96 protein-coding genes and 1 tRNA gene (2 of these 97 only partly in view) are annotated in these 115343 nt (G+C 55.7%); 63 read left to right on the top strand and 34 right to left on the bottom strand.

All coding sequences use genetic code 11. From position 1 onward, the window contains the following. Nucleotides 1-1392 carry the 5' portion of a sensor histidine kinase gene (locus ACFOOP_RS01055; protein WP_379878843.1) on the bottom strand. The gene continues 609 nt to the left of window position 1, outside the view, so the window shows 1392 of its 2001 coding nt (coding positions 1-1392); it begins with the start codon at nt 1390-1392; its stop codon lies beyond the left edge, outside the window. A 49-nt stretch (nt 1393-1441) separates the two neighbouring features. Between ACFOOP_RS01055 and ACFOOP_RS01050 the strand changes: the two genes are divergently transcribed. Further along, nucleotides 1442-2053, top strand: a complete 612-nt coding sequence (locus ACFOOP_RS01050; RefSeq protein WP_379878841.1) for a response regulator — start codon at nt 1442-1444, stop codon at nt 2051-2053. 160 nt (nt 2054-2213) lie between these two features. After that, nucleotides 2214-12575 carry a hypothetical protein gene (locus ACFOOP_RS01045; protein WP_379878839.1) on the top strand — a complete coding sequence of 3454 codons (10362 nt, stop codon included), beginning with the start codon at nt 2214-2216 and terminating at the stop codon, nt 12573-12575. A gap of 75 nt (nt 12576-12650) precedes the next feature. Here ACFOOP_RS01045 and ACFOOP_RS01040 read toward each other — a convergent pair whose 3' ends face one another. Beyond that, on the bottom strand, nt 12651-13178 hold the full coding sequence (locus ACFOOP_RS01040; RefSeq protein ID WP_379878837.1) for a MarR family winged helix-turn-helix transcriptional regulator: 528 nt from the start codon (nt 13176-13178) through the stop codon (nt 12651-12653). A gap of 283 nt (nt 13179-13461) precedes the next feature. On the opposite strand from ACFOOP_RS01040, the gene ACFOOP_RS01035 reads away from it, so the two are divergent. The 8 genes from ACFOOP_RS01035 to ACFOOP_RS01000 all read left to right on the top strand — a co-directional run bounded on the left by ACFOOP_RS01035 (nt 13462) and on the right by ACFOOP_RS01000 (nt 25146). Next, nucleotides 13462-15120 (top strand): UGSC family (seleno)protein, encoded by a 1659-nt coding sequence (locus ACFOOP_RS01035; RefSeq protein WP_379878835.1) that lies wholly within the window; start codon nt 13462-13464, stop codon nt 15118-15120. Nucleotides 15121-15466: 346 nt separating this feature from the next. Next, nucleotides 15467-16405, top strand: a complete 939-nt coding sequence (locus ACFOOP_RS01030) for an NAD(P)/FAD-dependent oxidoreductase (protein ID WP_379878833.1) — start codon at nt 15467-15469, stop codon at nt 16403-16405. After that, complete coding sequence (gene selA / locus ACFOOP_RS01025) at nt 16387-17853, top strand: L-seryl-tRNA(Sec) selenium transferase (RefSeq protein ID WP_379878831.1); 1467 nt, start codon at nt 16387-16389, stop codon at nt 17851-17853. Before ACFOOP_RS01030 ends, selA begins: the two co-directional genes overlap by 19 nt. Next, nucleotides 17850-19793 carry a selenocysteine-specific translation elongation factor gene (gene selB, locus ACFOOP_RS01020; protein WP_379878829.1) on the top strand — a complete coding sequence of 648 codons (1944 nt, stop codon included), beginning with the start codon at nt 17850-17852 and terminating at the stop codon, nt 19791-19793. The genes selA and selB overlap by 4 nt, the downstream gene beginning before the upstream one ends. Then, a tRNA-Sec gene (locus tag ACFOOP_RS01015) sits at nt 19794-19889 on the top strand. A 186-nt stretch (nt 19890-20075) separates the two neighbouring features. Continuing rightward, nucleotides 20076-22013 carry an outer membrane protein assembly factor BamB family protein gene (locus ACFOOP_RS01010; protein WP_379878827.1) on the top strand — a complete coding sequence of 646 codons (1938 nt, stop codon included), beginning with the start codon at nt 20076-20078 and terminating at the stop codon, nt 22011-22013. A 253-nt stretch (nt 22014-22266) separates the two neighbouring features. After that, entirely contained in the window at nt 22267-23826 is a 1560-nt protein-coding gene (locus ACFOOP_RS01005; protein WP_379878826.1) for a CHASE domain-containing protein, read from the top strand. A gap of 255 nt (nt 23827-24081) precedes the next feature. Then, on the top strand, nt 24082-25146 hold the full coding sequence (locus ACFOOP_RS01000; protein ID WP_379881479.1) for an AI-2E family transporter: 1065 nt from the start codon (nt 24082-24084) through the stop codon (nt 25144-25146). Nucleotides 25147-25177: 31 nt separating this feature from the next. Here ACFOOP_RS01000 and ACFOOP_RS00995 read toward each other — a convergent pair whose 3' ends face one another. Both ACFOOP_RS00995 and ACFOOP_RS00990 read right to left on the bottom strand, forming a co-directional pair. Beyond that, complete coding sequence (locus ACFOOP_RS00995; protein ID WP_379878824.1) at nt 25178-26074, bottom strand: diacylglycerol/lipid kinase family protein; 897 nt, start codon at nt 26072-26074, stop codon at nt 25178-25180. A gap of 119 nt (nt 26075-26193) precedes the next feature. Beyond that, nucleotides 26194-26406 carry an anti-sigma factor family protein gene (locus ACFOOP_RS00990; protein ID WP_379878822.1) on the bottom strand — a complete coding sequence of 71 codons (213 nt, stop codon included), beginning with the start codon at nt 26404-26406 and terminating at the stop codon, nt 26194-26196. 325 nt (nt 26407-26731) lie between these two features. On the opposite strand from ACFOOP_RS00990, the gene ACFOOP_RS00985 reads away from it, so the two are divergent. The 3 genes from ACFOOP_RS00985 to ACFOOP_RS00975 all read left to right on the top strand — a co-directional run bounded on the left by ACFOOP_RS00985 (nt 26732) and on the right by ACFOOP_RS00975 (nt 28742). After that, on the top strand, nt 26732-27466 hold the full coding sequence (locus ACFOOP_RS00985; RefSeq protein ID WP_379878820.1) for a Crp/Fnr family transcriptional regulator: 735 nt from the start codon (nt 26732-26734) through the stop codon (nt 27464-27466). 468 nt (nt 27467-27934) lie between these two features. Further along, complete coding sequence (locus ACFOOP_RS00980; RefSeq protein ID WP_379878818.1) at nt 27935-28462, top strand: RNA polymerase sigma factor; 528 nt, start codon at nt 27935-27937, stop codon at nt 28460-28462. 7 nt (nt 28463-28469) lie between these two features. After that, nucleotides 28470-28742, top strand: coding sequence for a hypothetical protein (locus tag ACFOOP_RS00975; protein ID WP_379878816.1), 273 nt, complete (start codon nt 28470-28472; stop codon nt 28740-28742). Between the two features lie 33 nt (nt 28743-28775). Here ACFOOP_RS00975 and ACFOOP_RS00970 read toward each other — a convergent pair whose 3' ends face one another. Continuing rightward, on the bottom strand, nt 28776-29642 hold the full coding sequence (locus tag ACFOOP_RS00970; protein WP_379878814.1) for a metallophosphoesterase family protein: 867 nt from the start codon (nt 29640-29642) through the stop codon (nt 28776-28778). Between the two features lie 63 nt (nt 29643-29705). On the opposite strand from ACFOOP_RS00970, the gene ACFOOP_RS00965 reads away from it, so the two are divergent. Genes ACFOOP_RS00965 through ACFOOP_RS00955 form a run of 3 tightly spaced genes read left to right on the top strand, consistent with a single transcriptional unit; the run spans nt 29706 to nt 32418 of the window. Further along, entirely contained in the window at nt 29706-30503 is a 798-nt protein-coding gene (locus tag ACFOOP_RS00965; protein ID WP_379878813.1) for a response regulator, read from the top strand. Beyond that, complete coding sequence (locus tag ACFOOP_RS00960) at nt 30500-30718, top strand: hypothetical protein (RefSeq protein WP_379878811.1); 219 nt, start codon at nt 30500-30502, stop codon at nt 30716-30718. Before ACFOOP_RS00965 ends, ACFOOP_RS00960 begins: the two co-directional genes overlap by 4 nt. Nucleotides 30719-30774: 56 nt before the next feature. Continuing rightward, nucleotides 30775-32418 carry a sensor histidine kinase gene (locus ACFOOP_RS00955; RefSeq protein ID WP_379878810.1) on the top strand — a complete coding sequence of 548 codons (1644 nt, stop codon included), beginning with the start codon at nt 30775-30777 and terminating at the stop codon, nt 32416-32418. A 49-nt stretch (nt 32419-32467) separates the two neighbouring features. Here ACFOOP_RS00955 and ACFOOP_RS00950 read toward each other — a convergent pair whose 3' ends face one another. Continuing rightward, nucleotides 32468-32641, bottom strand: coding sequence for a DUF1328 domain-containing protein (locus ACFOOP_RS00950; RefSeq protein WP_379878808.1), 174 nt, complete (start codon nt 32639-32641; stop codon nt 32468-32470). Nucleotides 32642-32909: 268 nt separating this feature from the next. Here ACFOOP_RS00950 and ACFOOP_RS00945 point away from each other — a divergent pair, with 268 nt between their 5' ends. From ACFOOP_RS00945 to ACFOOP_RS00930, 4 genes are all read left to right on the top strand, one after another. Further along, nucleotides 32910-33371: a hypothetical protein gene (locus tag ACFOOP_RS00945; RefSeq protein ID WP_379878806.1), complete on the top strand. Its 462-nt coding sequence runs from the start codon at nt 32910-32912 to the stop codon at nt 33369-33371. 269 nt (nt 33372-33640) lie between these two features. Then, nucleotides 33641-33964: an ElaB/YgaM/YqjD family protein gene (locus ACFOOP_RS00940; protein WP_379878804.1), complete on the top strand. Its 324-nt coding sequence runs from the start codon at nt 33641-33643 to the stop codon at nt 33962-33964. A gap of 27 nt (nt 33965-33991) precedes the next feature. Continuing rightward, nucleotides 33992-34414 carry a phage holin family protein gene (locus ACFOOP_RS00935; protein WP_379878802.1) on the top strand — a complete coding sequence of 141 codons (423 nt, stop codon included), beginning with the start codon at nt 33992-33994 and terminating at the stop codon, nt 34412-34414. Nucleotides 34415-34445: 31 nt separating this feature from the next. Then, the gene (locus ACFOOP_RS00930; protein ID WP_379878800.1) at nt 34446-34697 is read left to right on the top strand and encodes a hypothetical protein; all 252 of its coding nucleotides are present in this window, start codon (nt 34446-34448) and stop codon (nt 34695-34697) included. A 38-nt stretch (nt 34698-34735) separates the two neighbouring features. Here the strand turns inward: ACFOOP_RS00930 and ACFOOP_RS00925 are convergent, their stop codons facing one another. The 3 genes from ACFOOP_RS00925 to ACFOOP_RS00915 form a co-directional block, all read right to left on the bottom strand. Then, entirely contained in the window at nt 34736-35512 is a 777-nt protein-coding gene (locus ACFOOP_RS00925; RefSeq protein ID WP_379878798.1) for a gamma-glutamyl-gamma-aminobutyrate hydrolase family protein, read from the bottom strand. A 10-nt stretch (nt 35513-35522) separates the two neighbouring features. Continuing rightward, the gene (locus ACFOOP_RS00920; protein ID WP_379878796.1) at nt 35523-36854 is read right to left on the bottom strand and encodes an ATP-grasp domain-containing protein; all 1332 of its coding nucleotides are present in this window, start codon (nt 36852-36854) and stop codon (nt 35523-35525) included. 275 nt (nt 36855-37129) lie between these two features. Next, nucleotides 37130-37303, bottom strand: a complete 174-nt coding sequence (locus ACFOOP_RS00915) for a DUF1328 domain-containing protein (protein ID WP_379881478.1) — start codon at nt 37301-37303, stop codon at nt 37130-37132. Between the two features lie 178 nt (nt 37304-37481). On the opposite strand from ACFOOP_RS00915, the gene ACFOOP_RS00910 reads away from it, so the two are divergent. The 4 genes from ACFOOP_RS00910 to ACFOOP_RS00895 all read left to right on the top strand — a co-directional run bounded on the left by ACFOOP_RS00910 (nt 37482) and on the right by ACFOOP_RS00895 (nt 39733). Then, nucleotides 37482-38147: a hypothetical protein gene (locus ACFOOP_RS00910; protein ID WP_379878794.1), complete on the top strand. Its 666-nt coding sequence runs from the start codon at nt 37482-37484 to the stop codon at nt 38145-38147. A 58-nt stretch (nt 38148-38205) separates the two neighbouring features. After that, the gene (locus ACFOOP_RS00905; protein ID WP_379878792.1) at nt 38206-38391 is read left to right on the top strand and encodes a hypothetical protein; all 186 of its coding nucleotides are present in this window, start codon (nt 38206-38208) and stop codon (nt 38389-38391) included. A gap of 219 nt (nt 38392-38610) precedes the next feature. Beyond that, on the top strand, nt 38611-38790 hold the full coding sequence (locus ACFOOP_RS00900; protein ID WP_379878790.1) for a YqaE/Pmp3 family membrane protein: 180 nt from the start codon (nt 38611-38613) through the stop codon (nt 38788-38790). A 166-nt stretch (nt 38791-38956) separates the two neighbouring features. Further along, entirely contained in the window at nt 38957-39733 is a 777-nt protein-coding gene (locus ACFOOP_RS00895; RefSeq protein ID WP_379878788.1) for a PRC-barrel domain-containing protein, read from the top strand. Between the two features lie 132 nt (nt 39734-39865). Here ACFOOP_RS00895 and ACFOOP_RS00890 read toward each other — a convergent pair whose 3' ends face one another. The 4 genes from ACFOOP_RS00890 to ACFOOP_RS00875 form a co-directional block, all read right to left on the bottom strand. Next, nucleotides 39866-41008: a cobalamin-independent methionine synthase II family protein gene (locus ACFOOP_RS00890; protein WP_379878786.1), complete on the bottom strand. Its 1143-nt coding sequence runs from the start codon at nt 41006-41008 to the stop codon at nt 39866-39868. 24 nt (nt 41009-41032) lie between these two features. Then, complete coding sequence (locus tag ACFOOP_RS00885) at nt 41033-42433, bottom strand: hypothetical protein (RefSeq protein ID WP_379878784.1); 1401 nt, start codon at nt 42431-42433, stop codon at nt 41033-41035. 85 nt (nt 42434-42518) lie between these two features. Beyond that, entirely contained in the window at nt 42519-43541 is a 1023-nt protein-coding gene (locus ACFOOP_RS00880) for a uroporphyrinogen decarboxylase family protein (protein ID WP_379878782.1), read from the bottom strand. A gap of 17 nt (nt 43542-43558) precedes the next feature. Then, complete coding sequence (locus ACFOOP_RS00875) at nt 43559-44338, bottom strand: citryl-CoA lyase (RefSeq protein ID WP_379878780.1); 780 nt, start codon at nt 44336-44338, stop codon at nt 43559-43561. A 262-nt stretch (nt 44339-44600) separates the two neighbouring features. Between ACFOOP_RS00875 and ACFOOP_RS00870 the strand changes: the two genes are divergently transcribed. The 7 genes from ACFOOP_RS00870 to ACFOOP_RS00840 all read left to right on the top strand — a co-directional run bounded on the left by ACFOOP_RS00870 (nt 44601) and on the right by ACFOOP_RS00840 (nt 51732). Beyond that, on the top strand, nt 44601-45749 hold the full coding sequence (locus tag ACFOOP_RS00870; RefSeq protein ID WP_379878778.1) for a CaiB/BaiF CoA transferase family protein: 1149 nt from the start codon (nt 44601-44603) through the stop codon (nt 45747-45749). Between the two features lie 77 nt (nt 45750-45826). Further along, nucleotides 45827-46639 (top strand): IclR family transcriptional regulator domain-containing protein, encoded by an 813-nt coding sequence (locus ACFOOP_RS00865; protein WP_379878776.1) that lies wholly within the window; start codon nt 45827-45829, stop codon nt 46637-46639. Nucleotides 46640-46822: 183 nt separating this feature from the next. After that, a complete protein-coding gene (locus ACFOOP_RS00860; protein ID WP_379878774.1) occupies nt 46823-49081 on the top strand; it encodes a TonB-dependent receptor in 2259 nt (752 codons plus the stop codon). 129 nt (nt 49082-49210) lie between these two features. Beyond that, entirely contained in the window at nt 49211-49813 is a 603-nt protein-coding gene (gene wrbA, locus ACFOOP_RS00855) for an NAD(P)H:quinone oxidoreductase (protein ID WP_379878772.1), read from the top strand. A gap of 45 nt (nt 49814-49858) precedes the next feature. Next, nucleotides 49859-50392, top strand: a complete 534-nt coding sequence (locus ACFOOP_RS00850) for a VOC family protein (protein ID WP_379878770.1) — start codon at nt 49859-49861, stop codon at nt 50390-50392. A gap of 45 nt (nt 50393-50437) precedes the next feature. Further along, nucleotides 50438-51259, top strand: a complete 822-nt coding sequence (locus tag ACFOOP_RS00845) for an alpha/beta fold hydrolase (protein WP_379878768.1) — start codon at nt 50438-50440, stop codon at nt 51257-51259. Nucleotides 51260-51477: 218 nt separating this feature from the next. Next, a complete protein-coding gene (locus ACFOOP_RS00840; protein ID WP_379878766.1) occupies nt 51478-51732 on the top strand; it encodes a hypothetical protein in 255 nt (84 codons plus the stop codon). Between the two features lie 44 nt (nt 51733-51776). On the opposite strand, the gene ACFOOP_RS00835 is transcribed toward ACFOOP_RS00840, so the two are convergent. After that, entirely contained in the window at nt 51777-52739 is a 963-nt protein-coding gene (locus tag ACFOOP_RS00835; RefSeq protein ID WP_379878764.1) for a helix-turn-helix domain-containing protein, read from the bottom strand. 81 nt (nt 52740-52820) lie between these two features. Here ACFOOP_RS00835 and pobA point away from each other — a divergent pair, with 81 nt between their 5' ends. Continuing rightward, on the top strand, nt 52821-53990 hold the full coding sequence (pobA, locus tag ACFOOP_RS00830; RefSeq protein ID WP_379878762.1) for a 4-hydroxybenzoate 3-monooxygenase: 1170 nt from the start codon (nt 52821-52823) through the stop codon (nt 53988-53990). 79 nt (nt 53991-54069) lie between these two features. Here pobA and ACFOOP_RS00825 read toward each other — a convergent pair whose 3' ends face one another. The 5 genes from ACFOOP_RS00825 to ACFOOP_RS00805 form a co-directional block, all read right to left on the bottom strand. Then, complete coding sequence (locus tag ACFOOP_RS00825; RefSeq protein WP_379878760.1) at nt 54070-54936, bottom strand: methylenetetrahydrofolate reductase; 867 nt, start codon at nt 54934-54936, stop codon at nt 54070-54072. 179 nt (nt 54937-55115) lie between these two features. Beyond that, the gene (locus ACFOOP_RS00820) at nt 55116-55910 is read right to left on the bottom strand and encodes a copper resistance protein B (RefSeq protein WP_379878758.1); all 795 of its coding nucleotides are present in this window, start codon (nt 55908-55910) and stop codon (nt 55116-55118) included. Between the two features lie 2 nt (nt 55911-55912). Beyond that, nucleotides 55913-57709 (bottom strand): copper resistance system multicopper oxidase, encoded by a 1797-nt coding sequence (locus ACFOOP_RS00815; protein WP_379881477.1) that lies wholly within the window; start codon nt 57707-57709, stop codon nt 55913-55915. A 10-nt stretch (nt 57710-57719) separates the two neighbouring features. Next, complete coding sequence (locus ACFOOP_RS00810; RefSeq protein ID WP_379878756.1) at nt 57720-58199, bottom strand: copper-binding protein; 480 nt, start codon at nt 58197-58199, stop codon at nt 57720-57722. Nucleotides 58200-58266: 67 nt separating this feature from the next. Next, the gene (locus ACFOOP_RS00805) at nt 58267-58710 is read right to left on the bottom strand and encodes a hypothetical protein (RefSeq protein ID WP_379878754.1); all 444 of its coding nucleotides are present in this window, start codon (nt 58708-58710) and stop codon (nt 58267-58269) included. 213 nt (nt 58711-58923) lie between these two features. Here ACFOOP_RS00805 and ACFOOP_RS00800 point away from each other — a divergent pair, with 213 nt between their 5' ends. Further along, on the top strand, nt 58924-59832 hold the full coding sequence (locus ACFOOP_RS00800) for a VOC family protein (RefSeq protein ID WP_379878752.1): 909 nt from the start codon (nt 58924-58926) through the stop codon (nt 59830-59832). A 15-nt stretch (nt 59833-59847) separates the two neighbouring features. Here ACFOOP_RS00800 and ACFOOP_RS00795 read toward each other — a convergent pair whose 3' ends face one another. Beyond that, nucleotides 59848-60192 carry a c-type cytochrome gene (locus ACFOOP_RS00795; RefSeq protein ID WP_379878750.1) on the bottom strand — a complete coding sequence of 115 codons (345 nt, stop codon included), beginning with the start codon at nt 60190-60192 and terminating at the stop codon, nt 59848-59850. Between the two features lie 105 nt (nt 60193-60297). Next, nucleotides 60298-60882, bottom strand: a complete 585-nt coding sequence (locus ACFOOP_RS00790; protein WP_379878748.1) for a TetR/AcrR family transcriptional regulator — start codon at nt 60880-60882, stop codon at nt 60298-60300. 256 nt (nt 60883-61138) lie between these two features. Between ACFOOP_RS00790 and ACFOOP_RS00785 the strand changes: the two genes are divergently transcribed. From ACFOOP_RS00785 to ACFOOP_RS00775, 3 genes are all read left to right on the top strand, one after another. Then, the gene (locus tag ACFOOP_RS00785; RefSeq protein WP_379878746.1) at nt 61139-62236 is read left to right on the top strand and encodes an efflux RND transporter periplasmic adaptor subunit; all 1098 of its coding nucleotides are present in this window, start codon (nt 61139-61141) and stop codon (nt 62234-62236) included. A gap of 65 nt (nt 62237-62301) precedes the next feature. Next, complete coding sequence (locus tag ACFOOP_RS00780; protein ID WP_379878744.1) at nt 62302-65475, top strand: efflux RND transporter permease subunit; 3174 nt, start codon at nt 62302-62304, stop codon at nt 65473-65475. 2 nt (nt 65476-65477) lie between these two features. Continuing rightward, entirely contained in the window at nt 65478-66920 is a 1443-nt protein-coding gene (locus tag ACFOOP_RS00775; RefSeq protein ID WP_379878742.1) for an efflux transporter outer membrane subunit, read from the top strand. A gap of 15 nt (nt 66921-66935) precedes the next feature. Here ACFOOP_RS00775 and ACFOOP_RS00770 read toward each other — a convergent pair whose 3' ends face one another. Further along, nucleotides 66936-67358, bottom strand: a complete 423-nt coding sequence (locus tag ACFOOP_RS00770) for an acyl-CoA thioesterase (protein ID WP_379878740.1) — start codon at nt 67356-67358, stop codon at nt 66936-66938. A 12-nt stretch (nt 67359-67370) separates the two neighbouring features. Further along, nucleotides 67371-68753 carry an MFS transporter gene (locus ACFOOP_RS00765; RefSeq protein ID WP_379878738.1) on the bottom strand — a complete coding sequence of 461 codons (1383 nt, stop codon included), beginning with the start codon at nt 68751-68753 and terminating at the stop codon, nt 67371-67373. Nucleotides 68754-69147: 394 nt separating this feature from the next. Between ACFOOP_RS00765 and ACFOOP_RS00760 the strand changes: the two genes are divergently transcribed. Next, nucleotides 69148-69759: an NAD(P)-dependent oxidoreductase gene (locus ACFOOP_RS00760; RefSeq protein ID WP_379878736.1), complete on the top strand. Its 612-nt coding sequence runs from the start codon at nt 69148-69150 to the stop codon at nt 69757-69759. Nucleotides 69760-69809: 50 nt separating this feature from the next. Here ACFOOP_RS00760 and ACFOOP_RS00755 read toward each other — a convergent pair whose 3' ends face one another. Genes ACFOOP_RS00755 through ACFOOP_RS00740 form a run of 4 tightly spaced genes read right to left on the bottom strand, consistent with a single transcriptional unit; the run spans nt 69810 to nt 72729 of the window. After that, complete coding sequence (locus ACFOOP_RS00755) at nt 69810-70349, bottom strand: 2,4'-dihydroxyacetophenone dioxygenase family protein (protein WP_379878734.1); 540 nt, start codon at nt 70347-70349, stop codon at nt 69810-69812. A gap of 18 nt (nt 70350-70367) precedes the next feature. Beyond that, nucleotides 70368-70916, bottom strand: a complete 549-nt coding sequence (locus ACFOOP_RS00750) for a 2,4'-dihydroxyacetophenone dioxygenase family protein (RefSeq protein ID WP_379878733.1) — start codon at nt 70914-70916, stop codon at nt 70368-70370. Nucleotides 70917-70935: 19 nt separating this feature from the next. Then, entirely contained in the window at nt 70936-71814 is an 879-nt protein-coding gene (locus ACFOOP_RS00745) for an SDR family NAD(P)-dependent oxidoreductase (RefSeq protein ID WP_379878731.1), read from the bottom strand. 30 nt (nt 71815-71844) lie between these two features. Further along, the gene (locus ACFOOP_RS00740; protein WP_379878729.1) at nt 71845-72729 is read right to left on the bottom strand and encodes a beta-keto acid cleavage family enzyme; all 885 of its coding nucleotides are present in this window, start codon (nt 72727-72729) and stop codon (nt 71845-71847) included. 110 nt (nt 72730-72839) lie between these two features. On the opposite strand from ACFOOP_RS00740, the gene ACFOOP_RS00735 reads away from it, so the two are divergent. The 3 genes from ACFOOP_RS00735 to ACFOOP_RS00725 all read left to right on the top strand — a co-directional run bounded on the left by ACFOOP_RS00735 (nt 72840) and on the right by ACFOOP_RS00725 (nt 76774). Further along, entirely contained in the window at nt 72840-73682 is an 843-nt protein-coding gene (locus ACFOOP_RS00735) for a helix-turn-helix transcriptional regulator (protein ID WP_379878727.1), read from the top strand. 207 nt (nt 73683-73889) lie between these two features. Continuing rightward, nucleotides 73890-75287 (top strand): syringate O-demethylase, encoded by a 1398-nt coding sequence (desA, locus tag ACFOOP_RS00730; RefSeq protein ID WP_379878725.1) that lies wholly within the window; start codon nt 73890-73892, stop codon nt 75285-75287. 170 nt (nt 75288-75457) lie between these two features. Next, nucleotides 75458-76774, top strand: coding sequence for an MFS transporter (locus ACFOOP_RS00725; RefSeq protein WP_379878723.1), 1317 nt, complete (start codon nt 75458-75460; stop codon nt 76772-76774). Between the two features lie 12 nt (nt 76775-76786). Here ACFOOP_RS00725 and ACFOOP_RS00720 read toward each other — a convergent pair whose 3' ends face one another. The 3 genes from ACFOOP_RS00720 to ACFOOP_RS00710 are packed head-to-tail and all read right to left on the bottom strand — an operon-like array spanning nt 76787 to nt 79921. Continuing rightward, nucleotides 76787-77647 (bottom strand): kinase, encoded by an 861-nt coding sequence (locus tag ACFOOP_RS00720; protein WP_379878721.1) that lies wholly within the window; start codon nt 77645-77647, stop codon nt 76787-76789. Nucleotides 77648-77649: 2 nt separating this feature from the next. Beyond that, the gene (locus ACFOOP_RS00715) at nt 77650-78627 is read right to left on the bottom strand and encodes a 2-hydroxyacid dehydrogenase (protein WP_379878719.1); all 978 of its coding nucleotides are present in this window, start codon (nt 78625-78627) and stop codon (nt 77650-77652) included. Nucleotides 78628-78640: 13 nt separating this feature from the next. Continuing rightward, entirely contained in the window at nt 78641-79921 is a 1281-nt protein-coding gene (locus ACFOOP_RS00710) for a spinster family MFS transporter (RefSeq protein ID WP_379878717.1), read from the bottom strand. Between the two features lie 182 nt (nt 79922-80103). On the opposite strand from ACFOOP_RS00710, the gene ACFOOP_RS00705 reads away from it, so the two are divergent. The 14 genes from ACFOOP_RS00705 to ACFOOP_RS00640 all read left to right on the top strand — a co-directional run bounded on the left by ACFOOP_RS00705 (nt 80104) and on the right by ACFOOP_RS00640 (nt 98748). Then, entirely contained in the window at nt 80104-81003 is a 900-nt protein-coding gene (locus tag ACFOOP_RS00705; protein WP_379878715.1) for a TauD/TfdA dioxygenase family protein, read from the top strand. 15 nt (nt 81004-81018) lie between these two features. Then, entirely contained in the window at nt 81019-81915 is an 897-nt protein-coding gene (locus ACFOOP_RS00700) for a TauD/TfdA dioxygenase family protein (RefSeq protein WP_379878713.1), read from the top strand. Between the two features lie 254 nt (nt 81916-82169). Continuing rightward, nucleotides 82170-82487 carry a TrbC/VirB2 family type IV secretion system protein gene (locus ACFOOP_RS00695; RefSeq protein ID WP_379878712.1) on the top strand — a complete coding sequence of 106 codons (318 nt, stop codon included), beginning with the start codon at nt 82170-82172 and terminating at the stop codon, nt 82485-82487. A 3-nt stretch (nt 82488-82490) separates the two neighbouring features. Then, nucleotides 82491-82775 carry a VirB3 family type IV secretion system protein gene (locus ACFOOP_RS00690; RefSeq protein WP_379878710.1) on the top strand — a complete coding sequence of 95 codons (285 nt, stop codon included), beginning with the start codon at nt 82491-82493 and terminating at the stop codon, nt 82773-82775. A 9-nt stretch (nt 82776-82784) separates the two neighbouring features. Continuing rightward, nucleotides 82785-85205, top strand: coding sequence for a VirB4 family type IV secretion/conjugal transfer ATPase (locus tag ACFOOP_RS00685; protein ID WP_379878708.1), 2421 nt, complete (start codon nt 82785-82787; stop codon nt 85203-85205). After that, a complete protein-coding gene (locus tag ACFOOP_RS00680; protein ID WP_379878706.1) occupies nt 85202-86359 on the top strand; it encodes a TrbL/VirB6 family protein in 1158 nt (385 codons plus the stop codon). The genes ACFOOP_RS00685 and ACFOOP_RS00680 overlap by 4 nt, the downstream gene beginning before the upstream one ends. Continuing rightward, nucleotides 86356-87174, top strand: a complete 819-nt coding sequence (locus ACFOOP_RS00675; RefSeq protein ID WP_379878704.1) for a TrbG/VirB9 family P-type conjugative transfer protein — start codon at nt 86356-86358, stop codon at nt 87172-87174. Before ACFOOP_RS00680 ends, ACFOOP_RS00675 begins: the two co-directional genes overlap by 4 nt. Nucleotides 87175-87209: 35 nt before the next feature. Beyond that, nucleotides 87210-88304 carry a type IV secretion system protein VirB10 gene (gene virB10 / locus ACFOOP_RS00670; protein ID WP_379878702.1) on the top strand — a complete coding sequence of 365 codons (1095 nt, stop codon included), beginning with the start codon at nt 87210-87212 and terminating at the stop codon, nt 88302-88304. Beyond that, complete coding sequence (gene virB11, locus ACFOOP_RS00665; RefSeq protein ID WP_379878700.1) at nt 88301-89323, top strand: P-type DNA transfer ATPase VirB11; 1023 nt, start codon at nt 88301-88303, stop codon at nt 89321-89323. Before virB10 ends, virB11 begins: the two co-directional genes overlap by 4 nt. Before the next feature lie 167 nt (nt 89324-89490). Further along, nucleotides 89491-91218, top strand: coding sequence for a DUF1800 domain-containing protein (locus tag ACFOOP_RS00660; RefSeq protein WP_379878698.1), 1728 nt, complete (start codon nt 89491-89493; stop codon nt 91216-91218). A gap of 16 nt (nt 91219-91234) precedes the next feature. Beyond that, nucleotides 91235-92653 (top strand): DUF1501 domain-containing protein, encoded by a 1419-nt coding sequence (locus ACFOOP_RS00655; RefSeq protein ID WP_379878696.1) that lies wholly within the window; start codon nt 91235-91237, stop codon nt 92651-92653. Between the two features lie 54 nt (nt 92654-92707). Next, complete coding sequence (locus ACFOOP_RS00650) at nt 92708-94819, top strand: TonB-dependent receptor family protein (RefSeq protein WP_379878694.1); 2112 nt, start codon at nt 92708-92710, stop codon at nt 94817-94819. Nucleotides 94820-95494: 675 nt separating this feature from the next. After that, a complete protein-coding gene (locus ACFOOP_RS00645; protein ID WP_379878692.1) occupies nt 95495-96133 on the top strand; it encodes a beta/gamma crystallin-related protein in 639 nt (212 codons plus the stop codon). Nucleotides 96134-96204: 71 nt separating this feature from the next. Further along, entirely contained in the window at nt 96205-98748 is a 2544-nt protein-coding gene (locus ACFOOP_RS00640) for a TonB-dependent receptor (RefSeq protein WP_379878690.1), read from the top strand. Between the two features lie 118 nt (nt 98749-98866). Here ACFOOP_RS00640 and ACFOOP_RS00635 read toward each other — a convergent pair whose 3' ends face one another. Then, nucleotides 98867-101047, bottom strand: coding sequence for a PQQ-dependent dehydrogenase, methanol/ethanol family (locus ACFOOP_RS00635; protein ID WP_379878689.1), 2181 nt, complete (start codon nt 101045-101047; stop codon nt 98867-98869). A gap of 253 nt (nt 101048-101300) precedes the next feature. Here ACFOOP_RS00635 and ACFOOP_RS00630 point away from each other — a divergent pair, with 253 nt between their 5' ends. The 7 genes from ACFOOP_RS00630 to ACFOOP_RS00600 are packed head-to-tail and all read left to right on the top strand — an operon-like array spanning nt 101301 to nt 109401. Further along, nucleotides 101301-102599, top strand: coding sequence for an FAD-dependent oxidoreductase (locus tag ACFOOP_RS00630; RefSeq protein ID WP_379878687.1), 1299 nt, complete (start codon nt 101301-101303; stop codon nt 102597-102599). A gap of 3 nt (nt 102600-102602) precedes the next feature. Further along, nucleotides 102603-103976 (top strand): MFS transporter, encoded by a 1374-nt coding sequence (locus tag ACFOOP_RS00625; RefSeq protein ID WP_379878685.1) that lies wholly within the window; start codon nt 102603-102605, stop codon nt 103974-103976. Then, nucleotides 103957-105246 (top strand): aconitase X, encoded by a 1290-nt coding sequence (locus tag ACFOOP_RS00620; protein ID WP_379878683.1) that lies wholly within the window; start codon nt 103957-103959, stop codon nt 105244-105246. The genes ACFOOP_RS00625 and ACFOOP_RS00620 overlap by 20 nt, the downstream gene beginning before the upstream one ends. Next, entirely contained in the window at nt 105243-105674 is a 432-nt protein-coding gene (locus tag ACFOOP_RS00615; protein ID WP_379878681.1) for an aconitase X swivel domain-containing protein, read from the top strand. Before ACFOOP_RS00620 ends, ACFOOP_RS00615 begins: the two co-directional genes overlap by 4 nt. Nucleotides 105675-105713: 39 nt before the next feature. Beyond that, on the top strand, nt 105714-107042 hold the full coding sequence (locus ACFOOP_RS00610; protein WP_379878679.1) for an MFS transporter: 1329 nt from the start codon (nt 105714-105716) through the stop codon (nt 107040-107042). A gap of 6 nt (nt 107043-107048) precedes the next feature. Next, nucleotides 107049-108416, top strand: coding sequence for a spinster family MFS transporter (locus ACFOOP_RS00605; protein ID WP_379878677.1), 1368 nt, complete (start codon nt 107049-107051; stop codon nt 108414-108416). Nucleotides 108417-108459: 43 nt separating this feature from the next. Continuing rightward, on the top strand, nt 108460-109401 hold the full coding sequence (locus ACFOOP_RS00600; protein WP_379878675.1) for an SDR family NAD(P)-dependent oxidoreductase: 942 nt from the start codon (nt 108460-108462) through the stop codon (nt 109399-109401). Here ACFOOP_RS00600 and ACFOOP_RS00595 read toward each other — a convergent pair. The 3 genes from ACFOOP_RS00595 to ACFOOP_RS00585 form a co-directional block, all read right to left on the bottom strand. Further along, on the bottom strand, nt 109398-110072 hold the full coding sequence (locus ACFOOP_RS00595) for a nitroreductase (protein WP_379878674.1): 675 nt from the start codon (nt 110070-110072) through the stop codon (nt 109398-109400). The genes ACFOOP_RS00600 and ACFOOP_RS00595 overlap by 4 nt on opposite strands. Before the next feature lie 3 nt (nt 110073-110075). Further along, nucleotides 110076-111434, bottom strand: a complete 1359-nt coding sequence (locus ACFOOP_RS00590) for an MFS transporter (protein WP_379878672.1) — start codon at nt 111432-111434, stop codon at nt 110076-110078. A 107-nt stretch (nt 111435-111541) separates the two neighbouring features. Further along, nucleotides 111542-112891, bottom strand: coding sequence for a sulfatase-like hydrolase/transferase (locus ACFOOP_RS00585; protein ID WP_379878670.1), 1350 nt, complete (start codon nt 112889-112891; stop codon nt 111542-111544). A 621-nt stretch (nt 112892-113512) separates the two neighbouring features. Here ACFOOP_RS00585 and ACFOOP_RS00580 point away from each other — a divergent pair. Both ACFOOP_RS00580 and ACFOOP_RS00575 read left to right on the top strand, forming a co-directional pair. Then, nucleotides 113513-114724 (top strand): dipeptidase, encoded by a 1212-nt coding sequence (locus ACFOOP_RS00580; protein ID WP_379878668.1) that lies wholly within the window; start codon nt 113513-113515, stop codon nt 114722-114724. A gap of 45 nt (nt 114725-114769) precedes the next feature. Next, nucleotides 114770-115343: the 5' portion of a metallophosphoesterase gene (locus tag ACFOOP_RS00575; protein WP_379878666.1), read on the top strand. It continues 377 nt past the right edge of the window; 574 of the gene's 951 nt are visible here — the first part of the coding sequence; the start codon lies at nt 114770-114772; its stop codon lies beyond the right edge, outside the window.

Below are 115343 nucleotides of genomic sequence, written 5' to 3'. Positions count from 1 at the left end.
GGATGCTCTCAAAGAGAAGAGCGGCTGTCGAATATCATGTGTGGCGTCTGCAAGGATGCGTCCACGATCTTCAGCGACGCGCTGTGTTTCCCGATAGCGTTTTTCAAGACTATCAAGGCGGCTGTGCAAACCCAGATTTATCTGCGCCATGCTCAATTGTTCGCGGAGCGATGCGTCCCTTTGTCTCCGGATTGTGTTGATGCCCTCTAATACAGCCATGCCCATCATTGACGCGTCGAAGACCATCGCCAAGCGTATTATGTCGAGCATGGCGCTACGCGAAACGTCCAGGCCAAATAAGGTTATGCAGGTGACGGCGATAGAGCTCAGGACGATGCCAAACCATCCTGCGACGAAATAGCGGATGCGGCGTCCTTCGCGCCTCCAGGCGTAACAGCCGATTCCCAGGAAGCTGGCGGAGGCTATCAAAACGTAAAAATAGGCGAAGAGTTTGAGCTTGCTTTCCGCAATGAACAATACGCCTGCGACCAGGCTGAAGCCGCCCAGCATGATTGCGAGGAGCAGCTTGTCGCTCAAAGGATATCTCTTCCATGTTAGAAGGTAAGAGCGGGTGAAGAGTGCCGCGAAAAAGGTTAGCGCGCAGGCCAGAGGAAGGCTGGCGAAGTTATTGAAGGCTGGATGGTTCGGCCAAAGATACTGAAATGTGTATCCGTCGCGATGCAGCACATAGAGAAAAACAGAGGCGGCGTAAAAAAAGTAGGTGATAAAGATGAAGCGTTTTTGTAACAAAAATGCGATGACGCTCATGGCTAAAAAGACGAGAATGACTGCGTAGAAGATGAAGAATTTAGCCGTATTGGCGTGAGTGCTGGCGATGAAGCTGGTTTCTGTTTCTATACGAATAGGAAGCGATGTATCGCCATGCGATCTGTAACGAATCCAGATTGTCGTCGCCTCTTCCGACGCTAATGAAAACTGAGCCACGAGATTCGGATGAGGAATGTCGCGTGTAGAAAATGGGCTGGCGATTGATTGAGAAAGCAGGCGCTCCTCGCGAGAGTCGTTCGCCAGTATCACGCCAAGCTCAAACATGAAATTTGTCTCAAGCACGAGAACTTTCTGCGTGATGTCTTTTGATGCGCTTTTCACGGGGATGCGTAGCCAAATCGCGTCTGTTGTGTGGGAAAAAGACGGCTCCTTGGTTGTGACCGGTGTAAAATTATTGACCGGCAAAGCTCTAATGTCGCTAAGGGTCATTTCATGAGATGGATCGAAATAGACCATAATATATGGCCGAAGATCCCGCACAGGCTGGTTTTCTTCAAGGATGATCGCTTGATTAGCGGCTGCTGCAGATGAGAGAATTCCGAGCAATAGGCCGCACAAGGATAAAAATATCCATTTGCCTTTATGTGCGTTTGTGGTTTTCATGCTAGATGTCCCGAAGCGAACCGGTGCGGCCATGGCTTATAGCGTGATAGTGGCGGATGATCATGCCCTTGTCAGACAAGGGGTGAAAGGTGCAATTGATGCTGGCGAAGAATTTTCGATCGCCGCTGAAGCGGCTGACGGCATTCAGGCGATCATTCAGGTCAAAAAGCATCGTCCAAATCTTTTGGTGCTCGATATCGCAATGCCCCATTCGAACGGGATCGAAGTGATAGATGAGGTTCACCGGTGGAGTCCCGAAACAAAAATCCTTGTGCTGACGGGGCTTACATCGGGGGGGGTCTTGCGGCAGGCGCGGCAGGCGGGGGCGAATGGTGTTTTCCTGAAATCAGATGATATCGATGCGCTTCTAGATGCGGCGCGCGCCATCATGGCTGGAAACGAGGCGTTTTCGCCCAGAGTTCAGGCGGCGCTCGATTGTCCTGCCCTCGGCGCTGATCTAACGCCGCGAGAGCGTCAGGTGCTGCAAGGGTTGGCGCGCGGCGATTCGATCGCCGTGATCGCTGACCGGCTGAGCATCAGCGCCAACACGGCTGACAAACACCGTACAAGCATCATGCGTAAGCTGGGCGTTCATTCCGCCGGTGAATTGATGGCGCTTGCGCATCGTGAAGGGCTTCTCGAGATTTCGCGGCATACCTGACGGCAAATCTCCGAAAAGTGGTCGAACCCCAGTAAATATGCGGGTCTCATGCACCGATATGGTGTGATCGCACCATGGCGCCGCCTCCCTGAACCAGACCAAAATTGGGCGACTGGGACGGGCGCGGCGTGCGCCCGTCGATGTAGTTGGAACGGGGCCAATGACCAGCACTTTTAATCGGAAAACCGCAAGTTTGCGTCATCTCATCATGTCGACAACATCGCTCGGCGCGATGTTCGTCGTTTCCGGCGCCGCTATAGCGGCGCCCGTGAGCGATGTCGCCGTTAACGGCACGCAAGGTGATGACACAGTTACTGAAGCTGCGGTTGAGCTGATGCTTGGCGGCGATGAAAAAGTCACCGCGACGGGCGTCAACGCACGTGGGGGCGATGATTCTGTTGATGTTGACTTAATCACCATTGGTGCGAGCGTGAATGATGCGACGCTGGATGCGCTTTCTGTCGGTCTTGCTTCCCCCGCATTAAATATCGGAGCTTTTGCAAATGGAATGCTGGGCGGGGCCGGCAATGATGTGTTGTTCAGCAATGGCGGCGGTGTCTTTTCTTCCGCCAGGGGGAGTATTCTCGACTTTGCAATTATTCAGGAAAACCCGGACGAGTTTTCAACGCTTAATATTGGGTCGCTCATTCAGTCGCGCTCCACTGGCCTGAATGGCGGCGCTGGAGCGGATCATTTAGAGAATAATGGCTCTCTTCGGGTTGAAGCCTTTTCTGAAGGAAAGCGCGACAATGTTAATCTGGTCGGGATTGATGTAATCGATTTTTCCTCCGCCATGACAGTCAACGCCACCGCGACCGGCATGGTGGGCGGCGCAGACGCCAACACATTTATATCGACTGGCTTATTGCAGGTCGTATCCACGGCGCGCACCTTATTGAGCACGACCGATGTCGGCATCATCAGCGCCAGCAACGGCTTGGGCGAAATTTCTTCCGACGCACGGTCCACAGGCATTCAGGGCGGGGCCGACGGGGATAATATCTTTTCCAGCGGCGGCATGGATATCCGCAGCACAGCTGAGCTGGAGCAGACGGATGTTGCGGTTTCTCTGGGAGAGGCGGGGCTCTTTTCCGGTGAAGGCTTCGCCAGAGCCGTTTCTGTTGGAGTGAACGCCGGCGGCGGCGATGACTCCGTCACGCTAAGCAATGGTGAGCACAAAGTTGCGGCGGATATAGATCTCACTTCGACATCGGTGTCTCTTGCGGTTGTCGGCGCCAATCAGGGTGACAGCTCTTTTTCCGGGGCGGCGCGCGCGACGGGCCTGTCCGCCGGCGCTAGCGACGATATTATCGACATTCAGGAAACGGCGTCTCTTGATGTTAAAGCGAAAGCCAATCGCACCATCACCGATCTTTCTTTTACGGGACTTGATGAATCTGTACTCGCCACCTCTGAAGCAAGCGGTCTTAAAAATAAAATTCGGGCGCAGGCTAACGGGATTGTTCTTGGTGATGGCGATGACATTGCTGACGCTTATGGGGCGATCACTGTTGATGCGTTTTCCGATATCGCCTCCATTGGCGTTGCGATGACGGTTGACGCTATTCCGAAAACCGACTGGTCTGACACGCATGTCGATGCAGACATGGTGGCCTTAGCTACCGCTGAGGGCATTGGCGGCGGCGGTGGGGTAGACACTCTGTCGGTATTTGGCGACCTCATAACAACCTCAACGGCGAATTCTCAAATCGATGTCGCCAGCGTGAGTTTCCCAGTGGATGTTCCGGTGCCATCAGTCGGCGCAGCGGGCTCCATTTTCGCTTTTGTCACCGCTGGATCCGAAGCGCGGTCGGCGGCGCAAGGGCTCGATGGCGGCGGCGCCGGCGATATCCTCATCTATAACGGGTCCAACCTGACTGTGAACAGCGCCGCTGATGCGGTCTCGACGCTGGTCTTCCTTGACGCGTCGGTTGCCTTGAAGGCCCCTAAAATCAGTTTGCCATCGGGAGAATTTTCGCTGTTGAAATCGACGGCGAACGCCAACGCGAAAGCGGAGGGTTTCGCAGGCGGCTCTGGAGACGATCAGATTTTATTGGAAGCAGACGCCATCGCCAATGTCTCTTCCATTGCGAACGCTGAAAACACGGCGGTTTCGGTTGAAATGGGCATTGATCTCACCAAAGCAACGAGTGGCGGCGCCCCCAGCATTGGAGTTAATCTCAGCGGTTTTGATACACGGGCTGTGAGCGTCAGCAACGCCTGGGGATTCAACGGCGGCGGAGGTGGTGACGTCATTTTCAGTCTCGGCTCCATGACTGTTGATGCTAATTCTACTGCTAAAAGCGGCTCCTATCATGGCGGCGCGAGCCCAAAGTCCAGTGGAGTTCAGTTCGACGCCATAAAAATGTTCAATCTCGTCGACGCACGCGCGACGGCCAGAGGCATAGCGGGTGGAACGGGTGCTGACACCCTGATCAATATAGGAGAGCTGACGACTGGAGCGGACGCGCATGGAACGATCGAAGATGTGAGCGCCGCCCTTAATTATAGCGGGCCTGTCGATCCCAATGTCAGCACCGGCGCCGTCATCTATGATACACGCGGTAAAGCGCGGTCGACGTCGATCGGCATAGATGCGCTGGCTGGCGCCCTGGGCATAGAAAACCGGGGCATGCTGACAACAAATTCAACAGCGTTGGCTGAAAACCTGGGCATTCAAACGAGCGTCGACTTCGTAACGGCGGGTGGGTCGCTGAATGCTGCGGTCATGCAGACCGATATATACGGTTATGCATCGGTTTACGGTATCAAATCCCAAAGCGCAGCGCCGCTCGCCAATAGCGGCGCATTATCGGCGATTGCTGACGCTACGGCGACCTCAACGACAGTGGATGCGACGATCGCGATTGCGAAGGACGCTGGCGTCGCAGGCGGGGTCAGCCTTCAGAGCTCTAAGCTTGATGCGGTCGCAGCTGGATACGGCATGTGGGGCGCTAGCAAATCGGTTCTCGTGCAAAATATGGGCTCTGTCGAAACCAAAGCCAGCGCAACGGCGGATGCGCTGGCTGTTGATGTCGACATTCAGGCGACAACGATCGGTCTTGCTTTTGATGGGGCTGTTATCGATGCGGCGACTAAAGCCGTTTCAACAAGCACTGGGCTTGGCGGCAGAGGCGGCCGCGTCAAGGTGGAAAATACAGGAACGCTTAGCGTTGCAGCGAATGCTGATGCGGACGCGACCAGTGTAAGTTCTGGTCTTACTGTTGTTCCGCAGGCGGGCCTTGTTCTTTCCGGCGCCTTGGCGGATGCGTCGACAACCGCAAAATCGACCGGTTTCGGCATACGGTCGCAAAGTGACAGCGCTGAGCTGCTGAATGCAGGCGCGGTCTCGATTATGTCTACGGCGCGGTCAAATGCGGATGCGATCAATGCTTCCGCAGGTTTTGTCGGAACTGGTCTCATCATCGATGTTGCAGCCGTCGAAGCGAATAGCAGCGCGGATGCGCGCGCTTTTGGCATGCATGCCAATAATGCGCTCAAAACAGATATCGGAAACGACACGCTTCGGAGCAATGCAAACTTAACGGTGCTTGCGGACGCAGGCGCGGATTCGGACAGCATTACCGCAAGCGTTGATATTGCCCCGGTTGGCGTTTCCGTCGGCGCTGGCGTGGTCGAAGCAGACAGCAATGCAAAAGCAGGTGCCACCGGAATATATAGCGGCCGTGGCGACGATCTCATAGAGTTCACCCAACCGCCATTAGCCCCTCCCACCGGTGGATCGACTTCTGAGGGAGACCCATCAGGCGGCCCCTCTCCGGATGATTTACCCGACCAGGTAATGGCTGACATTACCGCAGTCGCCAAGGTTGACACGACCGCCATCGGCATTGATGTCAATTTTGCTGGCGCAGGAGCCGCAGTCAGCAACTCTATCGCGACAGCACGCTCGTCTGCCGACGCGGATGCGATTGGCTATAATGCTGGCGCTGGCGCTGACAATATCATTGTGAAAGGCGAAACGCATGTTAGGGCTGACGCGAACATCACCGGCGCTGCGGTAACTGTCGCTCTAGCCGGCGCCGGCGTCGGCGCCTCGGGTGGCGTTTCTTGGGTGGATTTGCAGCAGGGGGCGGACGCGCGCGCAGAAGGCTTGCGTGGCGGCGAAGGCGCAGATTACCTGGAAAATCGGGCGACGATTATTACCAACGCCATTTCTGATGTGCGCGGCGTGGGCGTTTCTGTGGGCGGCGGCGTTACGGTGACAGGCGCAGCGTTGGGCGCCTCTATCGCGGATGTAACCACTTTCTCAAATGCGCGTGCGGTCGGAATGGCGGGGCATAGTTTTTCAACGGGTGGTGCGACTTCTGACTATCTATTGAATGCAGGCGCCCTGAAGACAAATGCAGTCAGTGTTGCGAAATCAGATACGATCAGCATTCGCGGTGATGTGGCTTTTGTTCCGCTCAGCTTTTCACTTGCTGAGGCAGGCTCAACAGCTGATTCCTTTGTAAAAGGTATGGCCGGCAGCGGCGGCAATGACATCATCACCAATCAGGAGCAGTTGATTGCATATGGCCGCTCCACAGCAAGCGGTTTTAATCTCAGCGTCGCGCTGGCTGGGGCCGGGCTGGGTGATATATCGACGACCTCAACCTCTACTGCGCGCGGCATAGACGCCGGCGCCGGGATCGACCAGATCAATATTGACGGCCTGATAGAGACGCGCGCCAAGGCGACGACAGGCGCGCAATCGATCGCTGCGACGGGCATAGGGTATTCCGGATCGAAAACAGCCACGTTTGCAAATGCAAATGCGACAGGTGTGCTTGCTGGCGCTGGTGCTGATTATATCCGTCTTTCGGATATGATTTTAACGGAAGCTGTCGCTCGCGTTCATTCGGAGCAGGATGAAGATGGGCTGGCCGATGCCGTGAGCGGAGGCGCGCTCACCCTCAACGTCACGCTGGACGGGGTGAACAACGCCGATATAGGCGCCGATTTTCTGGCGACGGCCACAGGCATTGACGCCGGGACTGATAATGACATTCTTGAATTATCAGAGTTTGGCGCAATCGATGTTGATGCGGTCGCCGATTACAAGGCGAAAATCATTTCTATTGCGCTCATTGGCGGCTCCACCTATTTGGCCGATTTTATCAGCGAAGCAAATGCAACAGGCGTTGCTTTGGGGCAGGGCGCTAATCAACTTACGTCTTCCTCAGGAATCGATGTCTTCGCCAACGCAAAACAAGACAGTTTTTCCTTCGCGTTGACCGGCGCAGGCGCCGAAGGCTCCTCATCGCTGATCGTGGCTGACGCATCAGCTTCTGCAATCGAAGGGGCGAACGGCGTTGATCGTGTGACTATTCTCGGCGGCGCACTGAAGGCGCAGGCAGATGCTGTTAGCGAAAGCATGTCGATAGACATTCAAGGCGGCGGATTTTCGATTGACGGCGCTGGTCTTTCGGCGACAGCGTTGGCGCAGGGAATTGCGACGAAAGGCGGCGTCGATGTCATTTCCGTCGCCGGACCTGGTCTTGATGTCATCTCCAATGCGCGCGTCAATGATGCGGGCGTATCCGTTCAGCTGGTCGGCGCCACTTTTGGCAGCCTTGAAATGGTGGCGCTGGCGAACAGTACGGGTATTGATGCGGGCGGCAGCAATGATTCTGTCTTTAACAGCACAGCGCTCACCAGCACAGCGGATGCCCGAGCGTCGAGCCGCTCGGTTTCTTTTCAAGGGATAGGCTTTGATTCTGATATGGCGAGCCTGTCCGCATACGCGAACGCTGTTGGCTTGTCCGGCGCCGACGGCAGGGACTCCCTGACAAATGACGGGACCATTCTTTCAAAAGCCTATGCACAGATCAACAATAACGGGGTTGATGTCCGGCTGCTTGGCGGAGGAACGGGGAAATCAAACTCGAACGCCTTTGCAACGGCCATAGGTTTAGATGGAGGCAATGGCGGTGACTCGCTGTTCAATGGCGGAGACATTGAAGCGCTGGCTCAATCGCGCACGACCACGAGCAATACTTCAGTGACAATTGTCGATGTCGGCTTTCTTGATTCAACACGGTTTTCATACGCAACGGCGCTCGGCGTCAGCGGGGGGCTCGGCGGCGATTACATCGAAAATAGCGGGTCGATTCGAGCGATTGCAGATGCGGCGCTTTCCAACAAAGTTGTTTCGGTCAATGTCGCGGGCGGCGGACGTTCCGTCAGTTCGCTCGAGACGGTAGCGACCTCCACGGGCATTGATGCGGGCGCAGGCGCCGATCAGGTGCTCCTTGTCGAAGGCTCTACGGTTGATGCGATCACCTGCGCGGCCGCGGTTTATGACGCCGCGACAGACTCCTGCCTTCCTGGCGGATCGAACACCGTCGACATCAATGTAATCGGCGGTAAAGCCTCCGAAGGCGACATCGTTCACAGCGCTCGCTCCTTTGGTGTAGCGCTTGGTGATCAGGCGGACATGCTTTGGGTTTATGGCGATATATTCGCTTCAGCGATAGCCGATGTGCGCAGCAAATCGCTTGCTGCAACCGGGCTTGGCTATTCAGGCGAAACGGCAGACAGTGCTGCGAACGCCACAGCGAAAGGCGTGCTTGGCGGTGATGGAAATGACAGCCTCGCGCTAGCGGGTGAAATTTACGCCAAGGCGTTTTCCAACCTTGAGCCCACATCGATGAATTTAACGCTCGCCGGATACTCCAATTCCGATTTCGTATTCGGCGCCGACGCAGACGCCTCCGCTGTCGAGGCGGGGGAGGGTGATGACACCGTCATATTTGAAGGGAGCCTGCTGAAAGCCTTTTCAGATGTTGAGTTGCATTCAGTCTCGGATACCCAGACCTGGGTCGGGGCCAGCAATGTCGAATCAGTGCTGACAGGAAAAAGCACTGCTGGCGGGTTGTTCGGCGATGCAGGCGCTGACACGCTCATATTGAAATCATTCTCTGACGTTGATGCGCATGCCGATGTCCGTCTGGAGGGTGGGTCAATAACCTATGTTGGCGGCGTCGTGATCGATGGCGGCGTCGCGGCGGACAGCCTGGCTTTCGGTGCGGGCGGCGGAGCTGGCGACGATCAGATCAGCTTCGAATCCGGCAGCGAACAATATGTCTACGCCCATGGCGGGGTTGTCGCCGAAAGCGGCGCAACTATTAGCATCGGCACTTCCAGCGCCGCCAGCGGGTCTGGTGCGAAAGCGACTTCCTATGGCATTCACGGCGGCGACGGCGACGATGTAATTCGCACTGCAGGTCTGATTAACGTCAACAGCGACACCGGCTCCACAGCGCGTTCGATCAGTTACGTCCAACGGGGCGGCAGCCGCGCCAATCTGTATGCAGGCTCGGTGTCCACGGCGACTGGAATTGATGGCGGGGCCGGCGTCAATGACATCGGGAATAGCGGTGACATCTATGCGCTCGCGAAATCGCGTTCTGTGGGCAACGGTGCGTCCATTCAGGGCAATAGCAGCAATTCCACGGCGAAATCGGGCGCTGACACAGAATCACGCTCGACAGCGGTCGGTGTTTCCGGCGGCGATGAACGTGATGTAATAGTCAATACCGGATTGGTTGACGTTGAGGCGAGGGCGGGATCCTTTATTTCCAACAGCGCGTCCAATGGCGGCGTCTGGGTAAAGTCGCAGACAAATTCTCACGTCTACAGTTATATGACGGCTATCGGCATCGATGCTGGCCTCAGCGACGATGATATGGTCATCAATGAAGGAACGATCCAGGTTGATCTCACTTCCGGAAGCGCCAACGAACGCACGCGCGCGCAAAGCTATTCCGGTTACGGTTCGCCTATCAGCGTCAATTCCGATGCAGGCGCTTATGCTGTTGCATCAATGAATAATTTGCGCGCATTCGGTATAAAAATGGGCGCAGGCAAAGGCGAAGTCTACAATAGCGGCGACATAAATGTGGCTGTCGAAACTTTGGCGACGTCTCTGGCCGACACCAATCCGAACGGACTTTCTGGCGCTGACGGATCGGCGACATCGATTGTCGGTTTGTCGGGCGGCTTCATCTCGGGGATTGAGGCGACGGGCTCCGGCGACAAAATCGTAACAAATGACGGTTCCATCTTCGCCCGGTTGCATCCGGGTTCAGGATCAAGCTCTGTTGCTGACGCCGACGGTATTAACTTTGGTTCTGAACCGGATTCAAAAGCCGAAGTTAAAATCACAATCAATAATAATTATGTACATGGCGTGCATGTTGGCGCTGGAAATGACAGCGTCGTTAACAATGGTTCGATCACCGTTCAAAATCTTGTTTACGCAAATCGCGCCCGCGCAGTGGCCGGCCCCGGACAAGGATCTGAATCGGTTGACGCCTTTGCGACTGCTACAGTGTCTATCGACGGCGTTTACGGCTATGGCGTCCGTGCAGATGGCGGCAACAATACTGTTATCAACAATGGCGATATAGACGTTCTGGTTTCACCGCTTGCAGATGCGAGCACAAAAGCCACGGGTAGAGCGTTTGATGGCGATGCTGAGGCGAAATCGACGGCGAGTGTCGCAAATGCCTATGGCTATGGTGTGCTGACTGGCGGCGGCGCGGACATTGTTGTCAATAATGGCGTGATCAATGTCAGTGTTGATCCGATTGTTCGGGCGGATGCGACTGCATCGCCTGGCAGCCATATATTAGGGAATGGCGAAGCAGTTCGCATCGAGCAGGAGGAGCTGTCGAACATCTATTCCTACGGGATCAATTCCGGCTCTGGTGACGACTACGTTTTGAACAATGGGGCGATTACCGCCACCCGCACGCGTGGCGGCGGCAATATTCTTGGTATCGAGACTGGCACCGGAAACGATATCGTTGAGCTCTCTTCGACCTCTATGTTGAGCCCGCATATCAAGCTGGGCTCTGGCGACGACCGGCTGATTTATCATGGCGGCGCATTTATCGGCGGCGCTGTTATCGGTGAAGCCGGCGTAGATACGCTTGAGGTTGTCGGCGATGGCGTTTTTTCCGTATCGGATATTCGCAATTGGGAAAATCTTGAGAAAAGCGGCGCCGGGCATTTCCGCGTAACAAGCCCTGTTTCCTGGCAAAATGTCGTCATCAATGAAGGAACGCTCACCGCAACGGTGCGGCCATCCTCGACCGCAGGTTTGACCACGTTCTTTGATGGCAGCGGCCGGGCGGGGACATTCGAAACTGCAGCTGGCTATACGCTTGGCGGCGCTTTCACGCTGAATGCCGGACCAAATCCTTTCACGGATGGTCAACGCGCTCGCATCATTAACGCCAACGGTCTCAGCTATCAGCCATCGGTGGAAAACCTGCTTTCAACGCCGTTGTTAAGTTTTAGCATGGATGTCACCTTGAACACCGCTGACGCCGTTGCAAGCGTACAGGCGTTTTCCTCAGCCGCTGCAACAGCTGATCAACTGTCTCTGGCGCAATCCTTTGACGATACGCTGGCTGTGGCCGATGAGAATTTTTATGACAGTGATCTCGCGTATACGATGGGCGGGATACAAAAACTTGGTGGGTTTGGCGAGATACGAGCTGCTTATGATGCGCTGTTGCCGACGATTGCAGCGCCTCAAATTTCCGCCGCCGCCGCGGTCTCCGCTGGAGCGAACGACGCCGTGGAAGACACGCTCGGTTTTGCGCGCATGAGCCTGATGAGCAACGAAACAGGCGCTTCCCGGCTCGGATTCACCGGGGTTGATTACTCAGACTATGCAGGCGGTAAAGCATGGAGCGCCAATCTCAGCGGAGATCTTGGCGTTAATCCAACCAACGCCGAAAGCTTCCAGGAAACTGCATACACGTCCTTTGTGAATGGGGTGAATTTCGGGTTTGGTGAAAACAATGTGTTTGGTTTCAGCTATGGCGTGAACAGCGTTTCAACCGAGCGCCGCAATGGTTATCAAGAAGCCGATGAGGATAAATTCGCTTCAATCTATGGTCTTCATATGTTCGGCGACGGTGTCTTTGTGGAGGCTGTCGGCGGCTATGCGACATTGGATACGGGTCGTTTTGATGAAGGCCTTTCAGGGGCGCAGGTTGACCTTGCTGAAGGGAAGGCGCGCAACCTGACTGGTGATGTCCGGTTAGGAAAGATTATAGCCGCAGATGAAAGCCGGTTTGTGGAACTTTATGCGCGCGCCGGATATAACGCCTTCGGTTTTGACAAGACGGAACATACGCACACGCTGGGCTTAGGGCAGTCGGTCAGTTCCGTCGATCAGTCTGCGGTAGAGGCAGGTCTTGGCATGCGCTTCGACGGCGCCTTTGAAAGTGATCGCTTCGGCGCCGTTAAAGCGTCACTGAACATCGAATATGTAAGGGATGTTGACTATAACGCCGGCGGCAGCTGGATTGTTTTTGACGATGCGCCAGAGCATGGTTTTGTTATTGAACGAAATCTTCGCTCAGCAAATGCGCTCCACGCACGTTGGGGTGCTAAATGGATGCTGTCTGATCGCGTTGATCTGGAATTTGTCGGAAAAGGTCAGTATCGCGATACCGGTCCTGAGGGAGCGCTGCGGCTGGAAATGACATCGCGCTTCTGATCCTGGACGGTTATGTGTGTGCTGGGCTATTCGCTTGCTGGAATTTTCCTGCCAGGCGGGAAGTTGTTCCGGTTATCAGGCGGTTTCGGGAGGCAGGCCGCTTTCCAGACGATCTTGAATGAGTTCTAGTAGTTTACTCGTTTTGTCGATGTCGCCTGCAGGTATGTCTTGCAATAGTCGCGATCGCAGCTCGCTCGTAATGGTCATGATTTCGTCCAATATGTTGATGCCTTCCGCCGTTAGACGCAGATGCTTGTTGCGGCGGTCGGAAGGATCAGCCAACCGCTCTACGAGACCGTCGGCCTCGAGCATATCGAGGGTCCGTGTGAGCGTTGGCCCCTCAATGCCAATGCGTTTCGCGATCTGGATTTGCGTGGTGGAGGGCGGCGATGAAAGAATTGTCGCCATCGCCTCCATTCGTGATGCGCTTTGGCCAATTTTGCGGAGGTGCTCGTCAAGAAGCGATCTCCAGATGCGACCTGTGCGGACAATGGAAATTGTCAGTCGCAATTCCGGTGACGAGTAATCCGGTTGCGAAGGAGGCGCATTCCGCTTCGTATTTGTTTTTTTTGCCTTGGCGCGGGTAGTCAGCGGTTTGGTCAAGCTGCGTCTTCCTGTTTTGCGGCCGGCAGATAGCTAAGCGGGCGTCAAAGATTTTCCAGCACTGAACGTTGCGGGCTCAGTATGTCAAGTCGATGATATCATTATCAAGTCATGAGGCGCCGTCTGTTGATATGCCGGGCGATCGTCGCGCTTGACGGAAGGCCTGAGATGGATTGACAGCCGGGCAGCGGCGCAGATAATTAGAATTCTAATGAAGTAGCCTTGCGCGTCGTCATGAACAGCTTAAAGTCAGGCGGCTTGCACCAGCGATTTGGAGATGATGATGGCGGAAAAAATCATTGTTCATGATCCTCGTGGTTATCCACCAAAAGTCGTGGGTAAGCGGCTCGCGAACCGACTGGAGTCGCTGGACGGAAAGGTGCTTTATCTCATTGATTGCCTTTTCGATAACGCAGATGTTTTTATGGAGCAGTTACGGCTCTGGTTCGCGGAGAACTTGCCGGCCGTAGAAACTCGCCTCATCAAGCCGCGTGAAAGCTGGGTCGATGACCCGGACATGCGTGCGAAAGTTGTCGCCGGCGGCGACGCCGCGATTATCGGCGTCGGTCTTTGAAGCACCTGTTGCCCCACGGTCGTGGGGTTCGCACTGGCGCTTGAACAAGACGGGATTCCAACAATCCCGGTCAGCACGCATGTGTTTGCGCGCCTAGCTAAAGCTACGTCTTTATCGGCGGGCATGCCGACGACGCGCAACTGCTTCGTTCCCCAGCCTGTCGTTGGGCGCACACCATCCGAATTGCGCGATTATATCGAAGGCATAGACCCCGTTAATAAGAGACCTTTCATGCAATGCGTGTTAGAGGGGCTTACCCAACCTCTAACCGGTGAAGACATGAAAGGCGCGACCTTTGAACGGTCGACGCCGCGTTTGCTTGAGCCGGATACAGAGGATAATCTCCGTCAGCTATTCATTGAAAACCATTGGACGGATTGTCTGCCGATCATTCTCCCCACCGAGGCGCGCGTGGAGGGGATGCTCAAAGGTAGCAGTAAGCCCGCGGATTATGTGGTCGGGACTATGCGGCCCACGTCGTTCCGCGAGGCGTGGGAATTTGATGTCGAGAAAGTCGCCGTCAACGCGGTCATGGCGGGCGCCCGGCCTGAATATCTGCCTGTGATCCTTGCGCTTTCCGCCAGCGGCGTCTCTGCGCGCTCCAGCAGCACAACCTCCTGGGCTTGTCTGTCTTTCGTCAATGGGCCGATCCGCCAGGAAATCGGCATGAATGACGGCGTCGGCGCTATGGGGCCTTATAATCACGCGAATGCCACGATCGGCCGGGCCTATGGTCTGGTCAGTCAAAACGTTCAGGGCGGGTCTGTTCCCGGCGACACTTATATGGGAACGCTGGGCAACAACTGGGCGTATACGGCGTGCTTTCCTGAAGCGGAAGAACGCAGTCCGTGGACTCCCTTCCATGTGGACCAAGGCTTTAGATCCACAGACAGCACCGTCAGTGTTTTCTTCGGCGGCTGGTACACGCAAGCGGGTTTTGGACCGCGCGAAACCTGGAAAGAAAAATTCATCCGTTGCCTGACGGCGACGGACCATTTCAGTCCGCCTGTCATTGTCATGGACCCTTTGGTCGCGCATGAGTTCAACAAGATGGGTTTCACCAAACAATCCCTGATTGAGTGGTGCGCGGAAAATGCGAAAATGTCGGCTCGTTCTTATTGGGATGACCAATGGATCACGACCCTTATCAAGCCGCATGCTGTTGCAGGCGTTGAGCCTTTTGCAAGCCGTCTGAAAGCCGCGCCGGAAGAGATGATCAGTATTTTTCAGCCGGAAGATTTGAACATTATTGTGCTTGGCGGCGAGACTCAGGGCGCTTTCAAGATGATCAGCGGCCGTTATATGGGCCGGGGTTTTGGCGCCGCCAAGAGTGGCGCCCCGGCAGGTCTCATTGATATCTGGCGCTGATCTGCGTTCGCGGCTTGGGGTTTTCCATGGCGCCCCAGCGTAATATTTTGCGGCGGCGTTTTTTGTGCCGGTAAAGGCCGGATGTGGTCATGATTGTGCGTTGCGGTAGGCATACGCAGCCGCGACTTTTCCCGATATAGTGTTGATGAGAGCGCCATTTTCCAGATGAGGGGCGTGTGTTTCTCTTCTGGGCTGGACGGTTGTCTGATCCGGGCTTAAAATACTTTCGATTCTAATCATTGTAGATATCATCGATTTTAGCGCTATAGAGTGCAAAGGTGGCCAGCCGCTGCGCCGACAGTAATGCGGGCCAGGCGATAAGCCAAACGAACAAAGGAAAGGCATTGTGAGCGGCGAATTTGAAGTGGCGGTGATTGGCGGCGGTCTTGCCGGATTGACCGCGGCGATGACAAGCGCCCGGCTGGGACGGAGCACTGCGGTTTTAACTGGCGGTCTCGCCGGCGGGCAACTGGTCAGCATTGAACATATTGATGGCGTGCCGGGATTCCCCGAAGGCGTGCCGGGCTATGATCTTTGCCCTATGGCTCAGGAACAGTGCGACGCCGCTGGCGTTTCTTTTCTTCAGGACGCCTGTGAAGGGCTTGAACCCGAGAGTGACAAATGGCGGATTGAGACCGCAAGCGGCGCTGTTATTGCGGGCGCAGTGATCATTGCGACGGGATCTTCTTTCGTAAAGCTTGGTGTGCCGGGCGAAAAAGAATTTCAAGGGCGCGGTGTGAGCGATTGCGCCAGCTGCGACGGGCCGCTACTGCGCGGCAAGACGGCGGTTGTTGTAGGCGGTGGCGATTCGGCGATGCAGGAAGCTCTCGCACTCGCCCTTCATGTAGATAAAGTGATCATGATTGAGAACGGCGACACGCTTGCCGGTCAGGTCGGTTACAAGAATGATGTGGAGGCCAACGGCAAGATTGAAGTTCAGACACAAAAAACCGTCACCGAAATTCTTGGGCAGGATGGCGTTGACGCTGTCCGGGTGAAGGATGTGGCGACGGGCGAGGAAATACAGATACAAACGGCGGCGGTTTTCATTTTCGTCGGGCTGGAACCGAACAGTGGATTTGTGAGCAACGCTGTTTCGCTCAATGAAAGCGGGCATGTTACGACTGATGCCTCCATGCGCAGCTCAGCGAAAGGGGTTTTCGCAGCGGGAACAGTCCGAGCAGCGTCTGCATGCCGTGCGGCTGGCGCCATGGGCGACGGTGCGACGGCGGCGACAGCCGCTCACCATTACCTGGCGACTGGCCTATGGCCCGCACAGGATTGACATCTGACGAGGAAGCCGCCGTGTTAAGGTCGGCGCCATCACGACATCCCCGTTTGCCTTCCGTCCACATCGTATCGCAAACCGCTCTGGCTACAGGGCTTATCGAGACTTTCGGGCAAAAGGCAGTCATGGACGCCATTCGCGATGTCCTTGATGACGCCCGCGCGAGAGAAGTGATGCTTACCGCAGATGAAGCGGCGCAAGCTGCCGCTTCGCATATAGCGGTAAGTCAGGTGAGCGGCGTAAAAGTTGTCTATAATCTCACCGGCACGATCCTTCACACCAATCTGGGCCGCGCTCTTCTTGCCGAGGAGGCGATCGAGGCGGCGGACAAAGCCATGCGCAACACCATCGCGCTTGAATATGACTTTACCGGCGGCGGTCGCGGGGAACGTGACGATATCGTCCGCGATCTTTTATGCCGTTTAACCGGCGCCGAGGACGCTACACTCGTCAATAATAACGCGGCGGCAGTGTTGCTGACTTTAAATACATTGGCGGAGGGACGTACGGTAATTGTCTCACGGGGTGAGCTGATTGAAATTGGCGGCGCCTTTCGCATGCCGGATATCATGGCCTCGGCAGGCGCGCAGCTGGTGGAAGTCGGGACGACCAACCGCACTCATTTTCGCGATTATGAGAATGCGATTACGGCGGAGACCGCAGCATTACTGAAAGTCCATACGTCGAATTTCAGGATTGAAGGCTTTACGAAGTCGGTTTCTGCTGGTGAATTGTCGACGCTAGCGAATGAACACAATATTCCGCTTGTTGACGATCTTGGTTCGGGAACGCTGATCAGCCTTTCGGAATTCGGTTTGCCTGATGAGCCGACGGTATCAAAAGCGCTGAGCGCTGGCGCTGATCTGGTGACCTTTTCAGGCGACAAATTGCTGGGAGGCCCCCAGGCGGGGTTTATTGTCGGGCGCTGCGACCTGATTGCAAGCATCAACAAAAACCCTATGAAGCGCGCCATGCGTGTCGATAAAATAAGGCTTGCCGCTATCGAAGCGACTTTGCGCCTATATCAATATCCGGAACGGCTGACCGCACGCTTGCCGACCTATCGCGCCCTGTCGAGAGATATTGACGATATCAGAGCGTGTGCAAACCGGTTGGCGCCACACATGGCGGCGTGCGTTGGCGCGCATTTTTCCGTTGAAATTGGCGCGTGTGAAAGCCAGGTCGGCTCCGGCGCGGTGCCCATAGCGACACTCCCCAGTCTGGGCTTTGTTATCCGTGCCGCATGCAGCCAGCATGAGGGGCGGGCGCTTCAAGGGTTGGCGAACGCTTTTCGTTCCCTGCCGGCGCCGGTGATCGGCAGAATAAAGAACCAGGCTTTCATTCTCGACCTACGTTGTCTTGAGGACGAAGAAGATTTTATTGCTAACCTGGAAAGGTTAGTGACAACAGGCGGGAGCGGCGATCGCGGCGCCGGTCCGACGTGATTGTTGGAGTCGCGGGCCATGTTGATCACGGCAAGTCGGCGCTGGTGCGCTCGCTGACTGGCGTTGATACGGACAGGCTAAAAGAAGAGAAGGCGCGCGACATCTCTATCGATCTTGGTTTTGCATATCTGCCGACCAACAATGGCGATATCATCGGCTTTGTGGATGCACCGGGTCATCATCGTTTTATGCGGAACATGATTGCCGGCGCTGCCGGTATCGATGTCTTGATGCTGGTCGTCGCTGCAGATGACGGCGTTATGCCGCAAACGCGTGAGCATCTCGCTATCGCCGAGTTGCTCGGCATCAAAAAATACCTTGTCGCACTTACGAAAACCGATCTTGTTCCTGATGACTGGCGCGGGGCGATGGCGGCGGAGGTGCAGGAGCTGCTTGCCGAAACAGGATTTGCGGCCGCGCCGGTTTTATCTGTTTCAAGTCTAACGGGCGATGGCATTGACGGCTTGCGCAAAGAATTGCTTTGCATGGCGCCGGCGGCAAAACCGCGCGCGGCTAAAGGACGGTTTCGTCTCGCGGTAGATCGCTGCTTTACGATTTCAGGAGCAGGCACCATTGTGACGGGACCGGTAATGAGTGGATCCGTCTCTGTAGGCGATATAGTTATGGTCAGCCCGGCCGGGTTCTCGGCGCGTATTCGCGCCATTCATGCGCAAAACCGTCCTGCGGAAACCGGACGCTGCGGTGAGCGTTGCGCGCTGAATCTCACGGGCGACGGGATTACGCGTGAATCTATTGGGCGAGGCGATATGATTGTTGACCCCGCGCTCCATGCGCCTGCGGACCGGATTGATTGTCGTTTCAACTTGCTGGCGAGTGAGGCAAGGCCCTTACAGCACTGGACGCCGCTTCGGGTGTATCACGCGGCTGTTGAAGTCAGCGCGCGCGCCGCCCTCCTCCAAGACGAAGCTGTTCAGCCAGGTGCGCAAGGACGCATTCAACTTGTTCTAGAACAGCCGATTGCCGCAGCAGTGGGCGATGCTTTTGTGATTCGCGATACATCAGGTGTGCGAACGATGGGCGGCGGGCGTTTCATCGACCTTAGAGGGCCCCAGCGTCGGCGACGGGCGGCGGACCGGCTTGAGCAACTCTGCGCTATGGAAGTTGACGCCCATGCTGATCGCCTGCGCGCCCTTCTCAAGGTGAAGCCATATTACATTAGTCGTGTTGAGTTTGCTCGCGATCATGCGCTAAGTGAGAGCGCTTATAGCGATCTTTTGAAAGATACGCCGCACACCCTCCTTGGGAGTGACATCGTCATCTCAAAAAGAACATGGCATAAGCTGTGCGAAAATGCGCGTAGCGCGCTGACGGCGTTTCACGAGAAACAACCGGAACAACCCGGTGCGCCTGCGGCCTGTCTTATCGCGGGTTTTGACCTCAAACTTTCTAAAGAGGTCTCTTTGAAAGTGATTGATGCCCTTGTAGAGGCGGGTGTTGTAGTTGCGCAAGGCGGCGCCTTTCGCTTGCCAGAACATGAAAGTAAACTTGGCGGCAAGGATGAAATATCCTGGGCGCGTATGTTGCCGCGACTAAAGGGGGAGGGACGGTTTCGCCCCCCTCGCGTGATCGAATGGGCTGAGATGGTACGCGTAAGTGAGAGCGACATACGCCGCATTTTGAAAACGAAAAGCCGGCAGGGTGAGGTGGTTGAAGTCGTAACGGACCACTTTTATCTGCGTGACTCAATTAATGAGATCGCGTCGATTCTTGGCGAGCTTGGTCATGCAGCGCCGGATGGATTTTTCTCTGCGGCGCAATTGCGGGACAGGCTCGCGAATGGCCGCAAATTGTCAATACAACTTCTTGAGTATTTCGATCGGCAGGGTGTTACGTTCCGGCGCGGCGACATGCGCAGGATTGATGCCCAGCGCCTTGAACAGGCAATGAGTAGCGCGTTCGTCAAATCGACATCAGTGTAAGGAAGAGAAACGTTCCCGGTGGGACGTCCGGACTTCAAATCCGGGTGGGGCTGTCAGCCAGTCTCAGGTGGGTTCGACACCCACTCTCTTCCGCCAACTGTTTAGCCCGCCCAGTTTGGTCATCGCCCTAAATTTGACGAAAAGAGAACTCGGTGCATACGGATGAATGATTGAGGTCCCGGTCAATTGCCATCATACGAAAGCGTCAGTATTCTATATAAGAAGTAAGCGGGTTAGCTTTGTGATGCGATACTCACATCTGGTCAGGGAAGGGGCGTCTCAATGAAAATTCAGGAAACGCTGGGTTCGTTCATTGTTGCGGTTTTGCTGGCCGGGTGCGGGCATATCGGAAATCTGGCTCCAGAATCTGGCGACTGGCCACGTTATGCGCGTGATCTTTCCAGCACACGCTATTCCCCCTTGAAAGAGATAAACCGGGAAAACGTTTCGACATTAACGCAAGCATGGTCGTTCCGTGTCCGTCCTAAAGGGGGCGGCGCCTTGGTCAGTTCTGCTACACCGATTGTTGTAGATGGCGTTCTTTTCCTTCCTATAGGCAATGCTGTCGTCGCGCTTGAAGCGCATACGGGCGCCGAAATCTGGCGTCATAAGGTGACGAACGGGCTTGCGCGGCGCACGGTTTCTTATTGGCCGGGTGAGGGAGATTACAAGCCGCGTATATTTTATTCCACCGGCGCCAGTTTTGTCGCGCTTAATACGCAAACCGGCGATGTTGATACAACATTTGGCGAAGGCGGCGCCATAGCGCTTGGCGTTCCCTATAACGCGCCGCCTACGGTTTATAAGAACGTGCTTATCGCCGGCGCGAACACAGCGGAAATGCAACGCGGAGAACCCGGTGATACGCGTGCTTTTGATGCGCGGACCGGCGCAAAGCTGTGGGAGTTTCACACGGTGCCGCGCCCCGGGGAGCCGGGGCATGAAACCTGGCTGGATGATGGCTGGAAGAACCGTTCCGGCACGAATGTCTGGGTCTGGTACATGACCGTCGACGAGGACAATGACACTCTTTACATGTCCGTCGGCGGCCCCTCTGCGAATTATTATGGCGGTGACCGGCCCGGCGCAAATCTCTTTGGCAATTCTGTCGTAGCTGTAAATGTGCAAACAGGCGATCTCAAATGGTATTTCCAGACCATTCATCATGATTTATGGGATTGGGATTTACCAGCGCCGCCGGTTCTTGTTGACATAAAGGTTGACGGAAAAAAGATTCCGGCGCTGGCGGAAACCGGCAAAAATGGACTGATGTATATCTTAAACCGGGAAACGGGCGAGCCGGTTTTCGGCGTTGATGAAAAAGTAGTTGCGGCCGGGGATGCTCCTGGCGAATGGTATTCGCCGACACAGCCCTTTCCGGTAAAGCCGCCGCAATTATCCCGCGGTCGATGGACGCCCGAAGATATCGTCACTGCTGACGATACGAATGAAGAACACGCGGCTGCCTGCCGCGCCCTGCTCGAAAGCTATGGCGGCGCGTTTTTTAATGCAGGCTCTTTTACGCCGTTCTTTCTTCATGAAGACGGAATGCCCGTAAAAGCCTCCATCAACATGCCCCATAATGGCGGCTCAAATTGGGGCGGCAGCGCCGCCGATCCGAATAGCGGCTATGTGTTTGTGAACACCAGCGAAGGCGGCAGTATCGGCTGGATCGAAAAAAGAAAAGCCGATGGCGATTATGGTCGCGGGACGCAAGGATCAACGCAACTTTATGATCGGGGCAGCCTGTCTGGCCCTGGCGCCTACTCATCCTTTAGCGCCAGTTTTGAAGATGAGAGCGGTCAAAAAGTTGTCTTGCCTTGTATCAAGCCGCCCTGGGGGCGTCTCTTTGCAATTGATGCGAATAGTGGAGAGATCGCCTGGGAAACGAGACTCGGCGTTAGTGAAGCCTTGACCGAAGACAAACAGAAAACGGGAACGCTTAATACATTTGGCGGACCAATCGTGACGGCTGGCGGTCTTGTTTTTATCGGCGCCACAAATGACCACCGTTTCCGTGCTTTCGATGCGCAGACCGGTGATGAATTATGGAGCGCTGAGCTCGCCTATCATGCCCAGGCGGTGCCGATAACCTATCGCGGCAAGGATGGCCGCCAATATGTCGCCGTCATGGCCGCTAATTTTGGCGCCACACCGAGGGGACCGGATGGACGGCCGCTTAATAATGAATCCCTCGTTGTCTTCGCGTTGCCGGAGTAGCTTACGATAAGTTCCCATACGTATGACGATTCACGAAGAACCAAGCGGATGCAAGATTGCTTGTGGCGTGCGGTTGTCTGGGAGCGGGCCGAAATAGCTGTGATCCACAAGCCATATAGGCTTGGTATTTTATTGTTTCAGCCGCCCATAAGTACATTTATGTTGGTATAGGCTCTTGGTTTCGCTGTAATGGTCCTGACCCGGAAGGGTCATCACTCATTCAGGACCGAATCTAGGAGAGTATTGCGCTGCCATGAAGATCAACGCCGCCCAACTGGCCATGTTGCTTGTTGCCGTCCTGAGCGCCATCGGCGCATGGGCGTTTAATCGCAACGACTACTTGGCGGTTGAGACTTATCTTCAGCAGGCGGCGCTGGAAATTGAACAACGGATTGAAGGTCAAATATCTGTTCTCTATGCGGCAAGAGGGCTTTTCCTGACAATTGGCGAAGTCGATAGGGCCGTTTTCAAAGATTACCTCAAGGCAAGTGAGGTGCGACGGCGCGTGCCTGGCATGCAGGGGGTTGGCTACGCGCAAAGGTTTCTGCCGGGAGAAGAAGAGGCGGTCGAAAGCCGGCTACGGCGTGATTATGGCGTTGACAGAACAATCTGGCCTGAAACGGATCAGAACCTGCGCTATCCGATTGTGCTTTTGGAGCCTGACGATGAAAGAAATCGCGCCGCTCTTGGGTTCGATATGTTTAGTGAGGCTGTGCGCAGAGAGGCGATGATGGCGGCTTTGCAAAGCGGGCAAGCGACAGCTTCCCGGCCGGTGAAACTCGTACAGGAAATTGACGAGAAAACGCAGGCGGGTTTCCTGATATACCTGCCGATGTTTGCTCAAGGAAATACCGGTGGGGCGCCTGACGGCTATGTCTATGCGCCATTTCGCGCCCACGATCTTTTTCGGGCGGTTCTGTCAACGATTCCCAACATTGATCTCGTTGCGGCGTATTCCGAAGGGGCCGAAAACGACATAGCTTTGTATGGCGGCGATGATGATGTCTGGGGCGCCCATGATTTTGTGATCAAGGTTGGCGGCCGCGACTGGACCATTTATTTGAAAACAGAACGCCAACATTTCAGCGCCTGGCGTGTCGCATCGCTTTTGTCAGTTATTGCAGGGATCATGGCGACATTATTCTTTTGGCGGCTTTTTCGCGAAAATGAAACTCGCATTCAAACCTTGCAAGCGCTTGCGGATGAGCGCAAAGCCCGCGCAGATCTAAAAGATCTTTATCTGAAAGAAACGAACCACCGCTTTAAAAACCTCCTCGCACGTATTCTATCTATCGCTAGACTGTCCTCCCGGTCAGCTTCTAATTTAGACGAATATCTCCGTGATTTTTCTCGCCGCATTGAAGCAATGTCGCGAGTGCAGGACTTGCTTGCCGCTTCCGCGCGAAAGTCGGCTACGTTGTCTTCTCTGTTGCGTGACGAAATCAATCTGATGTGCGAAACCAGCGATGAGATTTTGTCGCTTGCCGGCCCTGAAGTGGAGCTCTCGGAATCACAAGTGCAAGCGCTTGGCCTTGTCATTCATGAGCTGGCGACAAATTCAGCAAAATACGGCGCCTTCAAGAAAGAAAGCGGCATTGATATTTCCTGGAAATGTTCGAAACATTCGACAGGCTATGACGAAGTCCGCCTACTGTGGATTGAAAAAGGGTTCGAGAATGATGAGCCTGATCTCGACCGCGAAGGCTTTGGCTCCAAGCTTGCGAAATTGATGGTTGAAGGACAGCTAGAGGGTGTATTTCAAAGGCGGTTCGAAAAGCCAACTCTTGTGATCGAAATTTCTTTCCCGCTTTAGTTTCCGGGCTGCCTTGTCATGCTCAATAAGCGAGAAAAACGATAATCTTCCGAACAATTGACGAGCCAGACGGTTCCTACAATCAACCTGATTTTGGAACTATTGTTCGCTTAAAGCTGTCCGTATTGCGCCAGCATTTGCAAGAGCCGGAGTCGCGTTTTGAAGAATAAGCCATTTACTAATGATATATGCCCTCAGTTTTTCACGGCCAGAAGGTCGCTGGGCATCATCGCGGCGTCCAGTCTTTTTCTCAGCGTGATTGCCGTTGCGGTTGTGCTTTATTTTGCAAAATCGATCATGCTGCCTTTGGCGGCCGCTTTTATTATTAGCGTTATGCTGGCTCCGTTGGCTGGGCGGCTTGTAAAAATGGGCTTGTCGCAACAGGTTGCGGCGGGCGCGGTGGCGATTTTGGCATTCGCCGCCATCATTTCCTTGATTGTTTATACGGGGCGTCCTGCCATCGCCTGGGTGGAAAAGGCGCCGGACCTGGTTGTCGAGGCGCGCGAAAAGCTTTCAGGTATTGAAGAGGCGGTCACCACCATGAAGGAAGTTTCAAGCAAGGTGGAGGACATTGCGAAAGTCGGCGCCGATGAGGATGATACGGAAGTCATTTCAATTCGGGATGACAAGGGCGCAAAAGGTATGACGCAAGCTGCGCCTGGCGCCATCATCCAGTTTCTGTTCACATGGGTTCTGGCTTTCTTTTTTCTTTCAGAGCGAAATGAGTTTCGCCGCAAGCTTGCGGCCGCCAACCCGTCACTCGGGGCCAAGCGCCGAGCGATGCGCCTGTTTGCAAATATCGAAAACAGGATTGGCTCCTATATGTTAACGATGGCCACTATTAACGCCGCTCTTGGCGTTGCGCTGGCGGCGGCGTTGTGGGCGGTCGGTATGCCGTCTCCCCATGTCTGGGGGCTTCTTGCCGCGATGTTGAATTTTATTCCCTATATTGGGCCCGCCATCCTGACAGCCCTCCTCGCCCTATCCGGGGTTGTCCATTATGACGAGGGGTTGATGATGCTTGCCCCTGCCGGGATTTTCATTCTTCTGAACTTTATTGAATCGAATTTCGTGACGCCCATGATCATGGGCGTTAAAATGAAAATCACGCCTTTGGCGATCATTGTCGCCGTTTCACTGTTGACCTTTCTCTGGGGCCCCGTGGGAGGCGTCCTCGCAATTCCGCTTCTTCTGATTTTCAAAGCTGTGTGTGATGCAACGCCGGCGCTGGGGCCGGTTGGGGTTCTTATTGGAGAATTGGAGCGTGTGGACCGCGGCGTCGGACGCAGAATTGCGGTGCGTGCGCCTGTGCGGGCCTAATATACCCTTCGAGAGCGTCTATCGAGAAGTTTTATTCAGGTCTAAGAATGGTCAATGCGCGCGGCTTGATGGAAATTGTTACAGGCGTTTTCATCTCCATAGGTTCGCCATCAACGGCTGCGAGAATTGTTTCGCAATCGGCGTGGATGATGCATGATTCAGCGTCGATGCGCTCAATTGCGGAAGATTTGCCAAGTTCTCCACGCATCACTTCAACCATCCGCGCGATGAGATCGATGCCATCGTTGCTTTCAGCAACATAGATAGCAAGCTTTCCGGTATCCAGGCGCTTTCGGCGCGGGCGCATATCTAAAGCATGAGTGTAGGGATTATTCGAAATCATCAAGATATTCGATCCGATTTCTCTTACGCCTTGGGGGTGTTCAATACGAAAATTTCGCGGCGCGGAATTTATCAGCGTATGAGTGGCCTCAGAAATTGCGCCAAGCCTTTCATCCATACTCTCTGCGTCGCGTATCGTTTCCCTTGCCTCCGCCATGTCTGCGTAATCGCCGAAGACTACATTATTCAAGAAAGCGCGGCCGTTAATCGTCGCCACATCAATCCGGCGCGGACGACAAGAGGCCACATTTCTAACGGCCATTTCGAGATCGCCGCCGATACACAGATCATGAGCGATAAGGTTCATTGTACCTCCTGGCAGAAGGAGAACCGGTATAGATGTGTCAAGAAAAGCAGAAGCGGCCATCGCAAGCGTGCCGTCTCCGCCCGCAATCGCGACCATTGAGGTGTTTTCGGCGTTTTTTGCTTCTTCAGCAAAGGCGGAGAATTCTGCCGCCCCCCCCAGCGTCATTCGACAATCAAGCCCGGCTTCTTTCAATTCATGGAAAAGAATTGACGACGCCCTCTCCGGGCCGATGGTCTGAACGCCGCCTGAATTCGTGTTGATAAACGCATATACGCACATGGCCGACCTTCAATTCTGCTAGAAAAAGAACAAATTGGCGGCTTTATGAGTTCCCGGCTGCGGCGAAGCTGTTTAATCGCGATTTCGTGAGTAATAACCGAATCCAACAGCTATTGAGGTTAATTGTCGGGCGGTGCTGATTTTTTATTTTTAACTGCATTGCGCAGTTCGCCCTCTATCTGGCGCAGTTTTAATAACCTCTCAAGCGCCTTCGGGTGCTCAACAAGCCAGTCATCAATGGCTCTCAGTTGTTCCTCAGGCAATTCACCGTCGATGTAACAGCTCAGCTCCTCGAAGGTTGGGTCAATTATGAATGGCTTTGACTTTTTCATATGGCCATTTCTTTTCTGCTAATCTCGGAGACGCTGTGCGGCGTTATTCGGATTTTATGGCTTTGATCAGCCAATTCAAAGAACAAGGCCAGTTCATTACCGCCATCATACCCTATATGATGACATCAAAGAGCGCCAATGCAAAGGTTGTGTAAGGTGCGGTTTCGAATTTGGGAGGTGCGCCGCAAAAACGCTTGTTGTAATCTTTGCGCTATCTTGTGATGCGAGCGCTCGTGATGAAAACCATAATTTCGCAATGCCCTAGACGCACGAAATCGGAATTTATGTGTTTTCCAGCTTATCAGCCTGTGCAGCAGAGGTGAACATGGATGCCCTTTTTCGGCGATTGAACTATTATGCCGATCTGAACGAGGATGATCGCACCGCCCTCGACGGATTGAAATATCGTGTAGAAGTCTATGAATCAGGCGAAGAAATAATAACTCGCGGTGATGATCCCGGCGACGCTTTCATCGTCTCCTCAGGCTGGGCGGCGCGATATATCGCCCTGGAAGACGGCCGCTCTCAGATCCTCAATTTCATGTTGCCTGGCGACGTCTATGACTTGCAGGTCTTTGTCAGCAGCGGGGCGGACCATTCTGTGCTGGCGTTGAACCAGGTTAAGGTGCTGGAGATAAAGCGGCGCGAGATTCTTTCGGTTTTTGACAAAAAAGGCCGCGCTGGCGCAGCCTTCTGGTGGTGCGCGTTGCAGGAAGAGGCAATCCTGCGAGAACAGATTGTCAGGAATGGGCGCAGGTCAGCGCGTGAACGCGTCGCTCATCTTTTGCTTGAGCTTCACCGGCGCGCGCTCATTTCGGGCGAGGGAGCAGGAGACAGTTTTCACATGCCCGTCAGTCAGGCGATGCTTGCCGATGCTCTTGGGTTGAGCTTCGTTCATATTAATCGGGTTCTGCGCGAACTGGAAAAAGCCGGAGCCCTATCGCGTAAAAAAGGCTGGATTACGCTTGAGCGCCGCGAACATCTGGTCGAGTTGTGTGATTTTCGCGATGACTATCTGCATCTCGATGCGAATCCGCGCCGGTTGGGATTCAATTTTTAATCCTCATAAGTTTGAGACTGCGTGGAATATTCGTCTGCGCATCATGAGATTTTGCGATCTAAGCCGTATAATTTCGCCCAAGCGTTAGCGAAATCGCCGTCTCATATGTTCTTTTCAGCGCCTGAACAAACTTTCATTTGCGAGACCTCTGTTCCCAAGAGGGTGGATTATTGCAATTCGTCGGGGCGGAGGCCTCGATGTACAACGGCTTTTTGCAGGTGTTCCCGGTGAGGCCAGGAGAAAAGGACATCAATAAAAACAGTGCGTTAGATGTGTTTTGGAGTGGGTTCGTCAAGTGGCGGAACTTAAGTTAAATCGGTATAATGATCACTTACATATTAGTAGTTAGTGTATCAATGCTTTGATATTCAATAAGGATAGCCTTCTCTACATGATACAGACGCGGATTTGTTTGATTTCTATTTCCGGTCAGGTCAGTTTGTCGTCATCGGATCACAGGAGGACGACATGCAAACACAGATTTCAGCAGCGGAACTTAATGAATGCCTGCCAGCGCTGAACCGTTTTGCGCTTCATTTGACGAAGAATAGCGATCGGGCGAGCGATCTTGTCCAGGACAGTGTTGAGCGCGCTCTTCGTAAAGCCCACCTTTTTGACGGCTCTAATTTGCGTTCATGGCTTTTCACTATTTGCCGTCGCGTATTTTTGAATCAAATCCGCAGTGAGAAAGTCCGCGGCGTCGCCGTCGAGCTTGACGACGCTCCCCAAGGGCGTCTCGCCACTGCGCAAACCCAGGAGCAGACCATGCATTTCAATGATGTTGTTGAAGCTTTTGAACACCTCCCTTTGAATGACAAGGTGATTTTGTCGCTGATTGTCATCGAAGGCATGAAATACGAAGAAGCTGCAGAGATGCTTGAAATTCCCGTCGGGACGGTGCGTTCGCGCCTTTCGCGCGCCCGCAGCAGGCTGCTGTCTATGGTCGGAGAAGAAAATTCGAAAGAGGAAGGAACCAAGGCGGCCGCTGTGATGTAAGTGTGGTATGGCTAAAATAGAGCACCTTATCACCCGCCAAGATTTCGATGCATTCGCCGACGATCCGTCGGCGAATGCCCGCACCTCCGCCATTCTTCAGCGTTTGTCTGAGGATGACGGAGCGTTTTTTTATGTGATGGAGTTGAAGCGCGTCAATTCAGAGCTTCTTGCCGCTAAAGCAAGGATCTATGAGGATGAAGAGCTTCTCGGGATTATGCGCCGCTTGCGCGCACGTAAACAGACCCACGCTGCGGGCAGGATGCTTTCACAGCGACACTAGCGCGAAGGCTATCCGAAATATCCATCAGAGGATTTAGTGGGTTTTATTCCATTGGCTCCCATAACGGGAGAAGACGAAGCTACGGCCTTGTCTATACGCGTTATGATCGAAATGCCGGTAATCGATGGAAACATCGTCGCCACCCTCAATAGTAACTAGACCGAAACCGGCGGCCTCTCCGCGTTCGCGCGCGCCGCCGCTGGCGCCGCACTGGATCGACAGGATTTGGTTCTGTGTTATTGCCAGCGGACCGGCGGCGCTAAGATGCACATGGCCCGTCATGACGGCGCTAACGCCGCATTGGGCAAAGCGTTGTAGGGCATAGGCTCCATTGCCTACGATTTCCGCTCCGGCGCGATTGGGCCCTTTTTCAAATGGATGATGAGCGGCGACAAAAACGATTTTTCCTTCAGCGCTTTCACGTTTTGCGATACTGGCTGCAACCTCGATAATTTTCCGGGAGAGCTTGCCGTAGGACCAGTTGAAACGCATACGGGCGCGTCGGGCCGAGTTCAGTCCTATCACCACCGTGTCGCCGGCCGTCGCGATCTGAAGTTGCGCGGCACCGATATGCTTTTCGAAACGGGCCCAGGGCTTCAGGAAGCGAAGAGGAAGGTTGTAGACAGGTGTGTCATGATTTCCAGGCACAGCGAGAATGGGAGCTGATAGCGAGGCCAGAAAGAGGCTGGCTGCTTCGAATTCCCGCCTGGCGCCTGTTTGCGTGAAATCACCCGTGATGGCGATCAAATCTGGTCGCTCGCTGTTGATTGCCAGAATCAACGCGTCAAGAGCGGCCTCATTTGCGCGCCCAAAGTGAAGGTCTGAGATATGTGCGATCTTGACCACAGAGGGGATACACTGAAAAATGGAAAAAGTTCGGAAATCGACCATAAATTTCATTTATGTGTGGAACCAGGTCGGTGGTAAGGTGTTCCACTTGAAGTATTACTGACCGGAGTCGATGTGTTTTTGCCTGTCAGCGCCTCAATTCGGCAATTTGCACGAGCAGTTACGGCCGACCGTTTGGTCGGTGACGAGCTGGCGATTGCTGTTGCTGCTGAGGCCAATCAAAAGAATGTTAACGGCGCCCCGCCGGCGAACCGCGTGGAATGGTTTCGCCGGTTTATTATTCGCTGGCGGGAAGTGATTGCGGAAGACGCCGCTCCCAAACCTTTCTCCAATTCCGCATTCATAAAGAGTATGGGGCCCTTGCCCTCAGAAGCCCGTCTGGTCTTGCTGCTCAGCGATGTGTGTGGATTTTCCGCGCGCGAGGTCGAAGAGATACTTCAGCCGTTGTCGCGGCCTTATGAAGATTTACTGTCGGAGGGGCGCGCTATAGTCAGATCGGCCCGTGGCGAAAAGAGCGCGCTTATTGTGGAGGATGAGCCGCTTATCGCAGCCGACCTCAAGGATGTTCTTGAGGATATGGGCGTCACTGTGGTCGGGATGGCGCGGACGGCTGAGCAGGGCGTGCGCCAGGCGCTGGAGAATTCGCCTGATATCGTGCTTGCCGACTATAATCTGGATGGACAGAAAACCGGCGTGGATGCGGTTGCTGCGTTTCACGACGCGCATCAATGTCCTGTAATATTTATTACCGGCTATCCGGATGAGGTTCTGAAGGGGGACGAAGTGGAGCCCGATTTTGTTATCGTCAAACCATACCGGCCTGAAGCAGTTCAGGCAGCCGTCGCCCATTGCCTTGATGCGGCCCGGTACGCTGCGATCGATGCAGATGCAACAACAGCTGGTGACCTATGAGCCAGAATAAGGCGGCCGCGCCGGAAAAGCGGGTTGAAAAGCTGCAAATCATGGTCGCCGATTCCGAGCTTTCCATGATTGACGACTGGCGGTTCGAGAACCGGGCTGCGAGCCGCTCAGCGGCGATCCGCTCACTTATCTATTTAGGGCTGGAATTGACCAAAACGGATCCTGAGCAAGCCGGCAAGTTGCTAGAGCAGCTTGACCGCGCCTAACGCGTTCAATGGTTACCATTTCACCGAAGGCCACAACCCGTCTATTTCGGCAAGTCTTGCAGACACGGAGATTAGGCCGGCTCTGGCTCGCCGCCAGCTTCGTGTTGATGGCGTTAGCGGTTCTCGTTCCGAACTCGACCTATCCTCTTTTGACTTTGGTTTCTTTACTTGGCGCCACAGCCGCTGGCTATCTGGCGTTAATGCGGCGAACCGTTCTGTGGCTTGCCTTGATTGCTTTGGTCGCTGCGTGCGTGGTCTGGGCGGGGCCCGGTGAGCTAACAACTAACGGGATTCAATGGCTGTCCGCCGCGCTTGTTCTTATTATCGCCACAGCGGCTGTCATCTATTATGTGCGCGTTCTTGAGGAACGGCTTTTTGAAGCGAGTTGGCAAGCCGAGATATCCTCGGAAGCTGCGGATCTTGGCGTCTTTCGCTGGGAATTTGAAACCAATAGGCTTCACGCCAGCCCGAAACTTCGTGAGCTCTTGTTGCTGCCAACGGAAGGCGCTGTGTACGCCGATGATGTTTTCCGGAAAATTCATGAAGATGACCTGGACCAGGTGCGTCGAGCTATCGAAGGCGCTCGTTCGAGTTCCGGCCCTTTCCGCTCGGAATTTCGTGTGGGTGACGGTGAGGGCCGGTTCCGCTGGATTAGCGGCAGGGGACGCGTGATCGTTGACCCGAGATCTGGCGCGCTCAGTCTCGCAGGGGTGAATTACGATATTACCGATCTCAAAGAGCGCGAAAGCCTCGTCAGCAAGCTGATCGATGGCATTGGGGCGGTTTTCTCCATCATGACGCCTGACGGTGAAATTCTTGATCTCAATGAGTACGGAGAAACCGTCAGCGGCAAGACTGAAGAAGAATGGAAGGGCAAAGAGTTCTGGGAGCTGCAAATGTGGGGGCGGTCTGAAGACACGCGCGCGACGGTGCAGCATCTTATCGAGCGAGCCGGAGAGGAGGGGCAGGTTACGGGTGAGGCGCCGTTTTGGGATGAAGAAGGTGATAAGGGGTGGGCCCTTATTACAGTCACACCAATTTTGTCTGATTTTGGCGAACCGCTCCACCTGTGCCTCTGTGCGGTTGACATATCCAAGCGCAAGGCGGCGGAAGAAAGCAATGACTTGCTTGTCCATGAGCTCAATCATCGCATTAAGAATCTCTTCTCTGTAACGAATGCGCTCATCAGCCTGAGTGCGAGATATGCGGTAACCGTTGATGAATTTGCAGATGCAACTCGCCGTCGGCTTTTTGCGCTGCATGAGGCGCATAATATCGGCGCGGGAGACCTGAAGAAGCGAAGCGCCGATTTGCGGGAAATTCTTGAAGTCACCTTGCGGCCGTGGCGAATGAAACCGCAACGCATTTTCATAAACGGAGAGTCAAAAATATTTGACGCCGGCGCGGCGACTGCCTGGGCTCTTATCGCGCATGAACTGGCGTCTAACGCAGCAAAATATGGCTGCCTTCGAGATGCTGGAGGGAAGCTGACGATTGACTGGCGTGAGAATGATGAAGAGTTCGTCTTTCAATGGCGGGAAGAAAACAATACGCCCATGACTGAATCTGGCGACGAAGCGGAGGGGTTTGGCAAAAATATCATCCACCGACTGGTGGATGGATTTTTGTCCGGAGAGATTGAGCGGGATATAACCGAAGAGGGCGCATCCGTCTCAATTCGCATGCCGAAAGCGGCATAAAAAAACGCCCGCATGGCGCGGGCGTTTTTTGCTTTGTATTTCTCAGCGCTTACACTGGCGGTCGGCCGCGGACAGCGCGCGCCACCATGGCGACAATAAACAAAACCAGAAATACAAAGAACAGAAGTTGCGCAATACCTGTTGACGCCGCGGCAATGCCGCTGAAGCCCAGAAAAGCCGCAACCAAAGCTATAATCAGAAAAGTAATCGCCCAGCCAAGCATAGTAGCCTCCTTTTTCGCTTTCGGACCAACTCTCGCTTAGGCAGACACGCGCCGCGCCATGAAGTTCCTGTTTTGAGTGGTTACCGCATGCTCTCTTCGTCAACTCACTCATAAACATGATCGACGGACCTGAAGCTGAGCGCCGCCTCAGGAACCTCTCTCTCTCCAATGTGTATGGATCGTAGCGTTGCTGCGCCACGTAAGGCTCATCGTGGAAAATGTAGCTCTGTATTTATTTTACGTTTGAATAAGACGGGAGAGAGACAGAATGACTGGCTTAAAAAACTCTATTTTTCTTGCTGCTTCATTGCTTTCCGTCACAGGCTTAATTTCCTCTGCCTTTGCGCAAGAAGCATTCAAACCTCAGTTTTCAGCAACTGAAATGAAAGCCGTATCGTCTCCCACGGTTAAGACCAGTGAGCCGGCTATATTGGTGTCTTGGCTGAAAGAGCCGGCGCATTCGAATTTTGTCCCCTATACGCTGGAAGTTGCTTCGTTCCGCCATCTTGGCTCTGTTGTAAACAAACCGAGAGTGTCTGAGTTTCATAAAGCGGAGTATTCGAAGATTGATTCCTGTGTCGATGCAGGACTCCTTAAAGCGCCTTCATTCGCCAATGAAGCAATATCATGTGAAGAACTGGCTCCTGAAATGCCGGAAAGCGCGCCTGTTCATATTGCACACGCTGGCACCCAATCATTTGCCGCTAACGGCGCCGGTGCGGCGGAATAATTGACCCAAAGCAAGGCGGGAAACCCCAGGCGGTTTCCAGAGATCGGGATGGGATATCGCCATTTCAGGCGGCTGATGGCGGACGTGAGATCTCTCGAGTGATTGTTTTGACTCGTAAATACCTGTTTATATTGGGTTAATCGCCGCCTCGGCGCCCGGGTTTTTTCACCTCCGCACTACTGTTCAGGGGAACGAAAACCGCGCGTAGCTGTTCTCTCTATTGAAAGAAGTTTCGAAAGGAGCGCAACAAAATGTACGGAGAAAAATCTATGTCCGTTTCCAATTCCGCAGCAGAGGGCGACGCCCAATCTGTTCTTCGCGAAGACATTGAAGCCCTGAAGAATGACTTCGCGGCTTTGCGCGATGACATCTTGAAAGTCGGCTCAAAAAAAGCCGCAGATGCGAGCGATAAGCTTGACGAGCAATTTTCCGAAGCCCGCGAGCATGCGTCAAGTTTGTTCGCGGCGGCGGACCAGGAAACCCGCGCTGCAGCAGAAGCTGTTCAGAAGAATGTGCGGGAGAACCCGGTCGCTTCGCTAAGCGCCGCTGTGGCTCTCGGGTTTCTTCTCGGCAGGACTGTGTTTCGTAAATAAACGTAACCAACGTCCAGGAGAATTACGATGTTCAAGCTGTTTCGGGTATTGAAAGAGGAAGGTGAGGACGCTTTGCGCCGGTCGTTGTGGCTGGTTTGCGCGGCTGTTCTCATCCTTTCTGCGGTAGGTTTTGCTGCCGCCGCAGCAGCTATTGTTTTGAGTCAGTCAATGCCGCTTCCTGCTGCGTTGATGATTAGCGCCGCTGGCGTCTTAGCGATCGGCATGGTGTGCGTGTATTTCGCTGATCGGGAAGATCCTGAGCCTGCCTTGGCCCAGACGCCTCCCCCGGCCCCGACTTTTGCGTCAGGCCTTTTGACCAGTGGCGTTATGGACCGGGTGACGCAGAATATGCTGCTGGACAAAGTGAAAACAAAACCAGCCAGCGTTCTTGCCATTGCCGCGGCGGCGGGCCTGGCTGTCGCCGCGTTGGATATCTTTGACGATGATTAGTTTTTGCTAGTGCAACACTATGAGGGGCGTTATGACAAACCTTGAACGAGATGATTATTTATTGCTTGACGCAGAAGCGATGGCTGATGGGCGTCTTCCAGAAGAGCGGGTAAAAGCGCTTAATCACCAATTCCAGACACAAACTACCGCTTTATCGAGAATGCTCGATGTGGCGCGGGTAAACTCCGAGCTGCGCAAGTCACGCCTGACTGCTTATCGAGATCTCTCCTTGGCGCGTGAGATCAGTCGTCTCAGCAGCGATCGACAGGAAAGAACCAGCTAGGCTCTTTATGAGCTAAGCTCATCGCGCAAATTAAAGGTTTATCCTGCCTTTCGGCGCGCGCCCTCTTCAGCCTCTTTTCCAGCCGTCGCTTCTTCTGACATCGCCTTAATCTGCAAAGGCGTTAACGCTTTAGACGTTTTCGCAGCCTCAATCAGCATCTCAAAAATGCGCCGGAATTTACGGCGGTGAAGCATAAATTCTGGATGGAACTGGACGCCCAGAACAAACCGCTTTTCTGGATCTTCAATTGCCTGGACTATACCGTTTTTTTCTCTCGCAGTAACTTTGAGGCCTTGTCCAAGTTCTTTGACTGCCTGCTTATGAAGCGAGTTCACCAAGATCGTTGGCGCTCCGAGAGCCTTTTGAATGAGCGACCCGGCGCTGGTTGTGATGGTTTTTCTGTAAAAGGCTTTCGCCAGAAAGGAGTCTGGATACTGGGCGTCTTCATAGGCTTTGGTCATGTCGAGATGAAGGCTGCCTCCATAGGCGACATTCAATAATTGCGCGCCACGGCAGATGGCGAGAATAGGAAGATCTTGCTTCAGCGCAGTTTTCGCCAGCATGATTTCCATATCGTCTCGGCCACGATCATAAACATAGCCTTGCTTTGGCGTATCATCGAAGAGCATTGGAAAAACGTCTTGCCCTCCACCGAGGATAATGCCGTCAATAGCGACATCGGGCTCTGTACTCTCGGTGGTTATTGCGACGGGCCTTCCTCCGACAAGGCTGACGCCAAGCGCAACCAGCGCATAGGCGCCATTATCTCCCTGGCTTGGTTTGGTGACTCCAATTACGGGCTTTTCACCTGTCAAACTAACGCTCCTAATATTTCACTTCATCGGGGAGGCGGCCATGGCGCATCAGTGAGCTCAAAATAAACAAAACGCCAAGGCCTGCATATGGATCATGGGCGTGATCAAACTCACCTGGGGCCGACCGTGTTTCGTCAAATTTTTCCATGGCGGTGAAGGCTGCCCTGTCGAATGCGATTGCCGAGCGAAGACCGCGCCAGATTGAAGCGGAGCCTTGGCGCCAGTTCCCTGCTTTTACGTCACGCCACCCATGACCGATGATGCGTTTAGCCAAGGGAAAACGGAAGGTGCGAGATAGTGTCGCCGAGAGGGCGGATAAAGTCGATAACACAGGTGTTTTGGTGACTTTTCCGATTTCAGGCGCTCTCGATTCGCTGACTTCGCCATAAGCGGTGAGTTGATACAACAACCATGGATAATCAACGCCTGAAGCCATGGAATGATACAGTCCCGCCCAGAAGCGCGCATTTACTTCAATAAGTTGCGCCGGCTTCTCGGGATCCCCGTCCCAGCGGAAATCAATCTCAGCCACGCCATTCCACTTGGCCGCGCCGAGAATCTTTTTTGTCGCTTCCATAAACGGAGCGTGATCGACGGTTTCTCTGACCGTCCCGGCGCCGGATTTTTTGGGAAATGTTTCCAGATTTTTATACGCCATCGCTGCGCAAATTTCGCCGTCATGCGCGAGCGCTGTCATGCAAAAATCTTCGCCGGGCGCTGTTTCCTGCAGAATAAGGGGAGCCTGATCCAGCCCGAGATTGAGCGCAGAAGCGGCACTTTCAAGTTCGTCCAAATCTTCGACAAACGTGACCCCGCGGCCGCCGACACCTTCGGCCGGCTTCAACACAAGGGGAAACTCCATTTTTTCCGCCGCGCTGCGTAGATCATCCATGCTCGATATCACTGCGCTTTCCGGACCAATGCCCGGATAGGCTTTCATCGTTTTCGCCAGGCGGTCTTTTGGGTAGACGCAATCGATGGAGGCGGCGCTCGGCGCTGCAAGGGTTATACAGTCAGGTAACTCGCTTTGTCTGCGCGTCAGAATGCGCGCATTGTCGAACAGCGGCATCAATATGTATGGCTTGTCATTGTCCGGTTTGTAACGCTCCACCATGGCGCACATATATTTCATATACGCGTCTTCGTCATGTTCCGGAGCTGGATGCGTAAAATAGTTTCCGCAGAATCGGGAAAAACGAAGAGCAGTCATATCGACGCTGTCGCAACCGACGACGTCAATTCCGTGTTTCGCCAGACTTTGCGCCGCCACCAGCGACATGAGAGAGCGACCGTATGTTACGATGACGCGCCCGTAAGCATCGGTGGACGGTTTTTTTGTCATGTCAGTGCTCCAATGAACTGTTCCGCCAACACAAAATATCGATAAAGGTTCCGGGCGGTGACGCAAAAACGGCCCGTATCGCGAGCACTGGGGCGAGTGGCTTCGCAATGCGGGCCGTTAGGGCGTTCAATGACTGTCGAGTCTCGGAACGGGGCGAGCCGAAATTCGCAATCACACTCCAAACAAATAGCCGTGGCGTTGGTTCCCGAGAAAAACAAAACCGCCGCAATAAATGCGGCGGTTGTGATTTTCGATGTATTATCAGGCGTTTGGACTTAGATAGGCGTTCGGCCTCTTAAAGCGCGAAACACCATCGCTCCGATAAACAACACCAGGAAGATAAAGAACAGAATTTTCGCGATACCAGCCGAAGCGGCGGCGACTCCGCTGAAACCCAAAAAGGCCGCGATCAGCGCAACAACAAGAAAAGTCAAGGCCCAACCAAGCATGACAACCTCCAATTTTAACGATTGCGTTATAACAACAGCGCTTAAGGAACTTGGTTCCGGCTAGGGGTTTCTTATATGATGAAGACCCCCTTTACCCTTGAATATTAGAAGCCTTTGAGATGTCTGTAGCCTCTTTAATCCGGTCTTTTCGAGATCTTGCTCCAGCGGGTTACGACCTGTGTGGTTGAGAGCGGCATTTGTAGCGGCCACGGCGGTGATCGGGGGGGTGAAATTGGGCCGCTCCGTGATGAACAGGGCTGTCAAAAACAAGGTCAACCAGGCGATCGAAATCGCCAAAGTCAGCGCGATCGATGATCTTAGTCGTGAGACAACGGGCGTTGTCTGGCAGCGTGTCCAACGCGTCACCATTTCACTGTGCTGGAAGACTAGCATCGTCGCTGGCCTATTCGCGCTACATGCTGCGGGGGATCTGACCGGCAGAGGCTTTAAAACTATTGTCATCGTGGTGACGCTGGCGTTTGCGCTGCGCGACGCGTGGCTTTTTGCGCCGCTTCTGTGGCGCGGCGTCATGCTCGTTCGTAGCCACAAATGGAGACCGACCGAAGCCTTGAAGGAATTCATTGCCGGCATCGTGTTTGAACGCGCTTATGAAAAAGCGATTGAAGCGACCTCTGAGCCAGGAACAAGGCACGCCATTGCATTATCTTCCTTTAAGAAAGAAAACTTGTCTGAAGAAATCGCGCGCGCGGTCAGTGAGGTGGCGAAGGCGGCCAGCATCCGCATTATAAGAATGCGTGCATTGCTTGGCGCCGCGGTGATTTTGATTTTTATGGGCGCCTATTCCACTTTTATTTTCTTATCTCTGTCGCGCGCTCATTTGTAGCGCCGGGAACCCTTCGGCTCTCCGCGTGTAAGCAACCCGGAACCCAAGGAGAACCGTTATGACCAGAAACACTATTCTCGCCCTGATCGGCGCCGCAGTCGCCGGCGTCCTGATTTTTGCATTTATCGAAGATCAAAATGACGGCCCGTTAGAAAACGCGGCTGAATCGGTTGAGGACGCTGCAGATGACATCGGCGATGATATTGAAGACGCCGCCGACGAGCTTGACGGTTCTTCCAGCTAGCGATGAGGCTTGGATGCCTGATTTAAAAACGGCCCTTTCGGGCCGTTTTTTTATGGCGACAATGTGGGGAACGTATGGCGCATAAGGGTGTTTCCTAAACAAAGGGAGATAGACCCATGATCACTGAAACAATCTTGCTTGTCTTTATGAGCTTGGTGTCGATGTTGGGCGCCACTTCAATGCTCATTGACAAAGATTCTGAATGATAAGGAGTTAAACATGGACATTCTGCGAATAATAATTGCGATTCTTCTTCCGCCTGCAGGCGTCGCTATGCAGGTTGGCATTACGACACAGTTCTGGATCAACATCGTTCTGACGTTGTTTGGTTATATCCCCGGCATCATTCATGCGCTCTGGATTATCTTAAGCCGTGATGGGTCGCCCAAAGCAGTTTAAAAATCTCGGGAGTGCTACTGCTTCCGTTTACAAAGCGCGCCCGTAGGGCGCGTTTTTGTTTATGCGTCAAAGTAAATGAAATGCTGTTAACCATCAGGAACGATACCGTCTGTGTGGCTGTTACCAAAGCATACCCCTTTGCAACTCTGAACACGGAGGCACTATCATGAAAAAACTGATGATTACGACCGCAGCGATCTCGTTGGCGGCGTCCGCAACCGCTTTTGCTGACGACGCAATGGAAAAAAGCGCGAAAAACACGGACACAGCCGCTGAAGCTGCAATGATGCATGAGCTGACACTAGATGCGTCTGATATGAGCGTCAAAGAACTTCTCGGCGAAGGCATCGTCGGCGTCGGCGGTGAGCGCGTTGCGCGCGTTGACGACGTCCTTATCGGGCCCGATGGCAAAGCCAGCCATATTGTTTATCTGACCGGCGGCGTTTTTGGTTGGGGCGGTGCGAAAGGCCTGATCCCGTTTGACCAGGTCGCCCTTTCCTATGAAAATGGAAATGACGCCTATGTTTCCGCGGCGATTACTGAAGAAAGCGCCAAATCCGCGGTTGAATTCAAGCAGGATGGCTTCAACGACTACCGTTTAGCCTCGGAAGTTATCGGCGCGAAAGCTGACCTTGTCAGCACGCCAGACGACGATGATGACGCGGTTATAAATGACCTGATTGTCTCTGCTGATGGCGATATCCCCTATGTCGTTCTTCAGGAAAGCGTTGTGGGTTCAATCGGCGCCGGGAAAAAATATGCAGTCAACTATGACCTTCTTGGCATTGAGGAAGGCGACGGCGGCGTCGTGATCAACGCAACCGAAGAGCAGATTGAAAATGCTCCGGTGTTGACGTCGGTGAACGCCGCGCGCCATCATGAAATGAAGACGATGGCTCCTCATAAAACCAAAGCCGAAAAGCCGGCAAAAACGGACGACTAATATAAATAACTAAAATTGTCTGGCCGCCGCGCTTTATTGTATAAGCGCGGCGGCCATTTCTTTACTTGCTTCGCCTGATCTGCTGACTTCGATTTTACCAGCATGAAAATTGGTAATATTGCCGCCTTCTATTTAAGGCCAGAATTGTTTCGTGGCGATGGCCGCGCCTTCTGCGAGCGCCCCGAGCTTTGCAAAGGCGATGCTTGGGTCAACGCCGCCTGATCCTGCATGGATGGAAAATCCGCAATCGACGCCCGCCATGACGTTGTCGCGTCCGACGAGATGAGCGTAACGGGCGATCCGCTGGGCAACCAGCTCCGGGTGTTCAATGTAATTTGACTGACATTCAATCACGCCAGGAATCAGTACTTTGCCTTCAGGCAGCTTCACGCTTTCAAACAGTTCATACTCATGGGCGTGGCGTGGATTGGCGGCTTCAAAAAGGATAGCATGCGGCTTGGCGCGCCAGACCATGTCAATGATATCTTTGAACGGCACGTCGCAATGGTGCGGTCCGGGGTAATTGCCCCAACACATATGCATGCGCAGCTGCTCGGCAGGGATGTTGGCGACGGCCCGGTTCAGCGCCTCGATATGCAACGCCATACGGTCGCGGAAATCGCTGAGACTTAGATGGGCGTATTGCGTATGCCGCCCCATAGCGAGATCAGGGCAGTCAATTTGCAGCTTAATGCCGGCAGCCGCGATAGTTTCGTACTCATGCCGTAACCCTTCCGCGACGGCGAAAAGATAATCCTCGTGGCTGTCATAATATTCATTGGCGAAGAAGAGCGTGGTGACGCCAGGCGACGCGGCGCTCATGAAGGGTTTAACGCCGCCATGGTCCGCTGTCGCCGCTTTCAGGCGCATTGCGTCTTTTGCTGGCGCCTCCATATCTTTTACGCTGATCGGCGCGTTACAGGCGGGCGCTTTGCGGTGTTTGCGGCCGGGGTCGGCGAAAATACGCTCTTTTACTGAGGGAAAGTCTTCGATGTCCTGAAAGGCGTAGGAATTGCCTGCGCCGCCAAAGCCGGCGAGGCGATCCTTGATGTAAGTTGCGTAGCTCGGTTTTGACATCTCGCCATCATTGACGATGTCGAGGCCTGCTTTGGCTTGTCTGGCGACAACGTCACTAACGGCGGCTTCGATTTCGCGCTCCACCGCTTGCGGCTCAAGCGGCAATCCGTCCTCGCGAGCAAACATGATTTCAATCAGCTTTTCAGGGCGCGGCAGGCTGCCTACATGGGTCGTCAGGAAACGTCCGGCGGAAGTCATGGGTCTCTCCTTGAAGTATCGTTCTTATGAGCGTTTGGTTCTCGACACCACATAGGATTCGTCGTTGAACCAGAGGCCGCCATGCTTTCGCAATATTTCTTTTGTTGCATTGAGATGGCTGGCGCCGTCAGGAATTTCTTCAAGTCGATCGTCTTCAATCTGGGCGACATAGACGGCGTCGTTCCAGGCGGCGTAAAGAGTTGATGTGCCAATGCTCGAGTCCACTTCCGTTGGCAACGTGTGCATTTTGTACTGGAAAATCGAACGGTCATCGGAAAAAGCGTTGAAATCGAATTCATCGACTTCGTCGCCAAGTTCGTCTTTCAGGGCGCGAAGAATGTCATGCCGGTCAGACTCGAAGGGATTGTCGTCCGGCCAAACCTTATTGATGATTTCCATGCCCGGATCACGTCCATAGGAGTGGATGCCGAGAAGCCGTCCGCTTGGCCGCAAGGCGCGCGCCAGCGGTGCGATAACGTTTTTCGCCTTAAAGGCGGCAGGCACACGCAAACGATAGGGCTGCGACGCCAAGATAAGATCGAAATCGGCCTTCGATTTTTGTGGCTTCGGAATGACGTCATTTAAAAGAAAGCGATAGTCTTCGCGATAGATCACAAGGACGGTGGGATGCTCATAAATTGGGTTGCCGGTCTTGGGACTATGACGCGCCTGCCAGTTGTCTGTCAGGAAATTATCAAGTTCTGCAATTTGCCGGTCGAAATCATGAGCCGTCCCGCCTTTTAGTGCGAGCTCTTTCCACACCATCGCTTTTTTCGCCGCCGGTTTTTTCGGCGTCAGCCATGGCGCTTCGGAATAGAACATATTTGTAAAAACGAGCACGGTCGATGGATGTTCGAACAGCCTGTCCGCCATTTTGCCGAGCGCGAGGCGGATATCTTCAAGGCTGATCTCTTTCCCGGAGACATAGAAAGGCATGGTCGGAAAGCGCCCATGCATCTCCCGCAAAAGTTTCGCCAGCACGGTCCCGTCGCCAATACCGCCGTCAAACACCCGGATGGCGGGCGGGGCGGGCTGAATGAAAGTTAACTCCATGCCGGCGCGCTTTGCCACGATGTCCTTTTCACTGCAGGTGTTCACGAACATCAGATATTTCTGACGATTGTCGAAGAACCTGAAATTCTTTTCAGACGACGTGTCGCCTGTTGGCGCGTACGTTTCTGTCGGGAGGACGTGAAGGGCCCCCGAGCCGGGCGCGGCGGGCGTCTCGCCGCCATGCTTGGCGATGAATTTAACGACCCGGTTCCAAGTTTCGGGTCGAAGGCGCGAGCCGTCCTTTAAGCGCGAGACGAATTTGCCGTCATTAACGGCGCGGCGGCCGAACGTCGACTCCGCCATCGAGTTCTGCCGGCAAAAGGCATAGATGCTTTCCAGCAACGTTTCCGGTCTGTTCGAAACTGACTGCATGGGCGTTTCCTTCGTTTTTGAAGCAACGTGCCGGCAGCAGGATGAGGCAAGCGCCGAAATTATCGGCGCGTTCCTTGTCTCCTGATTATAATTCCGCCCTGACGAGTTCGGCGCCGTCGGCCATTGCTTTCATTTTTCCGAACGCGACATCGCGCGGCAGATATTTCATGCCGCAATCGGGCGCGACAATAATTTTATCAGCATCGACATGAGGTAGGGCGCGCCGGATTCTGTCAGCGACCGTTTGCGGCGTTTCAACTTCATTTGTCGACAGGTCGATCACGCCGAGGATGACGGTTTTGCCGCGCAAGTTCTCAAGCACGGATGTATCCAGATTTGACTGCGCTGTTTCGATTGAAACCTGATTGACGCAGCAGCCTGAAAGCTCCGGCAGGAATGAATATCCTTCGGGCCTTTCGTGAATGATCGCCGCATAGCCAAAGCAGATATGAACTGCAGTCTTGCCTGTGACGCCTTCAAGGGCGGCGTTCAGCGCGTCGAGACCGTAGTTGCGCGCCTTCTCCGGTCTCGCCTGCATATAAGGCTCGTCGATCTGCACATAGTCGGCGCCAGCCTCAAAGAGATCCTTGATTTCTTCATTGACCGCCGCGGCGTAGTCGAGCGCCATGTCGGCTTCGGATTCATAGAAATCGTTTTGCGCCTGCTGCGACATGGTGAAGGGGCCGGGAACCGTGATCTTGATTTGTCTGTCCGTATTGGCGCGCAGGAATTCAACATCGCGGACCTGTACAGAATGGCGGCGCTTAATCTTGCCCGTGACGCGCGGCACCGGGTTGGGGTGGCCGCTGCGGTCCAGCGCCGTGCCGTGATTATCGAGATCGACGCCGTCAAGCGCAGTGGCGAAGCGGTTGGAGTAGCTTTCGCGTCGCATTTCACCGTCGGTAATAATGTCGAGACCGGCATGTTCCTGGTCGCGGATCGCGAGAAGGGTCGCATCGTCCTGCGCCTGATCAAGCCATTCAGGCGCCACGCGCCACAATTCGTTGACGCGCACGCGCGGAGGAAAGCGCCCGGCCAGTTTTTCTCTGTCGATCAGCCAGTCCGGCTGGGGGTAGGATCCGACAAGCGATGTTGGCAGCAGAACCATGGGCGTCTCCTTTATTATTATTTCATTTCCGGCCCGTCATAGCTGATCGCTTCTGCGGCTTTGCCTGAAAGGATAAAGCCGATCGGACGTTCCGTTTCTTCCTGAAGATGACCGATCAGGCTGGCGGTGCGGGCGAGAAGCGAAATGCCTTTCAATGCGCCGAGGGGAAATCCTACATCCAGCATCACGGCCGGAATGGCGCCGTTCACATTGATGGGCAGGGGGCGGCCGACGACCGTTGGAATGACATTTGTTACGGCTTCAAGCGCGCGGATATGGGCGCCGGCGGCGCCTTCTTCACGCGCCATGGTAAGAAGGCGGTGGGCGCGCGGGTCGCCATCCGCATGCAGAGGATGGCCAAAACCCGGAATAGGTTTTTTATTCTCGCGCAGGCTTTTTACGGCGCGCTCAGCGGCGGCGGCGACATCGTCGGCATCGGCGACAATATCCGCCAGAAAACGGCCGGCGATTTCAGCGCTGCCGAGCACAACGGAACCGCATCCGAGCAATCCTGAGGCGACAGCGCCTTGAAACGCCTCCGGGGCGGCGGCATAGGTCATGCGTGCGGCGACAACACTCGGCACGAGACCATGTTCTGCGATTGCGGCGAGCACTGCATCGGCGAAACGTTTTTGTGTCGGCGTTGGCTCTTGTCCCGTCACCAGCAGCCAGAAATAGCTTGTGAAATCGAGCTTGCCGATAATGTCGTCGCATAGATCGCGGCCTCTGACGAAAATCCGTTCCGAGGTCGAGGTGCAAATCGCGCTATAGGGATTATCTTGCTTTCCAATGCGCATTGTTCTGGTCCTTTCATCTGAGCCGGGTGTGTTCGCCCCTCAGGTGAAATTGCATGTTTGTGCCGTTTTGCCATGCGCGATGTGATCAGCGCAAAATATTTCGCATTCCGAACTTGTCTTCGTTATTCGAATTTTCTATAGCGATGTCAAGGATAACGCCGGATTTTGAGGACGAGGCCATTCATAAAGCGCGCAAATTCAAGTTGCGCATGCTTTGTTGCAGCGCGGCGCCTCAAAACGCCTGAAGCCGAGGAGCGGCCTAATGGTCAAAGTGCTCAAAGACATCACAGTGCTCGAAATGGGCACCTTTATCACCGGGCCGGCGGCGGGAATGCTGCTTGCCGATCTTGGCGCCAATGTCATCAAGATCGAACAGCCGGGCACAGGTGACCCTTTCCGCGCTTTTAAGGGCGAACTCTACAGCCCGCATTTTCAGACATACAATCGCAACAAGCGCAGCATCACGCTGAACACCAAAGACGCTGATGATCTCGCGGCGCTGGACAAGCTTATCGCCGACGCGGACGTGTTTATTCAAAATTTCCGTCCCGGCGTCGCCGACCGCCTCAATGTCGGCTTCGAACGGCTGCAGAAAATCAATCCACGCCTCGTTTATTGTTCGATTTCAGGCTTCGGTCCCGATGGTCCTGACAAGGAACGCCCCGCCTTTGACAGCGTCGCGCAAGCGGCGAGCGGTTTTTTAAGGCTGCTCGTCAATCCGGAGCATCCGCGCGTCGTCGGGCCGGCGATTGCAGATGCCGTCACCGGCTTTTACGCGGCGTTCGGGGTGCTCGCGGCGCTCACGGAACGCGGCGACAGCGGCAAAGGACGCCTCGTGGAAACGTCCATGTTTGAAGCCATGTGCCATTTCAATCTCGATGACTTCACCCATTATCTTTCGGCGGGTGAGGTTATGGGGCCTTATAGCCGCCCCCATGTTTCTCAATCCTATGTTTTCGAATGCAGCGATGGACGCTGGCTTGCGCTTCATATGTCGTCTCCGCCGAAATTCTGGGAGAATCTTGCGGAAGCGGTGGATCAGCCCGACATGCTCAAGCGTCCGGAGTTCTGTGACCGCGCTTCCCGTATTGAAAACTACGACGCCGTGAACGACTTCCTGGCGCCGATCTTCAAAATCCGTTCGCTGGATGAATGGTGTGAGCGTCTTTCCGCTGGAGAAGTGCCGCATTCGCCTTTGCGCAATCCGCCGGAAGTGCTGGCGAGCGCGCAAGCCCGGCATCTCCAGCTGGAGCTAAAAGACACCCATAAGGAAATGGGCGAATTCCGCACGGTGCGCTCGCCCTTGTCTTTTGACGGTGAGCGCGCCCTTGACGTGAAAGCCCCGCCGACGCTGGGCGAGCATAATGGCGAAATTCTCGGCCGCCGCTCTGCAAAGGACGCTGCGGAGTAGCCACCCATAAGCGCGCGATGCTGGATTTAGCGAGCGGAGCACGATAAGCCACGGCGTAAATCTTTGAGGCGCCGACAATGGCCAGGGCCAAAAACTCCGATAAGGAGCCGGAATATCTTTCAACGCTCGAACGCGGACTTTCTGTTCTGCGGGCGTTCGATCAGAGCCGGCCGGAAATGCAGCTCAGCGAAGTGGCGGCCGTCACGAATTTGAGCCCTGCGGTGGCGAGACGCTGTCTCAATACGCTGGTGAAGTTGGGTTATGTCGCCAAGCATGGCCGTCGCTTTCTGTTGCGCCCGGAAGTGCTGGCTTTTGGCTGGTCCTATATTTCCTCGATGAATCTCGAAACGGTCGCGCTGCCCTTTTTGCAGGCGGTGCGGGACGAAACAGGAGACAGCTCCTCCATGGCTGTCTTGTCTGGTCATGATGTTCTCTATGTGGCGCATGTCTCCACGCTGCGCCCGATCCGGCTCAGCGCCAATGTCGGAACCCGGTTTCCTGCGCATGCGACCTCGCTCGGCAAGGTGTTGCTGGCGTTTCAGAACGAAGAGGCGATTGAAGACTATCTGGCGGCGGCAAAGCTGCCGCGGTTTACCGAGCGCACCATTACATCGCCTGAAAAATTGCGGTCTATTCTGGCTCGGGTGCGTGAAGATGGTTACGCCGCGGCTCTTGACGAGCTCGATTACGGCATCGTTTCTGTCGCTACTCCGGTTTTTGACCGGGAGCGGCGGATTGTTGCCGCGATCAACTGTTCCACGTCAACGACGCGTATCTCGGTTGAAGAGCTGATCCGCGCCCATGTGCCGGTTCTCCGCCGCGCCGCTGCTGAAATCCAGACAGCGCTCGCCAGGCATCCTTACATTTCCCGCTCGCTTAGCAGCGATTAATCACGCTTTTTCCAGAAACTGGCGGGCCATAAGGCCGTCACCTGCCTTTTTGCGCCATTTCAAAACTTCGAATATCGAACTTGACTTCGATTTACGAAGTTTTACCATGCCGGCACAAGAATCGTTGGCTGAAAGAGGCGGAAACCGCCCGGCGAAGAACGATAATCTACGGGAGGAATAGGGATGGGCATTGCATCAAAACATGCGCGTGCGCTTTTGTGCGCAACCGCTTTAGCAACCTTGTGTACGCCAGCGCTCGCTTTTGCGCAGACAGGAACAGAAGGCGGCGGTGATCGCGCAGCGTCTTCAGGCGATCAGATTGTCGTCACCGCGCGGCGGCGCGATGAATCCATTCAGGATGTGCCCGCGCAGGTTACGGTTCTGAATTCAACGGCGATACAAAACCGCGGCATCGAGCGGCCTGCTGATTTTATCGAACAGGTTCCAAACGTCACTTTTGTAGAGACGCAGAACGCCGGCACAAGCTTCCTCGTCATTCGCGGCATCTCACAGGCACGCAACAGCGAACCGTCCGCAGCGATTGTTGTGGACGGCGTGCCCATGACACAGCCGGCGCAGTTCAATCAGGCGCTTATCGACATTGAACAGATCGAAGTGCTGAAAGGCCCGCAAGGGGCGCTTTACGGACGAAACGCGATTGGCGGCGCGATTGTCATCACCACCAAAAAACCGAGCGATGAATTTGAAGCCAAGTTCACCGCCGGTTATGAATCGGGTCCAGGCTACAAATTACAGGGCGCAGTCAATGTGCCGCTCGCTGATAATTTCTATATGCGCGGCGCAGTTTCGTGGCGCGATACGGAAGGCTTTTTGAATAACGTCAATACGACCGATGCCAGCGCTGAGGAGAATGTCGATCCCGTCGAGGATTTGAATGCCCGCGTTTCGTTCCTTTATGAGCCCACAGATAATTTCAGCGCCGACCTGCGCCTTTCCGCAGACCTGCTCGATACGCGCGCGCTCTATTATGTAATTCCGGATTTTTCGGATCCAAACTTTAACAACCCTAACTTCACCGACCGCCCAATCAATCTCAACAATTCCGGCGTCAATGAGCGCGACATCTACGACGCTGCGCTGAAACTCAGTTATGAAACGTCATACGGCGCCTTTACGTCTATCACCGGTTTCAACAGTGTCGAAGAACTGCTGACCGGCGACGGCTATCCGTTCGATCCCTTTGGGCCGTTTCCTATCAACCGGGTCGGGTTCAATTTCAGCCAGACACAGTTTCTGGACGTTGAAACCTTCACCCAGGAACTTCGTTTTACGTCTCCTTCAGACAATCGCTTCCGCTGGATGGCGGGCGGGCAAATCTATGTCACAGACCGGTACATCTCGACCGGCAACCAGATTGACACCGGCGCTGGCGTGATCCCTGTCTATCGCACGCCAAGCACAGACCCGGCGCATCCTCAGCTGACATTCCTCGCCGACAGTCAGGATCAGTTTGCATGGGCGGTTTATCTCAACACCTCGTTTGACATTCTCGATAATCTCGAATTGTCGTTGAACCTTCGCTATGACCATGACAAGCGCGAGAACACAACGCTTACGCCTGCTGCGTTCCTTCCTTGCGCGCCTGGCCCTGATTGCGGCACGGGTGTTGTCAGGGAAAACACATGGGATGATTGGCAGCCGCAAGCGGTCCTGCGCTATACGCCCACAGACGATCTGACTCTGTTTGCCAGCTACAGCCGCGGTTTCCGCAGCGGCGGCTTCAACCAGACCGGCGTCGGCGGGTTGGCGGACGCCAGCGGTTTTTTCAATGTCGGGGATCTCTTCGATCAGGAAACCGCCAACACATATGAAGCGGGCTTCAAGTCGAGCTTTATGGACGGTCGCGTCAACCTCAATGCAAGCGGTTATTTCACCAAGGCCGAAGGCACATATTTCTTTGTCTTTATCGCGGCGAACTCAACGCAAAATCTCGGCAATATCGACGAGGTGGAGTATAAAGGCTTTGATGTCGAGTTGAACGCAAACCTGACTGACAATCTCTCGTTCAACGCCGGCTTCGGGTATACGGACAGTGAAATCACTGAGTTCCCGGACCCGGTCGCAATCGGGGGTGCCGCGCCATTGGTGTCTAAATACACCGTCAATGTCGGCGCTGAATACCGCGCGCCCATATGGGGCGATGTCGATGCGCTGGTGCGTGTCGATTACAATCGTCTTGGCGACACAACCTTTACTATCCCCTTCAGCGCCCCCGAACTTGCGCTTGACGCCTTCCCGGTTGAGCGGGACCCTGTGGATCTCGTGAATCTTCGCGCAGGCATCACCAACGATCAATGGTCGCTGATGTTCTGGTCGAGGAACCTGTTCGATGAAGAATATAATACGGAATATTCGCCGGGCGGGTTTTTGTTCAAGGCGCAACCCATGCGTTGGGGTGTTGATTTGACGGTCCGCTTTTAGCGCGATCGGATTACATTGAGACGGGCGCTTTAACCCGTCTCGTCAGGCATTAAGCCGGCGTGGTATGATGCGCCGGCTTAAACGCGCAAAAAGAAACCGCCATAATGGCGGTTTGATGAGGAGAGAAAGTTGACCAAAGTTCTGGTGCTTTATTATTCGAGTTACGGACATATAGAACAGATGGCCGGAGCTGTAGCAGAAGGCGCCGCCTCCGTTTCTGGTGTTTCCGTTGTCGTAAAGCGTACGCCTGAGCTGGTCTCTGAAAAGGTCGCCGCTGAATCCGGCATGAAAACTGATCAGGATGCGCCATTCGCCGATCCTGCGGAACTCGCAAATTACGATGCGATCATATTCGGAACGCCAACGCGCTTCGGCAATATGGCGGCGCAAATGCGAAACTTTCTGGATCAGACCGGGCCGTTATGGATGTCGCGCGCGCTGGTGGGAAAAGTCGGCAGTGTTTTTACGTCGACGGCGAGTCAGCATGGCGGTCAGGAAACGACGATAACGTCGTTTCACACGACACTTCTGCACCACGGCATGGTTATTGTCGGCCTTCCCTATACATGGGAAGGAGCCTCGATCATGAGCGAGTTGAGCGGCGGCACCCCCTATGGCGCGACCACCATAACCGGTGGTGACGGCGCGCGGATGCCAAGCGCCAATGAACTCGAAGGCGCGAGATTTCAGGGCCGGCATGTCGCGGAACTTGCCGCGCGGCTGACCGCTTAGCCATTAGGGCGTATTCAGGTAATCGCACGAGAGGAGACGAGAAGAATGGCGAAAGGATCCTTGCCGAGCCGGCTGCATCACACCGCTTTCACTACCCGGGACATGGAGGCGACACGCAAATTTTACGAGGATGTGCTGGGCATGCCGCTGATTGCGACCTGGTGCGAAAAAGACATTCTCTTCGGCGCTGAGCGCACTTACATCCATTGTTTTTTCGGTCTCGCCGACGGCAGCGCGCTGGCGTTTTTTCAGTTCGCCAATCCAGAAGATCAAGAGCTTTTTGGGCCCAAAATGCCGGCCTCTCCATTCCATCATATCGCGCTGAATGTGGATGCGAAGACGCAAAAGTCGATGGAAGAACGTATTGCGGCGGCTGGAATTAAAGAGCCTGACACTTATGTGCTGGAACATGGCTATTGTCGTTCGGTTTATGTCACTGATCCAAACGGGATGATTGTGGAATTTGTTCTGGACTTGCCTGAGGCGATATCGCGGGCGGAGGAATGGCGCGGCAAGGCGCATTCAGAATTGGAGCGATGGCTGGAAGGCGATTACACAAACAACAATGTATATCGCTGATTAGTCTTCCTTGCGGTTTCATCCAGTTTTGGGTGCGTGACTTTCATGACTGGCGCATCGACTGAAATTGTAAATATACCAGTGGTGGGCGGCGTCTTGGAGGCCGAGCTGCGGGGCGGTATTTCCTCAAACGCCAGCCCGCCCATCGTATTCCTGCATGGCTGGACGCTCGACCGGCGCATGTGGGCGCAGCAAATGAAAGCGCTTGCGGCGGAGCATCCGGTTATCGCCTTTGATCGGCGCGGTTTCGGCCAGTCTACAGCGCCCGCTGGCATCGATCTGGAACCTGATGATATCATTGCAGTTCAGGATTATTTTTCGCTTCAGGCCAGCGTGGTTGTCGGCATGTCCCAGGCGGGCCGGATTGCGCTTGAATTTGCGCTTCGGCGCCCCCAACGCACTATTGGTTTAATACTGGAAGGTGCAGGCCTCTCCGGTTTCAAGCCGGCGGCAAAACCGGATGAGCAAATACCGCTTGGCCACTATCGCTCGCTCTTGGAGGCGGGCCAGATCGACAAAATGCGGAAAGAGTGGCGTGAGCATCCGCTGATGCAGAGCCCTAATCCCGATGCGGTAAAGTGTATGGACGACATGCTGCGTTCTTACGATGGGCGTGACCTCCGTACACCACTGTCGTCGTCCTTCGGCGTTGATCCGGACGCGCTAGGTAAAATCCAATCGCCAGTTTTGGCGGTGACCGGCGATCAGGAAACGCCATGGCGCCGGCTGGTCGCGGATGCGATCGCCTACGGTGTTCCTGATGCGCGCCGGGCGACAGTAAAAAACGCGGGGCATGTCTGTAATTTATGCAACCCTGAAGGCTTTAACGCCATCATTGGCGCGTTCCTGGCTGAGTTGCACAAGTGATGTTAGTTTCTGTACAGATAATATGTATTGTGAAACGCAAGCGTGTCTTTGCGTATGTTTGACAGCAATCAAGTCCCGGCATACGATTTCGAGTGTCGAAATAAAATACAATTACGAACTTTTGTTGCGTTCTCAGTTCAACCAAAACCAATAGAGCTATTGTCGCCAGCGCCGATTAAATCGGCAAGTTTGTGGCAAGCATAAAAGGGAGACATCCAATGAAGAGAAAAGTCGCTATTGTGATCGGCGCTCTTATGATTTCAACGAGCGTATTCGCCAGTGAAGTCATGGAAAAGTGTGTTGCTGTTGTCGGGCCGCTTGGCTCGCCGGACCCTGAAGGTCAATGCACATGCTTTGTGGACGCGATGACCGATGAGCAGGCCGAAGAGTATCTTGCTGTCGCCGACTGGGAAAGCGATGCGTCTGATGAACTTAAGAATATCGGCGCCCAATGTTTTCCGGAGATTAACTAGAACGGCGTCATCTCTACCTTCTGACCGGGAGGTGCAGATCTTTTTCAGGTCTGAAGGTTGCGATGGCGGCTATGAAGTCGATATTGGCGCGGCGTGACGCCAGCCAATCTTTTGAAAAAACGCGAGAAATAGGCCGGATCCTGAAACCCTAATTCAAAAGCAATCTGCGCAGCGGGCGCTTCGGCATAGCGGAGCATTCGCTGCGCTTCTAATAAAACTCGGGCGTGTATAAGCGCTGCGGGCGATTTTCCAACATGTAAACGGCATATTCTTGTGAGCTGTGACTGGCTTATGGAAAGAGCATTTGCATAGTCGGCGACCGTCCAATGGTCGCAAAACTTGTTGTTGATCAAGTTGCGATAGGCGGTTGCAACCTGCGCACTGTTGGCCGGCTCTGCATCTGTCTCTTTCATCCGCGGAATTTCGCGCATGGTCAATATCAACAATGCCTGCGTTAAACTTTCCAGCATGGCGCGCCGACCCTCGTTCGAGCCGAGAAACTCATTATGGAGACGGTCGAACAACGTTTCGGCCTCCTGCTTCCGGTTCGCGTTTAAAACTATTTTGCTTACGGAAAATATACGGCCCAGAAACATATCCTTTACGGAGCGGAAATGGGGGGTGTTTAAAAACGGGCTGTCGATTGATAACACCCAGCCAATCGTTCCGTCCTGAAAATCAAAGCTGTGGATCACGCCTTCAGGGATGAAGACAAGATCGCCGCTTCTGAGCGGAGTAATACGGTCTTCCGTTTTTGCTTCTGCGCCCCCTTCGGAGATGTAGATAAGCTGCATTATCCCCGAATGGGCGTGCGGCAATATCTTCCAATCATGGAGCCGGGCGCGAGCGTCGATATCTTCAATATGAAGGTCCTCTATCCCGAACTCTCCGGGCTGCTCTCCGTAAAGCGCGTAGATTTCCGGCTGGTCAACCTGTGGTCTGTGACTATGGGAGGGGGGCGAGGTTCGCATGAGCGAAAAATACAATAATTGGCCAGAATAATCCATTCATAGCAGCAGATTGTGATTGTAAAATGCAATCAAAGACCTCCCATGGAGCGGGTCTCAGAAACCTGGAAGGGCCCGGAAATGAAAACCCAAGTCGCAATTATTGGATCGGGTCCTGCGGGCCTGATGCTGGGGCATTTGCTCAGGCAAGCTGGAATAGACGCTGTTATTATCGAGCGGCAAACGCAGGAGCATGTCCTGTCTCGCATTCGCGCGGGCGTCCTTGAAACGGTGACGACCGATATTCTTGACGAGCTTGATATTGCGGCGCGTATGCACGCGGAGGGACTGCCTCACGCCGGCTTCAACCTTGCCTATGATGAGCGGCTCGTCAGGATTGACATGCGTGCGCTCGTCGGCGCCGACGTCATGGTTTATGGACAGACCGAACTGACCAAGGATCTTATCGACGCCGCGCCAGCGAGAGGTCTTGAGATCATCTGGGAGGCGGCCGACGTTGCGCTTCATGATGTGACTGGCGACGCCCCGGCCGTAACCTATATCAAAGATGGTATGGAGAAGCGCGTCGAGGCGCGGTTTATCGCTGGGTGCGACGGGTTTCATGGTCCTTCGCGGCAGGCCATTCCGGAGTCGCAAGGCGCTAGTTACGAGAAAGTTTATCCGTTTGGCTGGCTCGGCATCTTGTCAGATGTCCCGCCCTGCAATCATGAACTCATCTACGCCAATCATGAGCATGGCTTTGCACTGGCGTCCATGCGGTCGCCGACTCGCAGCCGTTATTATATTCAGGTTCCGTTGACGGATAAAGTTGAAGACTGGCCGGATGAGCGACTTTGGGATGAGTTGTGTTTGCGCCTGCCGCCTGAGGCCGCATCCCATGTTACGCGAGGGCCGGCTTTGGAGAAATCTATTGCGCCGCTGCGATCGTTTGTTTTTGAACCTATGCGCTATGGATCGCTTTTCCTCGCGGGCGACGCGGCGCATATCGTCCCGCCGACCGGGGCCAAGGGGCTCAACCTCGCCGCCTCTGACGTGCGGTATCTTTCGCGCGCTATGATTGCTTGGTTCAAAAGCAACGATAGCGAGGCTATCGAGGCTTATTCGCAAAAAGCGCTTGCGCGCGTCTGGAAATCGGAACGTTTTTCCTGGCAGCTAACCATGCTGATGCATCGTTTCCCGACTGACAGCGCTTTTGACCGGCGTGTGCAGATTGCGGAGCTGGATTACATAGCGTCTTCCGAAGCGGCGCAAAAAACAGTGGCCGAGAATTATGTCGGCCTGCCCTTATAGCTTTGCAGCGCTGTGAAGCGCTGCAAAGACTGCGTGATAGGAAGAGGGGATGCTGCTCCCACTTGGTTTATCGAGTATGTTAGCCGTGATGTTCGTTGATCCATTCCACGGTTTTCGAAAGACCGCCAAACGGATAAAAATGAAGCCGAACGCGTCCATGCTTTTCATAGTCGAGCCCGTCTTTTAACGTGCCGACAAGTTTGTTTGGGCCAGCCGAGCCAATGAGATTGGTCAGGGAGACCCCATATTTCGCCATGACGGAGGCTGAAGCGCCGACGCCGCAGCGAGCGGCGAAGCCAAGAAGCCGTTTAATTCCAGCCGGGCCCGGCACGCCGATGCGCACCGGAGAGTCGATGCCGCGGGCGCGCATTTCTTCCAGCCACTCAAGGAATGGCTCGGCGGAAAATCCGAATTGTGTCACGATAATGGGAAGCATGTCGCGCTGACGGATTTCAGCAATCTTGTTTTCCATCCAGACCCACAGGTCCTCCTTCGAGACATTTGGGTGGCCTTCGGGGTGGCCTGCGATGCCGATCGCCTTGATGCCGTTTTGCTCAAGAACGCCGGTTTTGATCACCTGAAGCGAATCCTCAAACGGCCCTTCCGGCGTCGGCGGATCGCCGGCGATGACAAAGAGCCGTTTCACGCCAGACTCGGCGGTCACCTGTTTGATCATGTTCTCAAACACGTCAACCGAGGTCAGGCGCCGCGCCGACACATGGGGCATCGGCTCAAAACCAAGCTCGCGCACGGCCTTCACCGCTGCTATTCGCGCGCTCATTTCCTCGCCAGGCAGGAAGGTCACGGCAATTGGTGTTTGTGGCGCGATCATGGGTGCGGCCTCGCGCAGCGCAGGCACATCCTTTGCCGTGATCTCGAGCGAATAACCGTCAAGCAGATCGTCGGAAAGGGTTTCCCAATTGGGATGAATTTCAGCGTAGGACATTAGGCGCATTCCTTCGGTCGGCCCATTTTGCGGGTCTGGTTCCCCAATAGGAATACTCACCAGCGGCCACAGCGCTAGTGTGTTTGCGCACGAAATTGGTTCCGTTCATCCACAGAGGCTTCTGAGCGGGTATTTTTTATAACAAATGACCGCTGGGCGGCCTGCTTTCGCCGCCGGTTTTAAAACCAGAGCCGGACCCCTGCGACAAAAGAAACGATGGACGGGTCTTCGCCATTGGCGCGAGCGAAATCCGCCGTCTCGCCCAGATCGCGCGTCCAGTGTACGCCGATATAGGGCGCGAACTCCCGTTTGATCTCATAGCGCAGACGCGCGCCCAGTTCGATGGAGGAGAGCCCTTCACCACTTTCAAGCGGGGCGACGGTTTGGAATGAAATATCCGCCTCGGCGCTTGGCTGCAGGATGAGCCGTTGGGTGAGCATGAGCTCATATTCCGCCTCTAGCCGCGCGCTGACATCGCCCTTGTTGCTGACAAAGAGAGCGGCATCCACTTCGAACCAGTAAGGCGCCAGTCCTTGCACGCCGAGCGCCGCATAGGTTCTCGAAGGGTCAGGGCTGAAATCATGGCGCATGCCCGCCTGGAAATCGAAATAGCGGCTAATGGCGCGCGACCACAAAGCCTGAAATTCGGCTTCTTCGAACTTATCCTCCTCGAAGGAATATTCGGTTTCGGTTTTGAGCGCGAGCTTGTTGCGATCGCCGCCCCACCATGCCTGTCCTTCCAGCATCAGCGCCGGATCGCCTTCGCCGGTTTGCACTTCAAAACGGTCGGCGAGGACATAATAGGTTGTTCCCGCGCCATGTTCTTTCAGCACCGCCCTGCGAGCTTTGGCCATTTCCTGAGGGTCGTTATAGGCGTCAGCCTGGGACCATGGCGTTGCTGTTTCTTCCGCCATCGCGGTAGTCGCCACGAAACAGGAAAACAGAAGAACGGGAAGGGGCTTTTGCGTTCTCATGATCAATGCCCCTCATGCTTGTGGGCGTTGTGAGGCGCAGAGGGGTGTATGTCATGGCCTTCATGGTCCATATTTGACGACGGGCGGCCCTCGCTTTTTGGTAGGACAGAAACGACCTGCATCATGCCCGCATGCATGTGGAACAAAAGGTGACAGTGGAACGCCCAGTCGCCCACATGGTCAGCCGTGACATCGAACGAGAGCTTTTCTCCGGGCTTCACATTCACCGTATGTTTGCGCGGACGGTGATCGCTTTCTTCAGTGTTCAGTTCAAAGAACATTCCGTGCAGGTGAATAGGATGGGTCATCATTGTGTCGTTGACGAGGGTGAAGCGAACACGCTCGCCTTCATAAAGGGTAATGGGTTTTTCGATGGCGGAGAATTTGACGCCGTCAAAGCCCCACATGAAACGCTCCATATTGCCGGTGAGATGGATTTCGATCTCGCGTTCCGGCGCCCGAAGGTCGGGGTTTTGTACCGTGCTCTTCAGTTGCGTGTATCGCAATGCGCGATGGGGAACATTTTCAAGGCCGAGCCCCGGTTCGTTGAGGCGGTTTGTCGGCATTTCCGCCACCATATCCACACCGACGCCCATTTTGTGACTGTGCGCCTGCTTTGTCATGGCGTGATCGCCATGTTCCATGCCCGTCATATTCTGGGCCATGCTTCCATGGTCCATGGCCATATCTTTGTGGGTGAGGATCGGACGCTCGCGCAGAAGCGGCGCTGTGGCGCGCATGTCGGGCCGTGGCGAAAGCGTTGCAACCGCTTGCCCAAAACGATCAATGGCTTCGGCCACAATCGCGAAAGGGCGCGGGCGATTAGGTTCGATGATGACGTCATAGGTTTCTGCAACGCCAATCTGTATTTCATCAGTATCGACAGGCTGGACATGAAGCCCATCCGCCTGAACCACCGTCATCGGCAGGCCCGGGATACGGAAATTGAAGATCGTCATGGCCGCGGCGTTGATAATCCGCAGGCGGATGCGCTCGCCTGTTTCAAATAACGCTGTCCAGTTGTCGTCTGTCGAATGGCCGTTGATCAGATAGGTGTAGGCCGCGCCGGTGACGTCTGCGATGTCGGTCGCCGACATGCGCATATTTCCCCACATGGCGCGGTCTTCAATCGTTTTGCCGAGCCCTTTCTCGCTTGCGTCGCTAATGAAGTCGCCAAGCGTTCGCTCCTGCATATTGAAGACTTCATTGTTCTTCTTCAGTTTGGCGTAAACTTTATGCGGATGTTCAAACAGCCAGTCCGACAGGACGAGCACATATTCGCGGTCATAGGAAACCGGGTCGGCACCGGCGGGATCGATAATTATCGGTCCGTATAGACCGCTTTGTTCCTGAAGCCCCGAGTGAGAGTGATACCAGTAAGTTCCGTTTTGCGGGACGGCGAATTCGTAAGTGAAGGTCTCCCCCGGTTTGATGCCTGGAAAGGAAACGCCCGGCACTCCGTCCATATAGAATGGCACCAAAAGTCCGTGCCAGTGAATGGATGTGTCTTCATCGAGTGTGTTGTGAACGTGTAAGGTTACGCGCTCGCCTTCGCGGAAGCGGATCAGCGGCGCTGGAAGGCTTCCATTCACCGTAACAGCATGGCCGTTGCGTCCGCCGATCATAACATTGGCGTGCCCGACCGAGAGGTCGAACGCCGGTCCCGTCAGGGCCGGCGGTTGTTTTTGCATGCTCTGACCGCCATGGACGCTTTGCGCCCAGGCGGGCAGAAGGCTTGCTGCGCCCGCATAGGCGCCGCTGGCGGCGGCCCCGCGAAGGAGATGTCGTCTTGTGAACATGGCGCGGCGCTCAGTGATGGCCGTGATGGGCGCCGGCGTCAGGCGCCGCGCCTGCGCAGTCAGCATCCGCTTCGGCTGTGATCCGGGCCTGTTCTTCACTCATGGCTTTCATACAGGCCGTATGGGCGCCGGCGTCGATCTCGAGCGAACACATCATGGCGACGGACCATGCTCCGTCCTTGGCTGGCTTCAACATGAAGTGGACTTTTTCCTCTTCATAAAACGCAGCAAGATCGACAATCTTTTCAACCGAAAAGTCCATTGTCATTTCGTCCCAGTCGAGCGCCTCAATTGGCTTGTGGGTGAGATTAAGCTTGGCGTTCTTGACATCGAGTGCGTTGATGACGCCTTCGCCCATGGGCAGGGCGCATTTGTCGGTCATCTCCATCTTATGGCCTTGATGGTCCATTTTGTGTTCGCCCTGGGCAAGTGCTGCTGACGCCAGGAGGGATGCCGCCATGGTGAGCGGCAAAACAGAAAAGCGGTTCATGGAATATCTCCGTTGTTGAATGCAGCGGCAAAGAAAAGCGCAGCGCAAATGCGCAGCGCGCCTGCATTCAATTCTGGAGGCGGACTTTTAAAGTCACGGGAGTTGGCCGCCGCGGCGGCGCGCGGCTCAGGATAGGGAAACCTCTCGCCGTCGACAGAGACGGCGTCTCGATCCGCGGCTCCATAGCCAGGGTCGCGAGCGCGATAGGTTTGGCCGGCGCTGTCAGTGCTGAAGGCGTCAGCGTGTCCGCAGTCAATTGATGAACTGCATGAAAATCACAGAATTCGCCGTCGCCGCAATCAGAAGGGGGCGCCTTGTGGCGCTGCTCAGATGCTTCCGCTGAATGCGGCTGATGTTGAGCATGGGCGCCATGGGCGTCGCCATGCTCTCCGGCCTGGTGATGAGCTTCACTTTCCGATTGCTGGTAAGGCGCGCATGCGCAAGCCGCTTGCACCGTCCCGAAAAGGACGGCGCCGAGCAATAGAACTGCAATGCGCAAATGTTTCATCATAGGCCATCTAAGATGGGGATAACTTACCTCGCCGCCAAGGGGCGGTCAAACCACCCAGCGCAACAACGGTTAATCCTTTAGCGTCGTTTGTCGCCCTTGCCGCAGGAGGAATCGCCTCTTTTTGAATTCGGCATTGCCGCTGTTTGAATTTGCGCCTTCCAGGCAGTCTCACTAGGCTTGGTGGCGGACCGTTCCTTACTGCAGGAGGTGTGCATGTGTAAACTAATCAAGACGGTTTTTGTCGCCGGATTATCCCTTACGGCCGCCAGCGCCTTCGGTAAGGAACCAGCGACGGACGGAGCTGAAGCATCTTCTGTGCGTGCGCTCATTACGCAAGATTCCATGAATGTCTATCGGCGGTTCGTTCCAGAACAAACACAGGCGATGGTCGCCTTCTATCATGAAGTTTTGGGGTTAACGCCGTTACAACCGATCGATCTTGGCGGCGGGCAACAAATGATCCTTTTCGGCATTGGCGGTGGGCAGATCAAGCTTGCGGCTGGCTTGAAGGAGGGGCGAGACTATCATCTTGGCGGCGTCAACGACGCGACGGGGATTCGAACCTTCACGCTTTATTTTCCGGATGAGACGGCGCTTGTTGAACGCCTTGAGGCGCACGGCTACGCCGCGCCGGATTTTGCTGACAGAGGCGATGGCGCACGCGCCGCCTTGGTGGAGGACCCGGGTGGCTTTTCGCTGGAGCTTGTGATTGCGCCCGATGCTTCTGCCCAGACATATGAACAGGTGGAAGTCGGGATAAACGCTTCCGATCTTGATGAAAGCCGCGCCTTTTATCGCGATTTCGTGGGGCTTGATGAACTGCCGCCGGTTGAGGATGCGCTCCTTAACGTAACGAAATATCCTTATCGCCACGGGGCGACGACAATTAATGTGTGGTCGGCGGGGGAGGCGTTGCCAGCCGATACGGGCAGCGCAGGCATTCAGTATGTTGTAAGCGATGTTGATGCTGTCGATGCGAACGCCAAAACACGCGAAATCACCGTTGAAACGCCGCTCGGCAATCTGCCTGGCTTTGATCTGAGATTTGTTTGGCTCAATGACCCGGACGGCATTACCAATTATTTTGCGCAGGTCGGCGCAAGGGTCAATTCATCTGAGTAGGCTTCTAACGCCTTATTACTCAGCAACCTGAATAATATATTCGGCCAGCACCGCGATTTCGTCTTCAGTCAATTGCCCGTCAAAAGGCGGCATGGCGCCGCCCCCATTGGTTATCCGGCTGATGACGTAACCAAGCGTCAGGTTGGGGTTTCCATCGAGTGAGGGGCCGATGCTGGCTTCTGATCCAGCGTCAGCCAGCGTATGGCAACCGCTGCAGGACCAGGCCTCAAACAGATCACGGCCCAAATCCGGATCGCCGGCCTTTGCCTGCGTGACAACGAATCCCGCAGCGAGCGCGCTCAGAACGGTCAGTGCTGGCGCTGCAAAACGGGACTTCACAAAGACTGAAGTAGCGGTCACCGTTATATCCATTCTTTTCGCGCCAGGAAGGTGACTTTAGCCCAGATCGCGAATGCGGTGAAGCGCGGCGGGGCTGTTTTTACCGCCATCCTCAGTTGAGGCATGTTAGTCTTTTTGGCGAAATAAAACTTCGATGACGTCTCTAAGTATGAGGGTCACCGCTTCCTTATCGAGACTGGGATTCAGGATGTTGCGCATACCGATGCCTTGCATGAGCGCAACGAAAATTTCGAGACGAGATTCGAGATTGTCCTTTCTGACGCTGTCCTGCAGATAAGAGATGACCCGCCCTTTCAGCTCCGCATCCATATTGCGGATGGAAGAAGCCACTTCCGGGTTTCGTGTCGCCTCCGCGGCGATTTCGAGCATTAAGGTGGACCAGAAAGGGTCAGTTTTCGCAGCAACGCTATCTTTCAAATTGTCGATCATCATATCGACGACCTGATCCCCAGCCTCGCGGTAGCGTTCGACGGTGACTTTCTTCTCTTCGTAATGCGCGCGGATCATCTCGGCGATGATCTGCTCCTTGCTCTCGAAATAGTGATAGATGTGACCGGGGCTCATTTTCGCTTCTTTGGCGATCTGAGCCATGCGGGCGCCGTGAAATCCGCTGGCTACAAAGGCTCTTTCCGCCGCGCGCAGGACGCGCTCGCGGGGATCATCGCAAGTTTTCGGCAGGGCCTCGGACATTTTTAACTACCTTTATTTTAATTATGATGCGCCGCACAATTTGCTTGCCAACTTTATTCAAGCCGTGTAATTATTTCTTTAGAACAAACGTTCATTCTAATCAAGTCCTCAGCTTTTCTAAAGGCTGGGGACGCATTTACAGGGCTGAATTGCTCGGAAACGCTATCTTATGCCCCCGTTTTTGAAGATGAATCGGATCCTCGCGCTCTGCGCCGCCGTCGCCCTTGTGTCCTGCGGGGCAAAAGAAGATGCGCGGATGGCGCCGCCGCCGCCCGAAGTCGCCGTTCAAACCGTCAGGACGGAGCCGGCGACCTTGTCAGCCACTTTGCCTGGCCGTACCGCTGCCCATCGTGTTGCGGAAATTCGCCCTCAGGTGTCCGGCATTATTCTGGATCGTCAATTCGAAGAGGGCGCCGCTGTAACGGCTGGTCAGCCGCTCTACCTTATTGATCCGTCGCCATACCAGGCCGCTGTCGACAGCGCCGCCGCAACCTTGGACAAGGCCTCGGCCATGGCCGCCGCCGCGAAAAACCGTGAAGAGCGGTTCGCAAAGCTCGTCGAAATGAACGGAGTGAGCAAACAGGATTACGATGACGCATCAGCCTCCGCAAAACAGGCGAAGGCGGAAGTCGCGCTTGCTCGCGCGGCGCTGGCCAGTGCGAAAATCAATCTTGAACGCACGGATATCAAAGCGCCAATCGATGGGCGCATTGGCCGAACGCTCGTCACACGCGGCGCGCTCGTCAATGCAAACCAGCAAGAAGCGTTGGCGGTAATTCACGGGCTCGACCCGATTTATGTCGATGTTGCGCAATCGAGCGCTGAGCTGTTGCGGCTGAAGCGCAAACTTGCGAGCGGCGAACTTGAAACCGTTGAGGGCGATCAGCTCCTCGTAAACCTGACGCTGGAAGACGGCGGCGCCTATGGTCAGTCGGGCAAGCTTGCGCTGACGGAAGTCAATGTTGAACCGCAGACCGGCGCTGTCACCTTGAGGGCAGTGTTCCCCAATCCGGATGGGTTATTGCTGCCCGGCATGTTTGTTCGAGCCGAAATTATCGAGGGCAGGAACAGCAACGCTATTCTGGTTCCCCAGCAGGCGATCGCGCGCAACGCGCTCGGCGAAGCTATTGCTTATGTAGTGATGGATGATGACACCGTTGCTGAACGATCGGTGGAGGTGGCGCGTGCGAAAGGCGACAAATGGCTGATCGCCTCCGGCCTTGAACCTGGTGAACGTATTGTCGTTGAAGGGTTTCAGCGGTTCCGTCCCGGAGCAACAGTAACGCCGGTTGAAATCAACACAGGCTCGCCGCGCAGCGTCGCCGGCGCCGCCAATTCTTCCGGATTTCAATGAGGTAGGTTACCGCCGCTTGCCGAAGAGCTGGCGCACCCTGTTTTTCATTTACAAGAGATATCCCTGTGGCGAATTTTTTTATTTCAAGGCCGATCTTTGCTTGCGTAATCGCCATGATTGCGATGCTTGCAGGCGTCATCAGTCTTTTAAACCTTCCACTCGAGCAATACCCTGACATTGCGCCGCCGGCAGTGAGCCTCAGCGCCACCTATCAGGGCGCTTCGGCGAAAGCGGTGGAAGACGCGGTCACTCAGGTGATCGAGCAGCAAATGAAGGGCATCGACAACCTTCGCTATATTTCCGCCAGTTCCAGTTCGAATGGCACAATGTCGATGACGCTTACTTTTGAGTCGGGCACGGATCCGGATATAGCGCAGGTGCAGGTTCAAAATAAGCTGGCGCTGGCGACGCCGCTCCTCCCTCAGGAAGTGCAGCGACAAGGCGTCACCGTGAACAAGGCCCGTGCAGGCTTTTTGCTCGCTGTAGCGCTGGTGGACAATTCCGGCGTGATGGGTGAAGCCGATATCGCTGACTTCCTCGCATCCAACTGGCAAGATCCGATCAGCCGCGTTCCCGGCGTTGGTCAGGTGCAGCCCTTTGGATCGCAATACGCCATGCGTATCTGGATGGATCCCTTCCAACTCGCCAATTACGGCCTTTCCACACAGGATGTGGTCGATGCGATCCGCGCTCAAAATACGCAGGTTACCGGCGGCGAAATTGGCGGCGGTCCGCATATGCCGGGGCAGCAACTAAACGCGACGATCAATGTTCAGTCGCTCATGCAAACGCCCGAAGAATTCAGCAATATTGCGCTGCGCACATTGGAGGATGGATCACAAGTCAAGTTAAGCGACGTCGCCAGAGTCGAAATCGGCAGCGAACGATATAATCGCATCACCGAATACAAAGGAACGCCCGCTTCCGGCATGGCTGTGCAGCTTGCGCCCGGCGCCAACGCGCTACGCACTGCGGATGCCGTGAAAGCGCGCGTCGATGAATTATCGGCGTTCCTGCCGTCGAACATGTCTATTGTCTATCCCGTCGACGAAACTCCTTTTATTAAGGAATCGATCAAGGAAGTCGTGAAGACGCTTGTCGAAGCGGCGATCTTCGTCTCCGTCATCATGTTTTTGTTTCTGCAAAATCTGAGAGCGACGGCGATTGTCATGATTACCGTGCCCGTCGTTTTGCTTGGGACATTTGCTGTATTGCTTGCTTTCGGTTTTTCCATCAACACGCTGACCATGCTGGCGATGGTGCTGGCCATTGGTCTCCTCGTTGATGACGCCATTGTCGTCATCGAGAATGTCGATCGCATCATGGAAGAAGAGAAGCTCCCCCCTCGCGAGGCGACCAGAAAAGCAATGTCTGAAATAACCGGCGCCTTGATGGGAATTGGCGCGGTGCTTTCAGCCGTGTTCATCCCGATGGCGTTTTTTGGCGGCACTACCGGGGTTATCTACCGGCAATTTTCAATCACTATCGTCACGGCTATGGCGTTGTCGGTGTTGACGGCGGTTATTTTGACGCCGGCGCTTTGCGCTACAATTTTGAAACAGCGCGATCCGTCAAAGGATCCGAAGCCGGGTTCGCTGGCGTATCGGCTTTCGGCGCCGTTGCGCAGTTTCAATTCGGTCTTCGCCACGAGCGCCAGCCAGCACTTGCGCGGCGCCAAAGGCGTTATCAATCGTTCAACACGCTTCTTTCTGTTGTTTGTCGTAATGGTCGTTGCGACAGGATTTATGTTCACGCGGCTGCCGGGCTCCTTCCTGCCAAATGAAGATCAGGCGCGGATGATCCTGCAGGTGCAGCTTCCGGCAGGCGCCACCTATGACCGCACCCTTGCTGTTCTTGATCAGGTCCAGGCGCATTTGCGGAGCGAAGAAGAGGAGATGGACACCATCAGCGGCTACTTCACCATTGCAGGCTTCAATTTCGCCGCTAATGGGCAAAATGTAGGCATCGGGTTTGTGCCGTTGAAAGATTGGGAAGAGCGTAAGCGCAAGGATCAGAGTCAGGATGCCGTGGTTGCGCGTGCGCAAGCGGCTTTTTTCAAGATCCGCGATGCGCAGGTATTTGCTTTTGGTCCGCCATCTGTTCCGGGCCTTGGTCAATCGGGCGGGTTTGATTTATTCCTGCAGGACCGCGGCGGGGTCGGGCGAGAAACGCTTATCAATGCGCAAAATCAGCTTCTCGGCATGGCTGCCCAAGAGCCGAATTTGGTGGCGGTGCGCCCGAATGGCCTTAGCGAAGAATCGCAATTGCAGGTCGACATCGACCAGCGCCGGGCGCAGGCGATGGGGCTTGATCTCACCGCGATCAACACAACGCTGGCGACAGCTATGGGCGGCGTCTATGTGAATGACTTCATTGACAGGGGGCGCGTCAAGCGCGTGTATTTAGCGGCTGATGGGCCGTATCGCAGTTCGCCTGAGGATTTGAAACTCTGGCGCATCCCGAATGCGAGCGGCGAACTCGTTCCTTTCTCTTCTTTTGCGGATATTTCGTGGACAGGCGGCTCGCCCAAACTCGAACGCTATAACGGCGTCTCTTCGGTGGAGATTCTCGGTTCTGCGGCGCCTGGCGTTAGCTCGGGTGAAGCCATGGCGACTATTGAGCGGTTGGCGGAACAATTGCCATCAGGCATTGGAATCGAATGGACAGGCGTTTCAAAGGAAGAAATTGAGAGCGGCTCAAAAACGACGACGCTGTATGCTTTATCAATCCTGGTCGTGTTTTTGTGTCTTGCAGCGCTTTATGAAAGCTGGAGCATTCCGATTTCTGTTTTGCTAGTCGTTCCTCTGGGGGTGATGGGCGCTTCATTGGCTGCTATCTTCGGCGGGCTTCCGAACGATATCTTTTTCCAGGTGGGGCTGCTGACGACGATCGGGCTTTCGGCGAAAAACGCTATCCTGATTGTCGAGTTTGCAAGCCTTTTGGAAAAACAGGGCCGGTCCGCTTTTGAGGCCGCTATTGAATCGGCGCGGGTTCGCCTTCGCCCTATTCTCATGACTTCATTCGCGTTCGGTCTTGGCGTTACGCCGCTGGTGCTTTCGAGTGGCGCTGGCGCCGCCGGCCGTAACGCCATTGGCGCGTCGGTGCTGGGCGGTATGCTGGCGGCGGCGTTTCTGGGGCTCTTCTTTACACCGCTCTTTTACGTATTGGTGCGCCGTTTTTTCGGTACAGGAGAAGCGACAGAAAAGCAGGCTCTCAAGCCGCGGCATGAGGCCGTTTGAGCATGTCGTTTTTTCCATCAGAACTGAAAACCATTTCTATTGCAGCGATGGCGGTCCTCGGTTGCGGTTGCACCTCGCTCACCATGGCGCCTGAATACAACCGCCCCGAAGCGCCTGTTGCGGAAACATTTCCGGGTGTAGACGAGACCGCGGATGACGCCATGCGTCTTGCCGATTGGCGCAGCTTCATTGCTGACCCGGCGTTGACGGCGCTTGTTGAAACGGCGCTTGAAAATAACCGCGATCTGCGCATCGCGATGTTGAATGTAGAGCGCGCGCGAGCGCTTTACCGCGTCCAGCGTGCGGATAGTCTCCCTTCAATCAGTGCAGATGGGGGATATTTACGCCAGCGCATCGGTGAAAACGCATCGATTGGCGCTGCGGGCGCGGCAGGCGGGGCCGGCAGGACGGAACCGCTTACGATTGAACAATATTCCGCGGAGGTTAGTCTCAGCGCTTATGAACTGGATCTGTTTGGGCGGGTGAGAAGTCTCAACCGGCAGGCGCTTGAAACCTATTTTGCGACGGAAGAAGCGCGCCGTTCTGCTGAAATATCCCTCGTTGCCGAAGTTGCTGGAGCCTATCTGCAATTGCTCGCCGACCGGGAGCGTTTGAACATTGCGCGCGAGACGGTGGAAAGTCAGCAATCTTCTTATGATCTCACGCGCGAGCTTGTGGACAATGGCCTTGGCAACGATCTTGATGTGCAGCGTGCGGATACATCGGTGCAGCGCGCACGCGCTGACGCCGCAGGACTTGAAGCGCAGATCGCGCGCGATGAAAATGCGCTGCGGTTGCTTGTCGGACAGGCTGAACTGCCTGATCTAGACGCCTCGCTTGATAGCGTCACGCTGAACGCCGCCTTTGAGGATGTGTCCTCTGAGATCTTGCTTCAGCGCCCTGATGTGCTGGCGACAGAGCGGCGGCTGCGCGCTGCAAACGCCAATATTGGCGCCGCGCGGGCCGCATTTTTCCCGAGAATATTGCTGACGGCGAGCGCTGGAACAACAAGCTCGGAACTGGCCAATCTTTTTTCGGCTGGAACAGGTGTCTGGTCTTTTGCTCCTTCCGTATCGCTTCCGATTTTCGCCGGGGGACGCAATCGCGCACAACTCACTGGCGCAAAGATCGACCGCGATATCGCCGTCAACGAATATGAAAAAGCGGTCCAATCGGCCTTTCGCGATGTCGCCGATGCTTTAGCGACCCGACGCACGATTGGCGAGCGGCTGGAGGCGACCGAAAAACTTTCGACGGCGTCTGAGCGAACCTATACGCTTGCGGACGCACGTTTTCGAAATGGCGTCGATAGCTATCTGTCCGTTCTTGACGCTCAACGGGCGGACTACGCCGCGAAACAGGAGCTTGTGCTTGTAAGGCTGGAAGATGCTGTCAGCGCCATTAGTCTCTACCGTGCGCTGGGTGGTTTTCCCGAAACGCAATAGAGCTCAGGCGCGTGTTTACGCTGCGAACAGTTTACGGATGTCTTCCGGAACGGGCGCAGATTTGATGCCTCCGGGCGCCTCAACGTCGAAGACCGTCCAGACCCGTTTTTCCGTTCCTTCAACGCAAAGCGTATCGCCCTTTTTGATGCGGTGCCGGATGGTGAAGCTCGACTTGCCGAAGTCCGGCGCATCGCTTTCAACGATGACATCGTCGCCATAGGCCGCCGGAAACAGGAAACGCGCCTGAAGGTCCACAAGCGGATAGCCGGCGATCTTCATCTCTTTTCGCATGTCCCGCTTTTTCGGGAGGCCCGCGAACTCAAACATCTGAACCGTATTCTCGCTCAGCATATCAATAAAACGGGGCGCGAAGACGATGCCCGCCGGATCGCACCAGCCCCATTCGATGCGCAGTTCGCGTGTGAAGAACGCCGTCATTTTCCTTTGCCGTTACTTTGCGGGCGGCGGTTGTAAGGGGCCGCCCGCCGCCATGGCTCGGCCGTAGGGCTTCATGCCCGCCCAGAAAACGAAGACGGCTGGTGGGCCCATCAGCAAGGCCGTCAGGAAGAGGGAGTACCGAATGTTTTCTTCCGAGAAAATGACGTCCGTAAATGTCGAGACAATCAGCGGTCCCATCATCATGCCGACGACATTCATGATAAAGAGGAACATGAACGTCACCTGGCCGCGAAGATGGTTCGGCGTCACGCTTTGCAGCGCGGCGTTTTCGACGGGCGCCGCCATGCCGCCCCAAAGAGCTGCAAAGAAGCCAATGAAAGCGGCGAGCCAAGGGCTCGGCATTATAGGCTGCAGGATCGCCAGCGGAACGGCGACAGCCGTTGAAATAACCGTGATGCGGATATTGGCGTCATAGATGCCTTTCTTCCACCAGCGTTCTGCAAGCCAGCTGCCGACAAAAAGGCCAATCGGCATGGCGATCATAAGACTGACGCCGGCGACATATGCGTATTGTACGCCTGACCATCCATAAGTGCGTGCGTAAAACGGCGCGCCCCAGGTTTGCAGGCCGAACATCTGCACCGACCGCAGCGCCAGGCCGGCGAACAGCGGAATATAGACTTTCCAATGATGCCCGACGAAGGCGAAAACTTCGCCGATGGGGCGTGATTCTTTTTGAATGCCGCCGCGGCGTATGGGTTCTTTCACCGTCAGCATCAGGGCGGATACGATTAGGCCCGGCAAACCGACCATGATCAGGACAACTTGCCAGCCACGAAGGTGCAGTCCGAACGGAAGGTCATAGCCGCCGCTCGTTCCGACAAAACTGATGATGACGCCGCCGATGATCATCGAAAAGCCGACGCCTGCGACAAAACCGAGATTCATAACGGCAATCGCACGCGGCAGTTTTTCCGGCGGGAAGTAATCCGACAAAAGAGAATAGGCCGAAGGGCCGCTGGTGGTTTCACCAACGCCAATTCCGACGCGCGCCAGGAACAAGTGCCAGAAATTCGAAGCAAGCCCGGACATCATCGTCATCAGGCCGAAGATAGCGATGCCGGCCGCCATCATGTGTTTGCGGCTGAAGCGGTCGACCATCACCGCGACGGGCCAGCCGAAAATGGCGTAGAAAATCGTGAAAGCGGCGCCGACGATTAGGCTGATCTGTGTGTCCGAAAGGCCGAGATCGGCTTTGATGGGCTCGATCAGGAGATTGAGAATGCCGCGATCGAGGAAGTTCACCATTACCGCGAGAGCGAGAATCGCCACGCAATACCAAGCCTGTTTTGGGGGCGGATAGTCGGCCTGATCGGCGGCGGGCTTTGCTGACGCCTCTTCTGGCGCGCCGGCGCCGCTTGCGGAGATATCCATCCTGTTTCCCTTCCCGGGTGTTTTACAGTCCGCGCGTTTATCGCGCAGCATCTTGTTATGTGCGCCGGCGAGGCAACCAACGCGGCCGAAAGTCCACGCCCCCGCATGACTTTGGCATTGTGCGACTGGCTGCGCCGCCGACGGGAAAGTATAGTTGAACCATGGCGCTTTGCCAGTTCTTTACCGGCGCCGGGCGCTGCAAAGCGGCTCTCTTTCCATCAAAATCCGCATAGGAATGACACTGAACGCGAACAGGGTGCGGCGTGCGTGCAGCTCATTCGCTGAATGGGTGACTGCCATTCGCCGCCAATACGGCTTCTCATGAGGTCGCGTGTGTTTACGGCAAGCCGATATATTAGACGATAGAAAAGGAAGAAAGGGTCAGGAGGCAAATATGAAAATTGCAATTATGGGCGCCACTGGAAATGTTGGGCAGCGCCTGTGCGCTGAAGCGCTATCGCGCGGTCACGACGTGACGGCCATTGCGCGCAAACAAGGCGATCTTCCGTCGCATGAAAAACTGACATTCGTAAAAGGCGATGTTCTGGGCGAGACTGCGGGGAAATTACTCAACGGCCATGACGCCGTGATCTATTCCTTGCGTTTCAACGGCCTTGATTTTGACAAGGCGCTCGCTGCTTTCCGGGCTTCAGATGCGCCGCGACTACTCATTGTTGGCGGCGCGGCGTCGCTCAATGCGGCGCCAGGCGGTCCCGCGTTGATTGACACGCCCGGTTTTCCCGAAGAAATCAAGATTGAGGCGGAGCCTGCGCGTCAGGCGCTTAACAAATTGAAAGCGTCTGAGACATCCGACTGGACCTTTCTGTCCCCCTCCATCATCATCGGTCCTGGTGAACGCACCGGAAAATTCCGTTTGGGTAAGGACGAAGTGTTGAAGGACGCGGAAGGGAATAGCCGCATCAGCTATGAAGATTTTGCGGTTGCGATGATAGATGAGACCGAAACGCCGAAGCATCAGGGTGAGCGGTTCACTGTCGGCTACTAAAATCGAAGTTGAAACGCCGGCTTTTTTGTGGCCGGCGTTTCTGAAAAGATTTAGCGATAAAGCTGTTTGTTGATGGGAAGTTTATTTTCCCGGCAGTAGGTCTCGTAGTGGTTGATAAACCACCACACATCGAGGGTCTCGATGAACTTGCCAGTATCGTCATAAAATTCATTGGCGCCCTGCATCCAGCCGAAAAGCTTCACGCCTTGCGGGTGGTCTGTAACAAGCGTGTGCGCCTGTCCCGGGGTTTCGGAAATAAAATCGCCCGGTTTTGCAACCCAGTCATATTCAAGATACCGCACGCTGCCCTCTAGGCACATCATCAGCACCTGACCGCGATGTTTGTGCGTGCCAATGACGCCAGGCGATTTGATCCACAGGACATTGCCATACCAGTTCTGACGAACGTCAAAGGCGAGGTGCCGGATGGCGGCGTTATCGCCAAAGGGAACCCATGGGCTGTCTACTTCTTCATGACCGACAAAGCCGCCAGGGATGAGGTGTCGATCGAGAACTTTCTTATGGTTCTCGGGCACCTCAATGATTTTGTAATTTTCTGCGGTTTTCGAAAGGCCGCCGAGTTTGCTCATGATCCAGCTCCTTTCCGGTTAAATGTAAAGCTGCTTGTTGACGGGGATGCCATGTTCTTCGCAATAGCTTTCATAATGATCGAGGAACCACCACACATCGACGGTGTCGATCAGCGTTCCGTTCTCATCATAAAATTCATTGGCGCCCTGCATCCACCCGAACAGCTTCACACCGTTTGGATCGTCCGTAACAAGTGTGTGGGCTTCGCCGGGCATTTCATGAATGAACGCGCCAGGCTTTGCGACCCAGTCATATTCGAGATAGCGGAACGAGCCTTCGAGGCAGACCATCAACACTTGGCCGCGGTGTTTATGCGTCGATACAACGCCCGGGGCTTTCACCCAGAGAATATTGCCGACCCAGTTATTGCGCACGTCAAAAGCGAGATAGCGGATCGCCGCATTTTCTCCAAAAGGAACCCACGGACTTTCCTCAAGAGACGAGCCTACATAAGTGCCCTCAACCCCGCATCGCTTGATGAGTTCTCTGAAAGGTTCAGGGACGTCGACGATTTTATATTCGCCAGCCTCCGCGGCAGTCTTTGAAGTGTCGGCTACGCTGGACATGAGACGTCTCCTCTATTGCTTATTTCTTGTCGCCGCCAGGCACGCCATGAGCGACACGCTTTTCATACTCCGGGTCATCCTCGGGTTTGGCAAGGGACGCCATGACGCGGGCGTGAATGTCTTCGAGTGTTTGGCGGAACTCGGGATAGGGCAGGATATATAGATCGTTCTTTTCAACGCCTTTCAGCACATATTCGGCGAGGCGAGCCGGCTTCATCCCGACTTCAATAACCTTTTTGAGATGCGCCATCACATTGGGATCGGCGCCGTAATAGCCGGTCTTTTGAAGATGGGCTGGCCGGGTCAGAACCGCCTCGTGAATATTGGTGTCGACCGCGCCGGGGCATAGCATAGAGACTTTGATTTTAGTGTCCTTCAGATCCATGGACAGACATTCTGAATAGCCCCGGATCGCCATTTTCGCCGTGCAGTAAATGCCCGTGCCGGGCAGAGCGACAAAAGCAGACATGGAGGCTGTATTGGTGATGTGACAATCATCGCCGCGTTCAAGCATGCGCGGCAGAAAAGTCTGGACGCCATTGATGACGCCCCAGAGATTCACATCAAGCTGCCACTTCCAGTCATCAAGCGTCGCTTGCTGCAGCGGACCGAAGATCGATACGCCTGCGGTGTTAAAGAGAAGCTGAACCTGACCAAGCTTTGCTTCAACTTCATCGGCGGCGCGCCCATAGGCTTCCGGGTCCGTGATGTCGAGATGAATGGGCATCGCTTCAACGCCCTTTTCCGCGAGCGCGGCAACCGCGCTTTTCAAGTGGTCTTCACGAATGTCTGCGATAGCGATCTTGGCGCCGGCCTTGCCGAAAACTTCCGCCTGACCGAGGCCTACGCCCGATCCGCCGCCGGTGATGAAGGCGACCTTACCCTTAACATCAGTCAATTTCTGACTCCCTGTTGTTTTTCGTTTTGTTTATTCGGCGAGGCCGATCATTTTTCGAGCTTCTCCGGCGCTGGCGACATCGCGGCCGAGGCGCTCGACCAATTCCACGCCCCAATGAACGAGGTCTGCATTCGAGTCCGCTTTACGGCCGCGACGCAGGTAAATCGTGTCTTCGAAGCCGACGCGCATATTGCCGCCCAGCAGCACGGCCTGCGCGGCCATGGGGAAGGAGTGGCGACTGACGCCAAAGCCGGTCCAGACCGCGCCGCGCGGAATCTGGTTTTTCGAATACATCATCGCTTCGGTTGTTGCGGGAAGGCCATATTTCGTGCCGAGCACAAAGGAGAAAGGTGCGTTTTTCGGGATCGCGCCTTTCTCCATCAGGTCGTCAGCGAAAACAAAATCACCGGCTTCGAAACATTCGATTTCCGGCAGCACGCCAGCATCCTGAATCATGTGTCCCATGCGTGTGATCATCGGGTCGAGATTGATCGCAACGCCGCCCCAAAGCTGCATGGTGCAAATGTCGAGGGTGCACATGTCGGGTTTGAGATCGAGAATATGCTCAAGCCGTTTTTCGGCGGTGAACATCAATGTTCCCTTTTCGGCCGGCGCCGGCATCTTCGGGTCTTCATCGCTCTGCATCCAGGTGCAGCCCGGGCCGGTGGTGATGTTGAAAATCACTTCGTTGTTTTTTTCGCGTATGAGTGAGGCGACCTCCTGGTAGTGCTCAAGCTCTGTCGAGATGCCGCCGGTTTCCGGGTTTCGCACATGAATATGGAGGATCGATGCGCCCGCTTCCGCGGCGGCGAGGCCAGCCTCGGCGATCTCAAGGGGCTTTACGGGAAAATTCGGGTGGTCCGGCAGCGGCGACGAGCCCGTCAGCGCGCAGGTGATAATGACTTTTCCGCTCATGGTCTTTCCTTCGGTTTGGTCTTCAGTTTGGCGGCGACTTCGCCCTAGGTCGCAATATGAATCTCAATTCATATGGTCGAGGAGTACTATTATCGGTAATACGATAAATTATGCAGCAGAATCGCTCAGAATTAGCCCGCTTCCTGAGGAACGCCCGGAACCGCCTCAATCCGGCGGATTTCGGCATCACCGCCACGGGCCGGCGGCGCACGCCTGGGTTGCGGCGCGAGGAGGTGGCGACACTCGCTGGCATCAGTCTCACTTGGTACACATGGTTCGAACAGGGACGTGATATTCGACCTTCGGCTGAAGTGCTCGACAATCTGAGCGTTGTTTTGAGGCTGGATGAGAAGGAGCGGGCGTTTCTGTTCCATTTGGCGCAAGGCCGACCGCCGCCGCTAGCTCCTGATGTGCATGAGACCCTCAATCCGGGTGTTCGCCTGGCGCTTGATACGGTGGGCGTGCCGGCGATTGCGATCAATGAAAACTGGTCCGTTATCGGATGGAACAATCTTTATGCTCACATTCTGCGCGATTACGGCGCCCTGCCTGCAGATGACCGCAACATGTTGCGTGTCCTGCTATTGTCCGAGCGATATCAGGAAGACGAAGACGAATTCAAAAAGATGGTGAAACGGCTGACTGCGAAATTGCGCTGGGACTATAGCCGTTCAAAAGACCCAACCTATTTCGACAAGCTGATATCGGAAATGCGTGCGCAATGTCCGGCCTTCGATAAATATTGGCAGGGCACCGAAATTACAGACAGCTTTGAAGCCTCTCATTCAGTGAAATATGAAGGCATCGGGCGGATAGATTTTCACCATACGTCATACGCTATCGAGGGAGTTCTCGGTCAACGGATGGTGCTGTTTTCGCCAGAGAATGACATCAGCAGAACGCGGCTGGAACAGGTCAAGGACGAGCTGAGGAAAGAGTTCGGACATGTTTAGAAACGCAAGCGTTTTTCGCCATCATTCTGTTACATGCGCTGCGAGTGCGAAGCGCTCTGCAAGCACTGTAAATCAACATATTAGCACAGATAACAGGTTTCGCTTTTCATTGCTTATGGAAGCGCACGACGGAAAGTATTTTCGGACTTCATAGCCTATAGCACGGATCAAACTGACAGTAGTCAAAACTCAAGGGAGCAGTAATCGATGACGTCGAAAAATCTTGAAGAAGCCATGAAAAAGGCGGGCGGGCCGGTCACCATGCTTCGCAACTCGCAAGCCGGTCCGAATGTTTATCCCGGCGTGCCGCCGGAATACACGAACTGGCGCGATGAGCAGCGTGGCTGGCAGGAGACATGCGTTCTCTTCAACCAGTCTTACCACATGGCGGATCTCGAAGTGGAAGGGCCGGGCGCCTTTGAATTCCTGAATTATCTTGGCATCAACAGTTTCAAGAATTTCACTGTCAACAAGGCGAAGCAATTCGTTCCAGTGACACCCGACGGTTATGTGGTTGGCGACGTTATCCTGTTCTATCTCGCCGAAAATAAATTCAACCTCGTTGGCCGCATTCCGACCTTGAACTGGATCATGTTCCACGCAGAAACTGGCAAGTGGGACGTTAAAGTCGAACTCGACGAGCGCACCGCGATGCGCAAGGACCAGTCCCGCCGCAAGTCTTATCGGTTCCAGGTGCAGGGCCCGAACGCCATGGCGACCATGGAAAAAGCGCTCGGCAAGAAGCCGCCTGAACTGAAATTCTTCAACATGACGACGCTGAAGATCGCTGGCAAAGATGTCGGAGCGCTGCGTCACGGCATGGCTGGTCAGCCCGGCTTTGAACTTTATGGCCCCTGGGATGACGGCGAAGCGGTGCGTCAGGCGCTGATCGCGGCTGGTGAAGAGTTTGGCCTCAAACTCGTTGGCGGTCGCGCTTATTCTTCAAACACGCTCGAATCCGGCTGGGTGCCGTCGCCGTTGCCTGCGGTTTATTCCGGCGACAGCCTTAAAGACTATCGCGCCTGGTTGCCTGGCACGAGCTATGAGGCCAACGCCTCTATCGGCGGCAGCTTCGTCTCTGACAATATCGAAGATTATTACTTCACTCCTTGGGATCTTTCCTATGGCGGCTTCGTTAAATACGACCATGACTTCATCGGCCGCGAAGCGCTTGAGAAGAAACAAAATGACGATCACCGCATCAAAGTCACGTTGGCGCTCGACAGTGACGAAGTGCTTCAGTGCATCGGCTCGCAACTTCAAAAGGGTGAACGGGCGAAATTCATGGAGTTCCCGTCTGCTGTTTATTCCATGCACCCGTTCGACCGCGTCATGGTCGGCGACGATGTGGCTGGTGTCTCCACCTGGGTCGGTTATTCCTCGAACGAGCGCAAGATGCTGACCCTGGCGATCCTCGATCCGAAATATGCGACGCCGGGCACGGAAGTTCGCTTCGTCTGGGGCGAGGAAAATGGCGGGACGACAAAACCGACCGTGGAGCCGCATTCGCAAACGTCCATCAAGGCGATTGTCAGCCCGGTTCCCTATTCGGAAGTGGCGCGCACCAGCTACGCCGATGTGGATGGCTGGCGCGGCAAACTCTAGGCTGTCGCTACAGTATGAATAATGAAAACGCCGGCTTTCACGCCGGCGTTTTTCTTTTGTGGCTCGGCTTCGCAGATGCATATCGTCACAATTGCTTGCCGTGCAGCCGCGGCGCAGGTTAGCATCATGGTTTCTTCAGGCGCTTAGCGCACAGACTGACTGGATGCAGGATGGCCGCGCCTGAACACTCAACTAATTCGGTTTCAAAAGTCCTGAATGACGCCCCGATGGGCGCGATGCAGATCTTCATCATAACGCTACTGGTCATGCTGAATGCGCTGGATGGCTTCGACGTTCTCGCCATCACCTTTGCAGCGCCCGGGATTTCAGAAGACTGGGTCATCAGCCGCTCCGCGCTGGGGGTAGTTATCGCGGCGAATGTCATCGGCGCCGGCGCCTCCGTTTTTCTGGCGCCTATGGCGGACCGCATCGGCCGGCGTCCCACTATCCTTGTCAGCCTTGTCATCATGACGGTCGGGATGTTGCTCACAGCTTTTGTCAGTTCTCTGACGACATTGATGGCGTGCCGTCTTTTAACGGGTCTCGGCGTTGGATTGATGATCCCGTCTCTTACCGCGGTGGCGGCGGAGTTTTCAAACAATCGCCGCCGCGATCTTGCGGTGAGCGCGATGACTATCGGTTTCCCCTTGGGCGGGCTTATCGGTGGTTTCGTCGCCGCGGATATCGTAGAGGCCGCCGGCTGGCGCGCAATTTTTACGGCCGGCGGGCTTGCGACTGCCGCTTTCATTCCGCTTGTGTGGTTCGGCTTGCCGGAATCGCCGGAATATCTCGCGGCGCGAGGTGGGCCGGATGCGCTCACGAAGATCAACGCCATACTGAAACGGCTTGGCCATTCCCTCGTCGATGAGGCGCGCGCGACAGAGATGAAACGGGAAAGCGCCGATCCGCGGGAGCTTTTGGGGCCGGGCTTGCGGATGCTGACGGTGCTGCTGATCAGCGCTTACTTCCTACATATCATGGCGTTTTATTTTTTCAGCGGGTGGACGCCGAAAATTCTCACTGATGCTGGCTATACGCAATCGGCCGCTATTGCGACATCGGCCATCACCAGCATGGGCGGTGTGACCGGCGGCATCTTTGTAGGACTAGCGTCGGCTTATTTTGGCCTCAAGCGGCTGGCGGTTATCTCAATGGTCGGAACATCCGTCCTGATGGCAGTGTTTGCGATGAATACGGGCGATCTTTTCATTTTGCGCATTGTCGCTTTCGTCCTCGGCATTTTCACGATGGGCGGTATTGTCGGGCTATACGCGTTTCTTGCGCGCGCCTTTCCGGCGCGGTTGCGGGTGACCGGCTGTGCGCTGGCGGTCGCTATCGGGCGGGCGGGCGGTGTTGTCGGGCCTGTGCTCGGCGGCGTGCTTCTCGATGCAGGCATGAACGCCAGCACAGTGTTAACGGCGATCGGCGCGACGGCGACCCTGGGCGCCCTGTTCCTGTTACGCGTGCAATTGAAAGATGAAGGCTAGCGCCTTCTGCGCTCAAGAGTTTGCTGTCAAATCTGCAACATCAATCATGATGTCCGCAGTCTCAGGCAGCGTATCAAGGCAATGGCGCGTCAGGCGCTCATAATGCTGGATGAACCGAGCTATTGCTTCTTCAGTCATCACCTTCGTGGCGTCAGGCCGCGCGGCGCGTAGTTTTCGCTCTTGTCGCAGCCGGTTTTGCAGTACGCTTTCCATGCTATCGATGCGCAGCATGATGAGACGGTCAAGGCGTGAAAAGAGATCCTTGTAATCTGTCTTCAGGCGTTCATTCACGTAGCGCCGCCATATGCCGTCACGGTCTTCGTTCCGCTCCAAGGCGTTAATCGATTGGGTGAGCGCAGCCTCATCCTGTGCGGGCGCGCCGACGCACCAGCCTTCCAGCAAAATGACATCGGCCGGTCCCGGGATTTTACGGTTTTGCGCGAAGCGATCATCGCTCGCCTTGTCGAAAACGGGCGTGGAGACAGTTATTCCCGAGAGTAAGTCGTTTATGGCAGCCGATAACATCGCAACATCATGGGTTCCGGGAACGCCCCGCGTTGCAAGCAGCGGGTGAATCTTCTCTGCAAGCTTTAACCGTGCGCATTTTGGAAGATAAAAATCGTCCAGCGACAGAATGGCGGCGTTGAGATTGAGTTCTGGCAACAGGGCTTCAGCCAGGAAAGCGCAAAGCGTCGATTTTCCACTCCCTTGTGCGCCATTAACGCCAACAACAAGGGGCCCCTGTTTTTCCGCGCGCCAATCCGCGATCTTCCTGGCAAGCGGCCGCCAGTGTTGCTCCACAATATCTTTGTAAGAGGCCGGAAGGTCTTCCCGTGCGATGAGCGCGTCAATCGTATCGCCGGCGCCAGACATTATCAGGCGATACGATCGGGAAGCGGCGAGCCGGATGCAAATGCGTTTACATTCGCTGCAGCTCGGAGCCCCATCGCTTCGCGCGTTTCCACCGTGGCGCTGCCGAGATGGGGCAGGAGCACAACATTTTCGAGCCCGAGCAGAGATGCGGGTACAACTGGTTCGGCGGGATAGACATCAAGCCCAGCCGCGCTTAGCGCGCCTGATTTCAGCGCCGCCGCCAGCGCGTCATGATCGATCACGCCGCCACGCGCTGTGTTGACAAGGATGGCGCCAGGCTTCATCGCGGCGATTTCTTTCGCGCCGATCATATTGCTCGTTTCCGCGCCGCCGGGAACATGCAGAGATACAACATCGCTCCGGCGCAAAAGCTCTTCAAGAGTCGCCATGCGGTTGGCGCCAAGCCCCCTCTCAACATCCGGCGCCGCCGCGCTGCGCGAGTAATAAAGGATGTTCATGCCAAAGCCGTGATGAGCGCGATGCGCTGTCGCCTGGGCGATACGGCCAAACCCAACAAGACCCAGCGTCTTGCCGGAAAGGCTGCGCCCCATAAGATGAGTTGGACGCCAGCCGGACCACCGTCCGTCACGCAATTCCCGCTCGCCTTCACCGGTGCGTCTGGCCGCTGTCAGGATCAGCGCCATGGCGAGGTCGGCCGTCGCATCGGTCAGAACGCCCGGCGTATTCGTCACAGCGACATTTGCCGCTTTGCAAGCAGCGATATCAATATGATCAAAGCCCACCCCAAAATTGGCGAGCAGGCGCGTTAGACGCGGCGCTGCGCCAATTATATCGGCGTCTATTTTGTCTGAAACCGTTGGGCAAATGACATCATACTCGTCAAAGGCTTGCGCTAATCTGGCCGGCGACATCGGTGCGTCTTCAGCGTTCAGCGTCACCTCATAGCGTTCAGTGAGATAGTGTTCCGCCGCTTCAGGCCAACGGCGCGTCACGAGAACGCGCAACCGCTTCGCCGTCATGATTTTATCTCCATCATGCTTCAGCTTTAGCCGATAGGATGTCCTCACGCACGGTGCGGGAGGCGAGGTAGTAATGAACGCCGGACCAGATATTGAAAAGAGCTATGGTCACCAGCGCGTAGCGCAGGGCGTTTGCCTGGAATATGGGGACAAACACATCCGTAATCATACCGGCGATCAGGGGGCCGATTCCCAGTCCAATCATCGTCTGTACGAAAAGAAGCAGCGAGGCCGCGAGTGCGCGGTTGCTGGCTGGCACCAAAGCCTGCGCCATGGCGAATGACGGTCCAAAGAAAACCGATGCAAAAAACGCATTGATGGCGAAGCCAACCATGACGATATTCGTGTCGGGATGGAGATAGCAGAGTAACTGGAACGGCAAGCCGAGGATAACGGACGCGCCGGGCACAAGCATGTAAAACCGCTCGTCATTATATTTCTGCGAGAGCTGATCCGATAAAAATCCGCCGAAAAACGTGCCAAACGCGCCGACAAGAGCGATGGAGGCGAACCATGTGCCGACCTGGCTCGTGGTCATGGCATGGGTTTGCACCAGAAACACTGCATTGAAGTTGCCGGCGCCGTACCAGACGAGCGCATGCATGGCGGCGGCGAGGGCCATATGCAGAAAGGCTGGGCGCTTGGCTACAAGTTGAAGCGCAGAGAAGGGGTTGTATGTTTTTCCTGATGATGGCGCCGCGCGCTTGGGCTCTTTAACAGTAAAGGCGACAAGCAGCGCAACGATGAGCCCGGGGAGTCCCGCGACGATAAAAGTAGTGCGCCAGCCCCACCAGTCATTCCCGTGTCCCCCGAGGTAAAGTCCGATCATGCCCCCTAAGGGAACGCCAAGCGCATAAATAGAAAGCGCAGTGCCGCGTTTTTTCAGCGAGAAGTAATCTGAGATGAGCGAATGTGAGGGGGGCGACCCCCCGGCCTCGCCAATAGCGGTGCCGATGCGCGCGGCCAGCAGCATGGGAAAGCTGCGCGCCAGTCCGCAAAAAGCCGTCATGATGCTCCAGAACGCGATGGAGCCACTCAATATCCATTTACGGCTGGTGCGGTCGGCGAGGCTGGCGATGGGAATGCCGCAGGTTGCGTAAAACAGGGCGAAGGCGATCCCGCCAAGAAGGCCCAGTTGCGTATAGCTTAAGGAAAACTCTTCCTGGATGGCCGGCAGGAGGATATTCAGAATCGACCGGTCAAGCGCATTCACCACATAACCAAGAAAGAGCACGAACAGCACATAATTGCGGTAGGTCGGCTTGTAGGGTTCGACGGTCATAGTGTCCGCCATGAGTTCCTCCTTGAGCAAAGCTGGCTTCTTTTTGCGTTGTATTTTTTAAGGTGTTGGTTTGACGACCATTTTTCCCTCCAGCCACGCAAATCCTTTCTCAAAGAACGATTGATTGCAAGACCCTTCGGATTCTAATCTTTATGGGTAAGGACAAATAACAAGTCAGGGTGCGAAACGGACATATGGCTCAAACCAATCAGAAAAGCTGGCGAGATTTTGAACGCAGCTCCGGCTACCAGCACATCGAAGTCCTGCCGCTAAACGGCGCCGTCGCAGCGGAAGTGAAAGGCGCCGACCTTACAAAGCCGCTTCCTGATGAGGTCTGGCGTGAGATTGAAAGGGCGTTCGCGGAAAACCTCGTCATTTACTTTCGGGACCAGCAAGGCTTTTCGCGTGATGATCATCTTGCCTTTGCGCAACGCTTTGGGCCTCTGCAAAAGATACCGCATATTTTCAGCGTAGACGATTATCCGGATGTGCAGATTGTAGAGCGTCTGGCCGATGACAAACGGATGGTTGTCGGCGAAGGTTTTCATAATGATTCCACTTTTATGGCGACGCCGCCGACGACAGTCACCATGCATGCGATCGACGTGCCCGAGTTTGGCGGCGACACCGCTTTTGCCAATCTCTATCTTGCCTATGAAACGCTTTCTCCGGCGATGCAGGATTTTTGTGAAACGCTTATTGGCGTCAACAGTGCGACCGCTCTGTTCGGAAGCGGGGCAGGCCGGAAAAATGTAATGATGAAAGACATGAAAACTGAGGAAGGCGATAATGAGGTGGAGCACCCTATTGTCGGCGTGCATCCTCGCACTGGCCTTAAACACCTATTCTTCAACCTTGTTTATACCCGCCGCTTGAAAGGCTTTTCGGAAAAGGAAAGCCGGTTGATTTTGGACTTTTTGCATCATCATGTGACGTCCATGGCGTTTACAGGCCGTGTGCGCTGGGAGAATGGCACGGTGTTGATCTGGGATAACTGGGCGGCGCATCACAGCGCGATCGCCGATTATCCCGGCAAATACAGATATATGGAACGCGTAACGACGGGCGGCTTGAAACCTGCCGGCGGGCGTTAGAAAGAGAGAATGAACATGGACGTTAAAGTGGAAAAAGCGCATCCGTTATTCGCCGCCATTGTAACGGGCATCGACCTTTCGGCGCCGCCCACGGAAGAGACCGTGACATGCGTTGAAGATCTCATGGCTGAATATGGTGTTGTCTGTCTTCGCGGGTCCGGCGCCACCGATGATCAGCATATTGCATTCAGCCGCGCGTTTGGTCCGCTGGAATTACCGCCTGATCTGAAGATCAAGAGCGGGTTTAAACCCCGTCTTGCTTATGGGCTTTACGACGCTTCCAATCTTGACGCCGAAGGAAATATCGTCGTGAAGGATACGACGCGGCATAAATATGCAAAAGGCAATGAGCTGTTTCACACCGATAGCTCTTTCAACTCATTGCCTACAAAATGGTCGCTGTTGCTCGCGCATGTCGTGCCGCCCGAGGGCGGCGATACACAGTTTATCGATGCGCGCGCGGTCTATGACGCGTTGTCTGACGAGATGAAGCAGAAGCTGGATGGTCTGGTCGCCGAGCACAATCTCTGGCACTCGCGCGCGCGCGGCGGTTTTTCCACGGTGACAGAGGAAATGAAAAAAGCCATGCCCGCCGCACAGCATCCAATCGTGCGTGAATCCGCCAATGGCCGCAAGACGCTTGTTATTGGCGCTCACGCGGCCAGCATTGTCGGCATGGGCGCGGAAGAAGGTCTTGCATTGATCGACGAACTTAATGCATTCGCCGCGCAACCCCAATTCATCTACGCCCATAAGTGGGAGGATGGTGATCTTGTCATCTGGGACAATCGCTGCACGCTGCATCGCGCAACAGCATTTGAAGATCAGAAGTACAAGCGCGATATGCGGCGCACGACCATCAACGAATATGGTCCCGAGATCGCCTCCACATCACTCGCTTCTGTCCAATAAGTGCGCTGTGTGATTCACTCCATACAGCGCACAATGCATCCTTAAATTTTACCGAAAAGGCGTTTTAAATTATTCGCCAACTGTCTTTTGGTTGGTCTTTGCGGATCATTACTTATCGGCAAGGCGAGGCCGCATCACGCATGGGCGGACAATTGCAATTGTCCGCTTAAATCGATTTTAAGTGCGCACTGAATATACCGGAAATTGATACGGCATCTGAATAAAATGCCGTATAAAGTTTACGGGGCGCGCGCATGGGTTATCATTTAAAAACAGGCTTGACGGTCAGCGCCGCTTTGGCGGCCTTGTTGTCGCCAGGCGCACAAGCGCAATCGACAATCTCAGACCCGCAAGGCTCCGGACCGATTGTCGCCGCGCTCGACTGGCTGCAGGGAAGCCTTCTCGGCAATGTAGCGACCACAGCGGCGGTGATTGCGGTTGCGGCTGTTGGCTTCATGATGCTCACGGGACGTCTCAACTGGCGGTACGGCATTACCGTTGTCGTTGGTTGTTTCATTCTGTTCGGCGCGACGTCTATTGTCGCCGGCATCCGCGCGGCGGCGGGAGGGTGAGCCATGGAAACGCTCCAGACAGCGCCGGTGTTTCGCGCGCTGACCCAGCCGCAAATGTTCGCGGGCGTCACCTATAGTTTTTTTGTCATCAACCTTGTGGCGACCACGGAAATATTTCTGATCACCCGGTCGGGATGGTCGCTTCTCGCCGCGCTTGTCATCCATGCCGCCGGGTATCTCGCCTGCCTTTACGATCCGCGGATATTCGATTTGTGGATCACGAAAGTGAGCCGTTGTCCGCGTGTGCGCAACCACGCCTTCTGGCGCTGCAACAGTTACGCGCCTTGAGGCTGGTAGATGGGAAATCGCGTGCAACATAAAGCCGCCACGCGCCTTGCGCGCCGGGAGGAGAAGGCGGGGGCGCGATTGCCCTATCGGCGTCATCTCGACGGCTCGTCTTTATTGTTGCGCGACGGCGGGTTGATGCAGACATTGCATGTGACGGGGCTTGCTTTTGAGACTGCGGACACCGAAGAACTGAACCATCGCCAGGCCGTGCGCGATGTGATGCTTCGCACCATCAATAATCACCAGTTTACGCTGCATCATCACATTATTCGACGCCGCGTATCGCCGTCACTGGAAAGCGCCTTTCCCGATCCTGTCAGCGGCGGCATTGATCGGTTGTGGCAGGCGCGGCTTGGCGAGCGCAGGCTATTTGTCAACGAGCTTTTCCTGACGCTGGTTTACAGGCCGAAAGCGGGCAAGCGCGGGCTGTTGACGCGCCTCTCCGCCGGGCGCGCCACAGCCGGTGCGCAAGAGGCGCAGGCGCTTAAGGCGCTTAACGGCGCGCGCGAAAGCCTCATGGCTTCGCTTGGGCCATATGGTGCGCGTCTCCTGCAATGCCAGGAAGAAGAGGGCCGTCTTTATTCGGAGCCGCTCGCCTTTCTGTCGCTTCTTTATAATGGAGATTTGCAGCCGGTGCTGGCGCCATCGGAAGATTGCGGGAATTATATTCCCTACAAGCGCACATCATTCGGCGCTGATGCGCTGGAGCAGCGTGGCGCAGGACAGGAAAGCTCGTCGCTCGCTGCAATTATTTCCGTCAAGGATTACCCTTCGGTCACAACGCCCGGCGTGATCGACAATCTACTGCGCCTGCCTTTTGAACTTGTTGTCTCCGAAAGCTTTCACTTTGCGGATCGTCAGGCGGCGCAGGAGAGGATCGACCTCGCCTTGCGGCGACTGCGCGCCGCCGATGATGACACCGTGACGCTGAAACGAGGCCTTAAGGCCGCCAAGGACGATGCGGCGTCGGGCGCAGCCGGGTTTGGCGAACATCATATGACGGTGATGGCCCGCGCTGAAGATATGGAAGCGCTCGACAACGCCGCCGCGCAAACGCAGGCAGCGCTCGCCGATATTGGCGCCATCGCCGTGCGCGAAGATCTGAATCTGGAACCCTCTTTCTGGGCGCAGTTTCCAGGCAATGAAGACTATATCGCCCGGCGCGCCATGATCTCGACGGCGAATTTCGCGGGGCTCTGTTCCATGCATGGCTTTCCCATAGGCGCCGCCGAAGATAATTTCTGGGGCGCGCCGGTGACGATTTTTGAAACGACCGCCTCAACGCCATATTATTTCGATTTTCACGAAGGCGATCTTGGAAATTTCCTGATGATCGGTCCGTCCGGCTCGGGAAAGACGGTCTTTCTCAATTTTCTGCTGGCGCAAACGCGCAAACTCAATTCGCGCATCATTTTTTTTGACAAGGATCGCGGCGCCGAAATTTTTCTGCGCGCGATTGGCGGCCATTATGACATTTTGCGAGAAGGCGAGCCATCTGGTTTCAATCCGCTTGCCATCGCAGACACGCCGGCGAACCGAGCGTTCCTTCGCGCCTTTATCGCCCGCCTCGTCACAGCGCCGGGGCTGGAGCTGACCCCGGAGGAGCGCAGCCTGATCGCTGACGCCGTCGACAGCAATTTTGAGCAGGACCTGTCTTTCCGGCGCCTGCGTTATTTTGTGGAGCTGTTAAGCGGCGCAAGCCGTAGTGTTTCGGGCGGGCTCGCTGCGCGGATGGCGCGGTGGCATGGCGCCGGCGAATATGCCTGGCTGTTTGACAATCCCAGCGACCATCTGCGCATTGATTCGCCGGTCCTTGGGTTTGACATGACCGACATCCTCGATGCGCCAGACCTGCGCGGACCGGCGATGATGTATCTCTTTCACCGCATTGGCCAGCGCCTCGACGGAGCCAGAACGGCTATCGTCATCGATGAAGGCTGGAAAGCGCTGGATGATGAGGTCTTTTCTCGCCGTCTCAAGGATTGGCTGAAGACGATTCGCAAACGCAACGGCATAGTCGGCTTTGTAACGCAGTCAGCGCGCGATGCGCTGGACAGCCAGATTTCCGCAACCATTACCGAGCAGACAGCGTCGCAATTTTTCCTGCCTAATCCGCGCGCGCAGGAAAAGGAATATTGCGGCGGGTTCGGCCTGACTGCTCATGAGTTCGACATTGTGAAGTCCCTGCCGGAACAATCGCGCTGCGTGTTGATCAAAAAGGGCGGACATTCCGTTGTGGCGCGGCTGGACCTTTCTGATTTGCCCGGCGTACTCAAAATTCTTTCGGGCCGGGAGGAAAGCGTGCGCCTTGTGGATCGCTTGCGCCGTGACCATGGCGACGATCCCACCGCCTGGCTGCCGCCTTTCCTTGGGCGCGACGCAAAAGCGTTCGGCATGAAACCCCGGGCGTATCGGGAGGCGGCGGAATGACGAGTGACCTTTGCACAGCGCCTGCAGAAGGCATGATCGCGCCATTGTTGAACCAGGTGGATTGCCAGATCGCGTCCTATGTAGAGACGACCTATGCGACCCTGTTTGGGCCATTCGGTTTTCTGGAGCCGGTGCTCACCGGCGCGCTTACTTTATATATAGGCTTTTACGGCTTTCAGCTGATTATGGGCCGCGGTGGATTAAGTCTCTCCGGTCTTGCGCCAAAAATTCTTTTGATCGGACTGGTGCTCGCTTTTGCAACGCGCTGGGGGGCCTATCAGGCGCTATTCCTCAATCTCTTTTATGGCGGCGCCGATGAGATCGCTGCGATGATGCTAGGCGGCGGTCATGAGAGCGTCTTTATGCGCCTCGATGCGGTGCTAAAAGAACTGATCCGCCTCGCCAATGAATGGAACGTGACGTCGATCAATCAGCCTGACGCATTCGGCGCTATGGCGGCGGCGCCACAGGCGACGCCCGAGCCGGCGTTGCCGAAATCGGCGGGCGCAGTCAATCTCCTCTGGTTCAGCGCCATTACACTCGCGCTTTCAACCGCAGGCGTTTTAATCATCGCAAAAATCCTGCTCGGAGTTTTGCTGGCGGTGGGGCCGCTCCTGATATTGACGGCGCTTTTTCCGGGGACCCGCGGTCTGTTCGAAGGCTGGCTTAAAACCCTCGCGCTTTATGCCCTTGTGGCTGCTTTCGCGACAGCGCTGGCGGGTGGATTGATGCAGCTCGCGGAACCCATGGTGATCGAAATTTCGGATATGCGAGCCTCGGGGCTTGCAGATCCGCAGCCTGTGTTTGTTCTCGCGGTGACGGCGTTTATCTTTGCATTGCTCATGGCGCAGGTTCTGCGGATGTGCGGACGTCTCACTTCCGGTTGGCGGTTGCCCTCAGCGCAGACACAACAAACTTCAACTCAAGGTCAGTCAGAGCAGACGTCAATGGCGGCAAGGCCGTCCAATGACAATGCCCGTGTCGCCGACATGGTTGTTGCGGTGGAGCGAGGCGGCGCCAGCGCGTCGCGCACCCGCAATGTCATTGAAGCCGCGCCCGCTTCGACGCCGAATGCGTCCACTTTGGCTGGCCGTCGCACGCGCCAGCCCTATCGGGGCTTTGGCGGCTCCCAGATGAAGGGGAGGTTCGCATGAGACGGTTTGCGATCATCCTGACGATATTCTGTTGCGCACTGCCGAGCGTCACGCTGGCGGATTCGCGCATCAAGACGCGGAGCTATGCGGAGAATACGGTCTATGCGCTGACCGGTCATCTCGGGTTTCAGACGGTGATCGAATTCAATGACGATGAGACAATCGAAAATGTGGCGATCGGCGATTCTGTCGCCTGGCAAGTGACGCCCAATCGTCGTGGCGATGTCATTATCCTAAAGCCCATCGCGGAAGCGCCGCCCACCAATATGACGGTGGTGACGAATTTGCGTCATTATATTTTTGAATTGCGAGTCAAAAAGGTGTCGGACGCGAAACCGGGAGAGATGGTGTTCGTGCTGCGGTTCGCCTATCCAGGCGAACAAAAAGCGCAGGAGGCGTTGCAGGCGCAAGAGGCGAGTTTTGCCGTTGCGCCGCCCTCGCCGGAAGAGCGCGCCGTCAATCGCAACTATACCTATGAAGGCGATCGGGAAATTTTGCCTGCGCAAGTGTTTGACGATGGCCGCGCCACTTATTTCCGTTGGGCCGAAGGCATGCCGGCGCCCGCAATCTTTCTTGTGGATGAGGACGACAAGGAAAGCGTTATCAATCACGGTTTCGAAGACGGTTTTGTTGTCGTCGACCGTGTGGCGCGCGTCTTTTCCCTGAAGCATGGCGGCTATGAAACGCTCATTCACAATGACGGCTACACGCCGATTGATCCGGGGCCGCAGGCGCCGCAGGCGCGTGAGAAAAAACGCGGTTTCTTCGGCCGGGTGTTTGGCGGCGACAGTAGTGATGACCGGGAGTCGGGCTGATGTGGGCCAGGGGCGGGCGCGACCCGCGATCCGACATGTCTAAAAGCGCACTGGACGCCGCGAACGCCTATGCCATGCCGCGCGTTGCAGAGAGCAGCAGTGACCGACTGACCGGTTTTCTCGGCGCCACAGTCCTGTTGATGCTGGGGCTGTTTGTCTTCAATCAGTTGAGCAAGGGTCGTGAGACCGCATCCATCGACGCGTTGATGGCGGAAACGCGCGCGCAGTTAGATGTCGCGCAGTCGCAGGCAGAGCAGGCGCGGCGTGAAGCCATGCAGGCGCAAGCGCAGGCGAGACGTGCGGAACAGCGCGCCGCCGTCAATGCGAGAGCGCCGGTCCGCCAAGCGGTTGCAATGAACAATGACGGCGCTCCCGGTCAGGCCAATCTGCGTTCGCCTGCGCTGGTGGTCGATAACAGCCGGGCCGGGACAGGCGGCGGCGGCGAGGCAGGCGATCCCGCAGGCGCGGTCGCCAATGCGGTGAACGGCCTGACCGCCTCTGACGTCTTTGCCCAGCGCGTTGGCGCCGCAGGACCGGAAACTGTCCGCGCCACGATGATCGAAGACATGTCGCGTGTTGTGCCGCAGGGCACAATTGTTTCAGGCGTTCTTGAAACTGCGATTAATTCAGACTTGCCGGGTTTCGCCCGCGCCATCGTTTCGGAAAACATCCGCAGCCTCGACAACCGCTTTGTCCTGATTCCGCGCGGCAGCCGGTTGATCGGTCAATATCGTTCGGGTCTCGCAGTGGGAGAATCACGCGCATTTGTCATCTGGACGCGATTATTGACGCCCGATGGCGTTTCCATCGAGCTTGCTTCGCCTGCGACGGACACGCTTGGGCGGGCGGGGTTAGACGGCAAGGTCAACCGCCATTTCTTCCAGCGTTTCGGGTCAGCAATCTTGCTCTCAGTCATCGATGTCGGCGCCAACGCGCTTATCTATGACAACAATTCGAGCATTGTCATCGGTTCAACTTCCGAGGCGCAGGCGGTGGCCGCGCAGGCCTTGTCGCAGCAGATCAACATCCCGCCCACGATCACCGTGAAGCAGGGAACGGAAATCCGCATCTTTCTCGCTCGCGATCTTTATTTCCCAACCTTCGATGAGGCGGGAGGGTTGCGGCCATGAGCAATGTGGAGCCCATTCCGGCGCCGGCCGAGCGCGATGTTTATCTAAAATCCTTTCTGAAACCGTTTGAGCGCTGGCTCGACGATCCGACTGTCACCGAGATTATGGTCAACCGTCCGGGCGAAGTCTGGATTGAACGTCAGGACGCAATTGGCTTTGAGCGCTTTGAAGATCCGGGCGTCAATGAACTCTTATTGCAGCGCCTTGCCGTGCAGATCGCCCGCGTCAGTCATCAGGCGATCAATAGGGAACAGCCCCTGCTTGCGGCTTCTCTGCCCTCTGGCGAGCGCATCCAGATTGCGGGCCCGCCTGCCGCTGGCGAGCATTGGGCGCTCGCAATTCGCCGCCACGTAACGAGCGACCTGACGCTTTCCGATTTTGGCGGCGCACATAACTTCGCGCAAGTCGCTATCGGGCGCGCGCATGGCCTTACCGAAACGGACCGGCGTCTAAAATCGCTGCTCGATGAAGGGCGGATTGAAGAGTTTCTGCGAAGCGCGGTGCGGGCGCGAAAGACGATGCTTGTTTCCGGCGGCACATCCACGGGCAAGACGAGCCTGATGAATGCGCTGTTGTGCGAAATTGACCATCAGGAGCGCATTATCACCGTCGAAGACGCCGCCGAATTGCGGCTTTCCCAGCCAAATCGCCTGAGCCTTTCCGCAGTGAAGGGCGAAATGGGGGAAGCGCGCATCAATATGATTGATCTTCTGGAGGCCGCGCTTAGAATGCGGCCGGATAGGATCATCCTGGGCGAGATCAGAGGCGTAGAAGCGGCCGCCTGGTTGCGCGCTATCAATACAGGCCATCCAGGTTCGATCACCACGGTGCACGCCGACAGCCCGGAAGGCGCGCTTGAACAATTGTCGCTAATGACGATGCAGGCGGGACTGCCTTTGAGTCGCGATGAAACTATTCGCTACATTAATTCAATTGTGGATACAATTATCCATGTCTCCCGTGTCGATGGCGCGCGCGTAATTGAACGCATCGTTTTCAAGCCAGATCCGCAAGTATAAACACACAATTTTGTAATGCTGACGAAGACGGGAAAATCGTCAGTCAGCATGCGGAATTGTCATACAGATTTAGACAAATTGCATGTCGTAAATTGACGGCCTCTTTTCCGCCCGCTGTTTATCTCGATGCTTGATTAGGTAAAGCGTACTGGGCGAAAGGGCATACCATGCGGGGCGTTTTTTCTTGCGTGACAGGTGCTGTTGCGAAGGGATCGTTGGCGGCGGTCCTGGCGCTGCTCATGTCGGCGTGTTTTGGCAGCGGAAGCGGTGATAATGACGCCGAGGCGCCGTCGACGCCGGTGACGCCGCCCACTGCGGTAGGCGACGTGATGACGAGCGCGGAAGCGGCGCGCTTTCTCTCGCAAGCGACGTTCGGTCCCGGCGAGGACGACATTGACGAGCTTGTTGCTATGGGCGTTTCCGCCTGGTTTCAGGCGGAGTTTTCAAAACCGCAGGAATCGATCCTGCAGGATGTTCTGATCAGCGAGCGCTCGGGTGAGGAGACGGGGCCCGGCGCCTTGTCGGAAGCCTTCTGGTCGCGCGCGATCCTGAGCGATGATCAGTTGCGTCAGCGTATGGGTTTTGCCTTGTCGCAGATTTTTGTCGCGTCCTTTAGCGATTCCGGGCTGGCCGAACGTCCGGTCGCGATGGCGAATTACATGGACATCATGTCCGCCGGCGGGCTCGGAAATTATCGCCAAACGCTGGAGAATGTGACCTACAGCCCGGCCATGGCGATCTTTCTGACCTATCTGCAAAATCAGAAAGCAGATGAAGAGCGTGAAGTCGTCCCCGATGAAAACTACGCGCGCGAGGTGATGCAGCTTTTCACAATCGGTCTTCTGGAGCTTCAGCCAAATGGTGACTTGCGCCTCGATGGCGGAGGCGACCCGATTGAAACCTATGACAATGTGGATGTAACGGAGCTTGCAAAAGTTTTCACTGGCCTGTCCTGGGCTGAGTCAGACAACTTTTTTAGCCGTGGCGAAACCGTTGGCGCTGAATACCTGCCTTTGGTGATGTTTGACGAACAGCATTCTGCCGAGCCGAAGAGCTTTCTCGGGACGAATATACCGGCAAACACGCCCGGCGAGCAGAGCATCGCCATGGCGCTTGATGCGCTTTATAATCATGCAAATACGCCCGCGTTTATTTCGCGGCAACTGATTCAGCGTCTTGTCACCAGCAACCCAAGCAGCGCATATGTGGGCCGTGTCGCCAACGCTTTTCGCAGCGGATCTTTTGCGCTTCCGGACGGTTCGGTTGCGGGGAATGGCGTCCGGGGCGATATGCGCGCGGTGGCGGCCGCTATCCTGCTCGATCCGGAAGCGCGAGATACGACCCGCGTCAACGATCCCGCTTTTGGTAAAATAAGGGAGCCGGTCCTGCGGTTCACCCATTGGGCGCGCGCCTTTGGAGTAGAGGATACGCGCACCGAGGACGCAGAAGTCCTGCGCAATACGGCGCGGCCGTCGACGCTTAATCAGCAAGCCTACCGTTCGCCATCGGTCTTCAATTTCTATCGTCCCGGATTCGTGGCGCCGGGGACGGTGAGCGCGGATCAGGGACTTGTGGCGCCGGAACTTCAGATCACGACAGGGTCCAGCATCACCGGTTACGCCAACTTCATGGAGAGCTTCATCTTCCGCGACAGTGAGAGCGTAAATTATGTCGCTGATTACACCGAAGAACTGGCGCTCGCGAATGATCCGGCGGCATTGGTCGACCATCTCGATGCAATTCTCACCTATGGGTCGCTGCGCGGGGAATCGCGCAGCCGCATCATCGCCGCCATCGAAGCGGCGGGCGGCGCGGGCGAGGAACAGCGGCAGCGCCGCGTCGGCCTCGCCATTCTGATGATGATGAACTCACCCGACTACATCACCCAACGCTAAATCCAAGGGGCGTATCATGCAGTCTTCGAGAAGACAGTTTCTGAAAACTTCTGCCGCGCTGGGGTTAGGCGGCGCAGCGGGGTTCATGAGCGACCTTCATCGCTTCAACGCCTTCGCCGCGGACACTGGCGGTTATCGCGCCCTGGTCTGCGTCTTCCTGTTCGGAGGGATGGACTGTCATGACACGGTCATGCCTTACGATACAGGCAGCTATAATCAATATGCCAGCATCCGCCGTGAGCTTTTTAACCGCTATGATAATCTGGACGGTGGTTCGACGCGCGAGCGTGACCGGCTGTTGCCGTTGACGCTCGCCAATGCGTCAGACTTCGGCGGCCGGCAGTTTGCCTTGCCGCCGGAACTCGGGCCGCTGCACGATCTGGTGGACGGCGGCAATGCTGCCATCATTTCCAATGTGGGGCCGCTGGTGGCGCCGGTGACGCGCGCTGAATATGAAGCGCGGTCGGCGCCGCTGCCGCCGCGGCTCTTTTCCCATAACGACCAGCAATCCACATGGATGGCCTCACAGCCAGAGGGCGCCCGGTTCGGCTGGGGCGGCCGGCTCGCCGACATCATGCTGGGGGCGAGCGCCAATCCCGACGCAACTTTCACAGTGATCTCAACCTCGGGGAATACGGTCTTTCTTTCTGGAGAGCTTGCCGGCCAGTTCGAGGTGGGTACGGGCGGCCCGCAGGATATTCGCGCCATCAGCAATGACTCATATCTGGGCTCCAATGCGCTGCCTGATCTGTATGAGTCGCATCTGCGCGCGCGCAATGAATCGCTCGCCAATTATCTTCAGCAGGATTACGCAAACGCCGTTGGCCGGTCCATCGACGCCAACCGGATATTGAGCGAGTCTTTCGACTTGCCAGCGCCGTTCACAACGCTCTTTCCGGAAACCGGTCTGGCCCAGCAGCTTCAGGTTGTCGCGCGCATTATCGCCTTGAGAGAAGTGCTCGGCGTCAGGCGCCAGGTGTTCTTTGTCGCAACCGGCGGTTTCGACACCCATTCAAATCAGGCGAATAGCATTCCCAATCTCCACGCCGGCATTGCCGGCGCCATGCGCGCTTTTTATGACGCCACGGTGGAAATGGGCGTCGCTAATGACGTTTCTTCATTCACTGCATCTGATTTCGGACGCACGCTCACCGTCAATCGTGACGGCACCGACCATGGCTGGGGCGCGCATCATTTTGTCGTTGGCGGCGGGGTTCAGGGCAACCGCATGTATGGGCAGTTTCCCCCTTCCGTGCTTGGTCACAATCAGGATTCCGGGAATGGCCGGCTGATCCCGACGACATCGGTGGACCAGTTCGCGGCGACATTCGGACGCTGGTTTGGTCTCAATGACACCGAACTCAACGACGCATTGCCGGGATTGAGCGGGTTTAGCGACACCGATCTCGGGTTTTTCGGCGGCGGCGTGGTCTGACCTGCGGTTCGCAGATCTCACGCAAGAAGCCATTTCAAGGGGCGATCCATGGTCATGAAAAATGCGCTTATGCTGGGGGCGGCGTGTCTCAGCCTTTCCTTCAGCGCCATCGCGGCGGAAGTTGAAACCGTAACGCCGGTCCCGGGACTACTGCGCGACCGGCCGCTTGAGGAGCTGGCGCAATGGCGCCGCCCATCAGCGGCGACCGCTATTGACGCGAGCGACTATGCCGACAATTACGCCAACGATGCAGGCGACGCATTTTTCTTTGCACCGGGCGTATGGGTCAATGCGCTTGATCTCAACGAACCACGCATCGTTATCCGTGGCTTCGCCGTGGGCAACAGCCAGCACCGTTCCAATGTCGTCGTTTTGCGTGACGGGTCGCCCATCACCGATGTGCATGGCGACACCAATATGGTGGAGGTTGATCTCCTTTCGGTAGCAAATATTGATGTGTATCGCGGCGGAGGCGGCGATCTCATGTATGGCGGCGATAATCTTGGCGGCGTCATCAACTTCACCTCGCCGACGGGACTCACGGCGCCGGGCCGGAGTCTGCGATTGGACGGCGGGTCCTCCATCGAGCTGAGTCCAGGCGGCCAGGGACATGCATCAGTCGCCGCGGCGAATGGAAACCTCGATTATTACATGGGCGTGACAGGCCGTTATGAGACCGGCTATCGCGATCACAGCCAGCGCATTTACGGTCATTTCAACGCCAATCTTGGGGTGCAATTGGGGCCCCAGGCGACAACGCGGTTTTTCTTTGAAGCGCTGCGCAGCGATGTTGAGTTCCCGGGGATGCTGACGCCGGAAGATGCGGCAGATGACCCGGTTCAGGCGCTTGAGGACGTGACGCTCGGACCGCTTTTCCCGGGCGGTCCAATCGTCTATCTCGCCGACGGAGCGGATGTTGATGAGCATGGCCGGACCGTTCTTTCCGCACGGGTCGCCAATGCGACCGCGTTCCGGCTTTTGGGCGTCGACTTTGATGCCGGTCTTCACTATGCGCGCCGCGATATTGATAATGCGCAGATCGACTATCTTGGCGTCCTTGAGGAAAAGGGCTCGGAATGGGGGGCGCGCCTGTCGGCGGAGCGGGCTTTCGCCCTGTTCGGCGTAGAAACCATGATCCGTATCGGCGGTGACTACGCGACGGGCTCGAAATCCTCAAACCGGTTTGAAAATATTGAGGGCGCTCCGGGCGATCTGTTGTTTGAAACAGACCTGACATCGAAGCGCCTCGCCGGTTTCGTGGAGGCGGCGGCGAACCCGTTGCGCAAGCTGGCGGTCAGTGTCGGTGCGAAGTTTACGAGAACCAAACGGCTTTTGACGGCGGATGGCGCCGACGAGGTCAGCGATCAGCGCACTTTTACTGGAGTGACGGCGAAAGGCGGCGTCACCTATCACCTGACCAAGGCGCTTCAGGTCTTCGCAAGCGCCGTACGGTCTTATGAGCCGCCGAGCATGGGCGAGCTTACCTCCGATGATCCCGAAGATCTTAACGGCCTGGGGGAGCAGGATACGTTTTCCTATGAGGCGGGCTTGCGCGGCCGGGTCAATGACTGGATCGGCTGGGACATCGCCTATTTCAACACGGATATTGAAAATGAGATCATCAATATCGACGAGCCGGAACAAAACGGCTTTGGCGGGCTTTACGCCAATGTCGCCAAGACGACGCATCGCGGCGTCGAAGCGGGCGTCGATATTAGTCTCTTTCCGGGGCGTTTTGCGCAGAGCGGGCATGCGCTGACGCTGCGCAATGTCTATAATCTCAATGATTTCAGCTTTGTGGATTCAAGCTTTCTCGGCGTCGACGGCAACAAGCTTGCGGGCGTGCCGACCCATGTCTATCGCGGCGAGCTGCGGTATGAGGCGACGGATCGCTGGTTTGCGGCGGTGAATGTGCAGATGGCTGGAGGCGATTACTTCGCCGATCACGAAAATGAGGTTTCGGCGCCCACCTATACGGTGGTTGGGTTCAGCGCTGGATTGCGGATGAGCGACAATATGGAGCTTTATGCGTCGGGTGAAAATCTCACCGACGTGAACTTCGCCGCCGGCCTGACGCCTGTTCTGGAGCAAAGCATTCAGCAGGGCCGCATCTTTTCACCCGGCGCAGGCGCCTCGATTTATGCGGGGCTCCGCTACCGCTTCTAGAGCAGGACGAGGCGCTCGCCCATTCATTAAGGGCGCCGCCTTCACTCCATCGCAGGAGCCTTTCTAGGCGTTAACGGTTTCAGTACCGAAGCCCTGCCGGCTTGAGCAGAAATTTCCCATCTTGGTTTTTCCTCATCGTGACAAGTAAATTTGCGAAAAATGTTTTATTGCCGGGGTGTTAGAGGCGGAAAAACCCGGTCTGGCCGGTCGGACATCCGACATACCGAGAAATGACTTTCAACGTCTTGCGAAATTTTTTGCTCAAAAATTCGCTATCAGTTTTCTCGCTTGCGACCGGGCATGCAGCAATATTGAAACATCGCAAGTGACTTCTCTTGTGGTGCTTCCACCGGTTTGCGAACGTGACGTCCTCCTTAAAGGGGTAGTGCGAACTCAATTTCAAGCCTTATCAATGGCTTGATTCTGGTAGCGCCGTTTTGTTGCGTTGCGGTATTTGTTTTTGCATTTGCGTAATCGCTGTTGTAGCGGCGCTACAGCGCAAAAAATCTTGCGTAAAAGGTTTTTTCGGCGGCGACAAAAAACCGTCCATATGCGGATTAATCGCAAATTCTCCCACGGCTGCGACAATATTGAAGGCCTCATGAAAGCAAGTCATGATGCGCGCACAGTCCGGGGGGATTTGTTATGCGCTGTCTAAAGAGATGCGCTTGGGCGTTGTATGTAAGCGCCATCGCTGCGGGTTTTCTAAGCTCCGCCGCCGGCGCCAGTGAGAGTTCGGAGCCGCCAGTGCTCGTCATGTACGAAAAAGTCGGGATGTCCGGGAAACAGGTCACTTTCAAGGGGCCCGTGGCCGATATTGATGTGCGCTTCCCATTTCACAGCAGCTCCGTGAAGTCAGGACGCTGGGAGATTTGCACCCGAAATGATTTCAAGGGCGCATGTATGGACGTTGGCGCCGGTGATGAGATTGTCAGCCTGAAAAAAGAGTTCGGTTTTTTCGCCCGCATCCGCTCGCTACGCCCACTCGGGGAGGCTGCTCCTGAGGCGGTGGCTGCGCAAGCTCCACAACAACCCGAGATAATTAGCGCGCCTGCCGCAGTGGCGGAGGCTGTCGCCGGCGCGACAGTTCGCCCGGTCGCCAGCGCTGAAGCGGTGTTGCGCGGCCACAGCGCGCATTTTTTCAAGACCCCGATGTTCGATGGCGAAACCATAGAGGCGGGTGACAAGGACGCGGTTCGGGAATTCTGCCAGGAGGCCGGGTTCGATGAAGTCGAGTTTGCAGATTTTGTGGTCAGTGAGGGCCGCCGCGTGGTCGGCGACCTCCTGTGCGCAGAGCCCCTTGGCAACCCTTAGGTAAGGGTTTGTAAAGGATATAATAACAACAAAGACGTTAACCAACTAATCTCAACGAAGGGAAGGGAAATATGAAAGCGAAACTCCCAACAACTTTAAGCCGGCGGGCTTCCGTACTGCTCAGTGCGTCTGTCGGGGCGCTGGCGATGACTGCGCCAGCCTTTGCACAGGACGAAGATCGCGGAGGTCTTGACCAGATCACGGTTACGGCGACCCGCAGCGAAACCAATCTTCAGGATACGCCGCTCGCCATTACGGCGGTGACCGCGGCGGCTTTTGAAGCGCGCGCCATGGACAGCATCGAAGATGTCGGCCGGCTTGTGCCGAACGCCAGCTTCGAGCAAGCCCAGGTTGCTTATGGCCGCGCCGTGACGGCCTACATTCGAGGCATCGGTCAGTATGATTTCAACCTCGCCTTCGAACCGGGCGTCGCCTTTTATGTCGACGATCAGTATTATGCGTTGCTGGCCGGTTCGGTGTTCGACCTTCTCGACATTGAGCGCGTCGAAGTGCTGCGCGGTCCGCAAGGCACCACCTTTGGCCGGAACGCCATTGGCGGCGCTGTAAACATCATCGCCAAAGAGCCTGGGCCGGAACCGGAAGCCTATATTGACGCCACCTATGGCGCCTTTAACCGCACCGACATCCGGGCTGGTTTCAACTATCCCCTATCGGATAATCTCTTCCTGCGTGTTTCAGGCGTTTCGAAGAGCCGCAAGGGTTATCAGGACCTTCTCGATTTCCGTTGCGCCATGTTCCAGAACGGCACCCCGGCGCTTGCGGGCGACTTCCCGTCGCTTGATCCATCAGGCGGATTCGCCAATCCTTCTGCCGGACCGACTTCTGGTGATGACTGTGTTCTCGACACTTATGGCGGTCAGGATGTTCAGGCGCTTCGCGGCGCCCTGAAATATGAAGGCGCTGGTTGGGATATCACCTTTACGGCTGACTACACCAACGACCAGTCCGAGCCGGTGGCTGACAAGCAGGTTCAGATCAATCCGATTGCCTCGACGGAAGCTTTGTCGGATCTGGTCTATGAACCGCTTTGGGGTATCCGCTATGATGAGCGCTTCCTCACGGATAGCCTCTACACCACATACGCGACTTATGCGGACCCGATTCCAGCAGGCAGTGAGTATCCGGCTGGCTGCGCGACCGACCCGATGGTCGATTGCACCTACTATAATGGGAGCGGTAATCGCGGCGGCGCCCAGTTGCCTCGCGAGGCGGTGATCGAGAATTTCGGGTTTGCGGCAAAGGTAAATGTTGAACTTACAGAAAATCTGAGCTTCACGCTTAACGCCGGGTATCGCGATGTGTTCACCACGGGCATCAACGATACGGATGGTTCGCCGCTCGGCATTCAGACCGTGAAGTCGGAGATCGACCACGAACAGTGGACGGTAGAACCACGCTTTAACTACAACAGCGAGTTCATGGACCTAACCCTCGGCGGCTTCTTCTATTCGTCGACAGGTCAGACAACATCGAACGTGTCGATTCCGTTCATCAATCTTCAGCAAAACGCCGTCATTGATTTCGATTCAACCGCGAAGGCGGTCTTTGCTCAAGGTGTTTTCCGTCCCTTTGGTCCACGCCTTGGCGTAACCCTCGGCGCCCGTTACTCGGATGACGAGAAAATCGTCGACTTTAATAACGGTTCGACGATTGATACGCAGGTTGTTGTCGCCAGCGACAATATCGACTGGCGCGCCGGCCTTGATTTCCAGGTGACGGACGTGGTCACCGTATACGGGTCAGCGGCTTCCGGTTATCGTCCAGGCGCCTTTAACCCGCGTCCGTTCCAGGCGTCTCAGCTTGTTGCGGTCGATCCTGAAGAGGCGGTTTCTTACGAACTCGGCTTCAAGGGCGACCTTTTTGAGAATACGATGCGCGTCAACTTGGCCGGTTTCTACACCGACTATAAGCAGCGCATCACGCCGGCGGGCGGCGCCGAGTGTATCGATAGCGGCACCACCGGCGACTGTGTCGTCCCGGGCGGTCAAAGCTATATCATCACGGGCGCGACCACCTCGACCTGTGTCGATGTTGGCAATGAAGGCTCGGTCAGCGGCACAGTTGCGGCTGTTGGCGTGACCTGTATTCCAAAAACCAACTACATCAACACGCCAGGCAAAGTGAAAGGCATCGAGGCCGAGCTTGACTGGCGTCCGGTGGAAGGCTTGTTCATCAACGCATCAGGCGGCTGGACCCAGTTCAACGCGCCTGAGCTTGAGAATAACCCGGCCATTGTCAACGAAGACCCGATTTTCGTTCCGGAGTGGACGGCGTCTGCGGGCGTCGCCTATGAGATCCCGGCGCCGGCGCTTGGCGGCTCTATTACGCCACGCGTCGACTGGTTCTACCAGTCTTCGATTGCCTTCAACTCAACGACGGCTATCGCATTCATTCCATCCCAGTCTGTCTTTAATGGCCGGGTCACTTATGTGAATGACGATGGCGACTTCCAGGTCGCAGTCGGCGCCACGAACCTTTTTGATAAAGAGTACTATCACAATATCTTCGACCTGACCGCCTTCGGTCAGCCGGGGACGGAAGGCCAGCCTGCGGCTCCGCGTGAGTGGTACATCCAGGTCAAGAAGAGCTTCTAAGGCGACGCAATTTAATTGCGAAGATCACCGCCGTCCCTCCCGGGGCGGCGGTTTTCTTTTGGGCGGCGCTCAGAACAAGGCGATCCTGTCACAAGAAAAAGTAAGCGCTAAACAGCTTTTATTGGGCGGCCGTTTCCTTTTCCGCGAGGTCGCGCGCTAGCGTGTTTACATAAGCGCGTATAGCCTCTGCGTCGTCATTGTTGAGATAGTCGCGAAAGCTCGCCATGCCGTTGTCTTCAAGCGCGCCGTCAATGACGATCGACCGCCAGGCATCCGCGTTTTGCATATAAGGTGTGCGGTTAAGCTCGGGGTTGGTCGGGCCGTTATGACAAATCGTGCAATAGGTGAAATATTTGTCCCGCCCCGTTTCAAGCTGCGCTTGTGTAAAGGCTTCGCCGGTCGGGGCGGGGGCGGGGCGCGCAATAGGTTCATAAGCTGGCAGTGACGCCTGGCCATTCAGTTTGAAGGCCATGACGATCCCGTTTGGCGGTATGAATTTGTTGCGGTCGTCGGGCGTGGCCATGCCCATGGAGCCGCCATAGCCGCCAAGAACCGCTACATATTGTTCGCCATTGACGCGATAGGTCGCTGGGCCCGCCATGATGCCGCGATGGCTCTGAAACGACCATAACGCCTCGCCATTATCGGCGCTGCGCGCTTCGAACTCGCCATTGGGAAGCCCTTCGAAAACCAGATTGCCGCCGGTGCTCAGCGTGCCGCCGTTCCATGGCCAATCCCGTTCTATGGTCCAGCGCGGTTCTTGGTTTACGGGATCCCAGGCGACGAGATAGCCTTTCTGCATGGCCTGCATTTGGGCGCGGCGTTCTTCCCGCGTGCCTTTCAGCTCGTCCGAGGCCGGCGGATCAGTAAAAGAAACGCCAGTGTTCCATCGCCCGGGATGAATTTCATAGTCATCATTATGTTCATAGACGAGCGGCACCGTCATGGCGGGAATGTAAACCAGACCGGTTTTAGGATTATAGCTCATCGGGTGCCAGGCGTGACCGCCGATGCCGCCGGGCAGCACCATTTGCGGGCCATCAAGATAACGGGCGTTCGCCGTTTCAATGGGCCGCCCGGTTTCAAGATCAATGCGTTCCGCCCAGTTCTGGTAGACATAGGGCTCGGCTGAAATCAGCTTTCCGTCTTTGCGGTCGATGACATAGAAAAAGCCGTTCTTCGGCGCCTGCATCAATACTTTTCTTGTTACGCCATCGATCTCGATCTCGAGCTCGGCGAGGGTGATCTGTTGCGTATTGGTGTAGTCCCATGTCTCGCCCGGGTTCGCCTGATAATGCCATTTGTAGGCGCCGGTATCGGGGTTGAGCGCAAGGATCGACGAGAGGAAAAGATTGTCGCCCTTGCCGTCCGAACGATATTCGTGATTCCAGGGCGCGCCGTTGCCGACCCCCACAAGCAGTTGATCGAACTCCTCGTCGTAAACGACAGAGTCCCAGACCGTGCCGCCGCCGCCCAGCGTCCACCATTCCCCATGCCAGGTTGGCAGAGCGAGCTCGGCCAGGGCCTCGTCGGAAGCTGCCCCGTCCGGACCATCCGCCGGATTGCCGGGCACAGTGTAGAACCGCCAGACAAGCGCGCCGGTCTCCGCATCATAGGCAGAGACATAACCCCTGACGCCAAGCTCGGCGCCGGAATTGCCGATGATGATCTTTCCTTTGACGGCGCGCGGCGCCATCGTAATGGTGTAAGGCTTTTCCTGATCGACCGTGATCTTTTCCCAGACCTTCGCGCCGGTTGCGGCGTCAAGAGCGATCAGGCGGCCGTCAATCGTCCCCACATAGACTTTGCCGTTCCAGACCGCGACGCCGCGATTAACGACATCGCAGCAGGCATGCGCCGCCTTGGCGCCGATATTCTCCGGATCGAACCTCCACAGAACCTTCCCCGTCGCGGCATCCAGCGCCATTACTTTTGACCATGCGGTGGAGATATACATGACGCCGTCGACAATAATCGGCGTCGCTTCCTGACCGCGATTAGTGTCGAGCTCAATCGCCCACGCAAGCCCCAGTGCATCGATGTTGTCGTCATTGATCTGATCGAGCGGCGAATAACGCTGTTCCGCATAGCTGCGGCCATAGGAAAGCCAGTTGTCGAGATCGTCAGCCGCATTGGCGAGGCGATCCGCATCGACGGCGGCGAAGGGCGGCGGATCGGTTTTTGCGCGCCCGGCGACCGCGGTTTCTGTTGAGGCCGGCGCAGATTGTTCCGGGCTGCCTCCGCAAGCGGCCAAACTGGCGACGGACAAGATGAAGAAAATTGTTCTGGTGCGCCCCATGTCTGCCGCCTCTTCGAATTGAGAGGAAAGGCTACCCTGTTGCGCGCCGGGCTTTCAATCTGAACGCGCGCCGCCCTGCGTTCACCGAAAGGAACGAATTCGTTCTTGGTGCGACGGCTGGGAAGGCGTGAAATATGCTTGAATAAGTCCGGAACGCGGTTGCTTGCTGCATCGCAATACCGGCAGGCGATATGTTTTTAAGTGAACCGCGCTTTATGTCTTGGGTTGCACGTTGAAGGGATAGGAACTCTTTATGGCGCTTGACCGCCCTTTCGATCCGGAAACAAAGGTAGTCTCGCGATCGTCGCGCCCGGATATTATTGAACGCGGCTGCGATATCTGCGTCGTCGGGTCCGGCGCCTCAGGCATGTCAGCGGCGATAGAGGCTGCGCGCGCCGGGCGCGATGTGATCCTCATAGACGGGTTGCCGTCTCTCGGCGGGCAGGCCGTGAATTCCATCATCGGCATGTTCTGTGGTCTCTACTCCCCTGGAGACAATGGCCGCCAGCTTACTCATGGCGTCGCCGATGAATTGTTGGAGGAGCTTGGCGCCTCTGGAGATCTCACGGTTGTCGGCGGCGGAGTCATGAAAGTCGCCATGTATGATGAGGTGGCGCTGGGGCGCTGGGTTGAAAGAAAGATTCTCGAAGCAGGCGTCACGCCGCTAAGCGGCGCAATCATACGCAAGGTCAATCGCGACGGACGGCGCGTTACATCCATTGACGCTTCGACACGCCATGGCGATGTGCGCGTCAAGGCAGATGCTTTTATCGATGCAACCGGCGATGCGGCGATCACATGGGAGTCTGGATTCGATTGTCGCGTGCACAAGAACGGCCAGGTCTATGGCTCGCAAATGCTGGTTATCGAAAACTTCGACGACGATAAACGTCCCGGCTGGGAAGAAATGGCGGCGAGCATTCGCGACAAGGGCGGCGATTACGGCATGATGCGCCGCGACGGTTTTGCGTTGCGGTATCCGGGCCGCGACGTCGCCATTGTAAACATGACGCATATCGAAACGCCGCTTGATCCATTTGAAGCGGCGGAAAAACAGATTGACGGCAAGGATCAGGCTGACCGGACACTGGTGTTCTTGCGCAACGAGTTTCCCGAAGCCTTCAGCAAAGCGAAAATCCGCGCCTATGGGCTACCGGGTATTCGCCAGACGCGTTGGATTGTCGGCACGCACCACCTGACCATCGACGAAGTGCGCGCCGGGAAAAAATTCGATGACGCCATTGCGCGGTGTTCATGGCCGCTGGAACAACATCACAACCGCGAAGGTTATGTCTGGGAAGTGTTTGACGAAGACCACGTTCACACGGTGCCGCTGGGGTCGATCACCGTCGCCGGCGCGGATAATCTATGTGCGGTAGGTCGTTGCATCGATGCGGATTCCGCAGCGCTTTCTTCGGTGCGCGTCATGGGCCCGTGCATCGCCATGGGCGCTGCAGCGGCGCATGCGCTTGATCTCGCCGGTTCGGGCAGCGTGCATCAGATTGATATGAGCGCGCTTAAACAACGCATTCGTCATAATCTTGAAGACTAGACGATGCAGCCAGGGTCGCCTCAAATTTTTGACGTCTCGGCTTTCATGGATGGCCGCAAACTGACGTCTTTCAACATTCGTCTCATCATTCTGTCGTGGCTCATCACATTCTGCGACGGCCTCGACATGATGATGATCGCCTACACAGCGCCCTATATCGCGGAAGGGATGGCGCTCGACCGTACGGCGCTCGGCAATGTGTTCAGCGCGGGGCTCCTCGGCACCATGCTTGGCGCTTTCGGGTTCGCCTATCTCGGCGATTTGCTGGGGCGGCGTATTTCCATAGTCGCTGCCGCAATCGCCTTCGGCATCCTGACCTTTGCAACCGGTTTTGCACAAAACTACGAACAGCTTATCGCGCTTCGATTTCTTGACGGGCTTGCGTTAGGCGGCATGCTGCCGCTCGCCTGGGCGTTGAACATCGAATATGCGCCGAAACGCCTGCGCGCGACGGTCGTAACGCTGATTATGGTTGGTTATTCCGTCGGCACCACGATGGCGGGACCAATCACCAATTGGATAGCGCCGGGTTTTGGCTGGCAGGGCGTCTATTTCTTTGCCGGCGCGACGACTCTCGCTTGCGCGGCCGGGCTCTTTTTTAATCTTCCTGAATCCATTCGTTTTCTTGTCGCCAAAAAACGCGGCAATGAACAGATTGCATCTATCCTCAACAAGCTTGAGCCTTCCGCCAAGATAAGTGCTGCGTCAGAATTCGTGCTCACGGATGAGCCGGAGGTCAAGAAGTCCTTCCGTCTGACACAGCTCTTCGAAGGACGACTCGCTTTTATCACGCCGCTGATCTGGCTCGGTTTCGCCATGTCGACGCTCACCGTGTTTCTTCATGCGAGCTGGGGGCCGATCATTCTTGAAAATCTCGACGTGCCGCGAAAAACCGCCGCCTGGATCCAGTCCGCCGCGGCGCTTGCCGGCGCGGCTGCAGGCATGTCGCTGATGCGCTTCACGGATCGTTTGGGGCCGCGCGCGATTGCGGCGTTCCCGACCGCCAGCCTGCCGGTCCTTTTGGTCATGGGTGTTGCCCCCTTGCCGACGCCGCTGTTTCTTTTCCTTAACGTGCTGGTCGTGGCGCTGATTTCCGGCGGCCATTACGGCATATTGAGTATCACCAGCATCTATTACCCGACGGCGATCCGCGCCAATGGCGGCGGGTGGGCGTCTTCTGTGGCGAAGCTTGGCGGTGTCCTCGGTCCCATCCTCGGCGGGGTCTTTCTGTCGAGCGGCCTGCCAGTGATTCAGGTCTTCTTGTTCATGATGATCGGCCCCGTCATTCTGGCGTTTTGCGTCATCGGGATTGCCGCCATTGTGGGCGCTGCAGGCGAACAGGTAAAAGGAGGCGCGGATGCTCCGGCTAACGTCTGAAGAAGAGGAAATGGCGGGCGGCGCGCGCGGTAAAGCCGCCGAAAAAGCCATGGACCTCCTGATCCGCTACGCCAATGCGCTAGGCGCCGAGCGGTTTGTGGAGACAAATAACGTCGCCGGCGTGCCGGGGTCGGCGCATCAATGGCTGAAAGATCAATATAAAAATGATGGCGGCGATTACCGCGCCGTCTTCTGCAAATTCGATCTGGATGCGAACGAAGTCTTCGATATTCCGGTGATGACCGGCAATGCCTGCCATTTGCAAGGCGGCATGGACCCGGAACTCTGGCGCGAGCAGGGCTATTCGCCGGAAGCCTTCGCGAACGCCGAGAGCGATGAGAAAAACACTGCAGCCCTGAATATCCGAAATTTGAAAACCTGCACGCCCTATCTCGCCGGCAATGAGCCGAAATTCGGCGAGCATTGCGCGTGGATGGAAAGCTCGGCCGTTGTCTATTGCAATTCCGTTCTCGGCGCACGCACGAATACGGAAGGGCGCGAGTCGACAAGCGCCGCCATGATCACCCATCGCATTCCTGACTGGGGCTTTCACCGCGACGAGTTCCGCCTGGGCGATCACCTTGTCGAAGTTGATGTTCGGGTGAACGACATTTTCGAATGGGGAATGCTCGGTTATTATATTGGTGAAATTGTGCAGGAGGAAATTCCCGTCATTGACGGCGCGATTTCCAATGCTGGCCTGATTGAACTGAAACACTTCGGCGCCGCCGCGGCGTCTTCGGGCGGCGTGGAGATGTATCATCTGGTGGGTGTCACGCCGGAGGCGCCTGTCCGTGAAAAGGCGTTCGGCGGCAAGACGATCAAAAGCCGTATTCGCTACGGCGCTGACGAACGCAGAAAAACCTATGAAAATCTCAATATTCGCGGGAAGTCGACGGATGTTGATTACGTCATGCTGGGTTGCCCCCATGCCGCCATTGACCAGCTTGAGACGGCGGCGCGCCTTCTCGACGGAAAAAAACTGAATGACGGCACCGCGCTTTGGATCTTCACGTCACGCTATGTGAAGACGCAAGCTCAGGCCAAAGGGTATGTGGATGTCATCAAAAAGGCGGGCGGTCTTGTGATGACTGACACCTGTTCAGCGATCGCCCAGAGCATTCCGAAAGGGACGAAAGTCGCAGCGCTGGATAGCGCAAAGCAAACTCATTATCTGCCGGCCTTTATGGGCATTGAAGCCTGGTTCGGCACGACGGAAGATTGCATCAACGCCGCGCTCTCCGGCAAATGGCAAGGAGAGCTTTCATGAGCGCGTCGCGACTCGCTGAACCCATTATCATCCGGGGACGCGGCATTGTGCCGGGCGTTGCAGAGGCGGAAGCGCTCGTCACGCGCGAAACGATTTCCGGCTGGGGCGGCGTCAATCCCATGAAGGGTGAGATCATCGAAACCCGCCATGAACTTGTGGGACAGAGTTTTGCCGGGAAAGTTCTTCTGTTTCGGGGCGCCAAAGGCTCCTCCGGCTGGTCGGCGATTTTTCACTTCTCGCGGCTCGCGGGTGTGGCGCCTGCGGCGATGCTGTTTGTCGACATGACGGCGAAAGTTGCGCTCGGCGCCGTCGTCACTCATGCGCCAACGGTGACTGATTTTGATATTGATCCTTTTTCCGTCATCGAAACCGGCGACCGGGTGCGCGTCGATGGCGGCAACGGCATTGTGGAAGTGTGGAAGAGATAGACGCCGGAAAACGGTGCATCGAAAGCCAGGGAGGAAGGCATGACGGCGGATATACAAACGGCGGCGCCTCAAGAGGAATCCGATTTTTCATTTAGAAAGATGAAGATCGCCTTTGCGATTCTGGTCGGCACATTGTTCGGCTCCTCGATCCTTCCTTTCATGGCGATCATGCTTTTGACCCTGCCTATGACCGAAGAATTTGGGTGGTCGCGCACGCAATTTTCCGGCGGTCTCACGGCGATGATGCTTGTTGGCGGGTGTTCAGCGCCTTTCCTGGGCCGGATGGTGGACAAGATCGGCGCGCGCATGATGATCATTTGCGGCACGTTCATAGTCGGCTTGATAACCATGGCGATGTCCCAGCAGGACGGTTCGCTCTGGCAATTTTATTTCGGTTTTGCGGTGCTTGGTTTTGCAGGCACGACCGCGATTGGTTACGGGAAAATTATTGGCGCGCTATTTAACAAGCATCGCGGCAAGGCGCTGGCGATTTTCGGCGTTGAGTCGAGCATTGCGGGCATGTTCGCGCCAAAGCTCATCCAGTTTCTGATTGATGGCTATGGCTGGCGCGGCATGTTTGTTGGGCTTGGCATTATCATTCTATCTGTCATCCCAATTCTTCTCCTGTTGCTGAAAGAGCCGGAGGCGCCGAAAATTCCTGATGCGGCGCCGGGCGCGGAGGCAGGGGAAGCGCCGGGGCTGACGCCGATGCAAGCGATGAAAACGCGCGACTTCTGGTTCATTCTCCTCGCCAGCGTCATTGCGATGGCGCCGGCGATGGGCCTGCAGCCGCATCTCATACCCTTTATTCTGTCGCGCGGCATCAGCATCGATACAGCTGTCTGGATGGCGACGCTGTCGCAGTTCGCTATGGGTGTCGGGACGATTGCCGGCGGATTTCTGATGGACAAATTTGAAACCGCCAAGGTTGCGGCGCCTTTCAGCGCCATGACGGCGCTTGGCCTGTTGTTCTATTTGTTCCTGGGCGCAGGGACCATGGGTTTTTCGTTCCTACTGCTCGCAACGATCTTCATCGGATTTTCCGGCGGCGCCAAACGGCCCATGGGCACAGTGTTCCAGTTGCGTTTCTTCGGCTTGAAGTCTTTTGGGTCACTTATAGGCATTCAAACCCCGTTTCAAACATTCTGCATGGGCGTCTCGCCGCTGCTGGTGGGCATGTATTTCGATAAATACGGCAATTACGATCTGGTCTTTGTCATTCTGTCTGTCCTCATGGCGATTACCTTCCTGTTGTATTGGTTCCTTGGGAAATATCGCTTCACGCAGGATTTGACACCGGTCGAAAGGCAGACGCCTGTGGGAGCCATGACAGGCGCCAACGCCGCCATGAAACAGGGAGGCGCATAGTCGCTTATGACCGATGCTTCTGTTGCGCCTTCAAACACTTCAGTGGTCCATCCACCAAAGAGTCCGCCGGTAAGTCCCGTTCGCGCATGGTGGGCGATCTTCATCTTCACTGTCGCGTTGATGTTCAACTTCCTTGACCGGCAATTGCTGACCTTGCTGATCACGCCGATCAAGGCGGATCTCAAGCTTTCCGACACACAGATTTCGATTCTTGTCGGCTTCATGTTTGTTCTCTTCTATATCAGCGTCGGCATTCCCATTTCCCGGCTGGTGGACCGCGGTCCGCGCAAATGGATTATTGGCGCCGGGATTGCGTTCTGGTCGTTGATGACGGCGTGTTGCGGGCTTGCACAGAATTTCTGGCAACTTGCTATTGCGCGTATGGGTGTCGGCGTCGGTGAAAGCTGCAACGGACCCGCCACTTATTCCATGACGGCGGATATGTTTCCGCGAGAAAAACTCGCGCGGCCGATCTCCATCATCAATATCGGGATGGTCATGGGTTCTGGCATGGCGTTGCTGGTTGGCGGTTATCTGATTGTCTGGCTTACAGAGCTTGGTCCGCAGAGTTTTCCAATCGTCGGAACCTTGAAACCCTGGCAGATGACCTTCGTCATTGTTGGCCTGCCGGGGATGCTTTGGGCGTTGCTCATGGTGATGACCGTGCCTGAGCCGCCGCGCAAGGATGCGGGAACCGGCGCCGTCACGCCGTCATTTGCAAAAGTGCTCGGCTTTTTGAAGCTATGGAGCCCAGCCTATTTCGCGATGTTTGTCGCCGCTGGCGTTAAATCCATGTTGAGTTTCGGCAACGCTGTCTGGTCGCCGGCGTTTTTCGAGCGCAGTTTTGGTTACGCCCCGGGCGAGCCGGGGCCCATTCTCGGCGCTATCGCTCTGGTCGTGGCGCCGCTAGGACTGTTGATCGGAGGCCAGGCGGCCACATGGCTCGCTGCGAAAGGTCATGACGACGCCAATATGCGCATCGTGTTATGGGTGTCGCTGTTGCTTGTGCCGCTGGCGATACTCTACCCGCTTGCGCCGACGGCGTGGATGGCGTTCACGCTATATGGCGCGACGCTGTTTCTGGGTTCCCTAGGTGCAGGACCAGCGAACGCCGCCATTCAGGTGATCACGCCGGGGCGTATGCGCGGCACGGTGTCTGCGCTCTATATCGCTGTCTTTAATGTGATGGGCTACGGCGCCGGGCCGCTTATCGTCGCCTTGATGACGGATAATATTTTCAAAAATGAAGCAATGCTTGGAAGCTCCATGGCGGTCGCCGCTGCGACCCTCGGGCCGATTGGTCTTTTCCTGAGCTGGAAAGCCTTAAAGCCATATGCCCGCGCGGTTGTTGCGGCGCGCGAGCGCGATGACTAGAGCCGCCTCAAACGCGGACAGAGGTAAGTTGTAAGGAGGCAATATGCTGAATGACGTGAGTGGCAAAACCGCATTCATTACGGGCGGCGCCAGCGGCATGGGGCTTGGGATGGCGAAAGCATTCGCCAAGCATGGCATGAATGTTGTGATCGCTGATATTCGTCAGAGCGCGCTTGACGACGCCATGTCCGAATTCAGCGACACTAACTTTCCGGTGCACGCCATCAAGTTGGATGTCACAGACAGGGATGACTGGGTCAAAGCAGCGGACGAAGCGGAACAAGTCTACGGGAATATTCATCTGCTTGTGCTCAACGCCGGCGTCGGCGTCGCCGGAAAGCCGATGCAGAACGCCACCTATAAGGACTGGGACTTTAATCTCAGCGTCAATGTAGGCGGCGTTGTAAACGGCCTTGTGACTGTTTTGCCGCGCATGATCGCACACGGAGAAGCAGGCCATGTGGTGACAACGTCATCAACCGGCGGTTTTTCCGCTGTCGGCGGCGCAGGGCTTTATTGCACGGCGAAATACGCAGTCGCCGGGATGACGGAGTCGCTCGCGACAGATCTGGAAGGAACCAATATCGGTGCGTCTGTCTTTTTTCCAGGGCCGGTCAAGACAAGCCTAGGTCAGACGACGCAGGAGGTGCGGCCAGAGCATTTGCGTGATGATGCACCGCCAGTTGCGCAGGGTAAAACGCCGCCGCGTCAGATGCCGTCTTTCGATCCCAATGTGTTTATGGACCCTGAGGAAGTCGGCGAACGGGTTTTGCGCGGGGTAGAGCGCGGCGATCTTTTTATCATGTCCCATCCGGAGTTTCGCGACGGCATCGTCGCGCGCAACAATGCATTGCTTCGCGCTATTCCTCAGGATCCGCCAAATCCCCAACGCGCTGAAGTCGTGAAACTTTTCGGCACGCTGCTGTATAATCCGGTTTATGATACGCAGGGTGACGTTCCGGCGCTTGAGACATCTGACGATTAGTCCGTCATAACAGTCAGCACTTCGCCGACGGGAGCCCGGTCGGCGACAACCGCGTTCTGCGGCGCCTGCATGTCCGGGTAACCAATGGACAGTCCGCAATAGAGGGTCAGGTTTTCAGGCGCATTCAACACGTCCCGAACTGTTGTGTGGAAGACGTTCCAGCTGATTTGGGCGCAAGAGCCGAGACCGGCCTCCGTCAGCATGAGCATCACCGATTGCAGGTAGATGCCGAGATCGGCCCATTGCGACGGGCCCGCCTTGTCGTCGATGTAAAGAAACATTGCCGCCGGCGCACCGAAACACTGGTGATTGTTGTAGACATAGTTGAGACGCCCGGCCTGATCTTCACGCTCAATTCCCATGGCGGAATATTGCCGTTCTCCGCAATGAAACCGCCTGCTCTCATAAGGCTCTTCGAGTGGATCAGGATAGACTTTGTAAACATGCTCGTCGAATTGCGGCGGCACGGTAGAGCGCGCCTTTGTTGCATCTTTCAGTTTTTGCAACCTTGCGCCAGATAAAAGATAAACATGCCAGGGCTGAATGTTCGAATTCGACGCCGACAGCATGGCGGTTTTGAGGATGCTTTCCAGCAGCGCCTGATCCACAGGCGTTTTCAAAAAGGCACGATAGGAGCGGCGGTCTTTCAGTGTCTGGGCGATGGTCGACATGATTCAGGCCTGGCTTGCATAACGCGCCATGGCGCGGGCGTAGCTTTCGCCATAGGGTTTGACGCCGACCCAGGTGACGACACAGGCGGCAGGCGCCAGAAGGAAAGCAAGCAGGGCCATGGAATAACGCAGTTGGTCTTCTGCGCCGAAAAGATAGTCGGTGAAGAGGGCAATAATCAGCGGGCCGGCGGCGTAGCCAATAACGTTGAACACGAACTGATAAAGCGCGCGCACCTGTCCGCGCATTTCCGCCGGCGTCACCACCTGCAGCGCGGCGTTGCCCGGTGCGATGCCGATGGATGCGATAAACGTATTAATTCCATAAAGCACGATGGCGAGCCATGCGTTGTCCACGAGCGGATAGGCGATCGCGAACGGCATCAGGCCAATGGAGGCGTAGAGGACAAGCCGCATATAGGCGTCGTTCATGCCGGCCTTCGCCCAGCGTTCGGAGATATAACTGCCGAGCCACAACCCCAAGGGCGATGTGATGAGCGATGTGATCCCAACGACATAGGCGATTTGCGGCGCTGTCCAGCCATGGGTGCGGATGAATAGGGCGGGCAGCCACAAGACGGCCCCGTAACTCAAGAGCACTTTGACGGCGAGGGAAAGAAACATTGGCGCATAGGTGCGTCGTTCCTGGCTGAGATAGGCGAAGATTTCCTTGATCGGAAGCGCTTTCGCCTTTCCGTCGCTTTGTTTGAGCTGGCCTTTGCGTTTGGGTTCCAGAACCGTCGCCATCATGGCCGCGACAACGAAGCCGGGCAGTCCGACCAGGATAAACACCATCTGCCATGGTTTCAGATCGCCGACGAGCGGCAGGTTGATGACCCCGATAGCCGTGATGGCGGCGATAATCGCGCCGCCGGCGAGATTGGAAACGCCCGCGCCGGCAATGAAGCCGAGAGAGTTGATCGCGAATGCGCGCGGAAGTTTTTCCGGCGGGAAACTGTCGGTGATGATGGAATAGGTCGCCGGTGCGAAGGACGATTCGCCGGCGCCGACGCCGACCCGCGCCCAGAAAAGATGCCAGAAATTCTGAGCGAGCCCGCACAACATGGTGGCGAAGCTCCAGAAAACGATGCCGACTCCAATGATCACACGACGGCTTTTGACATCCGCAAGACGTGCGATGGGCAGACCAAGAAAGGCATAGAAAAAGACGAAGGCGAATCCTGTAAGAAGAGAGAACTTTGTGTCAGTCAGATGGAGGTCTGCTTTGATTGGCTCGACCAGCAGGGAAATGATGGAGCGGTCGAGCGTCGCCACCATGAGCGCGAGGGTCAACACCGTCAGCCCCCAATAGGCGCGCGTCGGAGAAGGCCAGTCGTCTTTTCTGGGCTCGACGGTATCTGTCATGTAGTCCGCTCCCTGATAATATTTTACGGCGCGTGAGTCTTGCACCTTTTCTTTTCAGTTTAGTCAGGCGGATAGGGCGAGGCCAGTCAATTCGGGGTCAGACGGCTTCAGTAACGGTCGGCCATAAACCCGCCAAATTTATTGCTCCAGCTGGGGTTGCCTTCCGGATAAGGCAGCATGGTTTCATTCCATGCCTCCCATTCCGATTGCATTTGTGCGAACCGCTCCGTCTCGATCGTCTTCTTGTTTGCGCGTTCCATCGGATCGTCGTCGATATTGAAGAGGTAGTCATGTCCGGCGATAGAAAGGTATTTCCACGGGCCTTCGCGAAGGGCCTTTTGATCATGAGCCTGATAGCGCCAGAAAAGCTTGCGGTCTTTTACACTGCCGCCAATCAGCGCTGGCAACAAACTCACACCGTCGAAATCGGATGGGTCGTAATCGACGCCAGCGGTCTCCAGCATGGTTGGCAGCCAGTCCATGCTCATCGCCGTCTGCGCGGTCACACTTGCTTTTTTGATACGTCCCGGCCAGCGCACAATCAGGGGCGTGCGAATTCCACCTTCCAGCAGCTCGCCCTTCATGCCGTTGAACGGCCATGTTTTTGAAAAGCGTTCGCCGCCATTGTCTGAGGTGAAGACCACGACAGTATTGTCGTCCAGGCCAGCTTTTTTAAGGGTTTTCAGAACGCCGCCGATGGCCAGATCGAGGCTTTCCACCATGCCGCGATAAATCGCCATGGAACCGCCTTCGAAATCGAGGCTGTTGCGCGCCAGTCGTGCGGCTTCAATATCTTCCGCTGTTTCCCATGGCCAATGCGGCGCCGTAAAATGCAGGCTCAACAGAAACGGCGCTTCGTTTGCGCTCATGCGCAGAATTTCTTCGCTTGCCCGTTGGCCGAGCAGCTCGGTCAGATACCCGTTTTCTTCAATGGGTGTTTCTCCGTCCCAGAGGTCCGGCGTTTCCTCCTCGCCCATAATGAAGCTGTGGCGGAAATAATCGACGCCGCCGGAACGGATGCCCCAAAAAGATTGATAGCCATGTTGAAGCGGACCGGCGCCCGGGACGGTTCCGAGGTGCCACTTTCCGACGAGTGAGGTTTGATAATTGGCTGCCGCAAGCAGCTCTGGCATAGTGCTGGTTTCATCTGGCAACCGTTTGTCGCTATGAATTCCCAGAGGTTCTTCAGCGCCGAGAGGCAACCGATATTGATATCTCCCCGTAATCAAACCAAGCCGGGTAGGGGAGCACACAGATGAATTTGCGTAAGCGTCGGTGAATCGCATCCCTTGTTGTGCGAGCTTGTCGATATTAGGTGTTGGTATATCGTCGCGACCGTAACAACCCACATCGGCCCATCCAAGATCGTCGGCCATGATGAACAGAAAATTGGGCGGGCCTTTCGGTTTTGCGAAGGCCTGGCCGCCCGGTAGGGCGGTGGCAGCTGCGGCCGCCATAAAACTACGCCGATGGAGAAGCCCCGGGTTTTTCATAAATTTCCTTTTCTCGTCAGCGCCGCTGCGAGATTATCAAAAATCACTCTTGGTCAAAGAGAAGAAAGAGAAACGCCATACGTCGCTCGGCGTAGCGCGCGCATGATCTGCCGGCATGCGCTAAATGATTGAAAAAAATCAGTACACAGAGAGAGTGCTGGAGGAGCCGCCTTGCCGCGGACGCTCTTATAAGCGGGGGTGAACGTCTTAGTTGAGAATGATTCGCAAAATTGGCGTATGGCGGAAGACGCCGCCGGGTCATCCTAACCGAATTGTCACCGGCTCTCTTTGTGAATTTGTCGTGTGGATGACACTCTTTGCAGCGCAACGCGCATATCTTGCGATCCGGTTTTCGGGTTTTTGTGCTTCTCACTCCCCCGAGAGTGCTATTTCCCGGCGCCATCTCTCCCTGCCGGGGCGGATTCGGTCACTGACCAGCCGCTCCGGCAACATTTCCCCAATGGTTTTCCACAGATACCTTCGCACCCGCAGCGTGGCGGTTGATTTGGCGCGCCTCGCCGGGCCAAATCAGGCCAAGATGCTGCTCCGCATTGTCACGCCCGATTCATCTGAAAGGCCTTGTCTATGAAAACCCTCGCCGCCTGTCTTTTTTCTGGCGCAGCCTCAATCCTCGCCGTCGCCCCCATCGCCGCTCAGGCGGAGCCTTCAGCGCGCGCTGTGGAGATCGCCCATAAATATGTGATCATTGACGGCCATGTGGACGCCCCGTCGACCATCGCTGAGGCGGGGGCGGATATAGCCGCCGGCGAAAAGACGGTCGACTTCGATTACGCTAGAGCGAAAGCAGGCGGGCTCGATGCCCCCTTCATGTCGATTTATGTCGCGGCGGATTATGAAGAAAAAGGCGGCGCCCGGGCGCGCGCAGACATTCTTATCGGCCTCATGGAAGGCGTCGCCGCCCAATATCCGGACAAATATGAAATTGCGTACAGCCCGAAAGATGTGCGGCGCATTTTTGCGGAAGGTAAAATCGCCATGCCGCTCGGCATGGAGAACGGGTCCCCGATCGAAGGCGATCTTTCAAATCTGAAACATTTTTATGATCGCGGCGTTCGTTACATCACGCTCGCCCATTCCAAGGCCAATCATATTTCTGACTCATCCTATGATGAGAACAAGAAGTGGGATGGGCTTTCTCCCTTTGGCTTCGAGCTGGTGCGCGCCATGAATGATTTTGGGATTATGGTCGATGTCAGCCATCTCTCCGACGCTGCGATTGAAGATGCGCTTGCGACCACGCGCGCGCCGGTCATCGCTTCGCATTCGTCGCTGCGGCATTTCACGCCGGACTGGGAGCGCAATCTGTCGGATGATCTTGTTAAAAAGATCGCCGAAAATGGCGGCGTCGTGATGATTAATTACGGCTCGTCTTTCTTGAACGAGGCCGCGAACACCTATTCCGCTCCGCGCGACGCCGCGAAGAAGGTTGAAGAAGAAAAACTGGGCCGGGCCATGTCCGGTGAAGAGGCGCAGGCGTTTAACGCCGCCTGGCTTGATGCGCATCCCTATCCCTTCGCAACACTGGATGATGTTGTGAACCACATCGACAGGGCCGTTGAAATCGCGGGGATCGATCATGTGGGCCTAGGCACGGATTATGACGGCGTCGGCGACAGCCTGCCTGTGGGACTGAAGGACGTATCTTCCTATCCGGTGCTGATCGACGGTCTCCTCGCTCGCGGCTATGATGAAGCGTCGATTGAAAAGATTCTTGGAGCCAACGCGCTTAGAGTCTGGGAAGAGGTTGAGCAGGCGCGCAAGAAGCGCCGGCTTTAACTAGCCGCCCTATTGCAGCCGTAAAAGTGAGGCAGGAAGGCCGCCATGACCGGCCTCGGCGTTTTTGAATATGTGAAGCTCGCGATTTTTTATGCGAGCTGGCTTTATGTCCCGGTTGCGCCTGTTTGTGTGTGGCTGATAGTGAAAAGAAAAGGCGCTTTTCGCGCCGGCGCCGCGCTTTTTCTTTTCTGCATATCCTGCCTTGCTTACGCCCGCTTTGTTGAGCCGCGCATTCTGCTGACGGCCGAGCACGAAATCGCTTTGGAAACATGTGGGGCCTCATCCGGCGCGGTGCGGGTCGTGGTCTTTTCCGATACGCACAACGGTCTATTCGGAAACGCCATGCCCATTGACCGAATAGCCCGTCGCGTCGACGCTGCAAATGCTGATTTCGTTCTGATTGCGGGCGATTTCATATATTTTCTCGATCCCGAGAAATATCCTGAAACTTTTGCAGCCCTTGAAACCATACGCGCGCCTGTGTTCGCCGTGTTGGGCAATCACGATCTTGGCCTCCCCGGACCAGATTTTCGTACGGCTTTGAATGAAGCCTTGCCGCGAGCAGGTGTGCGTTTGATCGATAATCAGGCGCTGCGGCTTTCCAACAGCAAATTTACGC

Origin of the sequence: Hyphococcus aureus, from assembly GCF_042643165.1 — a bacterium.
In the GTDB taxonomy this organism is placed as follows: Bacteria; Pseudomonadota; Alphaproteobacteria; order Caulobacterales; family Parvularculaceae; genus Hyphococcus; species Hyphococcus aureus.
The sequence above is the reverse complement of the archived record's forward strand: the minus strand, read 5'-3'. Positions and strand labels throughout refer to the sequence as shown.

Excerpts from the sequence above, each read along its gene's own strand:
- ACFOOP_RS01045 (WP_379878839.1), top strand. The coding sequence starts at position 2,214 with ATGACCAGCACTTTTAATCGGAAAACCGCAAGTTTGCGTCATCTCATC.
- selA (WP_379878831.1), top strand. The coding sequence starts at position 16,387 with ATGGCCCGCACAGGATTGACATCTGACGAGGAAGCCGCCGTGTTAAGG.
- ACFOOP_RS01010 (WP_379878827.1), top strand. The coding sequence starts at position 20,076 with ATGAAAATTCAGGAAACGCTGGGTTCGTTCATTGTTGCGGTTTTGCTG.
- ACFOOP_RS01005 (WP_379878826.1), top strand. The coding sequence starts at position 22,267 with ATGAAGATCAACGCCGCCCAACTGGCCATGTTGCTTGTTGCCGTCCTG.
- ACFOOP_RS00995 (WP_379878824.1), bottom strand. The coding sequence starts at position 26,074 with ATGTGCGTATATGCGTTTATCAACACGAATTCAGGCGGCGTTCAGACC.
- ACFOOP_RS00990 (WP_379878822.1), bottom strand. The coding sequence starts at position 26,406 with ATGAAAAAGTCAAAGCCATTCATAATTGACCCAACCTTCGAGGAGCTG.
- ACFOOP_RS00985 (WP_379878820.1), top strand. The coding sequence starts at position 26,732 with ATGGATGCCCTTTTTCGGCGATTGAACTATTATGCCGATCTGAACGAG.
- ACFOOP_RS00980 (WP_379878818.1), top strand. The coding sequence starts at position 27,935 with ATGCAAACACAGATTTCAGCAGCGGAACTTAATGAATGCCTGCCAGCG.
- ACFOOP_RS00975 (WP_379878816.1), top strand. The coding sequence starts at position 28,470 with ATGGCTAAAATAGAGCACCTTATCACCCGCCAAGATTTCGATGCATTC.
- ACFOOP_RS00970 (WP_379878814.1), bottom strand. The coding sequence starts at position 29,642 with ATGAAATTTATGGTCGATTTCCGAACTTTTTCCATTTTTCAGTGTATC.
- ACFOOP_RS00960 (WP_379878811.1), top strand. The coding sequence starts at position 30,500 with ATGAGCCAGAATAAGGCGGCCGCGCCGGAAAAGCGGGTTGAAAAGCTG.
- ACFOOP_RS00950 (WP_379878808.1), bottom strand. The coding sequence starts at position 32,641 with ATGCTTGGCTGGGCGATTACTTTTCTGATTATAGCTTTGGTTGCGGCT.
- ACFOOP_RS00945 (WP_379878806.1), top strand. The coding sequence starts at position 32,910 with ATGACTGGCTTAAAAAACTCTATTTTTCTTGCTGCTTCATTGCTTTCC.
- ACFOOP_RS00940 (WP_379878804.1), top strand. The coding sequence starts at position 33,641 with ATGTCCGTTTCCAATTCCGCAGCAGAGGGCGACGCCCAATCTGTTCTT.
- ACFOOP_RS00935 (WP_379878802.1), top strand. The coding sequence starts at position 33,992 with ATGTTCAAGCTGTTTCGGGTATTGAAAGAGGAAGGTGAGGACGCTTTG.
- ACFOOP_RS00930 (WP_379878800.1), top strand. The coding sequence starts at position 34,446 with ATGACAAACCTTGAACGAGATGATTATTTATTGCTTGACGCAGAAGCG.
- ACFOOP_RS00920 (WP_379878796.1), bottom strand. The coding sequence starts at position 36,854 with ATGACAAAAAAACCGTCCACCGATGCTTACGGGCGCGTCATCGTAACA.
- ACFOOP_RS00915 (WP_379881478.1), bottom strand. The coding sequence starts at position 37,303 with ATGCTTGGTTGGGCCTTGACTTTTCTTGTTGTTGCGCTGATCGCGGCC.
- ACFOOP_RS00905 (WP_379878792.1), top strand. The coding sequence starts at position 38,206 with ATGACCAGAAACACTATTCTCGCCCTGATCGGCGCCGCAGTCGCCGGC.
- ACFOOP_RS00900 (WP_379878790.1), top strand. The coding sequence starts at position 38,611 with ATGGACATTCTGCGAATAATAATTGCGATTCTTCTTCCGCCTGCAGGC.
- ACFOOP_RS00895 (WP_379878788.1), top strand. The coding sequence starts at position 38,957 with ATGAAAAAACTGATGATTACGACCGCAGCGATCTCGTTGGCGGCGTCC.
- ACFOOP_RS00890 (WP_379878786.1), bottom strand. The coding sequence starts at position 41,008 with ATGACTTCCGCCGGACGTTTCCTGACGACCCATGTAGGCAGCCTGCCG.
- ACFOOP_RS00885 (WP_379878784.1), bottom strand. The coding sequence starts at position 42,433 with ATGCAGTCAGTTTCGAACAGACCGGAAACGTTGCTGGAAAGCATCTAT.
- ACFOOP_RS00880 (WP_379878782.1), bottom strand. The coding sequence starts at position 43,541 with ATGGTTCTGCTGCCAACATCGCTTGTCGGATCCTACCCCCAGCCGGAC.
- ACFOOP_RS00875 (WP_379878780.1), bottom strand. The coding sequence starts at position 44,338 with ATGCGCATTGGAAAGCAAGATAATCCCTATAGCGCGATTTGCACCTCG.
- ACFOOP_RS00870 (WP_379878778.1), top strand. The coding sequence starts at position 44,601 with ATGGTCAAAGTGCTCAAAGACATCACAGTGCTCGAAATGGGCACCTTT.
- ACFOOP_RS00865 (WP_379878776.1), top strand. The coding sequence starts at position 45,827 with ATGGCCAGGGCCAAAAACTCCGATAAGGAGCCGGAATATCTTTCAACG.
- ACFOOP_RS00860 (WP_379878774.1), top strand. The coding sequence starts at position 46,823 with ATGGGCATTGCATCAAAACATGCGCGTGCGCTTTTGTGCGCAACCGCT.
- ACFOOP_RS00850 (WP_379878770.1), top strand. The coding sequence starts at position 49,859 with ATGGCGAAAGGATCCTTGCCGAGCCGGCTGCATCACACCGCTTTCACT.
- ACFOOP_RS00845 (WP_379878768.1), top strand. The coding sequence starts at position 50,438 with ATGACTGGCGCATCGACTGAAATTGTAAATATACCAGTGGTGGGCGGC.
- ACFOOP_RS00840 (WP_379878766.1), top strand. The coding sequence starts at position 51,478 with ATGAAGAGAAAAGTCGCTATTGTGATCGGCGCTCTTATGATTTCAACG.
- ACFOOP_RS00835 (WP_379878764.1), bottom strand. The coding sequence starts at position 52,739 with ATGGATTATTCTGGCCAATTATTGTATTTTTCGCTCATGCGAACCTCG.
- pobA (WP_379878762.1), top strand. The coding sequence starts at position 52,821 with ATGAAAACCCAAGTCGCAATTATTGGATCGGGTCCTGCGGGCCTGATG.
- ACFOOP_RS00825 (WP_379878760.1), bottom strand. The coding sequence starts at position 54,936 with ATGTCCTACGCTGAAATTCATCCCAATTGGGAAACCCTTTCCGACGAT.
- ACFOOP_RS00820 (WP_379878758.1), bottom strand. The coding sequence starts at position 55,910 with ATGAGAACGCAAAAGCCCCTTCCCGTTCTTCTGTTTTCCTGTTTCGTG.
- ACFOOP_RS00815 (WP_379881477.1), bottom strand. The coding sequence starts at position 57,709 with ATGTTCACAAGACGACATCTCCTTCGCGGGGCCGCCGCCAGCGGCGCC.
- ACFOOP_RS00810 (WP_379878756.1), bottom strand. The coding sequence starts at position 58,199 with ATGAACCGCTTTTCTGTTTTGCCGCTCACCATGGCGGCATCCCTCCTG.
- ACFOOP_RS00805 (WP_379878754.1), bottom strand. The coding sequence starts at position 58,710 with ATGATGAAACATTTGCGCATTGCAGTTCTATTGCTCGGCGCCGTCCTT.
- ACFOOP_RS00800 (WP_379878752.1), top strand. The coding sequence starts at position 58,924 with ATGTGTAAACTAATCAAGACGGTTTTTGTCGCCGGATTATCCCTTACG.
- ACFOOP_RS00790 (WP_379878748.1), bottom strand. The coding sequence starts at position 60,882 with ATGTCCGAGGCCCTGCCGAAAACTTGCGATGATCCCCGCGAGCGCGTC.
- ACFOOP_RS00785 (WP_379878746.1), top strand. The coding sequence starts at position 61,139 with ATGGCGCCGCCGCCGCCCGAAGTCGCCGTTCAAACCGTCAGGACGGAG.
- ACFOOP_RS00775 (WP_379878742.1), top strand. The coding sequence starts at position 65,478 with ATGTCGTTTTTTCCATCAGAACTGAAAACCATTTCTATTGCAGCGATG.
- ACFOOP_RS00770 (WP_379878740.1), bottom strand. The coding sequence starts at position 67,358 with ATGACGGCGTTCTTCACACGCGAACTGCGCATCGAATGGGGCTGGTGC.
- ACFOOP_RS00765 (WP_379878738.1), bottom strand. The coding sequence starts at position 68,753 with ATGGATATCTCCGCAAGCGGCGCCGGCGCGCCAGAAGAGGCGTCAGCA.
- ACFOOP_RS00760 (WP_379878736.1), top strand. The coding sequence starts at position 69,148 with ATGAAAATTGCAATTATGGGCGCCACTGGAAATGTTGGGCAGCGCCTG.
- ACFOOP_RS00755 (WP_379878734.1), bottom strand. The coding sequence starts at position 70,349 with ATGAGCAAACTCGGCGGCCTTTCGAAAACCGCAGAAAATTACAAAATC.
- ACFOOP_RS00750 (WP_379878733.1), bottom strand. The coding sequence starts at position 70,916 with ATGTCCAGCGTAGCCGACACTTCAAAGACTGCCGCGGAGGCTGGCGAA.
- ACFOOP_RS00740 (WP_379878729.1), bottom strand. The coding sequence starts at position 72,729 with ATGAGCGGAAAAGTCATTATCACCTGCGCGCTGACGGGCTCGTCGCCG.
- ACFOOP_RS00735 (WP_379878727.1), top strand. The coding sequence starts at position 72,840 with ATGCAGCAGAATCGCTCAGAATTAGCCCGCTTCCTGAGGAACGCCCGG.
- desA (WP_379878725.1), top strand. The coding sequence starts at position 73,890 with ATGACGTCGAAAAATCTTGAAGAAGCCATGAAAAAGGCGGGCGGGCCG.
- ACFOOP_RS00725 (WP_379878723.1), top strand. The coding sequence starts at position 75,458 with ATGGCCGCGCCTGAACACTCAACTAATTCGGTTTCAAAAGTCCTGAAT.
- ACFOOP_RS00720 (WP_379878721.1), bottom strand. The coding sequence starts at position 77,647 with ATGTCTGGCGCCGGCGATACGATTGACGCGCTCATCGCACGGGAAGAC.
- ACFOOP_RS00715 (WP_379878719.1), bottom strand. The coding sequence starts at position 78,627 with ATGACGGCGAAGCGGTTGCGCGTTCTCGTGACGCGCCGTTGGCCTGAA.
- ACFOOP_RS00710 (WP_379878717.1), bottom strand. The coding sequence starts at position 79,921 with ATGGCGGACACTATGACCGTCGAACCCTACAAGCCGACCTACCGCAAT.
- ACFOOP_RS00705 (WP_379878715.1), top strand. The coding sequence starts at position 80,104 with ATGGCTCAAACCAATCAGAAAAGCTGGCGAGATTTTGAACGCAGCTCC.
- ACFOOP_RS00700 (WP_379878713.1), top strand. The coding sequence starts at position 81,019 with ATGGACGTTAAAGTGGAAAAAGCGCATCCGTTATTCGCCGCCATTGTA.
- ACFOOP_RS00695 (WP_379878712.1), top strand. The coding sequence starts at position 82,170 with ATGGGTTATCATTTAAAAACAGGCTTGACGGTCAGCGCCGCTTTGGCG.
- ACFOOP_RS00690 (WP_379878710.1), top strand. The coding sequence starts at position 82,491 with ATGGAAACGCTCCAGACAGCGCCGGTGTTTCGCGCGCTGACCCAGCCG.
- ACFOOP_RS00685 (WP_379878708.1), top strand. The coding sequence starts at position 82,785 with ATGGGAAATCGCGTGCAACATAAAGCCGCCACGCGCCTTGCGCGCCGG.
- ACFOOP_RS00680 (WP_379878706.1), top strand. The coding sequence starts at position 85,202 with ATGACGAGTGACCTTTGCACAGCGCCTGCAGAAGGCATGATCGCGCCA.
- ACFOOP_RS00675 (WP_379878704.1), top strand. The coding sequence starts at position 86,356 with ATGAGACGGTTTGCGATCATCCTGACGATATTCTGTTGCGCACTGCCG.
- virB10 (WP_379878702.1), top strand. The coding sequence starts at position 87,210 with ATGTCTAAAAGCGCACTGGACGCCGCGAACGCCTATGCCATGCCGCGC.
- virB11 (WP_379878700.1), top strand. The coding sequence starts at position 88,301 with ATGAGCAATGTGGAGCCCATTCCGGCGCCGGCCGAGCGCGATGTTTAT.
- ACFOOP_RS00660 (WP_379878698.1), top strand. The coding sequence starts at position 89,491 with ATGCGGGGCGTTTTTTCTTGCGTGACAGGTGCTGTTGCGAAGGGATCG.
- ACFOOP_RS00655 (WP_379878696.1), top strand. The coding sequence starts at position 91,235 with ATGCAGTCTTCGAGAAGACAGTTTCTGAAAACTTCTGCCGCGCTGGGG.
- ACFOOP_RS00650 (WP_379878694.1), top strand. The coding sequence starts at position 92,708 with ATGAAAAATGCGCTTATGCTGGGGGCGGCGTGTCTCAGCCTTTCCTTC.
- ACFOOP_RS00640 (WP_379878690.1), top strand. The coding sequence starts at position 96,205 with ATGAAAGCGAAACTCCCAACAACTTTAAGCCGGCGGGCTTCCGTACTG.
- ACFOOP_RS00635 (WP_379878689.1), bottom strand. The coding sequence starts at position 101,047 with ATGGGGCGCACCAGAACAATTTTCTTCATCTTGTCCGTCGCCAGTTTG.
- ACFOOP_RS00630 (WP_379878687.1), top strand. The coding sequence starts at position 101,301 with ATGGCGCTTGACCGCCCTTTCGATCCGGAAACAAAGGTAGTCTCGCGA.
- ACFOOP_RS00625 (WP_379878685.1), top strand. The coding sequence starts at position 102,603 with ATGCAGCCAGGGTCGCCTCAAATTTTTGACGTCTCGGCTTTCATGGAT.
- ACFOOP_RS00620 (WP_379878683.1), top strand. The coding sequence starts at position 103,957 with ATGCTCCGGCTAACGTCTGAAGAAGAGGAAATGGCGGGCGGCGCGCGC.
- ACFOOP_RS00615 (WP_379878681.1), top strand. The coding sequence starts at position 105,243 with ATGAGCGCGTCGCGACTCGCTGAACCCATTATCATCCGGGGACGCGGC.
- ACFOOP_RS00610 (WP_379878679.1), top strand. The coding sequence starts at position 105,714 with ATGACGGCGGATATACAAACGGCGGCGCCTCAAGAGGAATCCGATTTT.
- ACFOOP_RS00605 (WP_379878677.1), top strand. The coding sequence starts at position 107,049 with ATGACCGATGCTTCTGTTGCGCCTTCAAACACTTCAGTGGTCCATCCA.
- ACFOOP_RS00600 (WP_379878675.1), top strand. The coding sequence starts at position 108,460 with ATGCTGAATGACGTGAGTGGCAAAACCGCATTCATTACGGGCGGCGCC.
- ACFOOP_RS00595 (WP_379878674.1), bottom strand. The coding sequence starts at position 110,072 with ATGTCGACCATCGCCCAGACACTGAAAGACCGCCGCTCCTATCGTGCC.
- ACFOOP_RS00590 (WP_379878672.1), bottom strand. The coding sequence starts at position 111,434 with ATGACAGATACCGTCGAGCCCAGAAAAGACGACTGGCCTTCTCCGACG.
- ACFOOP_RS00585 (WP_379878670.1), bottom strand. The coding sequence starts at position 112,891 with ATGGCGGCCGCAGCTGCCACCGCCCTACCGGGCGGCCAGGCCTTCGCA.
- ACFOOP_RS00580 (WP_379878668.1), top strand. The coding sequence starts at position 113,513 with ATGAAAACCCTCGCCGCCTGTCTTTTTTCTGGCGCAGCCTCAATCCTC.